At 43.7% G+C, this 100,180-nt stretch carries 98 protein-coding genes; 40 read left to right on the top strand and 58 right to left on the bottom strand.

Annotated features, from left to right (window positions below):
* Nucleotides 1-1,972, bottom strand: a 1,972-nt coding sequence (locus tag R7Z50_RS17765; RefSeq protein ID WP_318149184.1) for a tandem-95 repeat protein, incomplete at its 3' end; no start/stop codon positions are given.
* A 400-nt stretch (nucleotides 1,973-2,372) separates the two neighbouring features.
* On the opposite strand from R7Z50_RS17765, the gene R7Z50_RS17760 reads away from it, so the two are divergent.
* From R7Z50_RS17760 to R7Z50_RS17735, 6 genes are all read left to right on the top strand, one after another.
* A complete protein-coding gene (locus tag R7Z50_RS17760; protein WP_017821962.1) occupies nucleotides 2,373-3,683 on the top strand; it encodes a TolC family outer membrane protein in 1,311 nt (436 codons plus the stop codon).
* 2 nt (nucleotides 3,684-3,685) lie between these two features.
* Nucleotides 3,686-4,300 (top strand): OmpA family protein, encoded by a 615-nt coding sequence (locus R7Z50_RS17755; protein ID WP_005377354.1) that lies wholly within the window; start codon nucleotides 3,686-3,688, stop codon nucleotides 4,298-4,300.
* A 175-nt stretch (nucleotides 4,301-4,475) separates the two neighbouring features.
* Entirely contained in the window at nucleotides 4,476-4,829 is a 354-nt protein-coding gene (locus R7Z50_RS17750) for a DUF2750 domain-containing protein (protein ID WP_005377352.1), read from the top strand.
* A gap of 187 nt (nucleotides 4,830-5,016) precedes the next feature.
* Entirely contained in the window at nucleotides 5,017-6,987 is a 1,971-nt protein-coding gene (locus R7Z50_RS17745; protein WP_132937123.1) for a diguanylate cyclase domain-containing protein, read from the top strand.
* Between the two features lie 87 nt (nucleotides 6,988-7,074).
* The gene (locus R7Z50_RS17740) at nucleotides 7,075-7,773 is read left to right on the top strand and encodes an IclR family transcriptional regulator (RefSeq protein WP_054575004.1); all 699 of its coding nucleotides are present in this window, start codon (nucleotides 7,075-7,077) and stop codon (nucleotides 7,771-7,773) included.
* 106 nt (nucleotides 7,774-7,879) lie between these two features.
* Complete coding sequence (locus tag R7Z50_RS17735) at nucleotides 7,880-8,572, top strand: SDR family oxidoreductase (RefSeq protein WP_132937121.1); 693 nt, start codon at nucleotides 7,880-7,882, stop codon at nucleotides 8,570-8,572.
* A 198-nt stretch (nucleotides 8,573-8,770) separates the two neighbouring features.
* Here R7Z50_RS17735 and dkgB read toward each other — a convergent pair whose 3' ends face one another.
* Nucleotides 8,771-9,571 (bottom strand): 2,5-didehydrogluconate reductase DkgB, encoded by an 801-nt coding sequence (gene dkgB / locus R7Z50_RS17730; RefSeq protein WP_053304418.1) that lies wholly within the window; start codon nucleotides 9,569-9,571, stop codon nucleotides 8,771-8,773.
* A gap of 112 nt (nucleotides 9,572-9,683) precedes the next feature.
* Between dkgB and R7Z50_RS17725 the strand changes: the two genes are divergently transcribed.
* Together R7Z50_RS17725 and R7Z50_RS17720 are read left to right on the top strand one after the other, a co-directional pair.
* Complete coding sequence (locus R7Z50_RS17725) at nucleotides 9,684-10,589, top strand: LysR family transcriptional regulator (protein ID WP_005377343.1); 906 nt, start codon at nucleotides 9,684-9,686, stop codon at nucleotides 10,587-10,589.
* Nucleotides 10,590-10,721: 132 nt separating this feature from the next.
* Entirely contained in the window at nucleotides 10,722-11,627 is a 906-nt protein-coding gene (locus R7Z50_RS17720; RefSeq protein ID WP_053307049.1) for a TIGR03571 family LLM class oxidoreductase, read from the top strand.
* Nucleotides 11,628-11,742: 115 nt separating this feature from the next.
* Here the strand turns inward: R7Z50_RS17720 and R7Z50_RS17715 are convergent, their stop codons facing one another.
* A complete protein-coding gene (locus R7Z50_RS17715; protein ID WP_005377338.1) occupies nucleotides 11,743-12,627 on the bottom strand; it encodes a LysR family transcriptional regulator in 885 nt (294 codons plus the stop codon).
* A gap of 159 nt (nucleotides 12,628-12,786) precedes the next feature.
* On the opposite strand from R7Z50_RS17715, the gene R7Z50_RS17710 reads away from it, so the two are divergent.
* The 3 genes from R7Z50_RS17710 (at nucleotide 12,787) to R7Z50_RS17700 (ending at nucleotide 15,679) form a co-directional block, all read left to right on the top strand.
* Nucleotides 12,787-13,968 (top strand): MFS transporter, encoded by a 1,182-nt coding sequence (locus R7Z50_RS17710; protein ID WP_017635963.1) that lies wholly within the window; start codon nucleotides 12,787-12,789, stop codon nucleotides 13,966-13,968.
* A gap of 143 nt (nucleotides 13,969-14,111) precedes the next feature.
* Nucleotides 14,112-14,633 carry a TetR/AcrR family transcriptional regulator gene (locus tag R7Z50_RS17705; protein WP_031777252.1) on the top strand — a complete coding sequence of 174 codons (522 nt, stop codon included), beginning with the start codon at nucleotides 14,112-14,114 and terminating at the stop codon, nucleotides 14,631-14,633.
* On the top strand, nucleotides 14,630-15,679 hold the full coding sequence (locus R7Z50_RS17700; RefSeq protein ID WP_213899506.1) for an alcohol dehydrogenase family protein: 1,050 nt from the start codon (nucleotides 14,630-14,632) through the stop codon (nucleotides 15,677-15,679). The genes R7Z50_RS17705 and R7Z50_RS17700 overlap by 4 nt, the downstream gene beginning before the upstream one ends.
* 202 nt (nucleotides 15,680-15,881) lie before the next feature.
* On the opposite strand, the gene R7Z50_RS17695 is transcribed toward R7Z50_RS17700, so the two are convergent.
* On the bottom strand, nucleotides 15,882-16,793 hold the full coding sequence (locus tag R7Z50_RS17695) for a GlxA family transcriptional regulator (RefSeq protein ID WP_054579521.1): 912 nt from the start codon (nucleotides 16,791-16,793) through the stop codon (nucleotides 15,882-15,884).
* 114 nt (nucleotides 16,794-16,907) lie between these two features.
* On the opposite strand from R7Z50_RS17695, the gene R7Z50_RS17690 reads away from it, so the two are divergent.
* Complete coding sequence (locus tag R7Z50_RS17690) at nucleotides 16,908-17,426, top strand: cysteine hydrolase family protein (protein ID WP_005377333.1); 519 nt, start codon at nucleotides 16,908-16,910, stop codon at nucleotides 17,424-17,426.
* A gap of 120 nt (nucleotides 17,427-17,546) precedes the next feature.
* Nucleotides 17,547-18,308 (top strand): transporter substrate-binding domain-containing protein, encoded by a 762-nt coding sequence (locus tag R7Z50_RS17685; RefSeq protein WP_005377331.1) that lies wholly within the window; start codon nucleotides 17,547-17,549, stop codon nucleotides 18,306-18,308.
* Between the two features lie 98 nt (nucleotides 18,309-18,406).
* On the opposite strand, the gene R7Z50_RS17680 is transcribed toward R7Z50_RS17685, so the two are convergent.
* Nucleotides 18,407-19,480 carry a permease gene (locus tag R7Z50_RS17680; RefSeq protein WP_411979504.1) on the bottom strand — a complete coding sequence of 358 codons (1,074 nt, stop codon included), beginning with the start codon at nucleotides 19,478-19,480 and terminating at the stop codon, nucleotides 18,407-18,409.
* 346 nt (nucleotides 19,481-19,826) lie between these two features.
* Between R7Z50_RS17680 and R7Z50_RS17675 the strand changes: the two genes are divergently transcribed.
* Nucleotides 19,827-20,819 (top strand): zinc-binding dehydrogenase, encoded by a 993-nt coding sequence (locus R7Z50_RS17675; protein WP_005377328.1) that lies wholly within the window; start codon nucleotides 19,827-19,829, stop codon nucleotides 20,817-20,819.
* A gap of 147 nt (nucleotides 20,820-20,966) precedes the next feature.
* Here R7Z50_RS17675 and R7Z50_RS17670 read toward each other — a convergent pair whose 3' ends face one another.
* The 4 genes from R7Z50_RS17670 to R7Z50_RS17655 all read right to left on the bottom strand — a co-directional run bounded on the left by R7Z50_RS17670 (nucleotide 20,967) and on the right by R7Z50_RS17655 (nucleotide 24,766).
* Nucleotides 20,967-21,869 (bottom strand): homocysteine S-methyltransferase family protein, encoded by a 903-nt coding sequence (locus R7Z50_RS17670; protein ID WP_318149182.1) that lies wholly within the window; start codon nucleotides 21,867-21,869, stop codon nucleotides 20,967-20,969.
* A gap of 276 nt (nucleotides 21,870-22,145) precedes the next feature.
* The gene (locus R7Z50_RS17665) at nucleotides 22,146-22,880 is read right to left on the bottom strand and encodes an amino acid ABC transporter ATP-binding protein (RefSeq protein WP_005377326.1); all 735 of its coding nucleotides are present in this window, start codon (nucleotides 22,878-22,880) and stop codon (nucleotides 22,146-22,148) included.
* A gap of 14 nt (nucleotides 22,881-22,894) precedes the next feature.
* Complete coding sequence (locus R7Z50_RS17660) at nucleotides 22,895-23,842, bottom strand: amino acid ABC transporter permease (RefSeq protein WP_005377325.1); 948 nt, start codon at nucleotides 23,840-23,842, stop codon at nucleotides 22,895-22,897.
* A gap of 135 nt (nucleotides 23,843-23,977) precedes the next feature.
* A complete protein-coding gene (locus R7Z50_RS17655; protein WP_005377324.1) occupies nucleotides 23,978-24,766 on the bottom strand; it encodes a transporter substrate-binding domain-containing protein in 789 nt (262 codons plus the stop codon).
* Nucleotides 24,767-25,227: 461 nt separating this feature from the next.
* Here R7Z50_RS17655 and R7Z50_RS17650 point away from each other — a divergent pair, with 461 nt between their 5' ends.
* Nucleotides 25,228-25,572, top strand: a complete 345-nt coding sequence (locus R7Z50_RS17650; RefSeq protein ID WP_005377323.1) for a DUF3316 domain-containing protein — start codon at nucleotides 25,228-25,230, stop codon at nucleotides 25,570-25,572.
* A gap of 604 nt (nucleotides 25,573-26,176) precedes the next feature.
* Here R7Z50_RS17650 and R7Z50_RS17645 read toward each other — a convergent pair.
* Both R7Z50_RS17645 and R7Z50_RS17640 read right to left on the bottom strand, forming a co-directional pair.
* A complete protein-coding gene (locus tag R7Z50_RS17645; protein ID WP_005377322.1) occupies nucleotides 26,177-27,151 on the bottom strand; it encodes a porin in 975 nt (324 codons plus the stop codon).
* A 140-nt stretch (nucleotides 27,152-27,291) separates the two neighbouring features.
* Nucleotides 27,292-28,215: a LysR family transcriptional regulator gene (locus R7Z50_RS17640; RefSeq protein WP_005377321.1), complete on the bottom strand. Its 924-nt coding sequence runs from the start codon at nucleotides 28,213-28,215 to the stop codon at nucleotides 27,292-27,294.
* Nucleotides 28,216-28,593: 378 nt separating this feature from the next.
* Here R7Z50_RS17640 and R7Z50_RS17635 point away from each other — a divergent pair, with 378 nt between their 5' ends.
* The 3 genes from R7Z50_RS17635 (at nucleotide 28,594) to R7Z50_RS17625 (ending at nucleotide 33,991) form a co-directional block, all read left to right on the top strand.
* Complete coding sequence (locus R7Z50_RS17635; RefSeq protein ID WP_025768141.1) at nucleotides 28,594-29,763, top strand: efflux RND transporter periplasmic adaptor subunit; 1,170 nt, start codon at nucleotides 28,594-28,596, stop codon at nucleotides 29,761-29,763.
* Between the two features lie 12 nt (nucleotides 29,764-29,775).
* A complete protein-coding gene (locus tag R7Z50_RS17630; RefSeq protein ID WP_005377311.1) occupies nucleotides 29,776-32,916 on the top strand; it encodes an efflux RND transporter permease subunit in 3,141 nt (1,046 codons plus the stop codon).
* 145 nt (nucleotides 32,917-33,061) lie between these two features.
* Complete coding sequence (locus R7Z50_RS17625) at nucleotides 33,062-33,991, top strand: LysR family transcriptional regulator (RefSeq protein WP_205461551.1); 930 nt, start codon at nucleotides 33,062-33,064, stop codon at nucleotides 33,989-33,991.
* A gap of 1,228 nt (nucleotides 33,992-35,219) precedes the next feature.
* Here the strand turns inward: R7Z50_RS17625 and R7Z50_RS17620 are convergent.
* Nucleotides 35,220-36,119 (bottom strand): LysR family transcriptional regulator, encoded by a 900-nt coding sequence (locus R7Z50_RS17620; RefSeq protein ID WP_005388203.1) that lies wholly within the window; start codon nucleotides 36,117-36,119, stop codon nucleotides 35,220-35,222.
* A 112-nt stretch (nucleotides 36,120-36,231) separates the two neighbouring features.
* Here R7Z50_RS17620 and eamB point away from each other — a divergent pair, with 112 nt between their 5' ends.
* The 3 genes from eamB to queC all read left to right on the top strand — a co-directional run bounded on the left by eamB (nucleotide 36,232) and on the right by queC (nucleotide 38,190).
* On the top strand, nucleotides 36,232-36,816 hold the full coding sequence (gene eamB, locus R7Z50_RS17615; RefSeq protein WP_005388201.1) for a cysteine/O-acetylserine transporter: 585 nt from the start codon (nucleotides 36,232-36,234) through the stop codon (nucleotides 36,814-36,816).
* Between the two features lie 308 nt (nucleotides 36,817-37,124).
* Nucleotides 37,125-37,466 carry a helix-turn-helix domain-containing protein gene (locus R7Z50_RS17610; protein ID WP_025768136.1) on the top strand — a complete coding sequence of 114 codons (342 nt, stop codon included), beginning with the start codon at nucleotides 37,125-37,127 and terminating at the stop codon, nucleotides 37,464-37,466.
* Between the two features lie 67 nt (nucleotides 37,467-37,533).
* Nucleotides 37,534-38,190 (top strand): 7-cyano-7-deazaguanine synthase QueC, encoded by a 657-nt coding sequence (gene queC / locus R7Z50_RS17605; RefSeq protein ID WP_005377298.1) that lies wholly within the window; start codon nucleotides 37,534-37,536, stop codon nucleotides 38,188-38,190.
* Between the two features lie 310 nt (nucleotides 38,191-38,500).
* On the opposite strand, the gene queE is transcribed toward queC, so the two are convergent.
* Nucleotides 38,501-39,151: a 7-carboxy-7-deazaguanine synthase QueE gene (queE, locus tag R7Z50_RS17600; RefSeq protein ID WP_005377296.1), complete on the bottom strand. Its 651-nt coding sequence runs from the start codon at nucleotides 39,149-39,151 to the stop codon at nucleotides 38,501-38,503.
* 216 nt (nucleotides 39,152-39,367) lie between these two features.
* Here queE and R7Z50_RS17595 point away from each other — a divergent pair, with 216 nt between their 5' ends.
* The gene (locus R7Z50_RS17595; protein WP_017821691.1) at nucleotides 39,368-40,177 is read left to right on the top strand and encodes a Cof-type HAD-IIB family hydrolase; all 810 of its coding nucleotides are present in this window, start codon (nucleotides 39,368-39,370) and stop codon (nucleotides 40,175-40,177) included.
* Nucleotides 40,178-40,337: 160 nt separating this feature from the next.
* Here R7Z50_RS17595 and R7Z50_RS17590 read toward each other — a convergent pair whose 3' ends face one another.
* The 10 genes from R7Z50_RS17590 to R7Z50_RS17545 form a co-directional block, all read right to left on the bottom strand.
* A complete protein-coding gene (locus R7Z50_RS17590) occupies nucleotides 40,338-41,783 on the bottom strand; it encodes a bifunctional NUDIX hydrolase/phosphatase PAP2 family protein (RefSeq protein ID WP_206970882.1) in 1,446 nt (481 codons plus the stop codon).
* Nucleotides 41,784-42,168: 385 nt separating this feature from the next.
* Complete coding sequence (locus R7Z50_RS17585) at nucleotides 42,169-43,500, bottom strand: trypsin-like serine protease (protein WP_042523747.1); 1,332 nt, start codon at nucleotides 43,498-43,500, stop codon at nucleotides 42,169-42,171.
* Between the two features lie 191 nt (nucleotides 43,501-43,691).
* Nucleotides 43,692-44,171: a GNAT family N-acetyltransferase gene (locus R7Z50_RS17580; RefSeq protein ID WP_005377290.1), complete on the bottom strand. Its 480-nt coding sequence runs from the start codon at nucleotides 44,169-44,171 to the stop codon at nucleotides 43,692-43,694.
* Between the two features lie 189 nt (nucleotides 44,172-44,360).
* Nucleotides 44,361-46,238: a propionyl-CoA synthetase gene (locus R7Z50_RS17575; RefSeq protein WP_206970883.1), complete on the bottom strand. Its 1,878-nt coding sequence runs from the start codon at nucleotides 46,236-46,238 to the stop codon at nucleotides 44,361-44,363.
* 77 nt (nucleotides 46,239-46,315) lie between these two features.
* Nucleotides 46,316-47,512, bottom strand: coding sequence for a 2-methylaconitate cis-trans isomerase PrpF (gene prpF / locus R7Z50_RS17570; RefSeq protein ID WP_213896894.1), 1,197 nt, complete (start codon nucleotides 47,510-47,512; stop codon nucleotides 46,316-46,318).
* Between the two features lie 9 nt (nucleotides 47,513-47,521).
* Entirely contained in the window at nucleotides 47,522-50,113 is a 2,592-nt protein-coding gene (gene acnD / locus R7Z50_RS17565) for a Fe/S-dependent 2-methylisocitrate dehydratase AcnD (RefSeq protein ID WP_169629147.1), read from the bottom strand.
* A gap of 156 nt (nucleotides 50,114-50,269) precedes the next feature.
* Complete coding sequence (prpC, locus tag R7Z50_RS17560) at nucleotides 50,270-51,412, bottom strand: 2-methylcitrate synthase (protein ID WP_033906152.1); 1,143 nt, start codon at nucleotides 51,410-51,412, stop codon at nucleotides 50,270-50,272.
* 132 nt (nucleotides 51,413-51,544) lie between these two features.
* Nucleotides 51,545-52,441: a methylisocitrate lyase gene (prpB, locus tag R7Z50_RS17555; RefSeq protein WP_042523753.1), complete on the bottom strand. Its 897-nt coding sequence runs from the start codon at nucleotides 52,439-52,441 to the stop codon at nucleotides 51,545-51,547.
* Nucleotides 52,442-52,453: 12 nt separating this feature from the next.
* A complete protein-coding gene (locus R7Z50_RS17550; RefSeq protein WP_005377279.1) occupies nucleotides 52,454-53,167 on the bottom strand; it encodes a GntR family transcriptional regulator in 714 nt (237 codons plus the stop codon).
* Nucleotides 53,168-53,431: 264 nt separating this feature from the next.
* Nucleotides 53,432-53,830, bottom strand: a complete 399-nt coding sequence (locus R7Z50_RS17545) for a GFA family protein (protein WP_206970885.1) — start codon at nucleotides 53,828-53,830, stop codon at nucleotides 53,432-53,434.
* 266 nt (nucleotides 53,831-54,096) lie between these two features.
* Between R7Z50_RS17545 and R7Z50_RS17540 the strand changes: the two genes are divergently transcribed.
* The 5 genes from R7Z50_RS17540 to R7Z50_RS17520 all read left to right on the top strand — a co-directional run bounded on the left by R7Z50_RS17540 (nucleotide 54,097) and on the right by R7Z50_RS17520 (nucleotide 58,994).
* On the top strand, nucleotides 54,097-55,068 hold the full coding sequence (locus R7Z50_RS17540; protein WP_206970886.1) for a tripartite tricarboxylate transporter substrate binding protein: 972 nt from the start codon (nucleotides 54,097-54,099) through the stop codon (nucleotides 55,066-55,068).
* Between the two features lie 238 nt (nucleotides 55,069-55,306).
* Nucleotides 55,307-55,801 carry a tripartite tricarboxylate transporter TctB family protein gene (locus R7Z50_RS17535; RefSeq protein WP_005377273.1) on the top strand — a complete coding sequence of 165 codons (495 nt, stop codon included), beginning with the start codon at nucleotides 55,307-55,309 and terminating at the stop codon, nucleotides 55,799-55,801.
* Between the two features lie 19 nt (nucleotides 55,802-55,820).
* Nucleotides 55,821-57,347 carry a tripartite tricarboxylate transporter permease gene (locus R7Z50_RS17530; protein WP_005388177.1) on the top strand — a complete coding sequence of 509 codons (1,527 nt, stop codon included), beginning with the start codon at nucleotides 55,821-55,823 and terminating at the stop codon, nucleotides 57,345-57,347.
* Nucleotides 57,348-57,626: 279 nt separating this feature from the next.
* Nucleotides 57,627-58,142 (top strand): adenylate kinase, encoded by a 516-nt coding sequence (locus R7Z50_RS17525; protein ID WP_053307019.1) that lies wholly within the window; start codon nucleotides 57,627-57,629, stop codon nucleotides 58,140-58,142.
* 81 nt (nucleotides 58,143-58,223) lie between these two features.
* On the top strand, nucleotides 58,224-58,994 hold the full coding sequence (locus R7Z50_RS17520; RefSeq protein ID WP_054728528.1) for a sulfite exporter TauE/SafE family protein: 771 nt from the start codon (nucleotides 58,224-58,226) through the stop codon (nucleotides 58,992-58,994).
* A 294-nt stretch (nucleotides 58,995-59,288) separates the two neighbouring features.
* Here the strand turns inward: R7Z50_RS17520 and R7Z50_RS17515 are convergent, their stop codons facing one another.
* From R7Z50_RS17515 to sctW, 13 genes are all read right to left on the bottom strand, one after another.
* Nucleotides 59,289-60,260: a TAXI family TRAP transporter solute-binding subunit gene (locus R7Z50_RS17515; RefSeq protein ID WP_005388171.1), complete on the bottom strand. Its 972-nt coding sequence runs from the start codon at nucleotides 60,258-60,260 to the stop codon at nucleotides 59,289-59,291.
* Nucleotides 60,261-60,465: 205 nt separating this feature from the next.
* Complete coding sequence (gene vopD, locus R7Z50_RS17510; RefSeq protein ID WP_318149181.1) at nucleotides 60,466-61,470, bottom strand: type III secretion system translocon subunit VopD; 1,005 nt, start codon at nucleotides 61,468-61,470, stop codon at nucleotides 60,466-60,468.
* A 10-nt stretch (nucleotides 61,471-61,480) separates the two neighbouring features.
* Nucleotides 61,481-62,680, bottom strand: coding sequence for a type III secretion system translocon subunit VopB (gene vopB / locus R7Z50_RS17505; protein WP_318149180.1), 1,200 nt, complete (start codon nucleotides 62,678-62,680; stop codon nucleotides 61,481-61,483).
* A gap of 7 nt (nucleotides 62,681-62,687) precedes the next feature.
* Complete coding sequence (vcrH, locus tag R7Z50_RS17500; protein ID WP_005377258.1) at nucleotides 62,688-63,173, bottom strand: SycD/LcrH family type III secretion system chaperone VcrH; 486 nt, start codon at nucleotides 63,171-63,173, stop codon at nucleotides 62,688-62,690.
* A 12-nt stretch (nucleotides 63,174-63,185) separates the two neighbouring features.
* Nucleotides 63,186-65,009, bottom strand: a complete 1,824-nt coding sequence (locus tag R7Z50_RS17495) for a virulence-associated V antigen (RefSeq protein WP_318149179.1) — start codon at nucleotides 65,007-65,009, stop codon at nucleotides 63,186-63,188.
* Nucleotides 65,010-65,019: 10 nt separating this feature from the next.
* Entirely contained in the window at nucleotides 65,020-65,304 is a 285-nt protein-coding gene (locus tag R7Z50_RS17490) for an LcrG family type III secretion system chaperone (protein ID WP_005377254.1), read from the bottom strand.
* Between the two features lie 60 nt (nucleotides 65,305-65,364).
* Complete coding sequence (locus tag R7Z50_RS17485; RefSeq protein WP_053304394.1) at nucleotides 65,365-65,778, bottom strand: LcrR family type III secretion system chaperone; 414 nt, start codon at nucleotides 65,776-65,778, stop codon at nucleotides 65,365-65,367.
* The gene (gene vcrD, locus R7Z50_RS17480) at nucleotides 65,778-67,904 is read right to left on the bottom strand and encodes a SctV family type III secretion system export apparatus subunit VcrD (protein ID WP_318149178.1); all 2,127 of its coding nucleotides are present in this window, start codon (nucleotides 67,902-67,904) and stop codon (nucleotides 65,778-65,780) included. Before vcrD ends, R7Z50_RS17485 begins: the two co-directional genes overlap by 1 nt.
* The gene (vscY, locus tag R7Z50_RS17475) at nucleotides 67,888-68,229 is read right to left on the bottom strand and encodes a type III secretion system chaperone VscY (protein ID WP_158156522.1); all 342 of its coding nucleotides are present in this window, start codon (nucleotides 68,227-68,229) and stop codon (nucleotides 67,888-67,890) included. Before vscY ends, vcrD begins: the two co-directional genes overlap by 17 nt.
* Before the next feature lie 5 nt (nucleotides 68,230-68,234).
* A complete protein-coding gene (gene vscX / locus R7Z50_RS17470; RefSeq protein ID WP_064368455.1) occupies nucleotides 68,235-68,612 on the bottom strand; it encodes a type III secretion system protein VscX in 378 nt (125 codons plus the stop codon).
* On the bottom strand, nucleotides 68,609-68,983 hold the full coding sequence (gene sycN, locus R7Z50_RS17465; protein WP_005388159.1) for a type III secretion chaperone SycN: 375 nt from the start codon (nucleotides 68,981-68,983) through the stop codon (nucleotides 68,609-68,611). The genes vscX and sycN overlap by 4 nt, the downstream gene beginning before the upstream one ends.
* Complete coding sequence (locus R7Z50_RS17460; RefSeq protein ID WP_005377239.1) at nucleotides 68,970-69,254, bottom strand: TyeA family type III secretion system gatekeeper subunit; 285 nt, start codon at nucleotides 69,252-69,254, stop codon at nucleotides 68,970-68,972. The genes sycN and R7Z50_RS17460 overlap by 14 nt, the downstream gene beginning before the upstream one ends.
* Entirely contained in the window at nucleotides 69,235-70,128 is an 894-nt protein-coding gene (gene sctW, locus R7Z50_RS17455) for a type III secretion system gatekeeper subunit SctW (protein WP_017821331.1), read from the bottom strand. The genes R7Z50_RS17460 and sctW overlap by 20 nt, the downstream gene beginning before the upstream one ends.
* Nucleotides 70,129-70,313: 185 nt before the next feature.
* Between sctW and vscN the strand changes: the two genes are divergently transcribed.
* From vscN to R7Z50_RS17405, 10 genes are all read left to right on the top strand, one after another.
* Nucleotides 70,314-71,636: a SctN family type III secretion system ATPase VscN gene (gene vscN / locus R7Z50_RS17450; protein WP_318149177.1), complete on the top strand. Its 1,323-nt coding sequence runs from the start codon at nucleotides 70,314-70,316 to the stop codon at nucleotides 71,634-71,636.
* Nucleotides 71,633-72,094 (top strand): type III secretion protein, encoded by a 462-nt coding sequence (locus tag R7Z50_RS17445; protein WP_005377236.1) that lies wholly within the window; start codon nucleotides 71,633-71,635, stop codon nucleotides 72,092-72,094. The genes vscN and R7Z50_RS17445 overlap by 4 nt, the downstream gene beginning before the upstream one ends.
* A gap of 9 nt (nucleotides 72,095-72,103) precedes the next feature.
* Nucleotides 72,104-73,315, top strand: coding sequence for a type III secretion system needle length determinant (locus R7Z50_RS17440; protein ID WP_318149176.1), 1,212 nt, complete (start codon nucleotides 72,104-72,106; stop codon nucleotides 73,313-73,315).
* A complete protein-coding gene (gene vscQ, locus R7Z50_RS17435; RefSeq protein WP_017634547.1) occupies nucleotides 73,312-74,280 on the top strand; it encodes a SctQ family type III secretion system cytoplasmic ring protein VscQ in 969 nt (322 codons plus the stop codon). Before R7Z50_RS17440 ends, vscQ begins: the two co-directional genes overlap by 4 nt.
* The gene (gene vscR / locus R7Z50_RS17430) at nucleotides 74,277-74,927 is read left to right on the top strand and encodes a SctR family type III secretion system export apparatus subunit VscR (RefSeq protein ID WP_005377232.1); all 651 of its coding nucleotides are present in this window, start codon (nucleotides 74,277-74,279) and stop codon (nucleotides 74,925-74,927) included. Before vscQ ends, vscR begins: the two co-directional genes overlap by 4 nt.
* 13 nt (nucleotides 74,928-74,940) lie before the next feature.
* On the top strand, nucleotides 74,941-75,207 hold the full coding sequence (gene vscS, locus R7Z50_RS17425; RefSeq protein ID WP_005377227.1) for a SctS family type III secretion system export apparatus subunit VscS: 267 nt from the start codon (nucleotides 74,941-74,943) through the stop codon (nucleotides 75,205-75,207).
* Nucleotides 75,204-75,989: a type III secretion system export apparatus subunit SctT gene (gene sctT, locus R7Z50_RS17420; protein ID WP_017634548.1), complete on the top strand. Its 786-nt coding sequence runs from the start codon at nucleotides 75,204-75,206 to the stop codon at nucleotides 75,987-75,989. The genes vscS and sctT overlap by 4 nt, the downstream gene beginning before the upstream one ends.
* Before the next feature lie 15 nt (nucleotides 75,990-76,004).
* Nucleotides 76,005-77,054, top strand: a complete 1,050-nt coding sequence (vscU, locus tag R7Z50_RS17415; protein WP_151514828.1) for a SctU family type III secretion system export apparatus subunit VscU — start codon at nucleotides 76,005-76,007, stop codon at nucleotides 77,052-77,054.
* A gap of 102 nt (nucleotides 77,055-77,156) precedes the next feature.
* Complete coding sequence (locus tag R7Z50_RS17410; RefSeq protein WP_021707757.1) at nucleotides 77,157-77,867, top strand: helix-turn-helix domain-containing protein; 711 nt, start codon at nucleotides 77,157-77,159, stop codon at nucleotides 77,865-77,867.
* A 106-nt stretch (nucleotides 77,868-77,973) separates the two neighbouring features.
* On the top strand, nucleotides 77,974-78,876 hold the full coding sequence (locus R7Z50_RS17405) for a DMT family transporter (protein ID WP_373417447.1): 903 nt from the start codon (nucleotides 77,974-77,976) through the stop codon (nucleotides 78,874-78,876).
* Nucleotides 78,877-78,965: 89 nt separating this feature from the next.
* Here the strand turns inward: R7Z50_RS17405 and R7Z50_RS17400 are convergent, their stop codons facing one another.
* The 20 genes from R7Z50_RS17400 to R7Z50_RS17305 form a co-directional block, all read right to left on the bottom strand.
* Nucleotides 78,966-80,444, bottom strand: a complete 1,479-nt coding sequence (locus R7Z50_RS17400; protein WP_025768120.1) for a hypothetical protein — start codon at nucleotides 80,442-80,444, stop codon at nucleotides 78,966-78,968.
* A gap of 9 nt (nucleotides 80,445-80,453) precedes the next feature.
* Entirely contained in the window at nucleotides 80,454-80,912 is a 459-nt protein-coding gene (locus tag R7Z50_RS17395) for a CesT family type III secretion system chaperone (RefSeq protein WP_005377211.1), read from the bottom strand.
* A 230-nt stretch (nucleotides 80,913-81,142) separates the two neighbouring features.
* Nucleotides 81,143-82,120, bottom strand: coding sequence for a type III secretion system effector VopR (gene vopR / locus R7Z50_RS17390; protein ID WP_206958220.1), 978 nt, complete (start codon nucleotides 82,118-82,120; stop codon nucleotides 81,143-81,145).
* A gap of 10 nt (nucleotides 82,121-82,130) precedes the next feature.
* Nucleotides 82,131-82,577 (bottom strand): type III secretion system chaperone, encoded by a 447-nt coding sequence (locus R7Z50_RS17385; protein WP_025768119.1) that lies wholly within the window; start codon nucleotides 82,575-82,577, stop codon nucleotides 82,131-82,133.
* Nucleotides 82,578-82,832: 255 nt separating this feature from the next.
* Nucleotides 82,833-83,996 (bottom strand): VopS family T3SS effector adenosine monophosphate-protein transferase, encoded by a 1,164-nt coding sequence (locus R7Z50_RS17380; RefSeq protein ID WP_206970890.1) that lies wholly within the window; start codon nucleotides 83,994-83,996, stop codon nucleotides 82,833-82,835.
* Between the two features lie 3 nt (nucleotides 83,997-83,999).
* Entirely contained in the window at nucleotides 84,000-84,431 is a 432-nt protein-coding gene (locus R7Z50_RS17375; RefSeq protein WP_206970891.1) for a type III secretion system chaperone, read from the bottom strand.
* Nucleotides 84,432-84,616: 185 nt separating this feature from the next.
* Complete coding sequence (locus tag R7Z50_RS17370) at nucleotides 84,617-85,255, bottom strand: HrpE/YscL family type III secretion apparatus protein (protein ID WP_005387146.1); 639 nt, start codon at nucleotides 85,253-85,255, stop codon at nucleotides 84,617-84,619.
* The gene (gene vscK / locus R7Z50_RS17365) at nucleotides 85,234-85,899 is read right to left on the bottom strand and encodes a SctK family type III secretion system sorting platform protein VscK (protein WP_115386029.1); all 666 of its coding nucleotides are present in this window, start codon (nucleotides 85,897-85,899) and stop codon (nucleotides 85,234-85,236) included. Before vscK ends, R7Z50_RS17370 begins: the two co-directional genes overlap by 22 nt.
* Entirely contained in the window at nucleotides 85,892-86,638 is a 747-nt protein-coding gene (gene sctJ, locus R7Z50_RS17360; protein ID WP_086012989.1) for a type III secretion system inner membrane ring lipoprotein SctJ, read from the bottom strand. The genes vscK and sctJ overlap by 8 nt, the downstream gene beginning before the upstream one ends.
* Nucleotides 86,638-86,982: a type III secretion system inner rod subunit SctI gene (sctI, locus tag R7Z50_RS17355; protein ID WP_005387149.1), complete on the bottom strand. Its 345-nt coding sequence runs from the start codon at nucleotides 86,980-86,982 to the stop codon at nucleotides 86,638-86,640. Before sctI ends, sctJ begins: the two co-directional genes overlap by 1 nt.
* 8 nt (nucleotides 86,983-86,990) lie before the next feature.
* A complete protein-coding gene (locus R7Z50_RS17350) occupies nucleotides 86,991-87,626 on the bottom strand; it encodes a YopR family T3SS polymerization control protein (protein ID WP_025768115.1) in 636 nt (211 codons plus the stop codon).
* The gene (locus R7Z50_RS17345) at nucleotides 87,623-87,982 is read right to left on the bottom strand and encodes a YscG family type III secretion system chaperone (RefSeq protein WP_005377200.1); all 360 of its coding nucleotides are present in this window, start codon (nucleotides 87,980-87,982) and stop codon (nucleotides 87,623-87,625) included. Before R7Z50_RS17345 ends, R7Z50_RS17350 begins: the two co-directional genes overlap by 4 nt.
* 3 nt (nucleotides 87,983-87,985) lie before the next feature.
* A complete protein-coding gene (gene sctF / locus R7Z50_RS17340; protein ID WP_005377199.1) occupies nucleotides 87,986-88,234 on the bottom strand; it encodes a type III secretion system needle filament subunit SctF in 249 nt (82 codons plus the stop codon).
* Between the two features lie 18 nt (nucleotides 88,235-88,252).
* On the bottom strand, nucleotides 88,253-88,456 hold the full coding sequence (locus R7Z50_RS17335; RefSeq protein WP_005377198.1) for an EscE/YscE/SsaE family type III secretion system needle protein co-chaperone: 204 nt from the start codon (nucleotides 88,454-88,456) through the stop codon (nucleotides 88,253-88,255).
* Nucleotides 88,443-89,744, bottom strand: a complete 1,302-nt coding sequence (gene sctD, locus R7Z50_RS17330) for a type III secretion system inner membrane ring subunit SctD (RefSeq protein ID WP_154204535.1) — start codon at nucleotides 89,742-89,744, stop codon at nucleotides 88,443-88,445. The genes R7Z50_RS17335 and sctD overlap by 14 nt, the downstream gene beginning before the upstream one ends.
* A 5-nt stretch (nucleotides 89,745-89,749) precedes the next feature.
* Nucleotides 89,750-91,624, bottom strand: coding sequence for a type III secretion system outer membrane ring subunit SctC (sctC, locus tag R7Z50_RS17325; protein WP_238939336.1), 1,875 nt, complete (start codon nucleotides 91,622-91,624; stop codon nucleotides 89,750-89,752).
* A complete protein-coding gene (locus R7Z50_RS17320; protein ID WP_318149175.1) occupies nucleotides 91,621-92,049 on the bottom strand; it encodes a YscB family type III secretion system chaperone in 429 nt (142 codons plus the stop codon). Before R7Z50_RS17320 ends, sctC begins: the two co-directional genes overlap by 4 nt.
* Before the next feature lie 12 nt (nucleotides 92,050-92,061).
* A complete protein-coding gene (locus R7Z50_RS17315; protein WP_005377193.1) occupies nucleotides 92,062-93,042 on the bottom strand; it encodes a T3SS regulon anti-activator ExsD domain-containing protein in 981 nt (326 codons plus the stop codon).
* 148 nt (nucleotides 93,043-93,190) lie between these two features.
* A complete protein-coding gene (locus R7Z50_RS17310) occupies nucleotides 93,191-94,051 on the bottom strand; it encodes an AraC family transcriptional regulator (RefSeq protein ID WP_005377191.1) in 861 nt (286 codons plus the stop codon).
* A gap of 609 nt (nucleotides 94,052-94,660) precedes the next feature.
* Complete coding sequence (locus R7Z50_RS17305; RefSeq protein WP_053307000.1) at nucleotides 94,661-95,074, bottom strand: YscW family type III secretion system pilotin; 414 nt, start codon at nucleotides 95,072-95,074, stop codon at nucleotides 94,661-94,663.
* A gap of 388 nt (nucleotides 95,075-95,462) precedes the next feature.
* Here R7Z50_RS17305 and exsC point away from each other — a divergent pair, with 388 nt between their 5' ends.
* Together exsC and exsE2 are read left to right on the top strand one after the other, a co-directional pair.
* Nucleotides 95,463-95,909, top strand: coding sequence for a type III secretion system regulatory chaperone ExsC (exsC, locus tag R7Z50_RS17300; protein ID WP_017821349.1), 447 nt, complete (start codon nucleotides 95,463-95,465; stop codon nucleotides 95,907-95,909).
* Between the two features lie 8 nt (nucleotides 95,910-95,917).
* On the top strand, nucleotides 95,918-96,223 hold the full coding sequence (gene exsE2, locus R7Z50_RS17295; RefSeq protein WP_053306999.1) for a T3SS regulon translocated regulator ExsE2: 306 nt from the start codon (nucleotides 95,918-95,920) through the stop codon (nucleotides 96,221-96,223).
* Nucleotides 96,224-96,349: 126 nt separating this feature from the next.
* Here the strand turns inward: exsE2 and R7Z50_RS17290 are convergent, their stop codons facing one another.
* Entirely contained in the window at nucleotides 96,350-97,870 is a 1,521-nt protein-coding gene (locus R7Z50_RS17290) for an aldehyde dehydrogenase family protein (RefSeq protein ID WP_053306998.1), read from the bottom strand.
* 239 nt (nucleotides 97,871-98,109) lie between these two features.
* Between R7Z50_RS17290 and R7Z50_RS17285 the strand changes: the two genes are divergently transcribed.
* Nucleotides 98,110-99,876 carry a sigma-54-dependent Fis family transcriptional regulator gene (locus tag R7Z50_RS17285; protein ID WP_053306997.1) on the top strand — a complete coding sequence of 589 codons (1,767 nt, stop codon included), beginning with the start codon at nucleotides 98,110-98,112 and terminating at the stop codon, nucleotides 99,874-99,876.
* Between the two features lie 61 nt (nucleotides 99,877-99,937).
* Here the strand turns inward: R7Z50_RS17285 and R7Z50_RS17280 are convergent, their stop codons facing one another.
* On the bottom strand, nucleotides 99,938-100,075 hold the full coding sequence (locus tag R7Z50_RS17280; protein ID WP_005377165.1) for a hypothetical protein: 138 nt from the start codon (nucleotides 100,073-100,075) through the stop codon (nucleotides 99,938-99,940).
* Nucleotides 100,076-100,180: the final 105 nt, after the last annotated feature.

Below are 100,180 nucleotides of genomic sequence, written 5' to 3'. Positions count from 1 at the left end.
CCGAGTCAATACGTAATGTATCACCATCGATGTCAGTATCGTTTGGCAGGACATCAATCGTCACTGGCGTGTCTTCGTCAGTAATGGCCGTGTCATCGTTTGCCACTGGCGCATCGTTGACTGGTGTGACATCGACGTTCACCGTGGTGGACTCTGATACCCCACCCGACGTAACGATGTAGGTGAAGCTGTCTGTACCGTGGTAGTTGTCATTCGGCGTGTAGGTCACGCTGCCATCCGGGTTGACCGAGACCGTGCCGTTAGCTGGTCCATTGTTGGTATCCAGCGACACCACTTTGTCGTCGCCTTCGAACGTGTCGTTATCTAAGACCTTAATGATGGTTGGCGTATCTTCCACAACCGTCGCTTTATCTGCCACGATGTCCGCCACTGGCGCTACTGTGAAGTTCACCGTTTGGCTAACGCTCTCGCCGCTTGGATCGGTAGCCGTAAACGTCAGCGCTTCTGAGCCGTTCCAGTCTGCAGTTGGAGTGAACGTAGCAATCCCATTGACGATCGCCACTTGAATGTTGCTGTTGCCAGAGACGCTAAACGTTAACTCGCCATCCACGTTATCCACATCGCTGAAAGCGGTATTCAGATTGATGCTGTATGGTGTGAAATCTTCCGCCAAGGTTTGGTCTGCAATGCTGCTTTCAACCACAGGCGTGTCGTTCACCGCATTCACGGTGACGTTAACCGTCGCTTGGTCAGTCAGTGCACCATCGGTCACGGTGTAAGTGATTTCAGCGTCACCATGGAAGTTCTCAGCCGGTATGAAGACCAGTTTGCCATCAACGATCTCAACTGTACCTTGTGTTTCAGGTACGGAAGCCGATTCAATCGACAGCGTATCGCCATCAATGTCGGTGTCGTTTGGCAGGACATCAACCGTTACTGAACTATCTTCCTCTGTAATTGTTGTATCATTAGAGGCAATAGGCGCATCGTTAACTGAGTTTACTGTTACCGAAACTTGAGCTTCATCCTCTAACTCACCATCTGTGATGGTGTAGCTAATCGTTGCATTACCGTTGAAATTTTCGGCCGGAGTGAAAACAAGCTTACCATCGATAATCTCAACGATACCTTGCTCTTCTGGTACAGAAACAGAGGTAATGATTAAATCATCACCTTCAATATCACTGTCGTTAGCGAGCACATCAATTACAACCTGGGAATCCTCGTCAGTTTGAATCGCATCATTAGTTGCTATTGGCGCGTCATTAACAGGCGTAATATCTAAGTTAGCAGTGCCATTAATAACACCGCCATCTTTATCAATAATGTCATAGGAGAATGACACTTCAGTGTCATCGTCAGCCTCTGGAATGTAAGTCCAAGATCCATCGCTGTTATCAATTAAGGTGCCATTCCCACTCTCAATAGTGACGTTTGTAATGACAAGAGTATCGGCATCATCAATATTGACGTTCGATAGTAATTCTTCAGTAGTTATCGTGATTGGATCGCTATCTTCCTCAACAGCGCTTAATGTCACTGGAGAATTAGTAAGTGGCTTACTTGAGCCATCCCCACTTGTCTCGATACCTGTTGTGAAGAAGTCATTTAAGGTCAACGCTTGAGTTTCAGATAAGCCGAGGGATTCTAAGCCAATAGTTTCAAAGTTTGTTGAGGCTAGCACTTCAGTACCATCTCGTACAATCGTGGCACTATTTTGCAAACTGGAGCCACTATTTTCACCCGCTGCAGGTGCGAGTTCTTCATCAATAGCAGAAGGGTCTTGACCTTGCTCAATAGCACTAATAATCTGTGCTACATCGTCTGAAATATCTTTTAAACCTTGCTCTTGAGCAAGCTGAATTTTCAGGTCTTGAGGCGCAGCATCTGTCATTGCCACTATCACTTCACCTGGTAGAGGCTGCTGTCCTTCTGCAAGGACTCTCAGCTGCCCATCCAAACCTATTACGACGACTTGATTACCGAGTGGCACTAATGCTGTATGATCCATATAAACCTTAACCCTAAATAACTGTCAAGTTTTTGACTAACAATACTAATTTGCTATATATTGCCCGAATATATAGTGCAATAACAGCAATTTGATGCTCAATAAAGTAATTATGTGTCATACATCAATAAGAATCCAGATGCATAAGTGTTTTATTTTATTAAAATCTGGACACACGTTCCTAGCTATTACCTCCATCTTTAATTTGAGATCTTAATTCAAGTTTTAGGCAGATTTAGTAGGTTGATTTATCAAAATTGAAACAAATGAACAGCGAATCAACAGGTTACTTCATCGCATATTAATGTTATTGTGCGCTAAATTATTGACGCCCTTATAAGTATTCCACTTATAAGCCCTATCACCTCGAGAATTTTTACCATTATCTAGGAGAATCACAGTGAAGTGGACTCGTGCCAACGCCTTTTGTATTGGTATGTTCACCGCTAGTCATGCGTTTGGGCAAACGCTAGAGCAAGCGGTTGAAAACACATTAAAAACCAATCCTGACATCAAAAGTGCGTTCAATGAATTCGTTAGCAAGCAGTATGTGAATGAAGCATCTGGTGGTGCTTACCTCCCATCCGTAGACTTAGATGCCGGTATCGGTTACGAAGGAATCAAACCCGCAGAGTCAGGGCGAGATTCAACCGACCTGACAAGAAAAGAAGCCACCGTGACACTAACCCAGCTAATATGGGATGGCTCAGCGACACTTAATGATATGGATCGAACAGCAGCTGATGCTGAATCGGTCCGTTATCAACTTCTAGCTGATGCCCAAGACACCGCTCTAGAGGTCGCGAAAGTTTATTTAGACTCAGTAAAAGCTTATGAAATTCTTACACTTTCCGAGAATAACTTGAAAGTGCATAAGAAGATCTATGAAGACATTAAAAAGCGAGTTAACTCAGGTATCGGTTCTACAGCAGACCTAACCCAGGTAGAGGCTCGTTTAGCAAAGGCTCACGGTAACTTGGTGGCAGCTCAGAACAACTTATATGACAGCCACACCACCTTTACACGCCTTGTCGGACAGTCACCACAAGGATTGATTTTCCCAAGAGCGGACCAAAACTTTATTCCCTACACCATCGATGAAGCGATTGACTTGGCATTCGAGTCACACCCAGTAATCAAAATCTCGGTAGCTGATGTGGACTCTGCAAAGTTCCAATACAAGCAATCTAAGGGAGCTTACTACCCAACGATATCGGTAGAAGCGGCTCAAACATGGCGTGATGATGCAAGCGGTATTGAAGGAAGCAGCGAAGAGACAACAGCAATGTTACGTATGCGTTACAACCTCTTTAACGGTGGTAGTGACGTAGCCAACGCTGAAAGTTTTGCCTACCAACTAAATAAAGCAAAAGACTTAAGAGAACGTGCATACCGCCAAGTCGAAGAAGGTCTTCGTCTATCTTGGAGTGCGTTAGATTTAACACTTCAACAAAAAGAGTTCCTAGCGGATCACGTAGATTCGGCCTCTGAAACTGTCATCGCCTACGAAAAGCAGTATCGCATTGGAAAACGCACTCTGCTGGACTTGTTAAATACTGAAAACGAACTTTTCGAAGCGAGAAAGAACTACTTGGATGCTCGATACTCAGAGCAGTACGCCAAGTACCGCGTTATGAACGCGACTGGCCAATTGTTAAATGCCTTGCGTGTCGATGTACCTACAGAATGGAATGAAAAGGTGGAGTACTGATCATGAAACCAGTGAAGATTCTATTTGCATTGGGTATGCTCGCCATCACTCAACACGTTGTTGCTGAAGACGAATATGAGTATCGTCCTGTACCAAATGCAGAACAAATAGCAGATTTGCAAGATGACGATAACGATGGTGTCATCAATGCTCGAGATATGTGCCCAGGTACACCTGAAGGCTCAGAGGTCGACAACGACGGTTGTGGAGAATACATTAAAGCATCAGATAACATGCAAGTGCGGATACTTTTTGCTAACGACTCTGATGAGATCAATCCAGTCTTCAGAAGACAAGTCCGAGAGCTTTCCGACTTTTTAAAAGAGTACCCTACTACTTCGATAGAGCTGCACGGCTATGCTAGTAAAGTTGGTGGTTCAAAGCATAACCAAGATCTTTCTGAAAGACGAGCACGCAATGTCCGTGAAGCCCTACTAAGCTACGACATCGAACCGAGTAGAGTCCGCATTGTTGGTTTTGGTGACACTCACTTAGCACAGCAAGGGACCGATGAAGTCAGCCATGCTTTAAATCGTCGAGTAACCGCATCAGTCGTTGGTTACAAAGGCGAGATAAAAAGAGAGTGGACAATATTCACAACTCTTCCAGAAAGGTAAAGTACCTGTTTTTGTTTGCTCTGCAAGCACAAAGCAAACAAAAACGAGTGAATACTTAACCTCAGAAAAGGAGCTTCGGCTCCTTTATTTTTACTCATTTCGACAACCGTATTATGCTTTAGGAATCGGCACTTTAGTGTTACTCTAGCCACGTCATAACAACGAGAGTTTTGAAATGAGCAAACTTACATCAGATATCCAAGCGAACCTTGACCTTTTTGTTGCAGAAACGAAAGAAAACCAATTGGTTTGGGGTCTACGCAATGAAGAAGGTTGGCTATCTTGCGATTCAACTGAATTCGAAAACAGCGAAGTCATGCCTTTCTGGTCTTCTAAAGAAGATGCAGAAGCACATAATGTTGAAGAATGGGCAGATTTTACTGTACTAGAAATCCCATTAGATATCTTTGTTGAAGATTGGCTTTTGACTCTTGCTGAAGATGGTGTTCTTGTTGGAACTAACTGGAACGATCAGTTAGAAGGCAAAGAAATGGAGCCTCAAGATCTAGCAAAGCTTTACATTGATTAAAGATTTCTGACCTCAACTTTATGTTGAGGTCTTTCTTTTTTATGCCTCTTCTTTCAATATCTCGACCAAGTGCATAGTTTTACTACTCTTTTTCTTAGTACACCCAACTCAATCACAACGCTGATGCGTTAAAAGCGCTATGATAACTCAACTTTAAAGGCACCTTAAATTAAAGGCTCGTTTAAACATGCGCGTGCTCTATCCCTTGCTTGCGTCACTTTTGCTCACTCCAGTATATGCAAGCGACACTCAAGATATTGAACCAAACCAAAATATCACACAGTGGCACTCTGTCTACCAAACCACACTACGAAGCAACCCTGAGTCGGCATTGAGCATGCTTCAAGATCGCTACCATACAGCGAAATCGGACAGCGAAAAGCTCTACGTAAGTGGATTGATTTATGAATATATGTCAAACATAAATCAGCCTTACTACGGCAGCAGTCAAGTCTTAGACAACCCTTTTTCTCAATTAGAATCAGAATATATTCTTGCCTTAAATGAACGTAAGCATGGTAGTTACGAGGCCTCAGTAGATAGCTTTTCTTCTTTGCGACAGACAATGAAGAAAATATCCGATTCCGAAGGCAAGGCTCTGATGAACTATCAACTTTGTTATACGCTGAATCAACAAGGTCGTTATCACAAAGCAAACTTTTATTGCTCATCCTTAGAGAGCCACTTAAATCATAAGCATCAAGAAAACTTCCCTGTTGATCTCGCTTTGCGCGTGGTAGCAAATAACTACAATTACCGCGGTGACTATGAAAAAGCCTTAAGTTTGTATCGACAGTTGATGGCCAACATGTCGACGCAAAGCGATCCTTCAGGGATTTACAATGACGTCGGCAATTTACTTGCAGAGCTGGGGCAATTTGAACAATCAGAGCAATATCTCATTCAAGCCTTACTGGTTCGCCAAGATGAAGGGACACCTCTTGAAGTTGCGCAAGTCGAACATAGTCTAGGAGCGATGTACAGAAAATCCAAAGAACTCGATAAGTCCATCAGCCACTACAAAAATGCATTAACGATTCTCGAACAACTTCATTATCCATACGGGCAAGGGTTGACCTATTTAGGGTTATCTGCTGCTTTGGCCGATTCTGGGCAATTGGATACCGCGGTAGATTACATTGGAAGAGCATTAAACATTGCCCAAACTTATGAGAATACGCACCTTGAAACAGAGGGTCATTTGGCTGCTGGATTGGCATATTTAAAGAACCATACACCCGAAAAATCGATTGAACACGGTACAATTGCGTTAAGATTAGCGGTAAAAAACGCTAGGCCCTTATTGCAAGCGCAAGCCCAATTACTCCTCTCAAAAGCATACCAAGCTCAAAATGATTACAAAAAGGCGCTGGAGCATCACAAGGCCTACTCGACGATTGAACTAACGAACCGAGACGCGAGTAATATCAAGGCGTTAGAGGCACTAGATCTCACTAAAAAAGAGTATGAATATGATCTACAAGTCGCGCAGTTGAACAACGAAACTCTTCTAAGTCAGTACCAGTTTGAAAAACTCACAGACCAACAACGCACTTATAATTTTGTTGTTTTCTGTTTATTGATTCTCCTCGCTCTGGCATTGATGGTTCAGCGACAAACACGCTTAAAAGCCAAAATAGACAGCTTAACGTGTGCATTAAACAGAGCGGCAATTATAGAGACGATTAAAAGCCACACCTCCAAAGCGGAAGGAGACTTCCGCTACGTTCTAGCATTAATCGATCTAGATGACTTTAAGGCGATTAATGATCAGTATGGTCATCCGACTGGCGACTTAGTACTACAACAGGTATGCAAAGCGCTTAAAGCTAAACTTAATAAGGGAGAGTACTTGGGTCGTTTAGGTGGAGAAGAGTTTATCTTGCTATTGAAAAACGTCGATGAGATTGACGTTCCCTTTAGAATACAAAGTCTGCATAAAACAATTTCAGAAAAGAGTGTACATTCGCTTAATAACCATCAATTGAATATATCTGCGAGTCTGGCCTATCTATCAACCTCAATGCCACTCACCAACTTTGATGAGCTCTATTCGATATTAGACCAAGCGTTATACAATGCTAAGAAGCAAGGAAAAAACTCCCTTGTGGATGCATACAACGAGCCGATCAGTTTAAGTGCTGAGTATATTCTCTAATAAAACCAAACCACCAGCGTAGTGGTTTGTTATAGGTGGAAGCATCAGTAAGCCATTCAGATGCAACACCATCATCAAGGAGTCTTTGTGCCCAAGGCAAGAAAAAACATTCAGTCTCTAGAGCGAGGTTTTCTAATCCTCGAGTTGCTCTCGATGAGTGAGTCTCCCCTATCATTACAGACGATCAGTAATGCGATCCAGTTAAATAAGACGACTGTTCACGGGTTACTTGCGACTCTACACTCTCTTGGATATGTATCCAAACACAACCATAGCTACAGCCTAGGGTTTAGATGCTATGAACTGTCTAAGCCGATTGAACAAAAAAACGAAGCTATCCGACAACATTTTGTTCCATTGCTGAAAAAAATGGCCCAAGTGACTAACAACACAGCTTACCTCGCTGTACAAAGTGGCGCTAAAGAGTACTTGTATATCGATGCTATAGAGCAGGATAACCCTCTTACTATCCGTAGCCCGAGAGGGAAACGAGAAGGACTCACAACATCTGCGATCGGCAAAGTTTTTCTTAGTTTTGATGATGAGCTTCGTCGAACATTACGCCTTGAAAACCAAATATCCCCCACGTTAGAAACTGAACTTAATCAGGTTGTATTATCAGGTTACGCACTCGATTTAGAAGAGGCAGAGCCAAACCTCAATTGCTTAGCGATCCCCCTTTACTTGGATGGTAAAGTCGTTGCTGTTGCAGGTGTTAGCGGTGCTGCCTCCGAACTGACGGTCACTAGGCTAAAACACTTTGCCAGCATCTTTCTCAAATTTTAAGATTTGACAATGTCGAATCCTAGGCCATTTTTATACTGTTTTGATTACATGCTTATACGTCGCCTCTAATATGGTCGTTGTTCAACTCAACAACGTAGGAGAAGCGATGTCTACTGTATTAATCACCGGCGCTAACCGTGGCTTAGGCTTGCAATTTGTCCGCCACTACCTTGGAAAAGGTTGGCAAGTTATCGCAACTTGTCGTTCACCAGAAAATGCTAAGCAGCTCAATGAACTAGTAACCCAATCTAATCAACTTCAACTGATGGCTCTAGACGTCACTAACCAACAAGATATCGATCAGTTAGCCACTCGATTAGCGGATCGTCCGCTCGATCATTTAATTCTTAATGCAGGTGTATTAGGCGAAGAGTGTGCAAAGCTTGGCGAAATGACCCAGAAAAAATGGCTAGAAGTACTAAACATAAATACCGTCGCACCTGCCCTGCTAATTCAAGCCCTACAAGACAACGTTGCGAAAAGTCAGCACAAAACCATCGTGGGAATCTCAACCCGAGTTGCGAGTTTAAGCGATAACAGTTCAGGTAACATGTACAGTTATCGAGCATCTAAAGCAGCGCTTAATCAGGTTCTAGTATCAGCAGCACGCAATCTCGAATCGCGAGGAGTAAAAACTGTCGCAGTTCATCCCGGCTGGGTAAAAACCGATATGGGCGGTGAGGACGCAACCTTTTCTGCCGAGGAAAGTGTTGCAGGCATTGTTTCGGTCGCAGAACAGCTAACACTTGAGCAATCCGGAAGCTTCCGCGTATTTGATGGCTCTACAATCGAATGGTAATTGATCTCTAAATGACGTCTCCCGGCCAAATTGAAGGCCGGGAGAATACAGTAAACTAATAGGCCAAAAAGATAAAAGCTCGCACTATCGTCAGACAAGCGAGCCCTTATCGTCTATGGTGTTGTACTACTGTCAAACGCTGAGGAAGTCAGCGATTGCAGAGGCGTCATTTAGGCAATGATTTCCTGTGAAACTCACTCAATCATCCCATTCAGGCGCTAGCCCTTCAGGGTTTACTTCGCGGCCATTTCTTTCTAACGCATCTATCTTTGCAATCGCCTCTTCACTCAGATTAAGTTCAAGTGCTTTCAGGTTACTTGCCAAATTCTCTCGTTTAGTTGAAGACGGGATCACCGCGTAACCTTTTGACAAAGCCCAAGCAAGCGCGACTTGAGCGGGCGTGGCCTGATAGTCCTCAGCAATACCTGCAATAGTTGGGTCCCCAAGTACTTTCCCATATGCCAAGGTCATGTAAGACGTTACCTGAATATCGTTTTCCTGCATGAAGCTGACCAACTTACGATTTTGCAAATAAGGGCTAAGCTCGATTTGGTTAGTAACAATATTCTCTTTACCGACCACTTCTATCGCTTGTTGCAACAAGTCAATATTAAAGTTGGATACGCCAATATTACGGGTTAACCCTTGCGATTTAGCTTCAAGTAATGAAGCCATGTATTCGTTCAAGTTATTGTTATTGCCAGGCCAATGGATCAAGGTCAAATCCACATAATCTGTATTTAGCTTTTCTAAGCTCTCTTTTAGACTTGGAATGAGTTGTTCCGTGTTCATGTTATCAACCCAGATCTTGGTCGTAATGAATAGCTCATCACGTGCAATACCGGATTGTGTCAATACTTCACCGATTTCTGCCTCATTACCGTAAATCTGTGCAGTATCAATTACGCGGTAACCCACTTCTAACGCATTACGGACTGAATCCTTAACTACTTCACCCTCTAAACGAAACGTGCCGACGCCAAATGATGGTACTTTCATCTAAATCTCCTGAATTATCGATTTTATAGTTGATTCGAAGCAAAACTTTACGCCGCAAGAAACTTTCCGTAAAGTTAACAATACTCAAATCTAATTTGAAATATATTCAACAATGAAAGCTACTCTAGATGAAATGCGCACCTTTATGGCCGTGGTCGATACGGGTTCAATCAGCTCTGCGGCTGAACTGTTATCGATGACCGTCTCGGCGGTGAGTCGATCGGTATCTCGGCTAGAAGCCAAACTCGAAACGACCTTGTTAAATCGCACAACCCGTAAGTTAGATGTTACTAATGAAGGAACGATATACCTCGATAAAGTCAGACATATTGTAGAAGCAGTAGAGAATGCCGAAGCACAACTGAAAAGCCAGAAATATAAGCCTTCTGGCCTCCTACGAATAAACGCAGCTACCCCCTTCTTACTGCACGTACTAACTCCGCACATTGCTAAATATCAGAGCTTGTATCCAGAAGTCGAAATCGATCTCAATTCCAATGAGGAAAATATTAGCCTTTTGGGAACAAAAACCGATATTGCTTTTCGTATCGGTGAGCTACAAAACTCAACCATGCGCGCGATATTTCTTGGTAAAAGTCGGATTCGAATCGTCGCGAGTCCAGAGTATTTAAGACAACATGGTACTCCAACCTCAATAGATCAGTTACTCAATCACAAGCTACTTGGATTCAACAAGCCGGAGTATCTTAAGGAATGGCCGATCATGGATGATAAGAACAAACTTCTGCGTATTATGAGTAGCCTAAGATCTGATAATGGCGAGACGCTAAGATGTTTAGCCTTACATGGTGCGGGGATAGCTTGCCTGTCTGACTTTATGACCTACTCTGACCGACAAGCTGGTCGCTTAGTGGGCGTGCTTAGTGAACACACGCATAATGTCGAACAGCCCGTTCATGCGGTGTATTACAAAAATGCCAGCACCTCACGCCGGATCAGCTCTTTTATTGACTTCATCAAGCAAGAAATCAAGGTAGAGAACCACCAGTTCCTTTAAAGACCACCGCTGTTTGTAGCAAAACACTTTTGTCTTTTTGCCGCTTTTTCTCACAACAAAAATCTCATAGTGTCCTGAATATCAGGGAGGCACCTTGCCTCCTAGTACTCACAGTAATAGTCAGGCTTCATAATGCATAAAGATTTAAGTAACAGATTCACCATCGGGGTTGAGCTCCCCCTAGATAATGACTGGACCCAAGAAGGCCAGAAAAAACGCCTGCTCCAACGAAAACCGTTCGGCGTACCAGACATGAGTGCACATAAACAGCGTATTATGTTAGCCGATAAGTTAGGCTTTAACGTAGCGTGGGTGAGAGATGTCCCGTTGTACGACCCTAACTTTGGAGACGCGGCACAAATTTATGAACCGTTCAGTTATCTTGGCTATCTCTCTGCGTGCACCGACAACATTCTACTAGGGACAGCAGCGATAGTATTACCGTTAAGACAACCTTGGCTAGTGAAAAAAGCCGCTGCGACCATCAACGAGTTAAGTGGTGACCGCCTGATACTCGGTGTGGCTAGTGGAGACCGCCCTAGTGAATATCCCGTTTTTAATGCCAACTTTGACAGCCGTGGATCAGCTTTTCGAGAAAGTGTAGAGATTTTGAAAGATACGAAAAATGATAAACTGGGTAACGATCTACAGTTATTACCCGAGTTTGCTGATATTCCTATCTATGTCGCAGGGTTAGCGCAGCAAAGTCCACAATGGATAGGAGAAAACCTAGACGGCTGGCTCGCCTACCCAGGCACACCTGATGATCATGAACACCGCGTTGCACTTTGGCGCTCCGTAGCGGGAAACAAACCCTACGCCAGCTTTATTCATCTTGATTTAGTCGATAACCCAAATGCACCAGTCGTTCGGCATCATTTTGGTATCCGGGCCGGAGTCAATGGCTTGAGCGATGAGCTAGAAAAAATGCAAGAAGCAGGAGTCAATCACATCGGGTTGCATTTCCGTCGTAATAGCCAACCAATTGAGAAATCAATGGAACAGATCGCTCAGTACGTGTTGCCACGCTTTAACTAAGATCAAATAAAAATATGTGCCACCTTACTAAGGGGTGGCACGCTAGGCTTGGCACTTGGAAAAACAAAAGCTGCAATAACGACAAAACTCTTTTGTTAAAACAACAATAATAGAGTTATTTTAAAGTAAGTCTTGGTTGAATAAAGTCGATGAACGCGGAAATACGTTTAGAGACTGAAGAAGATTTGTAGAACACAGCATTGACCTGTTCTCGTCCAGTATTTGTGATTTTTTCCGATTCAAACAATGCCACTAACCGTCCAGAATCAAGATCATCTTTCACCATAAAGCCAGATAAACATGCAATGCCGTTCCCTGCCAGCACTAACTGTCTAACCGTTTCACCACTGCTGGATAGGATATCAGGCTCTATCATCTCAAACCCTCGTAATGGCCACTGATTTAACACTTTAGCGCCAGAAAAACCGATCAAGTTATGACTGCGCAAATCGCTCACCGCTTCAGGGAAACCTCGTTTAGATAAATAACCAGGCGTGGCAACGATAAATAGTGGGCTTGTTCCTAAAGGTTTAGCATGCAGTGTTGAATCCGATAATCGTCCAATACGTATCGCCACATCGGTTCTTTTTTCCAATAGATCCACAAAACCCTCATTAGAGGTAAGATCGAGCTGAATATCAGGATAAGCCTCTTTAAATGGCTGAATTAACGGCACAAGTTGATGTAAAACAAATGGGCTAGCGGCATCAACTCTTAAGCGCCCCTTGGGTAGTTCACCTCGTGTAATGATCTCTTCTTCAGCTTGCTGTATTTGTAGTAAACCTAAGCGAACCGCTTCAACAAACTGATGCCCTTCCTCAGTAACTTCCACTCTGCGTGTCGTGCGATTCAGCAAGGTTACCCCCAACTGTGATTCAACTTTACTAACCGCACGAGATACCCTAGCGACTTGAATACCTAGTGCATCAGCAGCGGAAGAAAATCCACCACTATCCACAACTGCCATGAGAATCTCTAATTCATCTGATCGGGTTAACATTTCATCCCCTTTCTTAACTGCGCATTTTCATCATTTATAACAAAAGTATTTTGTAATAAACACCATTTTTCGCAACGAATAACTCTTTAATAATACACGACATGGAAACGGGCTATTCGTTTATCCATTCATATTCAATGATTATAAGAGAGAGTTGTTATGCCTTTAGCTTTACTTGCATTGACGCTTAGCGCCTTTGCTATTGGAACCACGGAGTTTGTAATTGTCGGTCTGATACCGACTATGGCCTCCGACCTCAACGTATCATTACCTTCAGCGGGTCTTTTAGTTAGCCTGTACGCACTTGGTGTTGCGGTTGGTGCTCCCGTTTTAACAGCGCTGACTGGTAACTGGAAAAGAAAGTACGTTCTGCTTTCTGTTATGGCACTGTTTGTTCTTGGCAATCTGTTAGCCTGGCAAGCACCTGGATACAACACACTAGTTACAGCAAGGATACTGACCGGGCTTGCACACGGTGTGTTCTTTTCGATCGGCTCGACTATCGCCACTGGCCTAGTGTCAAAAGAAAAAGCCGCTAGCGCAATTGCTATTATGTTTACCGGTCTCACCGTAGCTCTAGTGACGGGCGTGCCACTTGGCACCTGGATTGGCCAGACATTTGGTTGGCAGGCAACCTTCCTAATCGTCGCGATCCTTGGAATCATCGCACTGATAGGAAGCGCTCTGCTAGTGCCGAGTAATCTGAAACAACCACCAGCAACCAAGCTGTCATCGCAAGTAAAAGTCTTGACTCAGCCTCGTCTACTTTTGGTGTACGCAATCACCGCGCTCGGTTACGGTGGTACGTTCACAGCCTTCACTTACTTGGCTCCTATTTTGGAAGAAGTTTCGGGGTTTGGCTCTAGCGCTATCAGCCTAATTATGTTGGTTTATGGTGTATCAGTCGCATTCGGCAACATCTGGGGCGGAAAGATGGCCGACTCTATGGGGCCAATCAAAGCTCTGACAGCGATTTTCTCGGGCCTAATTGTGGTATTGCTCGTGTTTAGTGTCACAGCATTTAATCCAATTTCTGCAGTAGTGACCATTCTTGTCTGGGGTGCCTTTGCCTTTGGTAACGTTCCAGGACTTCAAGTTTATGTTGTCAAACTAGCAGAGAAATATTCACCTGATGCAGTCGACGTCGCTTCTGGTCTCAACATTGCTGCATTTAACGTAGGTATTGCACTGGGTTCTTGGGGCGGTGGCCTTATCGTGGCCAATGCTGGGCTGATGCACACACCTTGGATTGGCGCGATCGTAGTATTAGGTGCTCTACTACTAACCCGTTTCAGCGGAATGCTAGACAAGCGTGGAGAGCAGCACGCAACGGCACACTGATTCACGTTCCGAATCTATAAAAATCACTTAAATTAGCCCGGCATTACGTCGGGCTTTCAATACAGAGTTTAAATACACCATTGACTGAGGTAGAAAGTTTATTCTACCCTTAGGTAAAACAAACGTTCTACCTGGTGTATCAAATAGTGAAAGAAAAAATCGCAGCAAGCCTAGAAAAAGCATTCAGTCAGTATGGCTTCGCCGAGCCTAGCGTACCCCAACTCAAAAACGCCTGCGAAGTCAGCCTGAGAACCCTGTACAAATACTACCCCTCCAAGGAAGCGATGATTGTTGCAGCTCTCGAGCATCGCCATCAAAGGTATTTGAGTTTTTTGCTCGAAGACGCCCCTGCCAATGGAACACCGGCTGTATTACACCTATTCACTCGCCTCGAGGATTGGATGAAGGAGTTTGCACCGAATGGCTGCATGTCCATCAATGCATTAGCAGCCTATCCAGAAAATCTATCTATTAATCAAGCAGTAAAACAACACAAATTGGCGGTTCGTCAGCTTATGGTCCAACTAAGTCAGCGAGAAGACCTCGCAACCACACTCTTCTTGTTACATGAAGGTCTATCCAACGCATGGCCGGTTCTCGGTCACGCTGCCTTTGCATCCGCTGAACACACTCTGCTAGAACTAATGAAGGAGAACAATCAATGACCACAATCCCGAAAGTAATGAAAGGCGTCCAACTTATCGGTCATGGTGGGCCAGATATGCTTCGTTACCGCGATGATATACCTGTGCCAGTCCCCTCGCCTGATGATGTATTGATCCAAGTAGCCGCCGCCGGAGTCAATAACACCGACATCAATACCCGAACAGCATGGTATTCTAAAAACGACGCCAATAGCATGGATGCAAGTTGGTCAGGAGACGCGCTATCTCTCCCTCGAATCCAAGGTGCCGATGTATGCGGTACCATCGTCGCTGTTGGTGAGAATATCTGCCCATCACGAGTCGGCCAGCGCGTGCTCATCGAACCATGTATTACGCGCTTCAACAGTCAAGCACTTAGCTTGCCTTGGTACTTCGGTTCAGAATGTGATGGTGGCTTTGCTCAGTTCACTGTTGTTGACAGTAAACATGCATATGCAGTGAATAGTAGTTTATCGGATATCGACTTGGCCTCCTTCCCTTGTTCTTATTCAACTGCAGAGAACATGCTTGTCCGCTCTAATGTCACAGCGAGCGATACTGTACTGATTTCAGGGGCATCCGGTGGTGTTGGCTCTGCCGCAATCCAACTGGCGAAGGCGCGTGGAGCATACGTCATTGCTATCGCCAGCCCAGAAAAGAAAGAACAGATCACGGCATTAGGAGCAAACCAAGTTATCCCTCGCGATGCAAATTTGCCGGCGACTCTCGGAGAAAACAGCGTTGACGTAGTGATTGATTTGGTCGCAGGAGAGCAGTGGCCACAATTTCTTCAGGTACTAAAGCCAGGATCAAGATACGCTGTTTCCGGCGCCATAGGCGGCCCAATTGTCGAGCTGGATGTAAGAACTCTTTACCTTAAAGACCTAGCGTTATTTGGTTGTACCGTTTTGGCACCAGAAGTATTCGGTAACTTGGTTCGCTATATCGAACAGAACGCAATTCGTCCCTTAGTCGCGGAGTCATTTCCCTTGAACCAGATAGGTCAAGCGCAAGAAGTATTTTCACGCAAGCAACATATTGGGAAACTGGTTTTGGAAATCACATAGCTTTTGTGATTAACAAAGACCTATACAAGTCATTGTAATTTGAGAACCCTTTAAGCATTCTACAAAATGTTCAGTAATTAGGAGTGCGCTACGGTTGGCTTAGCTTGTTATCCCTTTTCATCACGCTAAGCCAGCTTGTAAAAATATGTGTTTGTTTCTGAGTTATAAATGTTTAATACCAACATTATCTTACTTCTGGCGTTTATGAACAGAACCGAGATCTGAACGACTTTGGTGTTAAACCTACGATCCTATTAAATATTTTCCTGAACGCGCTCACATCTTGGTAACCCACTCTAAATGATATTGCGTCAAATGTTAGGGTTGTCGACTCAAGTAAATCACAAGCTTTTTGGACTCTTAAGCTTTGTATGTATTGGTTAACATTGAAACCTGTCGCCTTTTTAAAGCGTCGCTGCAATGTCCTTTCTGTTAAACAACTCAACTCTGCAAGCTCTTTATTGCTCAGTTTTCCTTGATAATGATCGTTTATATAGTGCTGTAGTTGAACAATTACCTCATCACCATGTTGGAAGTTTGGGGTAAACTGTTGATAAAAGCGTTGCTCTCTCGGACCAGTATCAATAACCAACATTTTTCCTAACAGGCGCATTACTGCCGGTGACGCAAATAAGGAAACCAATTCCAAGCCTAAATCCACCCATGACATCATACCCCCAGCCGTAATGATCGTTCCTTCGTTAATAAGGATGGCTTCTTGTCTTACGTGGATATCGGGAAACTGACTCGCTAATGAAGGAGCCAAGCCCCAGTGTGTTGTACAAGACTTATTGGTCAACAACTGGGTTTGAGCAAGAATAAAAGTACCAGCGCAGGCGGAGGCTAAAATCGCACCTTTACTATATTGGACATTTAACCAGTCGAGTAGCTCTGGCTCTGGTTCTAAGTAATATTGACCAGTGCCGCTGGGCGGAATCATTACCGCTGTTTTCACATCGAAGTGCGTGTTTGACCAGTGATCCAATATCTCTACTTCAAAGTGCACATCAACGCCCAATTTAGCCGCCGCACGGTTTGCCATCTCGAAGAGTTCGCTTAAACCATATACGGAGGCTTGCGAGCTATCTGGGTAATTAACGAGTGCTATTTTCATTTATCTTCAAGTGTCGCTTTTTGACTCTTTTGTGTCATTTTAGACTCTAAAGAAGGTGGCTAAAAGTCTTTATATTATTCGTACCGCAATGATCCTCAATAAAAGGAAAAGAAAATGACTCAAAAAGCCCTACTTGTAATTGATTTGCAAAACGACTATTTCCCAGAAGGAAAGTTTCCTTTATGGAATACAGAATCAACTTTAGACAATGTTAAGAGAGCAATAACTAAAGCCAATGAGCAAAACATTCCTGTGATTCATATTCAGCATATTGCCGACCCTGCCATGGGTATTGCCCCATTCTTCAATGAAGGCAGCGACGGTGCCAATATTCACCCAGAAGTTCTTGCTTTAGCGCCGAATTCCGAAATCGTGGTAAAGCACTTCGCAGATAGCTTTGAAGGAACACGTTTAGAAGAAGTATTGGCAAGCAAAAATGTAACGGAGTTACTTGTATGCGGAATGATGACACAAAACTGCGTGACACATACTGCTATCTCAAAATCTGCGGACAAGTATGATGTTTCGATCTTAATGGATAGCTGTACCACGGTCGATGAAATGATTCACAACATTGCACTTCACGCTGTCTCAACGAGAGTTCCCCTCGTAACTATTGAAGATAAGCTGTAATACACGTAAAACCTTTCGCTCACACAATGCGGGCGAAAGGTCACACATATATGCACTTTCATTGATATTTACTTACTTTGTGTTAAACATTGGTTTCCAAACAGTTACAAGGAAACGTTTATGAAATGGATAGTCGTATTGTTTATTAGCTTATTTTCAGTTTTCAGCCATGCGAAAGAGTGGAAACAAATTCGCTTCACTGTTGAAGGGGCTTACCCTCCATTTAGCTGGACGACAAAAGAGGGAAAGCTAGAAGGGTTTGAAGTCGACCTCGCTAACGCGTTATGCAAAGAGTTAGAAGTAAAGTGCGTTATCTCAAAAATGGATTGGGATGGCATCATCCCTTCTCTCCTTAGTCGCAAGAACGATGCGATTATTGCTGCAATGACAATCACAGAAGAACGAGAAAAGAAAGTCGATTTCACCGTCCCTTATGCAAAAGTACCGACTCGTTTTGTAATGAAAAATGATAGAGAAATCAACATGGATGACGGCAGCCTAAATCGTTTATCTATTGGAGTTCAAAGAGCCACAATTGGTGATAAGTACCTTTCGGCCTTGTATCCAGATATTGATATTCGTCGTTATGGTACGTTCGATGAGGCATTTACCGATCTACTCAATGGACGGTTAGATGCTGTATTTGGCGGCTCAATCGGTTTAAGTGCTGGTTTTCTTGAAACTGCACAAGGTCAAGGCTATCACTTTACTGGACCAGCGTTTACTGAGGAAAAGTGGTTCGGTCGTGGCATTGGCGTAGCAGTGAGAAAACAAGACAAAGAATTAAAAGCATTACTCGATAGCGGAATACAAAAATTGATCCAGAGCGGTAAGCATAAAACCATCGCCAGCAAGTATTTCTCCTATAGTATTTACGAGTAACCTCTTTATCTTTTTATAGCCTGCGCGGTATAGGAAACTTCCCTTTCCCTATATGGCGACAAAAACGGAGCCCTCGAGCAGTCGCCCGAGGGTTATTTTTATAAAAAAGCCCACGTATATAAGTAACCCGCTCCCATGGCCATCGTTAAGATAACGATTAGGAAGGCAGCGATCATTTGGTTCTTAAAAATTGATTTCAACAAAATCACTTCTGTAAGACTTGCGCCAGCACTACCAATAATAAGCGCCATAACAGATCCAAGAGCCATACCTTTTTGTACTAGTGCCGCGCTAAGTGGAATGACCGCCTCTGCACGGATGTACAATGGAATACCAATGATTGCTGCGACCGGAATCGCGTACCACTTCGCTTCACCAGCGAACTCCGCAATGAACTCCGTCGGGATGAAGCCATAGATAAATGAACCAATCGCAATGCCCATCATGAGATAAGGGAACACTTGCTTAAAGTCTTTCCAAGTTGATTGCCAAATACGTACCCAGCGGCTAGGTTCTTTCTCTTCCACGACTGTCGCTGTTGCACTACCGTCTGATGAGCAGCAAGACACTTCCACTTTAGGTTCAGGTTTTGGTGCATCACCACAACAAGATGTTTTCGCCGCAACTGGCGTAGGTTCATTGCAGGCGCTGGTACCACAGATTGATGCTGGTCTCGCTTCTTCTTTTTTCTTGCTTGAATCGCCACAAGAAGTACCGCACGAAGAAGAACCTACCGCTTGATATGCTTCTGGTTTGACGTAACGTTCAAACCCTAGTTTTTCAAGTACATAGCCTGCTACCACTGATTCTGACATCGCGATAGCAAAGTAAAATACCGCAACTTTCCAACCAAAAGTCACCACAAACAAGCCAATAATCACTGGGTTAAGCAACGGGCTTGCAAATAGGAACACCATCATAGGTCCAAAACCTGCTCTTGCACGCAACAAGCCTTTTAAGAAAGGAATGGTCGAACACGAACAGAAAGGCGTAATCGAACCTAGCAACGCAGCAATGAAGTAACCTTTACCCTTTTTCGAGCTGAGAATAGATTGAATTTTTTCTGGCGTTAGAAAATCTTGCAACACACCGACAATGTAGCTAATTGCCAGAAATAAGATGATAAGTTCGGTTGCTAGAAACGCAAACATATCCAGCGCTTCTTTAGCCATAGTTATAATTTCTGTATTCACATTTACTCTCCTAGTCATTTTTCGCTAACGAGCTTACCTGATAGATAAGCCTTTATTTCGATATTTCTGGAATTATAGAATCATAAAACAAAAAATCAACAGAGTATTTCCATAAAAATGGAATAATAAAACTAGTCATTACTTATCATAAAGTTACATGTCGTTAGCTATGCAGACTGGTTGTCGATGATAATTTCAGAGCATCTCGATTCCTTTTTATCAAACATAACCTAAAATTATCAAAATAAGAAAAAACCATAATTATTGCAGCAGCACCCTCTGAGTTAGTATGACTTTCGACCATTCTTAATAATAAGGAAAACCTATGAGAGCGATAACTTACCAACGAGATAACGATACTTTCTCTTTATCCGAATTACCTACACCAAAACTAGAAACCCAATTTGATGTATTGGTTAAAGTTAACGCTGTTGGTTTGAACCCTGTCGATGCAAAAATTCATTATTGGTCAGACATGGTCACTAACATGGATAACAATTTTGTTGGCGGGTTAGACGTATCAGGAGAAATAGTCTCTGTAGGCGATGCGGTCGTTGATTGGAAGGTTGGCGATAAAGTGTTGTATCACGGAAACATGAGACGCCATCACGGTGGATTCGCTGAATTTGCTATCCATGATTCAAGAACGCTCATAAAGCACCCTCAGGTTCCGGTTGAAGTGGCAGCATCTACACCTTGCGCAGCCTGGACCGCATATCGCGCTTTGGTAGACAAGCTCGATATTTCAAATCGAAGCAGCATTTTTATCGCCGGAGGTGCTGGCGGCGTTGGAAGCTTTGCTATTCAGTTAGCAAAGACATTTGGTGTTGAACAGATCATTGCTACTAGTTCAGAAGCTAATCACGCATATTTGTCCTCGTTAGGAGCAACCCATACGATTGATTATCATCATGAAGATGTAGTTCAGCGAGTAATGGACATTACCGGAAATCATGGCGTTGAGGTTGCACTCGATTGTGTAGGCGGTGATAACGACCGAATTGCAGCCTCGGTGTTAACCTTTGAGGGCGAAATGGTGGAGCTCGTCAAGACTGTCGACCCTTCTCAATATCCAGATGCCTTCTTAAAAGGCTTGGGCTTCCACCAAATAAGTTTGGGCTCTGGTCATGTCTTTGGCGAGAGAGGGTTTGCAAGTATCGTTAATGCCGGAAAGGAAGTGTCTGAGCTATTAGAAAATGGAGAATTGGAAGTACCGAAACTGAAGATCATCGGCTTAGAGGATGTAGGTAACGCACTCTTGGACATGCGAAATCAGAGAACAGTTGGAAAGATTGTCGTTAATCTGAACCAAAAATAATTAATAAAGATCTCGAGGCAAACTGGCAAAGTAATGAGCAAGTTAAAGCATCTTGTTACTTTGCCAGATATGAAAGACCTTTATTTTGTCTATAACGATGAATGAAAAACAAAACCTCTTGCCATACTTCCCTGCGCTTCACCAAAATTAGGCGTTTTCGAGAGTGTCTCTCCAAGTCGCTAGCAATTTAATATGACGTGGTTCAATCCCACAGCAACCACCAATAATGCTTGCTCCCTGCGCATGCCACTTTTTAGCATACTCAAGATATTCAGTCGGAGAGAAATGACGAACTTCCTGAATGGTCTTGTTGGCTTGGTGCGCTTGCTTTATCGGAGCAAAGCTATTTGCGAAAACACCTATCGTCAATTCTCTACCTGACTCACTCAATACTGCTTGTGTATCTATGATCGCTTGCTCGACAACTTCAGGAATAGAGCAATTGAAAAAGATACCTGAAACATTTGTTTTCAACAGCGTATTAACCGCGACTTTAAGAGATTCCCCTGAGCGAAGGCGAGGCAAAGAGTTAGGCTCATCCATTAAGGTGAAAGCAAGATAATTGGGCTTATCTGTTTTGGCTAAAATTATTGATAGAACTTCAACTTCAGCGAGGCTAGACACGGTCTCAGCTAACCAAATATCAACATATTGATCTTGAGCTTCAAATAACTCAGAAGCCACTTCCAGTGCCCTTTTCGGCTCGAATAATTCAGGCCTGTAAGACCCCATTACAGGAGGAAGAGAACCCGCAACGAGCACTCTATCGTTAGAGCTGGTGACTACATCTCTTGCAATTTTGGCTGCAGATTTTGCTAACTCAGTCCCCCGTTTTGCATAGAGTTCCTCGCCTAAGTGAAATGGAACACATGCATAACTGTTGACAGTGATAATCTCTGCGCCAGCGTCTATGAAATTCTCATGTGCCATTTTTACATATTGTGGTGATTCAATTAGCGCTTGTGCACTCCAAAGCGGCTGAGAAAAAGGGGCGCCAATACGTTTTAACTCTCGCCCCATGCCACCATCTAAAATTGTTACTTTCTTCATTTAGACATCCATACCGCCAAACATCCACAAGCTCTATTCAAACACAATTTTTATCAATTCAAAATGAAATTGTTATGTTTAAAGTGAACAAATACTTAATGGCTGATTAAACACTCTAGTATTTACCAGACCTTTCATTCGGACCAAGATAATGTTATCGCCATTAACTTCGAGTAAAAAGCCCATTATCTATGTCTCTCGGCGAGGCGGGCGTTACGAGCCACAATAGTGCATGAAGTGATTGAGGGACTAACCCTCAATCAAATTTTCTTTTTATTATAAGACCTTAGATAAAAACTTCTGTAATCTAGGATTGGAGGGGTTATCAAAAAATCGCTCAGGAGAGTCAGAAACCAAAAGCTCACCATCTTCCATAAACAACACCCTATCAGCGACCTCTTTTGCGAAACCCATTTCATGAGTAACCACTACCATCGTCATTCCGTCCTTGGCCAAATCTTTCATCACATCAAGAACTTCTCCAACCATTTCAGGGTCTAGTGCTGATGTGGGTTCATCAAACAACATAATGTTGGGCTTCATTGCTAACGCACGAGCGATTGCGACGCGCTGCTGCTGTCCACCTGATAAATGATTAGGATAATTATCCATTCTCTCCGACAGACCGACTTTATAAAGCAAATCTTTTGCTTCTTTCTTCACCGATTCAGGGTCACGTTTAGAAACCTTTAAAGGTGCTAACATGACGTTCTCTATCGCCGTTTTATGTGGAAAAAGGTTGAAGCCTTGAAATACCATGCCCACATCAGCGCGTAGTTTATTGATATCCGTAGATTTGTGGTACATATCGATACCATCTACGATTATAGACCCACTATTTATTGTCTCTAATTGATTGATCGTCCGTAAGAATGTTGACTTACCAGAACCTGACGGTCCTACGATGACAATCACTTCCCCTTTTTCTACATTTACCGATACGTCCTTGAGCGCATGGCAGCCATTAGGGTAAATTTTATTAATTGTTTTTGCTGAAATAATGTATTCCATTAATGACTCCACCATTAATCACTTGCTGCCAATTTCTTTTCTAACGTTTGTATTGCCCAAGATAAGGTACTAGTCAGAAGCAAATAAAGGGCCGCTACGGTAAACCAAACTTCAAATGGGGCAAAACTACCACTTACGACTTCCCTGCCCGCTTTTGTCAGATCAGTAATCGAAATCACGGAGACAAGTGAGGAATCTTTTATCAGGTTGATAAACTGCCCGGCTAAGGGAGGTAATGTCTGCTTAAACGCTTGAGGTAAAATGACATAAATCATCGCTTTGGGATAATTCATTCCTAGTGAACGCGCCGCTTCCATTTGTCCTCTTGGGATTGACTGGATTCCTGACCGCACAATTTCTGCGACGTAAGCGGCGGTAAACACGGAGAGCGCTATCACTCCCGCAGTAAAACGCTCAAGGTCAAGCACAGTACCAATAAAGAAGTAAACGATAAAAATCTGTACTAAAAGAGGCGTTCCACGAATGACCTCGACATACACAAGCGCCAGCTTTTTTAATGCCGGATTGCTGGATATGCGCATTAGTCCGACAACTAAGCCCAACGCTAGAGCAATGATAAGTGACCAGAGTGAGATTTTAATGGTCGTCACAACACCATCTAAAATTGGGCCAGAGCGCCACTCTTTTATAGTTGCTAAGGTATCTCCTTCAAAAATAAGATCACCTTCATAGACGTCCACAGACTTATATTGGCTTAGTTCAAGAACAATATCACCATGAATACTCTCCAGAGCCAGTTGGTTATTCTCGTCGAGAATGATGTTCCCATCGACAGGCGCGGTAATGGATGAAGCAGCGTTAGTGGCAATATAAGGAAGGACACGCTCCCAATTCCAGCTGTAATCGATTCGCTTACCTGACAGATAGACAAGACCGCAAATTGATAGCAAAACAAGAACAAAAACAGCGTTCCACAATAGGGATTTAAAGTTATTTTGCATGTGATTCCGAGAATGACTTTGATTAAAGTTGGTTGGGTATTTGAATAAAGAAAAGCGTTAGCTTCACAGCGCGAACCGTTTGGTTGGCGATGAGCCGAGCCAGAAGCTAGCCGCTCCTCTACAATAACAAAATGATTACTTAACTTGCTTTAACCATTTATCGTCGTTAAACCACTTATCGTAAATGCGATCGTAAGTTCCATCGCCCTTAATTTGACGTAAATAGTTGTTTAAGAAGTTAAGCGTATCTGGATTTCCTTGCGGCACAGCCCAACCCAAAGGCTCGTAAGTAAACGGTTTAGCCAAGTGCATTAACTGCCCTTTGTTTTCCGCTACATAAATAGAGTTGTAAGGAAAGTCATAAACAAACGCATCTACCTTTCCGTTGGCAACCTCAAGTACCGCTTCAGACTGAGTTTCGTATAGATTTATCTTAGCTTTCGGAAGGTATCGTTTTACCGCTTGCTCACCCGTTGTCCCAAGCTTAGTTGCAACAACATATTCTGGACTATTGAGATCGCGGTAACTAGACACTTTACCTTCATGTTTGAGATCTACGAGAATGGATTGACCAATAACCACATAGGGATCAGCGAAATTCACCTGAGTATTTCGCATAGGTGTGATAGTCATCCCGCCCATAATCATGTGACACTTACCAGTCAACAGTGTTGGGATAATGCCATCCCATGAAGTGTTTACCGGCACAAACTTAACATCCATGGCACGCGCCATTTGCTTACCCAAATCGATATCAAACCCGATGTACTGCCCATTTTTTGCTGTCATTTCAAAAGGCATATACCCAGAATCAAAACAGACTTTTAGCTCCCCTGTACTTTTGATGTCGTCTAAAATTGGGTCTGCATTAACCGTCGTCGAAACAGCTAACCCCAGTGCAGCAAAACACAATAACTTTTTCATGGATATTCCTTTATCATTTGTTGTAAAGTTTTTTTATACACGACAATAGAATAAAAAACCACAAATAATGACTTTTTAATCACTAGAATTTGTAGAATCGTCACTAAGACGGAAGATCTGAATGAAAATCTATACCAAGCCATTGCAATTGAATTGCATGCATTAAGTGATTGAGCTGTAGGCAGGTCACTATAACGACAAGAAACATACGCTTTGACTGAATAGTCAGCGTTTCCGAGAGTGGTTTAATTATTAACGAAACCATACAGATATTCGCTTTTCCACATTGACCGTAATGTCAAAAGTGCTTGAGTTTTATTGTTGACAATTCTTCCATAGTCAATGGTCACAAATGTGATGTACAGCACATTTCTATAGTGGCACTATCACCTTTGTCGAGAGATATTAACAAGGATTCGTTGGACATCTTGACTTTGTAATACAAATAAAAAGGTGACTATATGAAAAAACTAATGACGCTCTCATCACTATTATTATTCAGTTTATCTGCTACTGCTGGTATTCATGTCGAACACTCTACAAACAAAGTTGTTCTCAATGACTTTACGACAAAAGATGCCGCTTATAGCTCTGCGTTTGATCTTGTCGATGAATACCAAACGCTATCAAAACATGAACTTAGAAATCGTCTAAACATCATTGGAAGCGGTTTCCCTCGTGATATTGCAATCGATGATAGTAAGGTGAGAGTTGAAGAATACGCACTTAACCGTGATGAAGTTAAATATCGTGCAATCATAAACTTCGATTATCACTTCAGAACAAGTGACGGCGGTAAAAACTAAAAAATCATCTGCACCTTTACTTTCTTAGAGTCCTTCCTATTTTAAGAAAGTAAAGGTGTCTAATCATATTGAAACGACTGCTTTTCATAAATCGCTCTCTCCTTACATAAACAGTATCAATCCCTACCTCTATCGTTTACATAAAAATAATTTTTCCAATCTTCATTGAGATACATTTCGTCGTTTGGCGCTTTATCATTCACTTGGTTCGCCATATGGATTCCACATCACTTAAATGAAAAAGACCCTTGAAATTGAGTTCACTTTTTTATGACGATTAACTCAACCTAAGATTGACAATTTTCGTTATATTTTTCTCGTTTATAGCAATATATAGAAAAACTCTTTTTGTTTTAATTAACCATAAGACGTAAAAAAAGGCAACAAGATACTTCTTGTTGCCAAAGAAAAAATCATCATTCAAAAAATATGAAAATGAAAACTAGCAGTGGACTAGCTAACAAAACAATTATATTCAAAACACTTAAACAAGTAACGATCAATATAATCCATTATATATGGACGAAAGTCAGCACTTATGAACTTACACCGATAAATAAAAAAGCCTGAAAATAGTTTCAGGCTTTTTAGCTTTATTAATTTTTTAGAATGAATATCTCGCAGCTATTGCAAGAATATCGTCTTCATTGTCTACATCTGTAATTCTGTATTCTGCTAGTGCTTTAAAATTAGAAGTCAAATCGTACTCTGCACCTAGTGAGTAGTAATCGACGACATCTTCATCATCACGCTCTAGATTGTTATAGCCAACTAGTGCCCAAAGCTTATCTGTTACTTCATAAGTGGCAACTGCTTCAATACCGGTGTAATCAATATTACTTTCAGAACCATCTTTAGCCCAGTTTTCACCATCACTGTATAAAACAGAGGCATAAAACTTGTCGTATTCAAATGCAATAGCACCCGTTAGCAGCTCTGCATCTTCTGCACCCGATTGCCCTTCACCTTCGTTGTAACCAAGCGCAACTTTGAAGCCATATGGCAACTTGTAGTCCGCCGCCGCACCATAAGAGGCTGCATCTGTTGACACTTCATCGTTTTCAGCCTGATAGCTAACATGAATATTCAAACCTTCATAGCTTGTCGTTAGCTTAAATACTGAATCGGAGCGACCGGTACCATATAGATCCGCACTTACGCCAGCAGCTTCATTACCAAACTCCGGGAAAATATCCGTGTAGTCAGATACTAAAGTGACCGCACCGTATTGACGTCCATAACTTACTGTTCCGTAATCTGCACCAACTCCTACATAGCCTTTTCGGATATCAAATTCATCATCTTCAATCCCATCAGCATCTCTGCGATTAGACTTAAATTCCAACTCATATAAGCCGAAGGCATAAAGATCTTCATTTATTTTAGACTCACCTGAAAGTCCTACACGAATGTAGCTATTATCTCCGTCTGCATTTTTATCATCAGAGAAATAATACATCCCTTGCGCTCGGCCATGAATATTTAATACTGATTCTTGATCTTCATAAACTACGGCTGAATTTGCAGCACTTGCAGAAAAAAGTGCTGCGATTGCGATCGACGTTCTTGTCATTTTCATTTAATTACCACTACTTGTGTTGTTTGAATCGAGTGAAATTATGAACAGTGGCAATTATTTTTAAAGTGCAAATTCAACCATATTCTATGGATAAATATAAACAAGCCCTCAATCTAAAACATTATGTCCTAGTACTCATATTAGTTGAGATAATCCATCCAAACAGGAGGCGTCCCTATTATTTTTTGAACAGTATCAATGAACAGTTTGGCTAATGGTTGTTGATTTCGGTGAGTATACATTGCATATATTTCCCCTATCGCGGGAAGATTATAATCAGGAAGCAACTGTACAAGATCTTGTTTACTCAAACTCTCCTGAAGAAAGAACTGCCCTATTAAAGCATACCCTAGATCAGATTTTACGGCATCGAGCATTAACTCAGTTTCATTCACGAAGTACTGCCCATTGATATTATACGTTCTAACGTCGCTTGATGACTGGCTTGGCGCTATACGTAGCTTATCTGCCTTAAAGTTAGCATTAGAGTATATTACTGCTGGCATTTTTATAAGCTCTTCTGGAGAGCTCGGGGTTCCATACTTGTCAATAAAACTCTTCGATGCAACCAGTGCCATATTATTGCTTGCCAACTTACGTACTATCATATTGGACTCTCGGATTGGTCCGATACGAAACACAACGTCAAAACCTTCGTGGATAACATCGACTCGATTATCATCGAGCAGCAGCTCTACAGTAATGTTTGGGTACTGTTTTATAAACTCTTTAACTGCCTGATTTAAGTAAGCTCTGCCAAAGAAAGTGGAGCTTGATATTTTCAGGTTACCCTTCGGTTCATCCTGAAATGTAGCAGCAATACTACGAGTTTCAGTTAGAACCTCTCTTACTTTCTTAGCTTGCGCCACCATCTCAACACCAGCATTGGTCAGGGATAGCGAACGCGTGGAACGGTTTAACAGCCGTAAGCCCAATTCATCCTCTAGCTTTTTGATCTGTTTTGACAAAGCTGAACGATCTATATGATTTCTGTCAGCAGCTTTAGCAAAAGTTCCGTATTCAGAGACATCCAGTAGTAATTCAAGTTGGCTTGCGAGATCCACTGCACAATTCCTTATTTAGTTTTTATTCTTTATGTGATGGGAAATGGATTTTACAAAATTAATTTCAATTTTTTATGGTTCAAATTGCATCAGTGAATTGCAAATAATGCACGAATTAAAAACGCTTTAATTTTCGTCGCTATCTTTAGCTTCTGTTTAGTTATTCCCATCTATTATGGCTTATTACATTTAACAATACTCCACGTCTTTAAAACCCTAAACTGACCTTTTTCAAACCAAAATGCGAGCATTTTGACCAATATTTAATCGTGCATTTTTATCACTACTCTATGTTCGCTGAGGGCCTATTTACCCATAGGTACAATGAATACAATGCCGTTCCTTTTAGTATGAACAGAATCATTTAGGGCGCGACAAATGTTAAAGAAAGTTTTCGGCATTGGCCTTTTATCCGTTTTAGCTGCTTGTGCAGACGAAGAGATAACCAAACAACCTAATACTCCCTTACCTACGATAGACGTTTCCAAAGTCATCTATGAGCCGGTTCAATCGTGGTTCACCTTTACAACAAGGCTTCAAGCCCCAGAGAAAGTTTCTTTAATGCCACGCGTTTCCGGAGTTATTGAAACGGTAGAATTCAAAGACGGACAGAGTGTCAACAAAGGTGACTTACTCGTCACTCTTGATGATCGAACCTTCAAAGCTCAGGTCTCACGACTTGAAGCGCAAGTTAAGAGTGCTCGAGCTGCGCTAGAGCAAGCAGCAAACGAACAAAAGAGAGCCGCCCAACTGGTTAAGCGAAAAGCCATCTCAGCGGAACAAGCAGAGGCCCGAGATACCGCAGTAAAACAACGCTCTGCAGAACTAATGGCTTTGCGTGCTCAGTTAGAATCCGCAAAGTTAGATCTTGAGTTTACGAAGATATATGCCCCTATTAGCGGCACTATTTCAAGAGCATTCATTACTAAAGGAAACAATGTAAACGCAAATCAAAGCGTTATATCAAACATTGTCTCTAACGATCAGGTATATGCATACTTTGATGTCGATGAGCGAACTTGGAACCGTTACTTCTCGACAATCAATGCCGACTCTAACTTACCTACTCGTCTTGAACTATCTGGACAAAATGGGCAGGTGTTTTTTGGACGCGTTGACTTTGTCGACAACTCCATCAACGAAAACACCGGTACTTTGCAGGTTCGAGCGGTATTCGATGCAACAAAATCAAACTTAAAAGTGGGATCGTTTGGCCGAGTTCAGATATCAACAACCAAACCAGTTGAACGAGTTCTCGTTCCAGAGCGTTCTATTGGCACAGATCTAGAAAACCGCTTTGTATTAACACTCAATGAAGAGAATACGTTGCAATACAGCATCGTAACCTTAGGCGAACGTTACGGAACATTTCGTGCTATCGAGAATGGCTTGAACGCCGACTCAATTATTGCGGTAAATGGCCCAGCAAAAGTTGGCCCAAATAGCAAAGTCACACCAAAAAATGTCACGCTAGATATTAGCAATACTTCATTGATTATGGCTTCAAACTCAACATCGTTGCCAAACAAACGTTTAGCTCAAGACTAAGAAGACAACCGAATGAAATTTGCACACTTTTTTATTCAAAGACCCATATTTGCCTCTATGTTATCGCTATTGATATTAATAGTAGGCGCAATTTCACTTTTGCAGTTGCCTGTGAGTGAATATCCAGAGGTTGTCCCTCCTACAGTAGTAGTTACAGCAAACTATCCTGGTGCGAACCCAAAAGTAATCGCAGAAACAGTTGCTACGCCTCTGGAGCAAGAAATTAATGGTACAGAAAACATGTTATATATGTTTTCACAGGCAACCAGTGACGGCAGAATGACATTGACCGTAACCTTTGCTTTAGGTACGGACTTGGACAAAGCTCAGGTTCAAATTCAAAATCGCGTCACTACAGCTTTGCCCCGGTTACCAGAAGCCGTCCAACGGTTAGGAGTTGTTGCCGAAAAAGCCTCTCCTGATCTCACCATGGTTGTGCATATATATTCTCCAGATTCTAGCCGTGAAGTCAGTTATTTAGCTAACTACGCTAATTTAAACTTGAAAGATGAGATAGCTCGGCTCGGAGGCGTTGGTGATGTGCGCCTTTTCGGTGGTGACGAGTACTCAATGCGCTTGTGGTTAAATCCAGATGAGCTCGCTTCTAGAAATCTAACCGTAATGGACGTTGTCTCCGCCGTCCGATCTCAAAACCAACAGGTGGCAGCAGGCTCATTAGGTGCGCAACCAGCCGCTAATGAAAACCAATTCCAAGTTTTGTTGAACGTAAAAGGCCGCTTGGAGAATATTGATGAATTCAACGACATTGTAGTAAAAGTTGACGAAACAGGGGCTTTGACACGTCTTAAAGACGTTGCACGCGTAGAGCTAGGTCAAAACTCTTATGCACTGCGCGCCTTGTTAAATGGTAAACCAGCGGTGGCGATGCCCGTATTCCAACGCCCTGGTGCTAATGCTATTGAGCTATCTAATCAGGTTCGTTCAACCATGGACCGTTTACAAGCAGCCTTTCCAGCTGGAGTTTCATATGAAATAGCCTACGACCCGACCGTCTTTGTTCGTGGATCGATAGACGCTGTGGTTCATACTCTGCTAGAGGCAATTGTACTAGTTGTTGTTGTAGTCATTTTGTTTTTGCAAACATGGCGCGCGTCTATCATCCCTATCATTGCGGTGCCTGTTTCATTAATCGGTACGTTCGCCGTAATGCAAATGCTCGGAGTATCGATTAACACGCTTTCGTTGTTTGGACTTGTTCTCGCCATAGGCATCGTTGTCGATGACGCCATTGTCGTCGTCGAAAACGTGGAACGGAACATCCATAATGGTCTTGCACCACTAGAAGCAACGAAACAAGCAATGACCGAAGTTACCGGGCCAATTATTGCAATTGCTTTAGTGTTATGTGCGGTGTTCATCCCGACGACCTTTATTACAGGGTTATCCGGTCAGTTTTATAAGCAGTTCGCACTAACAATTACGATCTCGACGATTATTTCAGCAATTAACTCGTTGACGTTATCGCCTGCTTTATCAGCACTGCTATTACAAGATAAGAACGCAAAACCCGATCGGCTAACCAAGCTATTGGATGCGGTTTTTGGTAAGTATGTTTTTGCGCCATTCAATAGAATTTTTGAGTACAGCTCTAACCAATATCAAGCTCTGGTCAAGAAGCTTATTCGCTTTAGCCTTGTTGTTGTGGTGGTATACATTGCGTTACTCGGGGGAACGGTTTCTCTATTCAAAGCGGTTCCTGGAGGATTCATTCCTCAACAAGATAAGCAGTATTTAGTTGCGATCGCCCAACTTCCAGATGCAGCAAGTTTAGATAGAACAGAGTCCGTTATTAAAGAAATGGAAAACCTCGCGCTGGCAACACCTGGCGTAGCACAAACCATTTCTTTCCCAGGCTTATCGGTCAATGGTTTTACTAACAGTCCGAACAGTGGCATCGTTTTTGTTACGCTTGAGGACTTCGATAAACGAAATGATCCAACTCTCGGCGCAAATGCGATTGTTGCATCTTTAAATAAGAGCTTTTCAATTATTGATGAAGCCTTCGTTGCGATTTTTCCACCACCACCAATCCAAGGACTTGGATCTACTGGCGGCTTTAAGCTTCAAATCGAAGACCGTGCGAACAAGGGGTTTGATGAGCTCTTCAAGCAATTGAACTTGGTAATAAGTGAGGCATCAACAAGACCCGAGCTGATGGGATTATATTCCACATTTCGTATACAAGTGCCGCAGATGGACATCCAAATAGATCGTGAACAAGCGATGCTGCAAGGTGTTCCTCTAGAGCAGGTTTTTGATGCGCTTCAAGTTTATTTAGGATCGTTGTACGTCAATGACTTCAATATGTTTGGTAGAACATACAAAGTGAATGCCCAGGCAGACATGAACTATCGTCTCGAACCTGACCAAATACTTAACTACAAAGTAAGAAATGCTGCCGGACAAATGGTTCCTCTCGGCGCTGTACTGGAGATCATACCTACGATTGGGCCTGACCGCGTGATGCACTATAACGGCTACCCTAGTGCAGAACTAAACGGCAGTCCCGCTTTTGGTTACAGTTCTGACCAAGCCCAAACGGCTATTGAGGAAGTACTGGATCAAAACCTAGCAGAGGGAATGGTTTATGAATGGACTGATGTAACCTACCAGCAGATTTTGGCTGGTAACACGATGGTGTATATATTCCCACTTGTTGTTTTGTTAGTTTTCATGGTGCTAGCTTCGCAGTACGAGAGTTTAAAACTACCATTCGCTATCATTTTGATCGTTCCTATGACCATTTTTTCTGCACTAGCAGGTGTTTGGTTCATTGGTGGTGACAACAATATATTCACACAAATTGCTTTGATTGTCCTTGTGGCTCTAGCGTGTAAAAATGCCATCTTGATGGTGGAGTTCGCTAAAGAACTTAAAGACAATGGCCAAGATACCTTATCAGCGATTTTGGAAGCATGTCGTTTACGTCTTCGACCGATTCTAATGACATCAATTGCATTTACCGCTGGTGTTATTCCATTAATGATTGGTACAGGGGCCGGAGCGGAAATGCGACAAGCAATGGGTATTGCCGTATTCTCGGGTATGGTAGGCGTAACGGTATTTGGATTACTACTCACACCTGTTTTTTACATGTTAGTGAGTCGAAACAAAAAACGTCAAACACTATAACCATAATATAAATACTCATTTATATTCATACTAAAGGGAGCTATTGCTCCCTTTTCTTTTGGTTATTAAGTATATTAATAATTTCTAGACAGAGCAGCAGTTATACATGAAACTAATACGCTAATATCTAACTTGGATAAACATTGTGGATTTAGCAAATAAACTACACCTGCTTTTAGAAGTCTCTAAAGCTGGATCTTTTGCAAAAGCAGCAGATGGGATGAATATCGACCGCTCTGTTTTATCTAAACACATCAAGCAGTTAGAAGAGCACTTAGGCGTTAGGCTATTAAACAGAACGACTCGCTCTCTTTCATTAACACAAGTCGGCAAGCAAATAGTTGAAAAAGCAGACCAAATATCTCAACTCCTTGATGATACTCAACAAATAGCGGAGAACTTTCAGACTGAGCCTTCAGGGAAAGTACGAATTTCAAGCTCAACATTATTTGGAAAACTCTATCTACAACCTTCGATAGAGAAGTTTTTACATAAGTACCCAAAAGCAAGTGTTGAACTAATGCTAGATGATCTTCATGTAGACGTGATTAGAAGTAATTTTGATATTGCTTTTCGAATCGGACCTATGAGGGATTCATCAATGGTAGCAAGAAAATTAGCAAAAAATACGACTGCAATCATTGCTTCTCGAAATTTAATTGAAAAACATGGTAACCCAGAAACGCCTGATGAGTTAGTTAAGCTACCTTTTATTATTTATTCAAATGGTAATTTTATTGTCGATAAACTTAAATTCTACGACAAAGCAAAATCAGATGGTTTAGATACATACCCAATATCAGGGTCATACATGGTCAATGAAGCTGAGCTAATAATTGAAAGCGTAAAGTCAGGTCTGGGCGCAGCACTTATAGGTCAATTTATGCTTCCTAAAAACCTAGAGTCTTCTAATTTAGTCCAACTTTTACCAGAATATGAAACTCAAGATTTTGGTGATATTTATGCCATGTACTCACACCGTCAGCAATCACCATTGGTTAGGGCATTCATTGATATCGTTCAAGAAGAAGTTGGCATACCACCAATATGGGAAAAGCATTTCAATAAAAGCTAGTTGATTCTATTTAACCAAAATTAACAGAAAATCAAATAAAATCAATAATTTAAAACAGAAATGTTTAAGATCCATCGAAGTTTAATGTTAGGTGAATTAAGTTCCATTCTAAATGGCGCTTAATTCACTAAATATAAAACACTCTTGATTTATAATACTAACAAATCCATCACCTATGCAAGTTACGATGTATATTAAAGAAAAACACACCTCGATCACTAGTTTGTTAGTATATAAAATATCTTATCTTATTTTTTTGGTTATTTATACGTTAGCAACGATTTATTTTAGCGTACAAATGGACAAAAGCACATCGGAGAACTCTCTTATAGAAATGACTCAAATAGCATTTGTGCTTTTTTCATCGTTAATGTGTTTGTATAAATCTAAGGAATATCTTGAACTCAAACACATATTAGTAATAATGTCTTCATTTTTTATGGTTATATTCGTTAGAGAAATGGACTACCACATAGAGCAGTATTTCCCTCACGGTTCATGGAAGTACCCTGCTTGGATTATAATAGTCTCGGTCTGTTATTTTTGTTTTAATAACATAGTTAACATAAAAAATGAGGTAAAATTTTTCATTTCTCATTCTAGCTTCACGACATTAACGATTGGCTTTTTTATTGTTTTCTTATTCTCACGATTTGCAGGGTATGGTGATTTTTGGGTCGAGTTCATGGGGAAATCATATAATAGAGACGTGAAAAACTTGGTCGAAGAAAGCTTAGAGTTACTAGGTTACGCGATACTTTTAAACGGTGTTTTACTTATTAAAGTAGAAAACCACTAAGTATAAACAAAAGTTCAGAGCTTGTAGTTCAAGCTTTGAACTTTTTTTGGTTAAAAAAAAGCAGCAAATATAATTTGCTGCAAATGATGAAAAAAACAATATGCGTAAGTTAACTTCCTAGCAATGGATGCGTTAACGAGTTAATAATAACGAACCGTAACAATTAAGTCTCGTTGAAAATAATCCATAAAGAATGGCATTTATTACACTGTTAATTATGTAACCTTATCTAATCTAGTTATCACACGCCGTCGTTTTGATATCTTATCTCTTTCCGTCAATAAATAGCTCTTCACATCAGATCCCATTTATCATCCCACAACAGTCGGATTCACAACAAAGCAAAAAAAATCAATAAATTAGAAGTGGTCACTTAAAAAAATAAAAAGGAGTAAAAACGAAACTATGTCAGATAGAACATATTAAAGATCACCGACTCTGAGTAGAAAACCGTTCATACTCGTTACGCATACAATCAATAAAGACTTCCATCGCCGGCGTCACACACTTCCCAGCATGATAAGCGCAGAGTGGCTTGATCATCTGTGAAAATTCGGTGAACTCAAGCTCTTGTAAACTGCCCTCTTGCAACTCTTTTTCAACCGTAAAACGAGGTAAGTAAGAAATACCAATATTACTCTCAACGCAATTTTTGATCGTATTAATACTGCTAAGTTCGATCATGTTGTCGATGCTAATATCACGCTCTTGAATAATGCTCTCAAACATCTGTCGAAAAAGGCACTTAGGGCCATTGCTTATAAACCCTAAATCAATATGTTGCTCTCTCTTCTTTAAATCTAGCCCTTTTAAAAGCGGTGAAGCAACCAATACCAGTGGCTCCTGCTCAAACTCGTGGACCTTGAGCGTATCGTCATTACCTACTCGATAAAACACACCTAAATCAGCTTTATCCGCTATCAACTCATCTCGAATCTGATAGCAATTTTGTGATTGCAGAGAGAGTCGGACATTGGGCGCTCTGATCCTGAACTCTTTTAAAACATTAGCCATCTTATAAGCAAGTTGAGTCTCAGCAATCAGCACTTTCAATTCACCGGTCGGCTCCGAGTTTTCTTGCTGTGCTGTTCCCTCAATATTTTCCATCACTCGCGCCAGTTCATAGACGTAAGGCAGTATCTTTTCTCCTGCTTGAGTCAAAACCATCTTACGCCCTATTTTTTCGAACAGCTGCAGAGACAGATCTTGTTCCAACTGCTTGATTTGAAAGGTGACGGTTGATTGCGTGCAATAAAGCTTCTGTGACGCTTTTAGAAACGATCCTTCTTCAACAATAGCTTTAAAAGTAAGAAAGCGTTTTAGATTCATGACTAGACTCCACAACCAACAGTTCAATAAATTAAAAGTCTAAGTTTTAATTTATTCAATTTTTTAATCAATTGTAGCGAAGTATAGTGCAGTAAAAACAGGAGAGATAGAGATGACAGCCATCTACACCGCATTTTTTACTTACGTAATCATTACTTCAATTACACCAGGGCCAAACAACATTTTATCGCTCAGCATCGCGACGCAATATGGACTAAAACGCTCAACAAAAGTGATTTCGGGGATGTTTTGTGGCTATGTTGTTTTGATGCTACTTTGTGGCGCTTTCACGTATAACATGATCAGCCTCTTGCCCGTGATTACACCTTGGCTAACATGGATTGGAGCAGCTTATATTGTTTGGTTGGCTTGGGGGCTTGCTACGAGTGAGATCAAAACTTCATCGGATAATTCTAAAGGTATCAGTTTCTTAACAGGTTTCGGTTTGCAGTTCGTTAATGTGAAAATCATTCTTTATGGAATTACCTCTATTTCTACGTTCGTACTGCCCCACACTCAGAATATCTACTGGATCTTAGCGACTAGCCTCATTCTTGCTTTGATCGCACTTCTTAGCAACGTAGTTTGGGCCGTTGCAGGAAAGCTACTTCAATCGCAATTCCAGAGATATGGCAAAGTCATCAATATGAGCTTAGCAGCAGCTCTGATCTATTGTGCGACACAGTTATTTACTTAAGTATATAGTTGATCATCAAGAACAATATTGCTCTTCAACTTAGACGACTACGTTTATGTGAAGAGCAAATTCTGCTCTACAAATCGCTGCGGTTTCTCGTGCCCTTACTCGCTCCTCCCGCGCCTCCATACGGCAGTTTTTGAAGAAGTAGATTCAACGTCACTTAATCAACCTAAAGAGACGAAATCTTGTTTAGCTATACATACACGGCCTTGGCGACCTCGGCAATAACTAAGCATTACTTAGTATACACAAATCAGAAAAACTAAGATAATCTTAGTCATCCAAGTCCTTCGTATGAACTTTAAGTGTTGTTTAATAACCCACTCCCAGCCCGCCTTAAGCATGCGCGTAAACAAGCGAATCTGTCCCAAAAAGCACTGGGCATCCGTATCGGCATGGATGATAGTTCTGCAAGTGCAAGGATGAATCAATACGAAAGGGAGCGCCATACTCCCGACGTAAAAACGCTCAAACTTATCGCAGATGAGCTAAACGTGCCTCTAAACTATTTTTTTTGTGAAGATGAAATCACCGCTGAACTTGCTGTGAATCTCCACAAGCTGTCAAATGATGACAAGCAAAGAGTGCTTGAGAGCACAGCCCAGTTGATTGCGGACGCAATCGCTACGAACAAGTCGAGTACGTAATTGGGATTAAACGCCTAAGAATACGTATCAATACCAAAGAATCAAAGAGCATAACTAAGGGTTCAACATGGCTACAACAAAAGCACTTGTGGTTTTTTCCGGTGGGCAGGACTCTACGACCTGCTTAATCGATGCATTAAATACATATGATGAGGTTCATGCTATAACGTTTGATTATGGCCAGCGTCATTCAGATGAAATAGATATCGCTATCGAATTAGGTAAGCAACTTAACATCAAAAGCCACAAAGTCCTGGATGTAAAATCAATTAATGAGTTAGCGATAAGCTCGCTGACAAGAGACAACATTCCGGTATCTAATGACTTAAGCGATGCTAACGTACCCAATACATTCGTTCCAGGGAGAAACATCCTCTTTCTTACTTACGCATGTATCCATGCTTACCAGCTTGGTATTCAAGACATCATTACGGGAGTTTGCGAAACAGACTTTAGTGGTTACCCTGACTGCCGAGACAACTTTATTCGCTCTCTAAATCTCTCTTGCAATTTAGGTATGGATAAAGCCTTCAATATTAAGACTCCTTTAATGTGGCTTACTAAAGCAGAGACCTGGGCTCTCGCTGATAAGCACAATATGTTGGAGTTTGTCCAAAACAATACGTTAACATGTTACAACGGAATCGTTGGTAAAGGCTGTGGTGAATGCCCAGCGTGCCTACTGCGACAAAGCGGCTTAGAAGAATACTTAGCGAGCAAATAGTCTTTGTTAGCGGTAATAGCGCTGGGATAAAACCTTTTGCGTTAGCTTCTAAACGTTTTATCTCAGCGTGAAACTCCAGCCAACAGAGCTTCATTTTGATGCCGCCAGATTGGTGGCATCAATTAAATGCGAAACGATTGTCGAACCAAAGATAGCACCACACCACAACAGCCAACACTGCTTAGCTTTTACAACGCTATAAACTGTTTAGATATATCGACAATGTTTCGATAGCAAAGCTACCAACGGCATTACTCGCGAAACCGGGATTAGATAGAAAAGCCACTTCGAATGATGACGAGCCTCTCGTCTAAGCAATACTCAAATATTTATGAGTTTGAACAGACAAACGCCAATTGCGGGCAATACACGTATCAATACACAATTGCGTAGCACGAGGCTTCTGGCTAATTGGTTGTAGTGCAATGATAGTCTCAGCCGCCACGTTCGCATTTGCTAAAAGATCATCAAGGTGGTCGATGTCTTTCTGGGTACCGACTGGATGCTTAATCTCATTTGCCCGCTCTAACGCGCTATTAAGCACTGGTAATTTACCTTTCATTGCTACTTTTGGTGACACTGTCACCCACGTATTTTCTGAAGTAATCACTTCTGATGTGCCACTGGTTTCAATTTGGCATTGGCACCCCATATCTTCAAACGCCTTTGTTAAAGGGCGCAGATCATAAATACAAGGCTCTCCACCAGTAATCACGATATGCTTAGCATTAAAGCCTTGCTGTTGATATTGCTCTACGATGTTCTCGGCAGATGCAACACACCACGTTGGAGAATCTTCCGTTTTCACCAGAATATCGCCTATTTGACGTTGATCATTCTCATCTGCATACCACGTTTGTTTGGTATCGCACCATGAGCAACCAACCGGACACTCTTGAAGCCGAACAAAAACAGCAGGGACTCCAGTGAAAACCCCTTCCCCTTGGATGGTTTCAAACATCTCATTTAGCTTATACAACGCAGAACTCACTCAACTCATAACATTTCGAGGCGAAGACCATAATGGACACGCGTGTCTAGGTCAATTTAAACCAAAAATTAATTGTTAAAATAGACCATTTTGTAGTTTCATAGCGTAATGAATATAGGTTTCTGGTTAACGTTAAACCAAGCCTTATTCACTGACAGCTCCCAAAAAACTTTAAGGTAAGAAATGATGTATAAACTGATCGCACTAGATATGGATGGCACGCTACTCAATAGTGATAAAGCCATTTCTGAAGAAAACAAACAAGCGATCGCAAAAGCTCGAGAAGCAGGCGTTACTGTCGTTCTCGCTTCTGGTCGCCCATTAGAAGGAATGCAAGACAAGCTCGACGAACTGAATATCCATTCCGATCGAGATTTTGTTCTTTACTACAACGGTTCGATGGTCAAGAACGTAGGCACAAACGACATCATCCACCAGCAAATCATAGATGGTAAAGCTGCAAAATTGGTGGCGCGAAAAGCCGAAGAGCTAGGTGCGTACGTCCATGCTTTTAGTCAAGTTCATGGTTTAATCACCAACGAACACAACCCTTACACCGATATTGAAGCAAAGATAAATGGCTTAAATGTCACCGAGATGAACTTCGAATCACTAGAAGACGATCATCCAATCATCAAAGCTATGATGGTTGCAGAGCCAAGCAAACTAACAGAAGTTATAGCAGCACTGCCAGCTGAAATGCGCGAAGCGTTTACGGTTGTTCAAAGCGCTCCGTTTTTCCTTGAGTTTCTTAACCCTGCGAGCAACAAAGGTATTGGTGTTGCCGCAATTGCCGAGTATCTGGGAATTAAACCGGAAGAAGTTATCTGTATGGGTGACGCAGAAAATGACCACCACATGCTGAAATACGCTGGCCTTGGTATCGCGATGGCAAATGCAATGGAAGAAACCAAGCAAATCGCTGACTACATTACGGCAAGTAATGATGAGCACGGTGTCGCTAAAGCTATAGAAAAGTTCGTGCTCAATGCATAGCCCTTTCCGCCATGTCTGTTGCGTTAAGCTTCTTACGTTTAACATCCCTAGCCGTCCAAGATAGGCAAGCGGCGTTGTTCGTGGACTAAACGTGTAAAAGCCTTGCTGTAATGCAAGGCTTTGTTTTTACTTAAATACTAATAGATAACAAATACAGCCATCAATCTAGCAACGTTTTGCTCGGTTGGTTTTCACAAGTCAGCTTCCTTGCAAGCAGCATAAATAACAACATTAATAATGGATAATGTAACGTCGACAAGACTAATGACCACAAACCGCTAAACGATACGATATTAGCCGAGTACAAATAGAGTTGATCAACAAGCAACAATGCCAGCGTCACAAAGATCATCTGCCGAGTATCTAAATGTGCTTTCGACTCTTTAAATGTCATGACCAACGCTGATGCAGTGATTAAAATTGCTAGCCAGCGACCAAACACAGGTAATGGCCAGATGACGGAGATGACCGCTGTTGCCACAGTCATAATGAACCAGACGCCTTTTGAGCTTAGAACTTGATCAACGTTCACATCTTGATTTGTTTCCAATCGAAGAACATGCCAAGCCACCAAGCTGCCTAACAGCGCGCCAAATAACATATCTAAAATAAAGGCACTGCCGAGGAAAAACTTACCTAACACCACAGTAAGAGTGATGAACACGAAGACTGCCGTTGTTCCATTCAAACCAAAATACTGGGTTCTATGAAACAAGAACGTCAGCACACAAAACCACACAGCGATAGGCAAGCTAGGAAAACTAAAGCCAAAGCTGTGCGTTAACTCCATCATTGGTATATAGACATGTGGGCGCGGTAGCGAAAAGCCTTGTTGAGCGACAAGCACCATAAGCGACGTTGTACTAATTGCGAAAAAGAGTCGGTACACAAACCGGCTACCAAAGCGCATCATGGCAAAAGGAAATAGAAAGAGTAGTACCGTCGGTTCTATCAGATCTATAACGAGTTTCGAGATCTGACTAGCTACCTCGTAACTCGTTTCTGACAACGCCCCTACCCAACTCTGTAAATCTATCAGCCACGCCAATTCAACCTGACGAAATGAAGGCGCGGATTCGATCAACTGAGTCACATAAGATACTGATTGCTTGGTAGCTTGATCAAAAAACTGAGTGGCTTGTGGCCATTGCTCAGGATAACGATATAAAGATGATGGTAATTCAGATGGGCTAAGCAACATCGCTGACGCAACTTCTACTCCATAATGAGGGGCAAACCAAATAGGCAGTTCATTTCCACCTAAAGAATTATTCATAGAAAAAGCGATAATGTCAGAGTCTGATATACAGTCGTAAAAAACCGCAGTGTCCGTTCTGCCAAGCTCCTCTCCAACCGTAACCACTATACCGGTTTCTTCCCACGTTTCTCGTTGAGCAGCAACTTGTGGAGACTCACCATCAATAATGGTTCCGCCAGGTAGAGAAATCTTATCCGTTAATACTTCATGAACTAGCACTAACTTGTCATCAGCGCGAACAATACAGAGCGCTCCTTTAACTTCGCTCGCAGTGGCTTTAGCCGTAGAAATCGGTGAAACAGGTAACAAAATAAAACAAAGGATGAGTAATAACAGCTGTCTCAACACAAAATATGACCTTAAATAAACATAATGATAACCAATGAATCATGGCAGTTAATCTTATCTTTTTCGACAAAAATTAAGTAACGAGTTATGCCAAACTGAGTTGATCGCGTAAAACCTGATCTCAACGCTCACTGGAGAATAATTTAATGCAAACCTGACAAAAATCAGACAAAACATAAAATGTTGATCGCAATTCTGCCAGTTATATAAAGATAACGTCAGGACAAAGTCATACACATTTTGTGGGTTCTCATAGTTGACACAATAAAAAAGGGCTTATTATTCGCAAACAATAAACCCCAGTTATGGTAACTATGTACTGATCGTTGAAACCAAGAATGAATCTTATCTCATGGTCAACGAATCAAATTCACTGGCCCGATCGTTAGTTAGACGTGCAATTCGCATCGCCGACTTTTTGCCAAACACCCCAAGGCCCTGAGTCTGCTGGATTATCACCTTGAGTCCACCACTGCGCTTGCCAAACTTTACCATTCCAAGTAACCGTATCTCCTTTGAGATACACTAAGCTGGCTTGCCATACAGTTTTACAGCTATCTGTGGGAGGCGTTGTCACCGTTTTCGCTTGAGCGGATACTAACGCTTGGTATTGTGTGCTGGTCTTATCAACGTTGAAGTTCAAAGCCACTCTTGCTTCTCCGCTCTGAGTAGCACCAAATTCAACATCAACACGACAACTTGCATTCATTGCTAACGTCGCCTGAGAGCACTGATCATTGGCAATAACAGCTGCATCAGTAACACCCGAAGCAAACGCGCGAACATTTTCCACAGTGAACGTGGTGTTCCCTGAATTCTGGATAACAAAGCTATGTTGCTGTAACTCCCCAACATTAAATGATGCCAGTGTCTGTTCGGTGGTGTATCCAACAGAAACATTTTCTTTTGGTGGTGTTGCTGTTCCGATAACACCATCGACAAAATTGCGCATAGCAGCGATATCGCTATAAACCCCATACATACCAGGACGAGCACAACCTATTCCCCAACTGACCACACCAAGTTGAGTAATTACACCACTGCGATTAATAACGATTGGACCACCACTATCTCCCTGACAAGAATCTATCCCACCTTGAGGAATACCCGCACAGAATGACACTTCTCCAACCGTTGTGTAGTTGCCACCGGCTTGACGGCAAGTCATATCCGACACAAGTGGGACGTCAACCTCCTGCAATCGAGACGGAGAGCTTCCTCCTTCAGAAGTTCGCCCTAAGCCAGCAACACTAAGCCAATCTCCGATGCTCGCGTATTGCGTTAGACTACCATTCGCAATCTCAACTGAAGAAACACCTTGAGGCACAGAGTCGAGCTTCAATACCGCGAGGTCATGAGAAAGCGTCGCGCGGCGATATGCCGGGTGCATATGGATCTCACTGACGTTTGCACGAACACCATCACTACCGTTATAAACAACGCCACCGATTTTAACCGCAATCTGACTCGGAGAATCACCCTCAACACAATGTGCAGCAGTCAGGACGTAACCATTCCCGATATAACTGGCCCCACAATACGATCGGTTACCATAACGACTAACAATTTGGGTGTAGAATTTCCAGTCACGTGGGTCGGCAGTTACTCCGCCTACGATCTGGGGTTGGATAGTGTGATTTTGCGTCTGAGACAAATCATCAGCACTTGCGAACATTGGCAAAACGGCTAAAGCAAGTAACGATTTTGTTAGTTTCAAAATATTGTCCTCTTGTTTTTGTAAGCACGATCCTCGTGCTACTAATAAACAAGCAGACAAAAACGCCGATACCAATGTGGGTGCATATCAATTTGTTAACATTGCGAGCAACTTATAGAGAAAAGTCTATTGACGAACTGAATGATTTCAATTCGATAGAACCTAAATCACAATATTAAAGTTAAATACGATTATTCGTTCAGCGGTTTTCTTAAATAGTGGATATGATGTGCAAATCCTTGTTTTTCATACAAAGATATTGCGCCCTGGTTAAAATGCCATACTTCAACAAACATCTGTTTTGCACCGTAATCAGAGAACGTTGACTCAATTTTATTAATCAATGCCTGCGCCGTACCTTGTTTTCGATATTCAGGCAGCACATAGAGCTCATCCACACTTCCCATCATAACTGGCTGGCTGACGGTAGAAATAAGTTCACAGAAGTGACCAGAGATAAAGCCAATAATTTCATCTCCTTGTTTTGCTACGTAAACAAGGCACTCAGGGTCGTCAATATATCGAGCAATGCTTTTTTCTTGTTCTATCTCCTCTGCCGTTTTGAAAAGCTCAGGAGATTGAAGATGATGCTCATCATGAAGCTCGAACATAAGATCGTTGAGCAACTCTAGGTCGCTAAAACACGCAGGTTTAATCGCAAACGTGGTCATACAAAGGGTCACTAAAAATGGAATGGCTGTAGTTTGTGAGGAAAACGTCGTATTGGCAAGTCACAAATGCTTTCACGATACGTTTGTACTGTTTGAACAACAAAAAGGCCCCTGCACTTAATAAACGTACAGAGGCAGAACCAACCAACAGAGTTCGAGGATCAGGGGTTAGTTAGAATTGAGTTTTTCTCAGCGTCGTAGCACTCGCTCAATTTCGTTCAAGCTACTTGGGTCATCAATCGTTGACGGAACGGTGTATTTTTCACCATCAGCTATTTGACGTATAGTTCGACGCAAAATTTTACCTGAACGTGTTTTCGGTAAACGGTCTACAACCAACGCATGCTTGAAGCAAGCAACTGCACCTATCTCACTACGCACTTTGCCAACAAGCTCACCTTCAAGGTCTAGCTCATCCACTTTGACGCCGTCTTTTAGTACCACAAAGCCAAGTGGAAGCTGACCTTTTAGATCATCGTGGATACCAACCACCGCACATTCTGCAATCGCTGGGTGGCCTCCTACTATTTCTTCCATTTCACCTGTCGACAATCGGTGTCCCGCGACATTAATCACGTCATCAATACGTCCCATAATAAACAGGTAACCGTCTTCATCCAGATAGCCACCATCACCTGACACGTAGTAGCCTGGGAACTGGCTAAGATAACCAGTTTCAAAACGGTCATGATTACGCCAAACCGTTGGCAGACAACTTGGTGGTAGCGGACGTTTTAATGCGACAAAGCCTTGTAGGTTAGGCCCGACAGCCTCTCCAAGTTCATTCAGAATCTCGACCTGATAACCCGGAATGGGCTTCGTCGAAGAACCAGCTTTAACTGGCATCATTTCGACACCTGTCGGGTTGCCAACGATGGCCCAGCCCGTCTCGGTTTGCCACCAGTGGTCAATAACGGGCTTGTCCGCTTTGCTCTGAACCCACTCCAGTGTCGGAGGGTCAAGGCGTTCTCCCGCCATAAAGATGTTTTTCAGATTCGACAAGTCGTACTGTTTTAAGTGCTCGCCTTCCGGGTCCTCTTTCTTAATCGCACGAAACGCCGTTGGTGCAGAGAACAACGCATCTACTTTATATTCATCACACACTCGCCAAAATGCGCCAGGATCCGGTGTTCGAACAGGCTTGCCTTCGAATAGGATAGTAGTGCAACCGTGAATCAGTGGGGCGTAAACAATGTAAGAGTGCCCTACTACCCAGCCCACATCAGATGCCGCCCAAAAGACGCCATCTTGAGGAATGTTATAGATTGCGCTCATGGAGTACTTCATCGCGACAGCATGGCCACCGTTATCACGCACAACGCCTTTCGGCTTACCTGTCGTGCCCGATGTATAAAGTATGTAGAGCGGATCGGTTGCTAACACCGGAACACAACCATGTGGCAGCGCTTGTTTGTACTCTCGCTGCCAATCTAAGTCTCTTTCTTGGTTTAGCTCAGCGTCGCACTCTGGACGTTGGAAAACAAACACTTTCTCAGGCTTCCAACGGCTGTCCATAATGGCTTTGTCTACCATTGGTTTGTATGGAATGACTTTGTTGATCTCAATCCCGCACGACGCCGTCATGATCACTTTCGGCTCTGCATCTTCAATTCGTACAGCAAGCTCATTAGGTGCAAAACCGCCGAATACTACGGAATGAATAGCCCCCAAACGCGCGCAGGCAAGCATCGCCATTGCGGCTTCTGGGATCATCGGCATGTAAATAACGACTCGGTCGCCTTTTTCAACACCTTGAGCAGACAGCATGCCAGCAATTTTGGCTACTTGGTCACGTAGGTCGCTATAGGTGTACGTGGCTTTACGACCTGTCACTGGCGAGTCATAAATGAGTGCAGTATTATCACCGCGTCCTTGCTCGCAATGGTAATCTAATGCTAACCAGCACGTATTCATTACACCATCTGGAAACCAACGTTCTATGCCGTTTTCATCAGATTTCAAGATAGTTTTAGGAGATTCAAACCAATCGAGATTCTCCGCTTGAGCGCGCCAAAAACTCTCCGGTTCATTCTTCGCCCATAAGTATTCTTTTTCGTATGAAGACATATTGCTTCCTCCAGTATGTCCTGACATTGCTCTCGTTCTACTCAAAGATCGCTCTTTTAATCCAAAGATCGTCTCTTTTAATCGAAGACATAGAAGGGTACACGCACAAATCCCTCCATCAGTATTCTCGCACTTCGGCTCATAATGGCTTTTTGCACCACCCAGCCCTGCTCAGTTTGTTTCGCTTGTGCCCCAACTTTTAACGTTCCTGACGGATGACCAAAAGTCACGGACTCTTTTTCACCGCCACCAGCGGCTAAATTCACTAACGTTCCGGGCACACACGCAGCAGAAGCAATAGCAACGGCTGCTGTTCCCATCATTGCATGATGTAGCTTGCCCATCGACAGCGCGCGAACGAGCACATCAATATCCGACTCATTAACGGCTTTACCACTTGAAGACAGGTAACTTTTCGGTTTAGAAACAAACGCTATTTTCGGCGTATGTTGGCGTGTTTGAGCTTCTTCTAAATCAGAAATCAGGCCCATTTTTAACGCGCCATATGCGCGGATGGATTCGAACATCGCTAATGCTGTGTCATCGTTGTTGACATCGTCTTGCAGCTCGGTGCCCTGATATCCTATCGATTCAGCATCAATAAAAATGGTTGGTATGCCCGCGTTAATAAAGGTCGCGTTGAACGTACCCACATCCGGCACCACCAAATCATCAACTAAGTTACCCGTTGGGAACATACTTCCTTCGCCATCGGAAGGATCAACAAAATCCACTTGAATCTCTGCCGCTGGAAACGTGACACCATCGAGTTCAAACTCTCCAGTTTCCTGGACAAAACCATTGACGATTGGCACGTGAATCAAGATGGTTTTGCTGATGTTCACCTGCCAAACACGCACCGTCACAATGCCATTTTCTGGAATGCGATCTTGTGGGATCAGACCAGCATGAATGGCGAAGGGACCAACTGCCGCAGACAAGTTGCCGCAGTTACCACTCCAATCGACGAATGGTTTGTCGATCGACACTTGTCCAAACAAATAGTCAACGTCATGACCGTCTTGGCTACTGCGCGAAACAATCACTGTTTTACTGGTGCTGGAGGTTGCACCACCCATACCGTCGATTTGCTTCGCGTAAGGATCCGGGCTGCCGATAACACGTAACAACAGCTTGTCACGCGCGGCTCCAGCCATTTGCGCTTCTTGAGGTAAATCCTCTAGGTTGAAAAAGACACCTTTACTCGTGCCGCCACGCATGTACGTCGCGGGCACTTTTATTTGGCTTGTTTGATTCGGAGTATTATTTGCCATACGCACTCCTTATTGTGCCAAGAAATCTTGCGCGAAACGCTGCAGAACACCGCCCGCGTTGTACACGTGAACTTCGTCAGCGGTATCTAAGCGACAAGTAACCGGAACATCGACTTTATCGCCGTTGCTGCGTGTGATAACCAGCGCTAAATCAGCGCCCGGCTTGATTTCTCCAACCACGTCGTAAAGTTCCGTACCATCCAGCTCTAGCGTATTGCGGTTAACGCCCGACTTAAATTGCAGTGGTAGTACGCCCATGCCAACCAAGTTAGTACGGTGAATACGCTCAAAGCCTTCAGCAACAATGGCTTCTACGCCCGCCAGTCGAACGCCTTTTGCTGCCCAGTCACGGGATGACCCCTGACCGTAATCCGCGCCAGCCACCACGATCAATGGTTGTTTACGATTCATGTAGGTTTCAATCGCTTCCCACATACGAACCACCTGCCCTTCTGGCTCTACACGCGCCAGAGATCCCTGCACGACTTCGCCGTTTTCCTTCACCATTTCATTGAACAACTTTGGGTTAGCGAAGGTCGCGCGTTGCGCCGTTAAGTGGTCACCACGGTGAGTCGCGTAAGAGTTGAAATCTTCTTCTGGCACACCCATTTTCGCTAAGTATTCACCTGCAGCGCTGCTTGCGAGAATCGCGTTGGATGGTGATAAGTGATCAGTGGTGATGTTGTCGCCCAGAATCGCCAATGGACGCATACCAGACAATGTTCTTTCTCCCGCTAGCGCACCTTCCCAGTACGGTGGTCGGCGGATATAGGTACTCATCGGACGCCAGTCGTACAGCGGGTTGGGATTTTGCTCTTGATCATTCAGCTTAAACATCTGAATGTAAACTTGCTTAAACTGCTCAGGTTTAACATGAGTACCGACAACTGCATCGATCTCTTCATCGCTTGGCCACAAATCATTGAGATAAATTGGTTTGCCGTGTTGGTCCGAGCCCAATGCATCGCGCTCGATATCAAAACGAATGGTACCCGCTAGCGCATAAGCGACAACCAATGGTGGTGAAGCCAAGAAAGCTTGTTTGGCGTACGGATGGATTCGACCATCAAAGTTACGGTTACCAGAAAGCACCGCTGTTGCATATAAATCACGGTCGATGATCTCTTGTTGGATTTTTGGATCCAGCGCACCACTCATACCGTTACAAGTTGTACATGCGTAACCAACAATGCCAAAGCCAAGCTTCTCTAGCTCTGGTAATAAGCCCGCTTCTTCCAGATACAAGCGTGCAACTTTAGAACCCGGAGCAAAAGACGATTTCACCCAAGGTTTACGTACAAGACCAAGTTCGTTGGCTTTCTTCGCCACAAGGCCAGCAGCAACCACGTTTCTTGGGTTACTAGTATTCGTACATGAGGTAATAGCAGCGATGATCACTGCACCATCTGGCAACTCGCCTTCTTTCTCTTCCCACGCTCCAGAAATACCGCGCTGTGCCAACTCAGAAGTTGGTAAACGACGATGAGGGTTTGACGGACCAGCCAAGTTACGGCTAACTGATGATAAATCGAACTCAAGTACACGCTCGTAAACTGCGCTATCAAGATCGTCTGCCCAAAGACCGGTTTGTTTTGCGTAATTTTCTACTAAAGCAACTTGTTCTTCATCTCGACCAGTTAGTTTCAAGTAATTGATGGTCTGCTCATCAATATAAAACATGCCAGCTGTTGCGCCGTATTCTGGTGTCATGTTTGAAATCGTTGCGCGGTCTCCGATCGTTAGATCACGTGCGCCTTCTCCGAAGAATTCAAGATATGAAGATACCACACGCTCATTACGAAGAAACTCAGTAATCGCGAGGACAATATCCGTTGCGGTAATGCCCGGTTGACGTTTACCCGTCAGTTTGACACCGACAATATCTGGTAGACGCATCATTGATGGTCGGCCAAGCATGACGGTTTCTGCTTCCAGACCACCGACACCTATCGCAATAACACCAAGAGCGTCTACGTGAGGCGTGTGACTGTCCGTACCCACACAGGTGTCAGGGTAGGCAATGCCCTGCTTTGCTTGTACCACAGGAGACATTTTTTCCAAGTTGATTTGGTGCATGATGCCATTCCCAGCTGGAATCACGCTGACGTTTTCAAACGCTGTTTTACACCACTCGATAAAGTGAAATCGGTCTTCATTACGGCGCTCTTCAATCGCGCGGTTTTTGTCGAAGGCATCAGGGTCAAAGCCCGCATGTTCAACCGCTAAAGAGTGGTCAACGATCAATTGTGTCTCAACCACTGGGTTCACTTTTGCAGGATCGCCGCCCTGATCTGAAATGGCATCGCGTAGACCCGCTAAATCGACTAGAGCGGTCTGACCAAGAATGTCATGACAAACAACGCGTGCTGGATACCAAGGAAAATCAAGATCGCGTTTGCGTTCAATTAACTGTTTCAGGCTATCTGTCAATGTGTTCGGGTCACAGCGACGGACCAGTTGCTCAGCTAGCACGCGAGAGGTATAAGGGAGTGTTTCATAGGCTCCAGGAGAAATGGCATTGACGGCTTCGCGTGCATCAAAATAATCCAGTTGAGTTCCCGGAAGCGGCTTACGATATTGAGTATTAATATTTGTGTTCATGGTTTGCTTCCATTCAGTCTTTACATCTTGCCTTCATCAAGGTTTTCCATTGCTCCAGAAACACAGTGATGAGAGGATCTCCTTCCTCTGTTAGAGAGAATGACAAAGGAAGGAGGTGGTCAACCAAAGCATATAATGCCCTCGTTGACCTTCGCGCTAGCGATTCTCGATAGGCACCCATTCTTGATGATCTGGGCCCGTGTAATCAGCACTTGGGCGAATAATACGGTTATTGGCACGCTGTTCATAAACGTGTGCAGCCCAGCCCGTTAAACGACTCATCACAAAGATTGGGGTAAATAGTTTGGTTGGAATGTCCATGAAGTGGTAAGCCGATGCATGGAAGAAGTCCGCATTACAGAACAGACCTTTCTCTCGCTTCATCACTGATTCAACACGCTCAGAAACCGCATATAGATGTGTATCACCAACTTGCTTCGATAACTCTTTGGACCAGCGTTTTATTAAGGCGTTGCGAGGGTCACTTTCACGATAAATCGCATGACCAAAGCCCATGATCTTGTCTTTATTGGCTAGCATTTTCATGATGTTCGCTTCCGCCTCGTCGGGCGTTTGCCAATCTTCAATCATTTCCATCGCCGCTTCGTTCGCACCTCCGTGAAGTGGTCCACGAAGCGTACCGATTGCTGCCGTGATACAAGAATGGATGTCTGACAACGTTGATGCACAAACGCGTGCTGCGAATGTAGAAGCATTAAACTCATGTTCAGCATAAAGAATAAGCGAGCAATGCATCACTTGTTTGTGCAGCGCAGATGGCGCTTTGTCTGTAAGTAATCGCAAAAAGTAACCACCGATGCAATCTTCAGTCTGATCCTCGGTGTTGATACGCACGCCATCATGACTAAAGCGGTACCAGTAACAGATGATGGCAGGGAACAAGGCTAGCATACGTTCGGTTGCTTTCAGTTGCTCCTCGAAGCTCATTTCCTGCTCTAGGTTACCCAATACAGAACAACCCGTGCGCATTACGTCCATTGGGTGTGCGCTTGCAGGAATCAACTCTAAAGCTTGTTTTAGCTCGGCTGGCAAACCTCTAAAGCTGAGTAGGTGTGTCTTGTACGCATCAAGTTCTTGTTGATTCGGCAAGTGACCGCGTAACAGAAGGTGAGCCACTTCTTCAAACTGTGCGTTGTTCGCAAGATCAGTAATATCGTATCCACGATAAGTTAAACCAGTTCCCGTTTTTCCGACAGTACATAAAGCTGTGCTTCCTGCGCTTTGACCACGAAGGCCTGCGCCACCTAATTCTGCTTTCTTTTCTGCAGTTTGAGACATTGTTTGAACTCCTTTTCTGTCTGACTTTTCCCTCTCTGGGGTGTTTTTAGCCAAACGAATTTCACGTTATTAGATGAGATAAATTCCGATTATCTTTTTCTTGGGCTTCCGTCTATTTTTGCTTTTCCCCCGCTATTTCCCTTCAGAGAATAACTGGTCAAGTTTGTCTTCGTAGTCGTGGTAATTCAGGTGCTGATACAACTCTTTACGTGTTTGCATCGAATCAACCAGTGCTTCCTGATTACCCACTTCTAGCAAATGTTTGTAGACCGTTTCAGCAGCTTTGTTCATGGCACGGAACGCACTTAATGGGTAAAGCACCATATCGACTTTCGCTTTTGCAAGCTCATCGCAGCCGTACAGTGGCGTTGCGCCGAACTCGGTAATGTTGGCCAGAATAGGAACGTGCTTTCCAGTTGCTTGCTCAAGTGCGTTTGAGAACTGAAGGTACTGATCCAGCTTGGTCATCGCTTCTGGGAAGATCATGTCTGCGCCAGCTTCCACACACGCAATCGCACGCTCGATTGCGCTGTCCATGCCTTCAACAGCTAGCGCGTCTGTACGAGCCATAACCACGAAACTTTCATCATTGCGTGCGTCAACCGCGGCTTTTACGCGATCAACCATCTCTTGCTGGCTGACTATTGCTTTGTTCGGACGATGACCACAACGTTTCTGTGCGACTTGGTCTTCCATGTGCACCGCTGCCGCGCCTGCTTTTTCCATCGCTTTGATCGTGCGAGCAATGTTAAATGCACCGCCAAAGCCCGTGTCGATATCAACCAAAAGAGGCAAATCACATGCGTTAGTAATACGGTCAACATCAACCAAAACGTCGTTTAATGTTGTGATACCGAGATCCGGCAATCCGTATGACGCATTTGCGATACCGCCACCAGACAAGTAGATCGCTTGGTGACCCAAGTTTTTTGCCATCATGGCGCAATACGGGTTTATAGTGCCGACAATTTGTAGTGGATTATTTTGTTCAATGGCGAGTCTGAATTTCGCTCCCGGTGTTAAGCTCATGACGAATTCCTTCTAGTCTTTGTCTAAACTTTCTGTATGTATAATTTGAGATTGGATGAGCTTTCGACTTCCTGATATGTGTCTTCTCATCAACATTTCTGCAAGCTCTTCATCGCGATTGCGAATGGCTTCCAAAATGAATTTGTGTTCGGTGAGCGCCTCATTCGGGCGAGATTGCGCACGTGGCGACTGGTAACGATACATCCGTAATAAGTGATAGAGTTCATCACACAGCAGAGATATTAACTTACTGTTTCTGCTCGCTTGGATGATGCGATAGTGAAAATCAAAGTCACCATGTTGATGGAAGTAAGACGCGCCTTCCATTTGGTCTATATGCTTGGAATGTGTCGACAATAGCATTTCCAAGCTTAAGAGCTCTTCTTGCGTAATGTGTCGCGCAGCTAACCTTGCTGCCATGCCTTCCAATGCTTCTCGAACGGCATAAAGTTCTATCAGCTTTTCCGGAGAAAAAGTGGTCACTCTAGCCCCAACATGAGGAATTCGCTCGATGAGCCCTAGCCCCTCTAAGCGCATCAATGCTTCACGCAAAGGCCCACGACTGACTTGATATTTCTTTGCTAGCTCAGGCTCTGATATCTTATGGCCAGGCTTCACGTCGCCATTAACAATGACTTCAATGAGTGTTTCGGTCAGCGTTTCGGATTTGGTGTGTTCTTTCTCAGAACCCAGCACTTTATAACGAGCTTTCAACTCAGAGTTCATATTCAGATACTCTTGTTACCGACATCGAAATGTCTACAATTTCTTAACCTGAATATAAAGTAGTCGATCAAAGTGTCGACAATCAAGTAAATTGTCGACAATTTAGACTAAGGTCGTAATTTAAACTGGCCTAAAATGCCTATTAAGTGCTGTTTTTAGCAGAAATAAAGAATGGGGAACTTATATTGTCGACAACTTGTAAACCTTTAAGCTTATGATCTAAAAACTAAAAGCTCAGCTGTCGAACAATAATCGGATAAAAAACTATTCTTTAGGTACAAATTGATCAAAGACTTGTTGCGAAGTCATCTTTTGTGAAGCGGAATTGAGGTCATAATAAGCTGGCTTTTCATCGGTAAAAATCTCTAAAGTGAGTTTGAAATCTGGGTTATCGAACAAACCAGCGGAAAGAATGTACTCACCTGTCGGCAACAAATGGTAGAAAAGGTTTGTGCCACACTCACCGCAAAACCCCCTCACTCCCCAGTCTGACGACTGATAACGTTTAGGTTCGCCACCTTTAAACGTCACGTTAGGACCACAATGCACAGCATGGAGTGCTCCACTCGACCATTTTCGACACATCGAGCAGTGGCATAGACTCACTTCATTCTTAGCATCTGCGATCACTTCAATAGCGCCGCACAAACACGTCCCTTTCATTCTCTTTTCCTCGTTCATTTTCCGTCATTTTATTATGGCCTACCAAAACGTAAAGCCGCGTGACCTAACACCAACTTCTCACCGTGAACTTTATGAACAAAATAACCGAAATGCTCAATATTCTCTTTATATCTCTTTTACAGACAGATATTTAACACTTAATTAACCTTTACACCAAGTTCAGCTTTAACGCTTACAAGGCATGACAACTGAGCAAAAACAATAAGGCTCAACTAAATAGAGTCGCTAACATAAGGAACGTGAACATGTTAAAGGTACTCAAACCAACGCTCGCCGCTTCAATCATCGCAGCTTCATTTTCATTCAACGCTCTTGCTGCAGATATTGAAAAAATGCACTTTCTTATCCCTGGAGGTGCCGGTGGCGGTTGGGACATGACCGCCCGAGGTACTGGTGATGTATTAATAAAGTTAGACATCGTCGAAACCGTATCATTTCAAAACCTATCTGGTGGTGGCGGTGGCAAAGCAATCGCACATTTGATTGAAACGGCTGATCGTCAAGAAGATACACTCATGGTGAACTCAACACCGATCGTCGTTCGCTCGCTCAGTGGGATCTTCCCACAATCTTTCCGCGACTTGACTCCTGTTGCCGCAACGGTTGCCGATTATGGCGCCATTGTTACATCAGCCGATTCTCCTTATAGCTCTTGGGAAGATGTCGTTAAAGCTTTTAAAGAAAACCCACGTAAGGTGAAGGTTGCTGGTGGCTCTGCTCGTGGTTCTATGGATCATTTGGTTATAGCAGCAGCTTTCAAAGGTGAAGGTTTTGATGCGCGTAAAGTTCGTTACATTGCCTATGATGCAGGTGGAAAAGCCATGGCTGCCCTACTTTCAGGCGAAACACAACTGCTCTCTACAGGGTTAGGTGAAGTACTCGAAATGTCTAAGTCTGGGCAAGTGAAAGTGTTAGCGATTACAGCACCAAAACGTTTAGAAGCTGCGCCTAACATTCCAACTCTCACCGAATATGGTAATGAAACTGTCTTTGCTAACTGGCGTGGATTCTTTGCAGCACCAGGCACAAGCCAAGAAAAGCTAGATGAATGGAATGCCGCATTTACTAAAATGTATAACACCGACGAATGGCAAGTCGTTCGAGACCGCAATGGTTGGATCGACAACTATAAAGCGGATAAAGCATTCTTCGCGTTTCTTGAAGATCAAGAGCAGCAGATGGGTGACTTAATGCGCGAGTTAGGCTTCCTGAAGTAACAATCGAATTGGGGTCCCTCAGATACCAACCTCAATGAATAACGTAGGTTGGTATTTCCCCATTGTATTTGCACTCTAAGTTTCACCGCATATGGACATTGTCGACAATCGGCATGCACACTCCTTTGTTTATATACCCAAAGCGGCTCGACTAGCAGCGAAATGCTTAATTGTTAATGGTTTAGTTTATTCATTGACGTCCATATGCGGTCTTTTTTACTTTTGTTAGGAGTTGAATATGCCTCGTTCAACCAACTTTTTCACCAAAGAGTATTTACTCTGTCGTGACCGCGTCGGCGCAATGATCTTTCTACTTTTCTGTCTTTGCTACGGTTATCAAACCTCACAAATTCCATTGTTTCCAGGTGATGAGTATGAACCATTCACCGCACGTACTCTGCCAACCATCCTGACTTACGTTGGTGTCGGCCTTTCTTTGCTATTGCTGGTGACAGGACAACCAGATAAACAAAGTGGCGCAGTGCTGACCTTCAATTGGAAGTTACTGATTGCCTTTTTAATTTTAATGGCGCTCTACGGCGTGGGCCTGACTTACTTAGGTTTTGTGATAGCTACTGGCTTGTTTTTATTGGCTGGCTTTTATCTGCTCGGGGAAAGACGTAAACCCGTTCTGTTTGGCGCGTCGTTTCCATTCGTGATCGCGTTCTACTTATTACTCACTCAAGGTTTGGACATCTATCTCGAACCGGGTTTGATTTTCACCATCTGGTAGTCAAAGAAAGGACTGAATTATGTTAGATGGAATTCTACAAGGTTTATCCACCGCAGTAATGCCAATGAACATTATGATGGTGATCGTTGGTTGCTTCGTCGGTACATTTATCGGCATGTTACCTGGACTTGGGCCGATCTCAGCCATTGCTTTGATGATCCCAATTACTTATGGCCTAGAGCCCTCCTCTGGCCTTATTTTAATGGCGGGTGTTTATTACGGTGCGGTATTTGGTGGCTCTACATCGTCGATTTTAATTAACGCGCCGGGTTGTTCTTCAACCGTGGTCACAGCATTTGACGGCTACCCAATGGCCCAAAAAGGCCAAGCAGGTAAAGCATTAGCTTTGGCAGCTTATTCGTCTTTCACTGGCGGTACGCTATCTGCCATTATGTTGCTTGTTGCCGCACCAGCATTGGCTAGCGTCTCCCTTAGCTTCCAATCGTCGGACTATTTTGCGTTGATGCTACTTGGGTTATCAGCTGTCGCGGCTTTTGCGGGGAAAGGTCAGGTAATCAAAGCGTGGATGATGACCATTCTTGGTTTGATGCTATCTACAGTTGGAATCGATAAAGGCGTAGGCGTTGAACGCTTTACCTTCGGTTTAACGGATTTAATGGATGGCTTTAGCTTCTTGTTGCTTGCAATGGCGACATTCGCACTGGGTGAGACATTGATGGGCATCCTTAAACCATCAAAAGACACCAGCGATGAAGAACAAGAAAAGCTGAGCAACATTGGCTCAATGAAAGTGACCAAGGAAGAAATCAAAGATGTTGCGCCTGTTTCAATTCGCTCTTCAATATTAGGTTTCTTCACTGGCGTTCTTCCTGGCGCAGGGGCAACCATTGCTGCTTTTTTAAGCTATGGTATGGAGCGCAACCTCGCACCTAAAGAGAAAAAGGATGAGTTCGGTAAAGGCAGTATACGTGGTTTGGTTGCGCCAGAGTCTGCGAACAATGCAGCATCTAGTGGTTCATTTGTACCGCTATTAACGCTTGGTATTCCGGGCTCTGGTACAACAGCAATAATGCTCGGTGCGCTGATCGCTTATGGTATTCAACCTGGCCCTCGCCTGTTTGTTGAACACCCAGATGTGTTCTGGTCAGTGATCATTTCCATGTACTTCGGCAACATCGTACTTGTGATCCTGAACTTACCGTTGATTCCGTACATTTCAAAGCTTTTGGCGGTTCCAAGAACGGTGCTTCTACCGATGATTTTATTCTTCTCAATCACCGGCGTTTATTTGGTCTCTTTTAATACTATGGATGTGTTCGTGATGCTGATTGTGGCTATGGCTGCCATTGCACTTCGGCTCGCTAACTTCCCACTCGCACCTTTATTGCTGGGCTTCATCCTTGGAGGATTAATGGAAGAGAACTTACGCCGCGCATTAATGATTTCAGATGGAGAACTGAGTTTCCTATGGGAGCGTCCTATTACCCTTACCTTTACTGTTTTAGCTGTATTGGTATTGGCAAGTCCACTAATCGTAAAGCTGATTCAAAAGTTTAAAGCACAGCCAGTCAGCGTTGAGCAGTAATCGCTGTCTCTTTCAACCTAGATAAAGCCATCCATCGTGATGGCTTTATCTTCCGCCCTCCAAATCGTTCGCTTATTGTGCAGATGGTATTGACAAATCACTGTCGTTATATGAAGGTGATTGTATGAACACACACTTAGCGCAACTTAACCAACGAATTATCATCATTCCATAGGAATGGTGGGATTTTTTGATGCGCTCAGTATTTATCGAACCCACCCATAACGGTGGGTTTTCTGTCTCTACCGTATGGGAAAAGCTCTCTTGGAGGCGGTCACAATGCAAAAAATAGCAGTTTTTGGTAAACCCGGCAGTGGAAAATCGACGGTAAGTAAAGTAATCGCGTCGGCTACCGGTCTTCCTCTTCATCAATTAGATTCAATAGTCTATAAACCAAACGGTGATCCCGTTGAGCGTAACGTTTTTGATGAAGCCCATAGCAATATACTAAGCTCAGATCGTTGGATTATAGATGGCCTTGGACCGATCAGCTCTTTTAACGCTCGTTTAGATGCAGCCGATACTCTCATTTATATTGATCTACCATACTCAGTAAGCTATTGGTTTGTGACGAAACGTCTCCTTAAAGGACTTTTCATTAAACCTGAAGGTTGGCCTGATGGTAGTTCGGTACTGAAAGGAACGTTACAAAGCTACAAAGTTCTTCAGCAATGCCCTGCATTCTGGAATGATGACTTTATGTCTCGCCTCGAGGGGTACTCTCAAACTAAAGCCGTTCATGTCATCAAAAACGTTACAGAACTGAACAATTTTGTTTTGGAGCGGGTAAAGTAAACCTCATATCAGAACATTAGAGCATGTAGGTTGGATCATCTGAAGCTCTAACAATGAAAAAGAACATAACAAGGATTGTTTATGCTTTTAGAACTCGCACTTTTATTCGTTGCTGGCGTAATTGGTGGGATCATTAACTCCATAGCAGGAGGCGGAAGCTTTATTACTTTTCCGGCTCTATTGGCAGTTGGTGTTCCTCCTATTATGGCTAACGCAACAAACACGTATGCTTCATGTGCGGGTTACATTAGCGGAGCCGTCGGGTTCAGAGAAGAGATCATGAAGAACAAGCATGAACTGCTGTTCACAGTCTCATTCAGTTTAGTCGGCGGCGCTGTCGGAGCATATCTGTTGCTCAACACGCCAGAATCGCTATTTATGGAAGCCATCCCTTGGTTACTCTTATTTGCCACCGTGCTTTTTCTCACCGGTTCTCGTTTAACAATGCTAATAAAAACTGTCGCGAAAGAGCACAAACATGCTGGCATACTCGGAGCAATTGCGTTGGGTTTACTACTTGTTGGTGTCTCTGCTTACGGTGGTTTTTTCAACGCAGGTTTAGGGGTTATTGTTCTGAGTTATCTGGTAGTAGCTGGTCACCAAGACATTAATTTAATGAACGGTTTGAAATTGCTCGTATCTACGTGTGTTTCACTCATTGCTATCGTGATTTTTGTTGCCAATGGTTCCATTGACTGGCAGACAGGTAGTGTTGTTTTGGTCGGTACGTTGGTAGGTGGGTATCTTGCAGCTCGTGTCTCTCGTCAACTGAATCCCAATCATGTTAAAGGGTTTGTTGCTCTTTCTTCTATTCTCATCACTATCTACTTTTTCATTGATGTTTATGTTTAAGCAAAACTTGTACAAGTGGATAACACTCCTACAAAAAACGCTAGCGCGAAAGATTAATGCAGATAGCTTAACGATTTTTTGTGTCACTCCAGCGAGGTTAGGAATCTAATAACACTACACTAAGCGGCTAATGAAACAATTTTGATCACAAAGTGCTCGGATAGAAGATCCTGTATCACGCTCCTTCGTCGCTGTACAGGATGACGAGAAATAGAAATATGCCACTCGCGGTTAAACGAGTGGCATTGATCGAGAAAGATGGCGTTTTACATCAATAATAAGAGAAAGTAACGCTTACTTAATCAGCCCTACTTCTTTGTAGTATTTGAGCGCTCCTGGGTGAAGAGGCGCAGATAAACCGTCTTTTACCATTTCCTCTTTCTTCAAGTTTGCAAACGCTGGGTGGAGACGGCGGAAATCATCGAAGTTTTCAAATACCGCTTTAACCACGTTATAAACCACATCTTCTGGTACCGCAGTAGAAGAAACAAACGTCGCGCCCACACCAAAGGTTTGAACATCACTATCTGTGCCACGATACATACCACCCGGGACATTTGCGACACGATAGAAGCTGTTGTCTGCAACCAGTTTTTCTACATTAGGTCCAGCTACCGTTACGATATTACTATCACACGACGTAGTGGCTTCTTTAATCGCTCCACTTGGGTGACCAACGGTATAAATCATCGCATCAATTTTGTTATCACAAAGTGCTTTTGATTGCTCTGCTGCTTTTAACTCAGAGACAAGCTTAAAGTCGTCGTTACTCCAACCATACTGGTTCATTAGCACTTCCATAGTACCTCGCTGACCAGAACCAGGATTACCAATGTTAACGCGCTTACCTTTCAAATCATCAAAAGTTTTGATGTTCGCGTCTTTACGTGCAACGACAGTAAACGGTTCTGGATGAACGGAGAATACGGCGCGTAGCTCTTTAAAAGGCCCGCTTTCTTCAAACTTACTGGTTCCTTTGTAAGCATGATACTGCCAGTCTGATTGCGCGATACCGAGGTCCAATTCACCAGCACGAATAGTGTTGATGTTATAAATCGATCCCCCAGTACTTTCTACCGAACAACGGATACCGTGATCTTCTCGCGATTTGTTAACCAAGCGACAAATAGCGCCACCAGTCGGATAATAAACCCCTGTTACTCCACCGGTACCAATCGTGACAAACGTTTCCTCCGCAGACGCAGAAAAGCCTGTTGTGAGTGCAGCCAAAGAAGCCGCAAGTGCGATTTGCTTAAACTTAAACATTGAACATCCCTTTTACTTGTGTTGATGACCGTTTAAGTATAGCAATCGTTAACAATTTGATAACGTTTAAGTTCTCATCCTTGGAGGTTGATTTATAGATATATACTTTTTTATCAACTTAACCTACTGATAAATAGCATTTAGACTTGAATCCCATAAAAAAAGCGTTGTATAAACAACGCTTTGTAGTTAGTGAAACGGATGGTTACACCGTTGGGACTGATGCTCGCCACGCTTGGTTCTGGCTATCTGAGATAGATCGGAACAAGTCACGTAGCTCTTTCAATAAGCCTTCTTGGAAACCAATGTTTTCATCGGCTTTCTGTTTGGCTGCTTGTGCGCGAGTCGCTTGTACTTCATCATCTTTGCTGCGCGCTTGCGCTTTGGTTTGCTCTACATTCGATGCTGAGTTTGCCATCTGGCCCAAAGCTTGAAGAATCGCGTTCTTCGCTTGGTTTGAGCTCATCAACTTATCGAACTTACGGCCACCACTTGTCAGCTGCGCTGTCGTGTCTGCGATATTGTCTTTCGCTAGTGAGTGCGCACGCTTAACCTGATCTTGCTGCGTTTTAGACAAGCTATTGTTATTTAATAACTCTTCTGCTTGATCGAAGCCAGCTTTTTGCGTTTTCAGTACATTATTGCTCGCCATTTCATTCTTGATTTCTTTCCCTGCTTTGAAAGAACCAAGGGCACCAATAATTGCGGTAGCACCCGCTAGTACACCCGAAACGACTGCCATCGCGATCATCGCGCTTGCCGAGTTGTTTAGTTCTGCCGCTTGGCTTTCTAAACTCGCGACGTTTGCTTCAACAGCAATTTCACGTTGTAGCACTTGCTGCTCACGGCTCAGCTTTGATACTTGATACAACAATGTTAATAGCGTCAACGATTGTGATACCGCATCTGATGGTGACTTGATCACCTCCTCACCGTTAAGCGCTTTCATCGTTGTGCTCATTAATGAGCTCACCGTCGGTGCAAGAGCGCTCATTAGGTTTGCAACAACTTGAGCTTGGTTACTCACTGTAGGAGCTTTAGGCGTCTCTAACTGGTAGCGTGCTGCACCAGCAGCACCTGACTCACTTTGGCTTTTAACGGCGCCCGCTTCAAGCTTTGTTTCCGGCGCTTTTTCTGCTTTGTTGGTTTTAATGGTATCGCCTAAACCGTATAGTTCACCACGACCCGTTCCGCCTACTTTATCTAGCATAATAAACTCCTTATACCGTTGCAGGACGGCTTAACACCGTTTGCATAGTTTCACTTTTCGCTTGAATCATTTGCATGATGAGACTCATCAGCTCTTGGAAGTCTTCCATCAACTTACCAATCTCTTCTTTGAGCTTATCAATGACAGCCTGGCTTAACGTCATTTTGGCTCGAAGGTCTGTGATATCAGCCTGAATCTCTGTCACGTGAGCATTGTTAGCAGCGTGGACACTGTCCGTTGCGCCTTTACCCACGTTGACGGCAAGATCGACGGTTTCTGCGCCATAACGAATCGCTTTCGCTGTTGTTGTCGCAGCTTTTGTGCCCATATCCGCCACTTTCGCCATGTTTGCAGCGGCTTTCGTAGCGATTTCCGTGACCTTTTGAGCTACCTTACCAGCACCTTTCGCTGCAAGTTTCGCGATACCGCCAGCTGCTGCACCACCAAACGTCACAACAGCTCCGATAACCGCGACGGCGATTTCTAATGCCATTACGACTTTGTTTAACACATCGACATTTACGCCCGCTTCTTTTAGCGCATCTTGAACGGCTGGCTCTTGCAACGCCATGCTCACTGCTCCCATGACGCCACCAGCGATCATAAGTGCACCGGCTGCTGCACCAACACCCGTTGCCACCATTACGGCACCAACAACAATAGAAACCACCGCACTGATCCAACCAAAGATCTTCGCTGCTAAGCCTGATTTTTGGGCTTCTTTTGCAGCGGCTTCCGATTCTTTGATTTTGTCTTGGTTTTCCACCATCTCTTTTTCGTGCTTAGCTTTTGCGACCTTCACTTCCTGAATTTTCAGCTCGTTTTGAGCACTTTTCAGTTTATCCGTGATAGCAGCAAGCTCTACTTCAAAATCATCAGCAGATCCTGCGATGATTTTGACGGCAATCGAACCTGTTTGGTCTGCAACTGCATGGAGAGATTTTGCAATGGTATCGACGATCTTTTGCAGCTGTGCCATGGCTTTTAGCGTCAAATCATTCACTTTGTCACTAACAACTGCGTTAGGTGCATCTAACTGAACTTTTACTTTTCCGGTGTTCAGTACATCTGCATCTTTACTCTTCACGTTTTCTACCGTCACAGAAGGCGTCGCTGTAGACGTCGTTTTCTGCACGTTATCTAACGTGGCTTGGCCAGATTCAGGGCTATAAACCTGTGTCTGGATGCGGTCAAGTGCAATAGAACTCATAGTCTAATTACTCCTTTTTATTTCTCACCGCTTCTAACATGATGCCTGCACGCTCATGCAAATCTGCATATTGTGATTTTCCGGCAGACATCTCCTTCGCGCTGTAAAACCCACTCTCTGCTTCTGTCAGTTGTTCCAGTTTAAGGTGACATTCAGCAGAGTGAAAAGGTGGGCGTGGATCATTTACGTCCACTAGCGCTGCGTAGCTGTAGGCGTCTATTGCCTGCAGATACTCACCCAACTCCTGACGAGCCGCGCCAAGGCCAATGAAAAATCGCGCCTGATAATGATCAAGCATGCTGAGTAATTGAAATACTTTCGCTGCTTGCTCAATCTTTCCCGATTGGAAAAAGTTGTAACCTACGGCATAAATATGTTCGATGGTGTCCTGAGACACATCGTGCAACATTTTTAGCGTGCCTCCCTCTTCCAGAAAAGACAGCAGCTCTTCTGCTTGCATTTGGGATGGATCGGTCGCGTTTGTTTTAGTCATGGTTGGTTATCCTTAAATGGCTCGTAGGATTTCTTGTAAAATACTGTGGTACTTCTGAACAAACTTGTTCATCGCTTCAACGGTCGAGTTGTATTGAGAACTGGTGTCGTTCAGCTCAGTGGTTTTGATTTGCACTTCATCGTTAAGCAACTTGGATTTAGCACTGACAGAACTAGAAAAATTAGACAGTTTTTTCGACTTCTCTTCGTCTTGGTACGACGCACCATCACCGATAGTAATACCTTGTGTTTGAAGGAAGTCTCGATGGTTTGTTATCTTATTATCCGTCAAATACTTGTACTCAGGTGAAGCTTCAAAATCCGTTTGATTGCTGTAGTTAAAGTCACTCGCTTTGAAGTTACTTTCTGGATATCCCGGCTTATAAACCCCATCAACACTTTGCGTAGAGTGAATTTTTGATTGCACAACACCAAAAACTTTAAGCTGTATTGTGAGATCCTCTAATGCCTCTTTCTGGTCATTACGTTTCTCTAAACGGTTAACACGACGCTCATTTAGTGCAAGCAGCACTTGCTCATCAAAACGGTCTCCAATGCTGGACTCAACAACGGCCAACAAATCACGAGCCGTTAGAGAGTGCTCTGCTCTCACCTCGCGATCCGCTTTCTCTTTGTCGGTGATATTGAGTAGACGCTCTTTCAATGCCCCTAAGTTTTTGCGCAATGCCTCGTATCGCTCAGTAAATGAAGCCCCGGTAGATTCACCTTTTACTATTTTTTCAAACTGTAATCGGATATCTCGTTCGGTGTTTTCTTTGATCAAATTAACTTGAGCTGCCGTTATTTGTGTCTTTTGGACATCGGCTATCGCGCTGTCCTGGTAAAAGTCGTCGATTTCTATATTTGTTAAACTCACCGCGAAGTTGGCGAACAGACTAGAAAGGGTCAAAGGCTCAGTTCCACCAATGACAATATTAAGTGCTGCTTTTAGATTGTTCGTTCCACTCGCCTCACCATAAGCTGCGCTATATTGGCCTTTCACTTGAGCGGCCATTTCATCTAACGCTTCTTTAAGCTGCTGCTTAGAAATACCAGGAGTCCAGGTAATTCTGCTAGCTAGCGCACTTGCGTCATCGGTGCTTAAAGTAATACCGATGCCTTGAAAACTACTTTTTAATTGAGCTGAGACTTGAAGGGCGAAACTCTCTTTAGTCAACAGAAAGTCCGAGCTCTTCAGTTGCGCGAGATTAACGGAACCTAAGCTACTAAAGGCATTGCGAAGAAAAGAAATAGAAGCATCTCTCACTTCACGGGAGCCCATTTGATTAGCAAGCTCTGCAACAAAAAGAGAAATTTCTTTGGTGGCATTAGCCAGACCTGTCTCGGAGAGGTTGGCGATCTGCTCCGCTTGGTTACTCTGAGTGCCCAGATTAAATTGACTAACAAACTCAGTAGACAACGAGCTATCTACGTTTTCCGTCAGTAACTTACTAAACCAAGCCTGAAACTGATTTGATAGCGTTTGGTTTGTTTGAGCATTAAACTCGGCTGCGGTTAATTCGCCATCTGAGTTAGCACTTTGTAGCGACTTTATCCAAACAGATGCGGTGTCGGTCAATGATATATCAGCAAACGCGTTATTTTTCGCTTTTAGGTTTTCAAGTGTATCAACATAAAGCGCGATGCTTTGTGATTCCGTTTGTCCCGAGATAGTTGGCAATGAAGAGATTAGAGAGGCAAGTTGCTGAGTCTCTGCTTCACCCAGTACAGGGGTAAATGCCTCTATCAAGTTTTGTTGGAAAGTGGGTAATGGTGCACTACTCGCAGCTGTGTCTGTTGCTCCTATCGTAGAGCCAGTCGTTTTCATATTCGTCATTTCCAAACCTCTAAATCATCATGCCGCGCATCACTGTGGGACGCTTTCTGCGTTTACCTGACGTACCTTGTAGCTGAGTTTGTTGTTGCCGGCGGCGCTGGACTTCGTCTATTAGCTCTTGCTCTGCACGTTTCATGGTATCTACTGGTGCTTTTATGCCGCCAAGTAAAACATCACCCGCAACAGGACCAACACCTAAGCCTTCCAATAGCTCGTTAAAAATATCGGTTCTGTCTTCAGCTTTTCTAATGGCAAGCTCAGCGTTCTCAATCGCATCGGTAAACGGTTGCTTCATCTTGATTCCTATCTTAAAGCGGGTCATCTCATCGGTGCTGTCAGTAACAGTCGTGAGTTTTTACTTTTTCAACTTTTTCAAAGGTCTATAATCTGCTAGGCGTAAACAGTACCAGTCGTCTAGCTCATCATGGCTTGCACCGCATGCTTTTAGATAGAATTGTGCCAATCGCTGGCTGCTCATGTTGCTACCACGTAACACATCGACGTTGCCGCGAATGACCCAATCGGAGGGATAAAGTTGAATGGCATGTTCAGCCAAAAGAAATAAGCCGGCAAAGGGGTTACTCAACCCCAATTTGGGACGAACGCGTTTCAGAAGAACGATGATGATTTCACCGTCCTCCACCCGAAAAACGAGCTCTAAGCCTTCAACTTCAATTCGATAACCAAGTTGAATTTCACTTTGTTGCCAAAAGTATGGCGTCACTTCGATCCCCGCTTGCGCCAGCGAGAGTATTAGTTTTGTTTTCATTACATCCCCACCCTTCCAAGTGGCTGAATATTGATTTGCTGGGTTAGTTCTTGAAATGACAAAACGGGCAGATCGTAGTATTCCGATTCAATAAGCTTTCGCACATATCGGCGTACATCCATAGACACAACTAGCACAGGTTTATTCGGCATGCGGCTTAAGTCACCAATGGTCTGTTTCACATCACTGACAAATTGTTGCGTTACTGACGGATCTAACGCCAAGTAACTCCCTGCTGAGGTTTGACGAATACCGCTGCGTATTGTGTCTTCGAGATTTTGATCCAATAAGTAAGCGGGCAACATGTTTTGTCCGCTCGCGTATTTGTAGCAAATGTAACGTTTTAAGCTGGAACGAATGTACTCCGTCAGCTGTACAACATCTTTCTCTTTTTGGCCCCACTCAACCATCGCTTCCAAGATCACGCGAAGGTTTCGGATAGAAATGTCTTCAGAAACCAAGCGTTGCAAGATTTCCGTCATTTTTTGCAACGGAACAATACGCTGGGCTTCTTTGACTAGCTCCGAATAACCGCCTTCCATCTGCTCCAACAGATAACGCGTCTCCTGAATACCAATAAAGTCTTGTGCGTACTCCTTGAGAACATGAGACAAGTGGTACGTTAAAATTCTGTCGGGTGTGAGAAAACCTACATGACTGGCTACGAGTTTTTGCTCATAACTCTGTGCCACCCAAATGCTAGAAATACCAGGTAGAAAATCTTCATCTTGCTCATAAGGCACGCCTAATAAATCGATCTGTTCATTCCCTTCTGTCACCAAGAGTTGATCTTTAACAATTCGTCCTCGTGCAACCGGGACTTCTTGTAACTGAATTAAGTACTCGCCATTTTGCATCCCCTCGTTAAAGCGCAGGTGGATGCCTGGGAAAGGCACGCCTAGGTCGAGATATAGTGCGCGTCTAACCCTTGCTAGCTCTTCATTTAATGCGACCGCTTCCAAGCTTTCCTGAAGGCTCGCGTCAAGATCGATCAAGAGTGGGACCGTCATGGCAAACTCTTCTTGCTCACCTAATTTGCCTTTACTGTTTCTAGATGGAGTGGGTTTGCTTGGCTTCGCTGCTGGCGAACCGGCCCCTTGCGAAACAAAGCTTGATAAGTCGGTGCTATCTGATTCAGCTTGTTTTTTCTGTTGATAGAAAAGGAAGAAACCACCACCACCAACCACGGCGGCCAAGACAAGAAAAGTGATTTTTGGAAACCCAGGGATGAGTGCGAACAGCACCAAAAGCACACCACCAATAAGAAGCGCACGTGGCTGAGCAATCACCTGCCCACCAATGTCCGACCCAAGATCAGAAGAGTCTTCATGAGAAACACGCGTCACGATAATACCGGCGGTAATCGCGATAAAGAGTGCCGGGATCTGCGACACCAAACCATCGCCAACGGTCAAAATCGCAAATAACTCAAGTGCTTCAGAAGCACTCATGCCTTTTTGCGTTACCCCGATCGTGACGCCACCTAAGATGTTGACCACAATGATGACCAGACCCGCAATGGAGTCGCCTTTAACGAACTTCATCGCGCCATCCATCGAGCCATACATTTGGCTTTCTTTTTCAATCAGTGATCGTCGGTGCCTAGCTTCGTGTACGTCAATTACTCCAGCACGCATGTCACCGTCAATACTCATCTGCTTACCAGGCATCGCATCGAGTGAGAAGCGCGCACTAACTTCTGCTACCCTTTCTGAGCCTTTGGTGATCACCATAAACTGAACAATGGTAATGATCAGGAACACAACAATACCGACCACTAAGTTACCGCCCACAACGAAGTTACCGAATGTATAAACGATTTGACCAGCATCGCCTTGTAGCAAGATCAAGCGGGTTGTCGTGATAGATAAAGACAGACGAAACAATGTCGTGATCAATAGCACCGCAGGAAATGCAGAGAACTCAAGTGGCGTGGTGATGTAAATCGCTAACATAAGCAGCACCACCGCAATGCTCATGTTGGTGCCAATCAGCACATCCACCAGTGCGGTAGGAAGTGGCAATATCATCATAAAGACGATCGCGAGTAACATCACCGCAAGCATGATGTCTTTGCGTTGCCCTACTTTGTTTAGAATATCGATCAACTTATTCATGTGATTCACTATTTAAAGATTGCAGATAGCGTCGGTGCGCTTGGCGTGCCCCATCGACGTCATTTTGTTTCCAACGCGCTTGGCTTAAACAAAACCAGAGTCCTGCCGAGTCAGGATGAAGGTCGGATTTTAATAAGTGCTCACACACCTCAATCGTCCGGGTATATCGACCACTTTGTAAACACGCCACAGCAAGTGTTTGCATCGCCTCTTTGTGATGCGGTTCTATTTCTAGAACCGCATCGAGAATAGAAATGGCATGCTCTGGCTTTTGGTATTGAACTTGTAGCGCAGCGTGAACAAGTAAGAGTTCAATGTCTTTGGATCTCAACATGTTGGTTAGACCTGAATAAGGAGATTGAGCGCCATAGTGAGGTAACGCTGATCAAGTTGTGTACTTTGTAGCGTTTCGGATGCTTTGATAAAAGAAACGGAGCCTGAGTCCTGTGCAAGAACTTGCAGCTGAGCCAACGTTTCATCGAACTGTTGGCGGTACTTTTCTGGACGCAACAACTCTGAGTGCAACAATTTTGGCTTGGTTAACGCGATTAGGTATTGGTCTGAAGGCCTGAGGTCATAGAGCTTCTCTAAATGCGTAGCGACCGCCTGTCCATCCGGAAGTAATTGAAACCGTTCAGGGAAATCGGCCTTAACCTCACTATGAGTAACATGCGTGAAGGCTTCTATGCCTACGTTTAAAGTGCTAACTCGAGTCATGAGCCTGCCACATCGTTATGCAGACGAGCCAAAAGCGTAAACGCTTGCTCTAAGGTCGGAAGTGTTACTTCTTCTCCTTTTAGCCTTGCTGAAAAAACCAGAGTTTGCTCATCTAACAAGCCGGTTTTAATTTCGAAAGGCCAGCCTTGATCGGCATGACACAAACACAGTGCACTTTGAATCATGTCACTGGTTTGATGCCAAGATAACGCTCGAGACAACATCAAGAATAACTGCTCACCCTGTCGCTCAATATGCAGCGTACCACTTTGCTCAAAATCCAGCTGCACCCGTCCAGCTGATGAGAAATCGACGGCATCGAGCCCCATTCCTCGGCAAAATTCATCGACGGATGCATCAATCCAACTCATCTTCCCACGCTTCCTCTTCTTCTATATCAATGGCTTCGTCTAGCGCCTTTTGTACCGCTTGGATTAAATTCTGTCGTTGTTCTTCATCGGCGAATACGTCAATTGGGATTGCGCGAACTAACTTATGGAACTCTCGAAAAAAATCGATTTTTTGTTCTACCGCCGTCAATTCCATTGCGTTGGCGACTTTCCATATCTCATCACTGCTTACCCATCGCTGCTCTACCAACGCAATCACATCAGCCATCAAATTAGAAACTTGATAAGCCATAATTCGTCCTTTCCGGTTTAAACATTTGGAACAGCTGACTCACACGATCTTGCAACGTATTTAGAGTTTTGAGTTTTTGCATATCGGACATCAACCACTGCAACTTAACCGAATCGATACTGCTACCTTGAACACTAAGATCTGCACTCATGCCTTGCAGCATAAAGTCAACAGCAGTCGATACCTCCTGCTCACCAAAGCGCGCCACTACATCTTGATAAGCCGCGCCGAGCCCTTGATAACTATGAACGGTATCGCGGTAGAAGCCGCGCAGCTGATGCAAAGAGCTAAACTCTTGCTCTTGGCTGTATTCATCAGCAAAATTTGAGACACGGATTTCCGTATCAATTTGAGACCATGTATCTGGGTTTTGCTCGATTCTTAGAAGTGCTTGGTCAATCAGCGCTAGTAGGTGTTTACTTTCTGGACTCGCACTCAAAAACTTTTTAACGGCTTTTAGGGCGAGGTATTGATGGCTTTTCTCCTCGGAAAACCCATTCAAGTAGGCTTGTAATTGCGCGATGGTCGAGATATTTCCTCCCGCCATTTTTGTAGCCAAATCTTTGATCTTTTGATTCTTTTCAAGATCAGGGACTTTTCTTAAATAGTCCGAAACGAGTTCATGTGCTTCATTAACTCGAACACCACTGTCTTTCACTTTGCGCTTGGTCAGATCTTTCTCTGCTTTTTCGGAACCGAGTGAAGTGAGTTCTTCCATCGCATCAAAAAGTGATTGTGTGGCATTGTGAACACGGACGGTTTCACCGCGATAATTGCCTTTTTGTGAAACGTCGGGGCGAGACGATTCCAACCCGTTTTGGATAGACGCATCAAACTTTGGATTTGTTGCGATATGATTGTTGATAATACTCATTCACTTGCACTCCTTCCGCACAATACAGGCGAATTATAGGAAGTGCGCTTTTTTGAAGCTGTCAAAATCAGACGTGTTTTTTTAGTGCGCTTTCAGTTTTCTAAAAACTCCCGACTGATATTCACTATAAATTGATTCTTATACTTTCTATCCTCTCAGCATCAATCATTGCGCATATTTTTACCTTGAACGATTTCTCATACATCACTGATATCCAACAATCTGCGATTAAACACACGCGTTTGATCCAAATTCGCGGGCGCGTTACACAAGTCACCGGCACCATTATCAAAGCTGTCGTCCCTGGCGTTCGTGTAGGTGAACTGTGTGAGTTGCGTAATCCCGATCAAACTCTGTCTTTGTTAGCGGAAGTGGTTGGCTTCCAGCAGCATCACGCTCTGCTCACCCCGTTAGGAAATATGTTTGGGATTTCCTCAAATACAGAAGTAAGCCCAATGGGCAAAATGCACGAAGTGGGTGTTGGCGACCACCTGTTAGGTACAACGCTTGACGGGCTTGGGCGTCCTTTCGATGGTACGCAAAGTCAGGAACCAAGTGCTTGGTATCCTGTTTATCGCGATGCGCCACCACCAATGCAACGTAAACTGATTGAAAAGCCAATCTCTCTTGGCGTTCGATCCATTGATGGGCTACTGACCTGTGGTGAAGGTCAGCGCATGGGTATTTTTGCAGCGGCTGGCGGGGGTAAAAGTACCCTACTGGCAAAACTGATTCGCTCCGCAGAAGTTGACGTGACCGTTCTCGCTTTGATTGGTGAACGTGGACGCGAAGTGCGCGAGTTTATTGAGGATGACCTAGGCGAAGAAGGTATGGCCAAATCGGTTTTAGTGGTCGCTACCTCTGATCGCCCAGCAATGGAGCGCGCCAAAGCCGCCTTTGTTGCCACTTCTATCGCAGAATATTTTCGTGACCAAGGTAAACGCGTGCTACTGCTGATGGATTCGGTGACGCGTTTCGCCCGCGCACAGAGGGAGATTGGACTAGCCGCAGGCGAGCCACCAACACGACGTGGCTATCCACCTTCTGTTTTTGCCGCTTTGCCAAAGCTGATGGAACGAGCTGGACAATCAGACAAAGGATCAATTACAGCACTGTACACCGTGTTGGTGGAAGGTGACGACATGACGGAGCCTGTCGCGGATGAAACTCGCTCAATTTTAGACGGGCACATCATTCTCTCGCGCAAACTTGCGGCAATGAACCATTACCCCGCCATTGATGTACTTCGGTCAGCAAGCCGAGTGATGAATCAAATCGTTGAATCCGATCATCAGGTGTCTGCTGCTCATATTCGCGAAATGTTAGCTAAGTATGAAGAAGTTGAACTGCTAATCAAAATTGGCGAATACCAACATGGCGCAGATAGCCGAGCGGATATGGCCATTGCACAAAGTGATGATATACGCGCCTTTTTACGCCAAGGCACTCATGAACCAAGCGATCTTGATGGCGCTATCGCTCAACTTAAAGGGATGGCGAAACAATGATAGAACGCTTATTAGAAATCAAAAAAATTCGCGCTGACCGTGCGGATAAAGCCGTCAAGCGTCAAGAATACCGAGTGTCAAACGCCGCAGCACAGGTTCAAAAGGCCGAACGTTCTGTCGCGGACTATCACGTTTGGCGCCAGGAAGAAGAAGAGCGACGTTTTGCTAAAGCAAAACAACAAACGCTCGTTCTTAAAGAGCTGGAAACATTAAGACAAGAAATCGCGTTGTTAAGAGAGAGAGAAGCCGAACTTAAACAACGTGTGGCCGAGTCAAAAAAAGCGCTTGAAATCGAACGCTCGGCACTTAAAGAAAAGCAAAAAGAGGCGCGACAAGCCCATAAAACCAAAGAAAAATTCGTTCAGTTGCAGCAACAAGAAGTCGCGGAAAAATCGCGAGAAAGGCAATACCAAGAAGAACTCGAACAGGAAGAGTTTCGCACTGTCGACATTATCTAAAGGTTCACTATGCGCATTACCCCAACAACTGAAACATCGAATACGCTGCACAAATCAACGCCGGAACAAGTGCCTCTCGAGAAGGAGGCCGAGCTTCAATCACAATTCGAGCATGCAATGACGAAGAAGCCTAGCAAGGGAAAGGAGTCTATCGTTGCGAATCCCCAAAAAAATCATACTGGCGAAGAAGACATACCGCTAAGGCATAAGACATCTCAAGGTCTAGATAAGAAACTTAACCTATCGAACCAAGAAGCCAACGCTGACAAAAACACCTCCACTTTAAAAGGTAAAAGTGACGTCGTCACTAAGAGAGATATAGAGAAACCGCAAGACGACGCAGCAAATAGCGAAGAAATAATTAGCGAAAACAATAAATTGCTTAAAAATGATGGAAAAAGCGATGGCGACACAGTTCTAAGCTCCCCTTCTACCGAGCGTGTTGATCCTCACTTTCAAGCTCAAGCTCATTTGAAAGATGATAAACCGACGCCGATGGATAAACATACCTCGCCGGATTGTCTCTCTACGCTTGAATCTGGCTTGCTTCCCCAAAGTGCGACAGAGACAGAGCTCGCTCAATATGGGATTAACATTGTTGGCTTAACGAAAAAGCAAACTGAAAAAACGCACAATAAGCGTGCAACTCCGTCGCTACAGAATACAGGCAAACGACCAGACCAAACTGGTGGCCTGCCTGAAACCAAGCCTCTTGAAAAAATCGAGACGAAAAGCGCACTATTCGCCGTTAAAACGGATGAAGAAAAAGTGCCCTCTCAGTCCTTTGCAAGTGCGGTAACACAAGGCGATGTCATCCTAAAAAGTGTTGCTTCGCAGGCTCAACCAAGCCCAACGCGAGACGTAAACCAATTACTCCAGCAATTGGTGGACAAAATCTATGTTGCTCTGCCAACCGCATCGGACAACAAAGAGGTTCGGCTGTTTCTAAGTGAAGGGCAATTAAAAGGTGGTGAAATCCACATCAAGTTGGACGCTCAAGGGTATAGCGTGACGATTCGACAAGAGCATGCCCTTTCCATTATTAGCCAGCAAGCTAGACAAGATCTTGCTGAACGGCTAAACCGATTCGGCGGTGAGCAGCCACTTCGCTTAGCGATCAGCGAACAAACTCAACAGCTCGATCAACAACAACATGAACAACAACACTCACGCCAACAACGCAGCGTGTATGAAGAATGGCAAGCGGAGAATGACCTATGACGCCGTTAATAATCCCCAAAGTGGATGCAGAAAGTATCGCGCTCAGCAATCAACTTTGTGCAAAACAGTGCCACTTCCAAGGGACTGATGGTCAGAGCGTATCGATTACTGTTGCTCAAATCCCTTCATTTGAAGGGTTCCGTTTAACCACGTTGATTGGAGGGCAAACCCTACAAGTAGACTTTTCTCGTGCGCAGCTCCAACATTGGCTGAAATCGACCTTAAATGCTACTGCGTTTGAGTCCCTGCCTAACTCCCTCCAGTTAGCACTTTTGAGCTCACAGATAGAACCGCATAGTGAGGCAATCAAAGCGCTATTTGGTCAGTTACCCATTCTTAGTCAACTACAGCCGTTAGAGGCGAGCCAGGCCCAAGAGCATACTTTAATGTTAACCCTCAATAAGCCTAACGGCTCTCTTTGTTTGTGGGTTAGCGAAGGATCAGACGTGTTGTTGGATGCGCTACCAAACAGCGCTGCTCTACAAGCTCGACACCTCGCTTTACCTGTGTGGTTAAGTCTTGGAAGGACCCATTTGACGTTAAGCGAATTTAATTCGCTCGAGCTGGGAGATGTCATCTTTTTTGACGATGGTTACATCGCCAAGCAACAAGCCATTTTTCAAGTATCTAACCAGAATCTCTGGCGCTGCCAACTGGATGACCAAACTCTTCACATTATGGAAAAAGAAACCAATATGAATGACGTAAACACTTCAGAAATGTTAACCGACCACCAGCAACTGCCTGTGGAACTCACGTTTGATATCGGCCATCAAACCATCACGCTAGAGCAGCTTAACCAGCTTCAGCCAGGGTACGTATTCGAGCTAAACCAGCCTGTATCTAAGCCGGTAACATTGCGTGCCAACGGCAAAATCATTGGTGAGTGTGAACTGGTTAATGTTAACGAACATTTAGGTGTGCGCGTACTGGAGCTGTTCGGTGGCACGCAGGAGCCAGCATGATCCAGTTACCCGACGAGCTCAATCTCATTGTCAGCTTAGCACTGCTGGCACTGATCCCATTTATCGCCATGATGGCGACGTCATTTGTGAAACTCGCCGTTGTATTCTCACTGCTGCGTAACGCTCTCGGTGTACAGCAAATTCCGCCGAATATGGCGCTTTACGGATTGGCTATCATTCTGTCAATTTTCATCATGGCTCCCGTCGGGTTTGAAACCTACGACTACGTAAAGCAGCATGATATCTCCCTTGAAGATTCTGCAAGTGTAGAAGGCCTCATTGAAAGCGGTTTACAGCCTTATCGAGAATTTTTGAAAAAGCATATTCGGGAAACCGAAGCCATATTCTTCACTGATGCTGCACGCACATTGTGGCCACAGAAGTACGTAGACCGTTTAGAGTCGGACAGCTTATTGCTCTTACTGCCCGCATTTACCGTCAGCGAGCTTACTCGCGCTTTTGAAATTGGCTTTCTGTTGTACTTACCGTTCATCGCTATTGACCTAATTGTGTCGAATATCCTACTCGCGATGGGGATGATGATGGTATCGCCAATGACGATTTCCCTCCCCTTCAAATTGTTGCTTTTTGTCTTGCTTGACGGCTGGACAAAGCTCACCCACGGCTTAGTGTTGAGTTACGGTTAATCACGGAGAAAGTATGCATTCTGCTGAAATCATTCATTTCACGACTCAAGCATTAACCCTAGTGTTGTACTTGTCATTACCGCCGATTTTAGTCGCAGCATTGGTTGGTACATTGGTGTCGCTTATTCAGGCGTTAACTCAGGTCCAAGAACAAACGTTAGGCTTTGTGGTCAAGCTTATCGCGGTCATTATTACGCTGTTCGTCACAACGCAATGGCTAGGGGCAGAGCTCCACGCCTTCGCCTCGCTTGCTATGGATAAAATTCCTCAAATACGATGAGTTATCACGACTTACACCAGGTTTTATTTTTGTACAGTCTGACGTTACCTCGGTTAATGGCATGCTTCATCTTTTTGCCTATTTTGAGCAAGCAAATGCTAGGCGGCACCATGGTGAGAAATGGTGTGCTTTGCTCACTCGCGCTGTTTATATTTCCGATGATTAATCAGCAAAGCTTGCCCGCAGAAACCGACGGCATTTGGCTGATAGTGATTTTGGGTAAGGAGGTATTAATTGGGCTATTGATAGGGTTTGTTGCTGCTATCCCCTTTTGGGCGATAGAAGCGGCCGGTTTTCTGGTCGACAACCAACGTGGTGCTGCCATGGCAAGTATGTTTAACCCAACGCTAGGCTCACAATCCACACCAACAGCCGTGTTGCTGACCCAAACGTTGATTACCCTGTTCTTCTCTGGCGGGGGCTTTGTCACTTTTATCTATGCGTTATTCAAAAGCTATACATCTTGGCCGATCGTGGACTTTTTCCCAACCGTTAGCGACGCATGGGTTAGCTTCTTCTACGCGCAATTTGAACAGCTTATGTGGCTTGGTGTGTTGATGTCCGCTCCACTAGTGTTGGCAATGTTTCTTGCTGAGTTTGGTCTGGCGCTTATCAGTCGTTTTGCACCGCAATTGAATGTTTTTTTCCTTGCCATGCCAATAAAAAGTGCCATCGCGAGTGTTTTACTGATCGTGTATCTCGGAATAATGATGGATCACTTTGAAGTACAGTTTTACGGCATTACCCGATTCGCAGAACAACTCAATACCATTTGGCAATAACGCTTAGGATTCTTTATGAGTGCAGAAAAAACTGAGCAACCCACCGCAAAAAAGTTACGCGATGCTCGACAGAAAGGTCAGGTTGCCAAAAGCCAAGAAATCGTATCGTCTGCATTAATTTTGGCGCTCATAATTGTACTGTTTGCGTTCGCCGATTATTACATGTCGCACATCTCAGCGCTTATTCTCCTACCAAGTAAGCTTGCTTATCAGGGTTTCCAAGATGCGCTAGTCGATGTCGCTATCGCCATCGCAAAAGAAATTGCCTATCTACTCGCTCCGATTATTCTGGTTGCTGCACTCGTCGCCATCTTTTCCAATATGGGGCAGTTCGGGTTCCTATTTAGTGGTGAATCCGTTAAACCCGACATCAAAAAGATCAATCCCGTCGAAGGTGCCAAACGCATTTTTTCCCTCAAGAGTGTGATTGAGTTTATCAAGTCGATCCTTAAAGTCTCTCTTCTTTCCTGCATTATCTGGGTGACATTACGCGGTAACATCAACACTTTAATGCAAATTCCAACTTGTGGGCTAGAATGTGTCCCGACCATTACTGGCGTCATGATTAAACAATTAATGATTATCTCTTCGGTAGGCTTCATCGTCATCGCTGCCGCAGATTTTGCGTACCAGAAGTTTGATCACACGAAAAAGCTCAAAATGAGCAAGGACGAAGTGAAGCGCGAATACAAAGAGATGGAAGGCAGTCCAGAAATAAAAAGCAAACGTCGTCAGTTACACCAAGAGCTACAAGCCTCTAATCAACGTGAAAACGTTAAACGTTCTAATGTATTAGTTACAAACCCAACACATATCGCGGTTGGCCTTTATTACAAGAAAGGCGAAACGCCCCTGCCCGTCATCACTTTGATGGAAACCGATGCGGTAGCCAAACGTATGGTCGCAATCGCTAAAGAGGAAGGCGTGCCTGTGATGCAAAAAGTCCCTCTTGCTCGTGCACTATACGCCGACGGTAACGTCGACCAGTACATCCCAAGCGATCTTATTGAGGCAACTGCGGAAGTGCTTCGTTGGTTGGCTTCGTTAGAGTCCGAGGCGGACTAACAAACCACATCCCATTCAAGATCTGGGCTTACAACTGCCCAGCTTTCAACCTCGATACTTTCAACGCTATAATGCGGTATCCTTTAACTGTATGTTGTTTTTATGAAATCTAGCTTAAGCATTCGCTCCTACACGAAACGTATGAGCCGACATACTCATAGTGATTATCATCAACTGGTGCTTCCTCTCCAGGGCAACATACATATTGATATGGATAGCTATGTCGGAAAGGTGGCGGTTGGCGACTGCATAGTCATCCCCAAAAGTTGTGCTCACGGGTTTAATGCCGAAGAGTCATCACGCTTTATTGTTGCGGATATGACCACTTTGCCCACTCATTTGATGGATAATAGTGTGGCTGTGTTTTCGATTAGCCCGCCTCTACTGAGCTTTATCCAGTTTGTCGAAAAGCAACTTGAGTATCAGGTTAATGATGAAATTGAAAACTCAATGGTTGCAACCTTCTATCTGTTGCTGGAGCAGCAAAAGCGGTCTCGCTCCGTGGATTTGCGTATTCGAGATGTACAGGTTGTGATCGCGGAGCAGCTTGATCAGCCACTCACCATTGCCTCATTAGCGAATGCCGCTTGCTTGAGTCCGACGCAGTTTAAAAAGCTTTTTAAAGAGCAGCTAAAAGTGAGCGTCCATAAGTACATTACACTACAACGTATGGAAAAAGCCAAAGCACTACTGACTCATACAGACCTTCCAGTTCAGTTGATAGCTGAACGAGTTGGTTATAGTGACCTTTCCGCGTTTAGTCGACGGTTTTCAATGCATTTTGGTATGTCTCCTAGAGAGTTTTCCCGATAGTCACTAAAATAGTCTTCTGGAACAAGTATTCCGTCTTTTCAGCACAAAAATCTCTATCGCTTTCTTTTATTCTTTCTACCCTAAAACAGCCATTCACTAGGTAGAAATTACAGTGTTAAAAAAACATTTCACCGACTATCAATTAGGAACTTTATCCATACTTTTTGCTTCAACCCTGTGGGGAACGACGGGCACCGCTGCCAGCTTGGCACCGGATGTCAGTGCTCTCGCCATTGGCGCATTTTCTATGGGTATTGGTGGGTTTATGCAAGCATGTCTATCTGCGAAGTCACTGAAGAGAGATTTTCGAAAAGTCGTACATAAGAAGAAAACGTTACTGATTAGTATTATCGCCTTAGCCACCTACCCACTGGCTTTTTATTCATCAATGCGATTCGCTGGTGTGGCTATTGGTACGGTTATTTCTATCTCCACTGCTCCTTTCTTTTCTGCTTTGTTAGAGTGTCTCTTTAGCCGAAATCAGACCATAACCAAGCGCTGGATGATGAGTTTCGCAATCGGGGTCATTGGCATTACCTTGTTGCTGGCTTCTGAGTCATCCGCAAATAGCTTATTTGATCAGGATATGAAGCATTGGGGTGTATTACTTGGCCTATTGGCAGGTTTGACGTACGCCATTTACTCATGGGGAGTAAAGGCTATGATTGACCACGGCATTGAATCGCAAACGGCCATGGGAAGTGTTTTTGGTATTGGTGGAGTTTTGCTTCTACCAACACTTTTCATCACGGGTGATAATCTATTTGCATCGTCAACTAATACGGCGGTCATGCTCTACATGGCCTTGATTCCAATGGGGTTAGGTTACGTCGCTTTTGGGTTTGGGCTACGGTTTGTTACAGCCAGTGGAGCTAGCATACTCACGCTATTTGAACCTGTTATCGCAGCAGCACTAGCAGTTGCGATTGTTGGGGAAGAAATTTCTTTCATTGGTTGGGTTGGTATAACGTTGACACTTGTGTGTTTGTTTCTTCAGTCGAAAAGTTAAATTAAACCGATATTAGCCAGCCCCAAAAAGGAACGCTGACGGTAGATAAAGTAAGGAGCAGCACCTACTCCCTACTTTACCATTTGAAATTACACCCAGCCTTCTGCCAAGTACATCAATCGCAATTGACTTGGTGAGCCTAGTTTTTCTAGCGCATCTAATTGGACGTCACTCAGGTTTGGGCATTTATCAAGATAAACTCGTCCGTTTGCTGCATCTAGGGGGAGCTTGTAGGTGAGCTTTTCGTTTATTTTACTTGCTTCCCCTTTATCAATCGCTCGAACAGCTGGCATGAGCCAATCCCAATCTTCTCCTAACAGTTTTTTAAACGCCCCGTTAGCAATAGACTCGGTTTTACTTGGTGCATCCTCTGGGCTTAGCTTCAAGATAGAGTCTACGTCAGGAACCAAGTGCTCACTTGGCTCTGAACCCAACATCTTTTTCAGTGTTAATCGAGCGGTTTCCATCTCTTGTGCCTCTTTAGGCGCTTGAGGAGAAGTCATTGCAGTATTCTCCTTAGGACCAAGGTACGCCATTAATGCGCGGACAGAAGCCGGATCTTGCATACTGAAGGTAAAGTCTCCTTTGGCATTAGAAACTTCAAGCCTTGGTAAAACACCAGACATCTCACCTTGCATGAGTTGTTCTTTGACTTCTGTATTTAGTCCGTATGCTCCAGCTTGGTTCGCCACAAAACCACCGCCGCTCATGATAGCAGTCGTTGCCGCAGAACCGATTGCCTCTTTTGCTATCGGTGTGACGCCCACCGTTGCTACAGAGCTAACACCGAACGTGCCCAGGCTCCCCGTCGCCATACCTAACGTAGCTCCAATGCCACCTTCAGCCGACAGTATCGCATGACCTTGAGCCAAGGTTTGCTGCATCGGCATAGAAAGACGTTGATCTCGCCCTGGCAGCTGTGAAATTTGTTCTAACTGATGATGGTAAGCCTCAGCATCACCATTTACGGCCGCTTTGTGCAACTCTCTACCTGTAGAAATCAATAAGCCAACGCCAGGTAATGCCAAGTTAATAACGGCGTTCACACCAGAACCTTTTAGCTTTTCTTTGCCCATCTGCAGCAGTTCAGCAGCGAAGCCATCCATTTTTCCTGGATACTGGGCTTCTAAACTCACCTGCATACGCGGATCTTTGCTGATCGCATCAAACGTATTTTTAAGCTGCTGGTACGTATCGCTGCTCACTTTTATTTCATCCAATAGGCTGACAACTTCTAAGATTTTACGCTCAGTAAGTGGCTCACCGCGATAGCCTGAAGGACTCACTAGGGAGTAAGCCAACAGCGCAACCTCAGGTTTTTCTTGCTTAAGTAGCGCCTGCTTTAAATCAAGGTGAGTTTTGATGTTTTCTTGGAAAAACTTAGTGTATTTGCTTCTCAATACGCCTTCGTGAATAGAAGCAAACTTGTGACCTTTGTGGAATGTGGAAGGCTCTTTTACTTCACCTCTTTTGCTGATCACTCGGTCATCTTTTTGCGCAGCAACTGCACGAAACTGTTCTAGATCAGGTACTGGGCTTTGGCTGATTTTTTGTGTTGTATTAACCATTTTTCTCTCCTACACACGAAGTGATTGAACATGAGCTTGTTCATGATTAGAGGTGGTTGGAATCGCTTGATCCAACATTGCGAAACGCGCTTGCCACAGCTCGGCCTGTTCAATAACTTCGTGAAACCAAGCGGTAAGGTTCGTCGTATTTAGATGCTCAACGGGTTTACGTCCTGCTAAGACAAGCTGTCGACCATTTGGAGCTAAAGCAAGTGCGAGGTTGCCACTACCAATTCCTTGATAGTTAGCATGAGCAAGAAGCTCTAAACCTTTTAGTCGTTGTTCACCGGATTTTTCTAACCCTCCGAACGTTACAGACAACATCAAATCATCCGTATCTGTCGCGATGAAATACAACATGTAGCGATCATCGACCAGTAGCTGACAACGTTCATTTTCTTCAAAATTCAGTTCGGGCAACTCATTGAGTTGGCAAAACTCCAAGAGCAGTTGTTGAATCGTGTTCATAACTTTTTCCTTTTGTTTCAATAACTCTATTGAACAACGATTGCAGATTGAACGATGTCGGTAATGGCTTTATTTTTGTCACTTTTTCGCCTTCATTGTGAGGTTTTCCGCAGAAATCTCGCTCTAAAATCGAGTTGCCAGAGTAATAAAAAAGAGCAGCTCAGAGCTGCTCTTTCAATAAAGGTTAGATGCTTAGCATGGTGTATTTGCTCACTTCTTTTGCAGATTGACTAACCCAGTTTATGGCTATCAAAAATGACTTCTGTTGGCGGGAACATATTCGAAACAGGTGGTCGTTGTGCATCTCCAAACATTGGTGCACCGAATGCAGATGTCGCCCACGGGTCAACAATTTTCACATCCTTACTCCACGTTGATGGATCTTTTATGTCGCTCCCCTCTTGTCGACCAACCAATACATAAAGGTGTGTACCTGAATGACCCTTTTTAAACGCAACCACTTCTACTTTGGGTTCACTTTCAGGTGTTCCTGACATGCCTTGAATCATCTCAGCGGCGGCAGCAAAGGCAAATGTAGTACAGCAGCCGGCTTTCGCGGTTTGTACTGCCTTAGCAATGTTCTGTAGAGTGCTTAATTGCGGTGCGGTTCCTCTTTGTGCTGCAGCTTGAACTCCGTTTGCGGACATCGTCGCTCTGTGATCTTGCATGATTCGCGCTTGATCCGCGTGAAGCTCTTTTAGTCGTGGCTTTCCTTTTGTTTCATAAAACTGTGACCCCTTAACACCGAACGTATTTAAGTCCGTACAGGCAAAATCACCAAGCTTTTGAAGGTTGGCTTTATGTTCGTTGATAAGCGCGGCACTCGATGAAGCTTTATTGGTTTTGGAAGATGAGGCTGCCGTTTGTGCAGTGGGCCAATTTGAGCTAGGACCAGACGACAATCTCTCAAGATTTTTCAGGCTCCCAAGCGTTAACTTGTTTTCACCGTTCAACACATTTTTCAGCATGAGCTTCGCAACATCTTTAGGAATACCCTGCTTAGTAAGCAGGTTCACTACAATATCTTTCGCTTTATTCTGGTGGCTAATACGCGCGCTGATACTTTTATTTTTTGGTGCGCCCTCTTTAACAAAAATATCTTTACCGTTGTGTGCTCGAACCTCTTTGTCGTCAGCTTGATTTTGTGTCGCCAAATGTGACGTTAACTGACTCAACGAGTGCATTTGCGATGTATTAATATTGACCATGTGTGATGCCTTAAACTTGAATAAATGCGTGTACGTCTGTTTGGCTAAAATCTACAACCGTGTTGTTTTGAAATAACTGTCCCCAAGTATCAACTAATTCGTTCAACTGAATGATTAAGTTAGCAATGTTGGTGAGTTCACTTCCAGTCGCGATAGCAACTTGAAGAACAACGTCTTTGCGTGTTGGATTCACACAAAACTGCACACCACCTGTTTCTCGATACAAAAAGTTGTATTCAAGTAAAACTTGAAGTTTATCTAGCGTAATATCATCTTGTTCTATAAGCAGGTTTTTGGAAATCAATAACTCGCCTTTTTCCTCTACGAGCAGAACATCGACACTGTTGTTTTCAGCAAAATGCAGTGACCACATTTGATCGTCATACGCTGTCACGCGCTCAAGGTTCAGCACTTCTCCTAGCTCAGAGAGAAGCATATTAATCTTTCCTGTATCCATGTTGTGTCCTGTCTAATTTATTATAACTAAGTGACATCGATATATTTATTTCAGCGAAGCCACTTGGGTATAACGGCTCATTTAAATAAGCGAATAAGGATAAAAGAGATTTTATGGCGAGATAGAAACCGACACTTTATTTCAACGTCTCATTTTTATTGCTATTAGCCGTTTTATTGAGAAGAAAAATTAAGGTTAAGCTGGAAAATAAAAGAGCGGCAATCGCCGCTCCAAAAATTAAATAGAAGTAGAAAATCACTTAATACCGTGAAGGCTATTTTCTGCATCCATAACTAAAGGATTGAACGAGTCGTTACGAAGTTCTGCTATCGCGTATAGCATGCGCCCCATGCGACCATTTCCATCGGTAAAGCCATGGTACCCGATAACTCCGGCGAACAAATGTTTACCTAAGTCTTTATCTTCTACAGGGTTCTCTTTCAAAAAGCCTTCAATGTGCTGCTTTAACATGCCCTCACCGCCAATACTTGACGGCAAAGTGCCACCCGAAATATTTGGCCCTCGGTAATCACGCTCAACATTAGGCACCAATCGAGCGTGTAGCTCTTTTAGGTTTTCCATATTCAATAAGTCTTTACCATTAGACGCGTATTCTTTCAGTAAAGACGTAATATTTTCGGCATCGTTTCCTTTAGAGTTAGAAGCATTAATGATCCACGCCGCAGCTCTTTCAACATTATTGGTTACGCCACTTTTGTTAAACGCATCCTCCGCCAGTCCTTCAGCGTATACACCTTGGCTTAGATCGGTGCTTGCTAGACCTTCGATATGACGTTGCGCCGATTTAAGATGCATCACCTCCATATCAAACACCGCTTGCATTTGATTAATGCTACCTGCCGGGTTTTTCTGCGCTGCAGATACACCACCGCCGTAGTCTTTTACTACACGTCCAGCAAGCGACTTCGCTGCACTTTCGCCAATCAGTGATGTGAGGTTTTTACCAGAATCGGTTTCTAACATTGCCTCTGTCATCGCTCGCTCTGCTAACTGGTTTAGCTCAGCAGAGTTCGACTGAACTGATTTACTGTCTAACTTCGCAAAGGCATTTAAGACATCTGATGCGGTTTTTATGCTTCCATCCTTGAAGAACATTTGTCCATGCTCAACAGAAGAAGCAGCTTGTAAACGCTGAGCTTGTCCTTGCTCATTATCAAATACGGCTTTTGTAAGGGCTTTCGCTACCGATTGTGGGCTACCTTCGCGAAACAGTTTTCCTGTCGCTTCAAAAAATCGCGCTACTGCACCATTCGTAGGATTGGCGCGAGTAAATTCTTGGGTCGCTGCGTTGATTTGGTATTCTTTGCCACCAATACTCAGCTTACCTTCGTTAAGTATCTCGTTACGAGCTTGCGGCATGGCGGCCTGCAACGCGCTAACACTTCCAAAACTGATCATGTTTTAAACCCTTAATGTGGAAAAATGAGTGGTATTCGTTTCCGGTACTTCGGTTGTTTTATTGGTTACTTCTTGTGTATTCGCACTTTTTAACCACTCGATGAAATTCGCAAATGACTCATCGAAAAAAGATACAGTTAGCAGTTGCTGAGGCAGGTGTATGAAACCGATATATCCGGTCTCTTCCTCCCAGCATACCGCTGGAGAGCCTTGCGTTAAGGCATCTTTCATATGTTGATGCAAAATATCAGCACTCGGTTTATCACCTGAAATCAGCCCGATAAGCGTCACACGATCTTCTTGTGCACGAATTGTGATTGCTGTGTTTTGCTCAACGAGTAGATGGCAACAATCATCCTCATCAAAAACCAACGGCTCCAATTGGCAGCGGCTGGCAAAATCTGTCAGTAAAGAAGTTATAAATCCATTAGCCATTCGACTAAATAATCCTATTTTTGTTGTTTTAGAGGCGCTGCTTAGTTGCAACACTTATCAACTAAGCAGCTTTCTTAGGTGTATTCTTAAGGATTTATGGCAGTGAATATTTTAGAAATGGTCGGATTTTTTTTGTTTAAAGGCATTAAAATGAAAAAACTCAGCAAGTGCTGAGTTTTTGAGGTTTATTCATGAATCGTAATTTTACGCTCGCTGAGCTGCTTCACCATGGCTTGCTTTAATGCATGCAGCTGTCCATCAATACTGGCGTCGATGATCCCAACTTCTGTTTCCAAAATGCAGCCTCCATTTTTCAAGCGCGCATCTGCTACCACGTCAACATAACCGACTTCAGGGAAATCACTTAATACACCAGCCACCTTTTCTCTCACCTCAACAACCTGCTCTGGGTGGACATGTAAAATGACCTGCTTTTGGTTACTCACCAGTTGCAACGCTTCTCGAACTACACTCACCGTGGTATCGACATCATCGAAGGTATCGATGATCTTACGTACTGCTTCTAACACCACACCTGTCATTTTTTCTTCGACTTGCTGATAGTAGTCATTACAACGTGCTAAGGTTTCAACCATCGTTTGCGCATTTTCAATCTTGGCTTGTGCAAGGCCATCTTGATAACCACGTTGTTTTTCGGTTTCGTAGGCTTGTTGGGCATTAGCAATGATGCTTTCAGCTTTGGAGTTCGCGGCTTCAACTAAGTGTTGCGAATCCAGATAACTGGCATAATCTTTCGCTTTCAGCACCTTTAAGCCAGGTGCCAGCTGCAAATTGTCTGTTTTTATTTCAACAAATGAAACCATTGAGGAATAACCTGTTTTGCGATTTTTTTTGTGAGTCGATACGCCAGATCTCGTTGATCCGCTTCCAACCAGTTAGCTGTTTCCGCGTTTTCGCTAAGTTGCTTTTCTAATTTGAATTGCCAACGAAGAACAACATCTTCTGGTGAGTTAATCAAAATAAACCTCATCCAAAAATATCCCAGCGCCCTCATGCTTGCTTCAACAGACCTTTCATCCAATAGTTCTGGTAACGAACGCTGCCAGCCTTGCGGCCAGCTGGATAACAGCATCGGCCCGTTTTGAATTAAGAACCGAGCGCCTTCCAAACCAAATACGTTGTTCAGAACCTGTTTAGGATGTTTTAAGACAACGCTTCGCATCGCAACGCAATGCAAAGCTCCACCCACCATCAATACGAGTTGATTCAACGCGTCTGTCGGGAGCAATGCCAAACTATGACAAGGTCTGTTAAAAGCCATCTCAGGAACGGGAGATAACGCCCACTCATTGATACACCATTGGTTGAACATGGGGTTATCTCTCCAGCCTTCGATATTTAGTAACCAAGGCTGCTTTTGCTCTATCCAACTTCTATGGATGTACTGGCAAGGCGCATAGTTAAACTGGTGTTGTACCTGCGCGAGTGGTGTTTCTGGTTTAACCACGCTTCGTGTTCCTACGACACCATGTAAAAGTAGCGATATTCGAGCCGATGAGTGCCGCTACCAAGAACACCAAAATGGCGATAAGATTATTCGCCGTCTCTTTGGTGACCTGAACCGACAAAATGCTTTTAAATTGATTGTTTTGAGTAGCAACTCGAACCTCTGATGAGGGTACCATCACTACGCTGATTCGATCGTAGTTCAACCCCTCAATACTGTTGTTCACTAATAATTTGATCTGCGGAACATATGAATCAAGCGCAATATCTGCCGCGTGTTTAATAAATACGGAGGCAGAAGCTGGAGTTGGACGCTCTCCTGGACGCAGATCTTGATCTTCCAAAACAACATGAACACGTGCCACTAGCACGCCATCAATCTGAGATAAGGTTGAGGAGAGCTCTTGAGATTTCGCGTATACCAAACGTGCTCGTTCTGCTAATGGTGACGAGATCAAATCGTCTTTGGGAAACACTTCTTTCAGTGTGGAAAACTGCTCTCTTGGATAACCTTTTCGCTTTAGCGCGTCTACCGCGAAGGCGATTTGGGAACTGTCTACCATTAACTTGACGGTGTTGTCTTTGTCAGGCTCTTTTGTTGCAACGACACCTTCGGATAGTAAGATCGACAACATCTCATTACCCTCTTTCTGAGTAACGTTGGTGTATAACTCGGTCTGACAACCTACCAGAAACAACGTGAGCATGATGAAAACTGCTCTCATTTTATTCATCATCACTATTGTGCCTTCAATAAGGTTTCTACGTTTTGTGTGGTTTTACCCACGGTTTTCGCGATCAGCTCTTCTTGAAAAGTAATGCGTGTCAGCGCCCACTGCATTTGCAGTAATTGCGCCGGATCATCACCCACCATCTTCATGTTGTCTTGCAGGTTACTTTTCGCGTTATCGATAGTGTTTTTCAACTCGCTGATGTTTTCTAGCAAACCTCCCTCCAGGCCATTACTTGCCTCGGGAACCGACATGGCTTGCTCAAAACGTTCGCTTAAACCGTCTTCGACTTGCGCATCCTGTAACTTATCAATGTTGGTTTGCATCACCTCGGTGTACTGCGTGTTTATCATATGTACTCCTAAGATAAATCTAACTTGTGACTGTGAGTCATGATGTTTTTCACCATCGCATTTTTTTGGATCATGAAGCTAAGTTCATCACGAACCATGTCCAGTGTTGATGCCATATCAGGTAACGACTTCAACTCTGCCCAGCAATGCCATAAGGCTTGTTCTTTCTGGGCACCCAGTGGAAAATGCTGCGCTAGCATTGCTTTTAGTGCTGTTTTATCAGCAGGTGGTTCGGCAATAAGCTGTCCCGAAAAATTCCCTAGTAACTCCTGCTTCAACACCTTTAACAAATCAGATTGTGGCTGCTCGTTGCCTTTTGCACTCTTCGCCTCATGAAAGGCGTACCACATTGCCTCTCGTTTAACTTGAGGGTCGGAAAACGCTTCATTTAACGATGATAAGACACTTTGTTTACTGACAACCTCTGCGTCTTTTAATGATTCGTACCACGCTTTAATCTCCGCCAGTTTCGCTTCTGTTTTCTCTAGCGTCTCTTTTGGAGAAACATGTGAAACTTGCTCTTGCTTGTCACTTCGCTCCATGAGTGCTTTCATCTTGTCTTCATCGCTCCGCTCATAATGGCGCGACTCCGACTGACGCAAAGATTGGTGTTGAAGACTTAGGTTACTTGAATCAATGATCATCCAAGATTCCTAATGTCCTGAGAAAAGCTCGCAGCAAATGCTTGGCTTTCTTCGCTTCCTTGTGACGCAAGTTCTACCCAGCTTTCCGCTTTGCTCAGTAAACCGGCTTTGGCAGAAGCAAGAGCCGCTAAGCTGATCAGATCTGGATAGGCGTTACAAAGTGGTTCGAGTAATTGATGAGCCTCTTCATACAAGCCTTTATTCATGAGGCTCATTGCACGAATCATCGCAACGGTCTCTTCAGAACCTGAGCTTGCTTCAAGGCCATCTGCAATCGTGTTGGCTTCTTGATGACGATGCATACCTGTTGCCATCAGCGCGATTTCAGCCAGCAGTTGGCGCGTTTCTCGTTCCATGCTTTACACCTTCTGGAGAATCGACTGCATCACATCTTTAATCGCACGAGTAGTGGTCGCATTGATATTGTAAACAACAGACCATTTGTTGATCGCGTGCTGAAGCTCGGCAAGCTTTGATGGATCATCGGCATTGGTTTCTAGATTCTTGATGGCTGCCGTCACTTCTGTGTTGGCATCTTTCGCTTGTTGTTCTAACTTAGCTTTAACATCATCAAGGTTTACACTGTTACTAGCATCGTAAAATGACATAAGACTTCCTCGTATTTTTTAGTTAGCTTCGTATGATTCAACGACCGCATGGGCGGCGGTGTAAGCTTCATACTGTTTGAGTAGCAATTGGTACTGCTGTGGTGAGCACCCTAAATCCAACTGACGTTTCACCACCGCTTGTGCTTCTAAGAGCTTGCTCTTAATCTTGTGCACTTCCGCACCGTTTGTGTCGTTATTTAAAATTTGTTCAAGATTTGTCATTGTTCGTCTCGCCTTCATATCCAAGTTCTATTGTTATCACCCGCCCGCCTTTAACCAACTCAATACCAGCAGGTGTAACACTGGATATTCGGTAGCCCTGAGGCGTTCTTGCACCGACCATATAGCGAACGTTATCGGTTAGAATCACATATGGAACCTGGCCAAAGTTAACGCTACGAAACGGGAAATCGATGTTGGTGCCTTTACTCACCTTAGGTATGGATTTCAAAACTAAGTACGGTTTCTCACCATATTGTTCCCGGAAGTCTCGGGTCACACCGTAAAATCGAGTCGTTTCGATATCATCAAGCTCACCACGAACTTCAATGCGATCACCGCTGGTGACCAACTGGACTTTTTTCAGTAGCTCCGCATCCGTCAATAACGCTTTTAGCGTATCCATGTAGGCACCAGCTCGCTGCAGTTCAACCTTCCACGCAATAAGACCCGGCACGTCTCGCTCCAAAATTTGTTCAACTTGGTTCCAGCGGCTGGCATCATCGATATAGCCCGTCAGCAGCAGTGTGCCGGTCTCATCGCCATTTTCGACTTTCACTTGGTGATAGCCGAGGTTGCGCAAAATAAATCGAACCCCGCGACGGATTTCTTCCATCGTTCTTAAGTCACTTTTGTAATTGATGCCCAATACATCAATTCGACCAAGCAGATCGAGTTTCTGTGTTCGGTCTTCAACATAGCCCTCTAAGACTGCTTGGCGTGCGGCGGCATTCCATTCCACGCGAACGTCGCTAAGTTTGAGCTCGCCTAAGATGTTACGTACCAAAACAATGGGTTCTGCTTCTGTAACAATTTCATTGTTGTTTCCGTTAGCTTGGCTGTACCACATACCGGCAAAAATGACACTCGGGACAAAACTACAAAGCAAAGCGATGAGCGTTGTTTTTTTCCAGCTAGAGCGTTGCACAGCAACCACAGGTGTATTCTGTTGGCTAGATTCGTCGCTGACGTTACTCACAATTAACGCATCTTCCGCGTATCCCAGAGCGAACTTCACAACGCCGACCGAGACAACAGCATGGCGTGACAACTCGATACCACCACCTGCAACAGCGATGTCTTCACTGTTAATATTTGCCTCTTCGCAGCCTCGTAAAATGACCGAGTCTTGCTGGCAAACGAGGGTGAAATGGTTCGCTTCGACCCCAGCATCAGACAGTACAAGATCAGCAATAAAGTCGTCACTGCCAAGCACGAGAGCACCTTCAGGTAAGGTGACTTCTACTCCGGTATGCACGCCTGATAAAATACGAATTTTCCATTGCTGCATCGCGGTTAAGACTCCTCTGAAGGGCGCACACACTCACTTTGTGAGTCATCACATTCCAATACTTTCACCCGCCAACCCTTTTGCCCTGTTGGTAATTGGCACTGCGTTAATTGAGACGACTTTTGCTGTGACAATAAGTCTTGTTGATAGCGCTCGGCTTGAACCCTCGATGTGCAGCTATATACTTCCACTACCGATTTAAATTCAGCGCTATTGTTGGAGATGTTGTTAAGCTTGCCGATACTTGGTCGCAAGTCATATTCGTTGCCAATCAACACACTATCGCCAATACCATCCACAACAATTCGAGGTTCTAAAATAAACATTCGTACTGTGCGGCGCTTAGTGTTGGTATTACTTCTAAACAGCGCGCCTAAATATGGGATGTCTCCTAGCAATGGCACTTTACGTAACTGATGGCTCACTTCATCTCGGTACACACCACCGATAAGTAAGCTTTGCCCTTGTTTAACCGTCGCTAAGGTGCTGATTTCAGTTTTACGAACGGAAGGAAGATCATCGACGCCACCATCAGCGATCTTTGCACCGTCTTCGAGATGAAGGCTCAGGTTAATTTCAGGTCGTGCAGCAAATCTATCACCAACGATACGTGGGACAATTCTCAGTAACGTGCCATATGTGACCTCTTCCAGCGCTGCGGTTTCTTTACCAACCAGCTTGACGTAAAAAGTGCTGCTGTTGTTCAGTACCGCTTCGACATTTTCCTGAGTTAACAATGTTGGTCTTGAAACCACTTGAGCACTGCCTTTGGATTCCAATAAACGAATTTGAGCCAGCAAGTAATTTAGGTTGGTTGAATCAAGCAAGGACTTAAAGTTCTGTCCACTGCCGAGCGTCACATCCCCCGAATTCACATCACCTGTTGTTTTGATATCGACAATGCGGTTGTTTCCGACAGACACTCCCGCTCGCCAATCAACGCCTAACTGACTTAAATCGTTGGCACTGATATCGACAATCGATAGCGCGACTTCAATTCTTGATTGCGGCTGGTCTAATTGCGCGACCAGTTTACGATAGAGCGGTAATCGTGCTTGAGTATCACGAACGATAATCGCATTAAGGCCCGGCTCTGCTTCAACTGTTGCACCACCATGAACTGAGGCGGTTTTATTACTTTTTACAGGCTTATCTGAACTGGTAACTTCTTTGCTAGACGCACTCGTCACTTGAGTTTGAACACCAGACACGACCCGTTTTAACACCGATGCGATACCAGGGACCGTAATTGTCTGATCGCGATATGCAATTTCTCTATCCGTTGCAGAAGCGTACTTCAAAGGAATTATCTCAACGAATAATTCGTCGGTTGAATTCGATTTCTGCAGCAAGCGCGTTTCCAATGCCTCCGCCGTTTGTACCACTAAGTCGACATAACGTGGAGGACCCGCAAGATAGACTAACCCTTTGCTCTCAGCAGCTCTCCAACCATAACGAGAATCCCAAACGCCGGTGGAAATTAACGTACTGCGTAGCTCTCTAGCCGTAAGTAATTCCAATTGAAGTAAACGTGAGCGAGTTTCTGTCGCCTTATAGACATGTAAGACGGCTCCATCGAAATACCACATCAAGTTGTACACTTGCGATAAGTAATCGAGGAATTCCGCCGGATCTTCAGGGGTAAAACGCCCATTCACTCGATCGTTGACTTTGTCACTAACAGAAACCGAGACACGATAATTTGCACCGAAGTTATTCAACAACTCTTTTAATGAGTCATTATCTGCATAGTAGCGGAACGGTTGTTCGGGCCAGTGTAAGTCTGTTGCTTGCGCGTATCCCAAAGGAACAACACTCACTGCGCATAACAATGCCTTTGTTGCAGCACGCCTAATGTTGGGAAAGATTTTTAGCATCATGGTAACCACACTGTATGGTTGATTGTGTGGTTCACGCGTTCTTGTTCCAATAATGCAATGTAACGCTCACATAGATTGACGTGCTTAGAAAGCAAAGCAGAGAACCGTTCCACCGAACAGTCCTCAACCCTTACTTTACTTTGCAAAATCAATTGCTGATCATCATTGGTTGTCAGTACGCCGCCATCCTCACGAATGGCTTTTAATGAGAGCTGCATGCAACGTTGTAACGCTTGTTCTTGTTGATAATCTAGATGCTCTTTAAACTGGAAGGGTAACGTCGCTTCCCATAAAATCCATGACGCATGTTGCTTGATGGTCAGTGATAACTGGTCAACCTCGATGTTGTAAGAACCATTTTCTGAGGCAATAAAATCCCCTACCTTTAGCGCTTCCGCTAAAGATTTCATCATCTTATCTAACATTTAACGCCCTATTTAGATCTGGCTGAGGTGATTGCAAGCCTGGCCGCACTGACCACTTTGAGTATCAAAATAGTAGTGATCGATATCACCAACAGTTTGCATGTTCTTGAACCATTGCCATACTTTCGCAACCGCATTTTGGTCGTTGTAAACCACATCGCATGCATCCCAAACTTCGTTCAGCTCGGGGGCTTCAAGTCGCACTTCCGAACACCAATTTTTCCACTCAGAAATAAATTGTTCGGTTGTAGAGGTGTACTCCGCGAACCCTTTCAGCTCGTCTAAAGACGGTTGCCACTTCTCAATTAACAAACGATGACATTCAATCACTTGCAACTGTTGTTCGCTTAACGTCCCAAGTTGCTTTTTAAGTTGATGCTGCTGGCTCTTAATAAGATCGAGTTGCTGTTGAACAAAGACGGCACTGGTGTCTTCCCCTGATAGCTTCGACCAATATTCCTTCTGAATATCGAGTTGATTGATAAGTTGTTCAACTTTAATCGAAGCATGAAGAGCACTTTGATCGACTTGTCGGTTAATCCACTCGTTGAGTGATAAATGGAAACAAAGCATCAACGTTTTTGGGACAGCCAAATTAAAGCGAAAGCCCAGACGAGAGTTGATGTAGTCCAGCCTTTGTTCGAACGTTGTGATTGTGCTGCTATCACTGAGCTGCGATCCAATTTCCAAAAATAAACGCATGGCAAACCGGTCTATCGAAGCACCAAGTTTTTGATACGTTTTAACTAACTGGCTAGCGCATAGGCTATCGACGACATTTCTATCCAACAAGCGTTGAAGTAAAGATAACTGCTCATAATTTATGACGCCTTCACTCAACAATTGTCGGTGATTGACGTGCACAACATTGAGATCCTGCGTAGGTTTCGAGGCGCTTTCATAACGAGCTCCTCTTTGTAAAACAGTCACTTTCCGCTGTGTCACTATGCTGTCTGGAAAAAGCGAACGGCGTCGCCAATGCTGCTTTTTCATTTATGTTCGTCTCCGCACCCCTTTCGAACAATCCAGAAAGAAAGAGATGTAATAATTTTTAATCGTTCGTTGTTACACGATACATAATAGAATTTACACTGGTGAGTGACTTTCAAAATTAGTCAGAAAATTTTAGTCCCAAGTCATTTCATTTCGCGATAGCCACTTGATCGTCTCCCGAACGTACGCGGCTTGGGGTCGTTCCAAAACGACGACGGTAACTCTGCGTAAAGTAAGACTGACTGGAAAACCCTGCCTCCATCGCCACATCTACGATGCTCATCTTGCTCGTCAACAGCAGTTTATGAGCATGCAGTAGTCGACGCTCACTGATCCAAGCTCTTGGAGAAATGCCATAGTGCTCATTAAAAAGCTCTTTAAAAGTGGTTAAGCTGGCACCAAACTCCTGCGCGTAGTCTGTCAACTTCCATTCTTTTAAGTAATGCTGTTCCATAAATCGACGTAACCGTTCCGACGTACGGTTTGTTTGTTGTGACAGCAACGCATACAGTGATTCTCCTCCTTTGCTGTGTAGCAAGAGAATGAGTAGTTCTTCGTATTTTAGGCACATAATGGCATCAGGGTACGCTTGTTGCTCAAGCGTCTGCATGCTAGAAAGCACTTGTTCAACGAGTATGTTCAAACCAAAAGTAAACAAACCAGAACAAACTTTGTCTACCTTAGGCAGCATCATCAAGAGATCACTGTGTTTTTGCAGCAACTGACTAACGAGTTCATTGTCGTAAGCAATAATCGACGCTTTGTATGCCCCATCTAGCGGAGAGTACTCTAACAAGTAATCCCCTTGAGATAGAAATACCCCATTTTCTGCAGCAACATCGATTGTGCAATCACCTGTTTGAACTCGAAGCTGACCATTGTGAACGACAACAATGTGAGACTGGTCTGAGTGAAATACTTCGTCAGATTTTTCATAGCAGGAAAAACTACGAATTTTTCGTGAACTCGAGTCGACCCTTTCTGAGTTTAGTTGGCCTGACACATCCATTTTCTACCCTTCATTATTTTGAGTTTCTCAGTGCAAATGTTGAGAAACTTTCAAAGCACTACTTTGATTGTTGTTATTTCTAAGTACTGCTGTATGAATTAAAGAAGCAAAGAAAAGAGCATAGAAGTTCTATCACTTACCATACCCCCCGAATAATTAGCGAATAACCCAAGCATTACCTTTACCTAAAGGTAAAAGTTTGACTTAGTAAATTTCTGCTGTCCGTCTTTATTATTTTTATCAGATAGCGTTTATCATTAGCCAAAACTTAAATATCATTTCGTTATTTAAGTTTGGTTGTTTTGTTATACATTAGAATACAATTAAATAGATTTCGGCATCGTTTCGAGAACAAAATTAAATTTCCAAAATCATAAAAATGTATATTTTATAGCCTAAAACGCCAAGCCAACGTGTTCAAGGAGCGAGATATAATCATAAAAATTACTGTTTTTGCAACAAGTATGAGTCTAAAAAACAACTGACCCGATGACTTCAAAGTCATGTAATTAATGTTTATAAAAGACAACAAATCTTTCACAACAGGAAAGATATGGTCTTTATTTTTATAAATTAGAAAATTCTAATAAAAATGTAGTACTTAAAATTTTATCTGTTTATTTTTGGAACAAGAATCAAGTTTTCTTGTTTATTTCCCTCTAAAAATAAATAGTTCTTTTCTTTTTCAGCAACGAGCTCACCGTTTGAATAAAGCTTTCCAATAATCTTCATTTTTCCTTCACCAGCTTGAATTGGTGCAATTAAAAACGAATACTGCACAGGCAACTGAACGCCTTGGTAGCTCTGAGATACCGATTTAAGACATTGATTATCATTAACTTTACATATTTCCACTTCAAGAGAAGTAATCGAAGGTGGAAAGTAGCCGTCGACAGAAACCCAACCATAGACTGATGCCTGACTCTGTGTATCAAAGTCATCCACCCCATTGACGGACACAGTCTGACTGCACCCACTCAGTATGAACAACCCAATAAAACCAGCCCATATAGAATTGTTCATTATGACCCCATAAACTTATTTTATATAATCTAGCTCATTTGAAATTCACACAATTCTTTATGTAAAAATATAAAAGATCAACTTATATTTATACTACAAGCGGACAATAAATCGCATTTTTCAACAACACGTAGTTAACATGGACTGTAATTTCAAAAACAGTTTCTGCTCTCTTTCATTCCTTCCTTAATTGAAGTTCATTAGAGAAAAGTGATATTCATATATATCATTACCATCGAGATATGCATCTGAACACACTTACTTTTATCTTTCTATTTCTCTCAACACATTTAAAAGCCAAAATATAATAACAACCGACTAATATTGATAAACATGAAGAGATACATCTAATATTTTCCTTGATAAAATTTCAAAAGGGACTATTCCTATGTCAGCACGCCAAACTATCGATGAGATTTTGCTAAAGTTTGCTCATCAAATAGGCTTGCCTGCACTGCATCTAACGGAAAATGAAGTAAGCTTAGCCTTTGATGATAATCTAAGGGTGCATATCATCTTTCATCCAGAATCGACCACTCTGCAGCTCGAAGCTGAGATTGTTGGCCTTCAAATTGTAAATTCCGATCTCTATCGCTCTTTCTTGGCCTTTAATTATCACTGGCCTGAGCACCAGTTATTTTTTAGTTTAGATAACCACCGACATGTCCTATGTTTAAACCGACTCATTAACATTAGGCGACTGGATTACGAATATTTTGAAACAGCTTTAGCAGAATTGCTGACGCACAGCGAGTCGTGGGAAGCGTTATTGTCTTCTCATGTAACCATTGATAAGGCACCACCGATGCCACAAACTTTAGACTTGAGAGTTTAGGTGTCTTTATGTCCAATGACATCCAATCCACATACACCAATTCATCGGTTCATGACGTTCAACAAGCGCAGCAAAGTGATGTAGTGCCGCAAGGAACGTTTCATGGCCGTAAAGTCACCCTACTCTCCTCATCAGAAAGCAGTCTGATGCGAACAAGCTCTAAAAGAGAGCTTGGTGAATGTTTAAATCAATTTGCCAGTCTCGAATCTTGCAATCGCGTTTTGGACTTTGAACCGCAACTCAATATTGACAAGCAAAACGCCGCCGTAGAAAAGCTTATGGAACGAAAAGTGGCGATAATTCAACGTTCCTGATATCACAATAAAAGCAGGTTAAACATCTAGGTTAACCTTCAGCCGACAAGCTCACGCTAATAAAAAACCCCGAAGATTCGGGGTTTTGATTCATACTGCTTTTTCTTTATTAATTACTTAGTTTCACTAGAAGAAGCCTAACGGGTCGATGCTGTAGCTAATCAGCAAGTTCTTAGTATTCTGGTAGTGATCCAGCATCATCTTGTGCGTTTCGCGCCCGATACCCGATTTTTTGTAACCACCGAACGCTGCGTGTGCAGGGTAAGCGTGGTAACAGTTAATCCAGATCCGGCCAGCTTCAATATTACGGCCCATACGATATGCAACGTTCGCATCACGTGTCCAAACACCTGCGCCTAAGCCATATTCAGTGTCGTTTGCGATTTCCAACGCTTCAGCCTCATCTTTGAATTTGGTGATAGCGATCACTGGGCCAAAGATTTCTTCTTGGAAGATTCGCATCTTGTTGTGGCCTTCCAACATGGTTGGCTGAATGTAGTACCCCTGGTTGATAGACTCTGGCTGTTCTGACACTCCACCACCAAAGACCACTTTTGCGCCTTCTTCACGGCCGATTTCCAGGTAACTTAAAATCTTATCAAACTGTTCTTGAGAAGCCTGAGCACCGACTTGAGTATCGGTATCGAGCGGATTACCTTGTTTAATCAGCTGTGCACGTTCCGTCAGTTTCTTTACAAACTTGTCATAAATCGCTTCATGAACCAGTACGCGAGATGGACAAGTACAAACTTCACCTTGGTTGAAGAAACCAAGTAACGTACCTTCGATACACTTATCAAGATACTCATCTTCGTAATCGAAGATATCTGAGAAGTAGATGTTTGGAGATTTACCACCTAACTCAACTGTCGATGGGATCAAGTTGTCTGCTGCACATTTCAGAATGTGGTTGCCAACTTGCGTAGACCCGGTAAAAGCGAGTTTCGCAATGCGGTTGCTGGTTGCTAATGCTTGACCCGCTTCAGAACCATATCCGTTTACAACGTTGATGACACCAGGAGGAAGAAGGTCACCGATTTTTTCCATCAGAACCAGAATGGATGTTGGGGTTTGCTCTGCTGGCTTCAATACCACACAGCAACCCGCCGCTAGTGCCGGTGCTAGTTTCCAAGCCGCCATCAACATTGGGAAGTTCCACGGAATAATTTGACCAACCACACCAATCGGTTCTGGGAAGTGGTAGCTTGCGGTGTGCTCATCCAGTTCTGCCGCACTGCCTTCTTGTGCGCGAATACAGCCAGCGAAGTAACGGAAGTGATCCACTACTAAAGGTAAATCTGCCGCCAAGGTTTCGCGAACTGGTTTGCCGTTTTCCCAAGTTTCTGCAACTGCAAGCTCTTCTAGATGCTGCTCAATACAGTCAGCAATTTTCAGCAAGATGTTCGAACGTTCTGTCACGCTGGTTTTGGCCCATTTTGCTCTGATGTTGTGCGCGGCATCCAGTGCTAAATTAATATCTTCCTCGCCAGAGCGAGCAACTTTACAATACGCTTGTCCGTTGATTGGTGAGATATTGTCAAAGTACTCACCACCCGTTGGTTTTACCCATTCCCCACCGATAAAGTTATCGTAATGCGATTTAAAGTTAACAATGGCATTTTCACTACCTGGCTGTGCATAGATCATAACTCTTCCTTTTGTTTCTCGTTCAATGTGTTATTGCAGTGTCGTATCGCACTGTTCACAAAGAGCATTACGCAAGTCACACGCCAACTACGCCACACTTGTTGTTAATTAAATGTAAAACTATGATTACCAAGCGATAACAAACCAAGTGAGCGATGTTTGAGCGGATGTATGGTGTGAACACCAATGTTCAAGTGTTCCAAAATGGCACACCCTCACTGTGACAAAATGGTACAGTCATGGAACTTCAACATATTAGCGATAACAATTGGCTTTCAACTTCATGGGTCAGAAGTGAACAAGCGGGTTTAAAACAGCGTCGACGCCCTGAAGATATTCGAGTAACGCCAGCAACGCTCCAAGATAGGCGTCACCAACTCAATTTTTTGCTAGAGGCAGTCACTCAATTTGCACTCCCTTTGTTTAATCAGCTATTTGCTCATAGCGACAGTCGCTTAATTTTGACGGATTCAGATGGTGTCATCATCGGCAGTTGGGGACAGCCTAGATTTCGTGAGAAGTTAACGGAAATCTCGCTAAGCTCTGGAGCATGCTGGCAAGAAAAGGTCAAAGGCACCAACGCGATTGGTACAGCTTTGGTTGAAGCAAAGCCCGTTTCTGTTATTGGTGATCAGCACTTTATCCAACACCATCGTTTTATTAGCTGTTCGGCTAATCCTATTTTCGATCATCTTGGTAACCTCATCGGCGTATTAGATATTACGAGCGAGCAAAAGAGACATGACTTCTCAACGCAAGTACTAGTACAAAACATGGTCCAGCAAGTGGAGAATCAACTACTTAACTTGATTCCTCAAGGGCATATTCGTGTGGATTTAGCGTGCGAAAAAGGTTTACTGAATAGTGGTTGGCAAGGAATTATCATTGCAAATGAAGACGGACAAGTTTTGGCTCACAATCAAGTAGCCTCTCAACTTTTTGCGCAAAAAAGTATCATTGGGCAATCCTTAGACGACATTCTATCCACTCGGGGAAATGAGCACCCTTTCGTTTTCAAAACAAAACCGCTTACCGATAAAGATAGCAAGGTCAAGTCTCGTGCTGTAGCGGCGTCCAATGATCTTCATTATGGCGACTCCGCTGTTGAGCACTGTTGGCAGCAAGCTAATCGCGTCATCGATAAAGACATCAGTTTGTTGATTCTCGGAGAGACTGGTGTTGGCAAAAACGAGTTTGTAAAAGCACTCCATAAAAACAGCCAGAGAAAAACGGGACCGTTAGTTTCCGTCAACTGCGGAGCGCTACCAAAAGATCTGGTTGAATCTGAATTATTTGGCTACGTAGCCGGTGCCTTTACTGGCGCAAACAGCAAAGGCTATCAGGGAAAAATTCGCCAAGCACACAAAGGGATTTTGTTTCTAGATGAAATCGCAGATTTACCCTTGGAAGCTCAAAGCCGATTGCTCCATGTATTGCAAGATAAAACCGTGCTTCCCGTGGGTTCAAACCAAAGTATTCAAGTCGATACACAAATCATTGCAGCCACGCATAAAGATCTGGAACATTTGGTCAGCGAAGGATTGTTCCGCCAAGATTTGTATTATCGCCTTAATGGCTTGATCATTGAGCTACCTCGCTTTGAGGAGCGTGAAGATAAACGACAACTGATTGAGAACATTCATCGGCGTCACGCCGAATCTGAACAACAGCTTTGCCCTCACCTACTTTCTCTGATGCTGTCTTACTCATGGCCAGGAAATTTGCGTGAACTCGATAGTTTAATCAAAGTATCCGCCTTAATGGCGCAAGGTGAAGAAATATTGGAACTCACACACGTCCCAGCCCACCTAAGTAAGAAACTCAGCCAAGCTCAAGAAGGGGCAGCATCCACTGAACCAACTTCAGAACTGCGTGCAACCGTCGAAGATAAGTTGCTCAAAACATATCAAGCCAATCAGGGGAACATTAGCAAAACGTCTCGTATGCTTGGTGTGAGCCGAAATACCATTTACAGAAAGTTGAAAAGCCTTGGCATATTAAGTTAATTCTACGACCTCAGATACAAAAAGAGCACCGTTGCGGTGCTCTTTCTCTTTGAAACCTAGCTTACAGGCCGCCTTGTTGTTGCGCCTGTTTTACTAATGCCTGACGTTGAGTTTCCTTCTCAGAGATCACTTGATTGTCCTTGTGCATTTCCTGTTCCAATTCTGCTGGAATGAAAACAAAGTACTTGTTAAGAGTCATCTTAGAACCTCAATTTGCTGTGTTAATTACCTTCTTGGTCGACGTAAACAAAACCAGAAAAACATGTTTTACTGGATCCTTGTTGCTAGTTTCAAAAAATAAAGG

The organism is Vibrio sp. 1249-1 (genome assembly GCF_033340495.1).
This window is presented reverse-complemented; position numbering and strand designations above follow the sequence as displayed.

What these genes read in the sequence shown, in the direction of transcription:
- R7Z50_RS17755 (WP_005377354.1), top strand. Translation starts at nt 3,686, where the DNA reads ATGAAACCAGTGAAGATTCTATTTGCATTGGGTATGCTCGCCATCACT.
- R7Z50_RS17750 (WP_005377352.1), top strand. Translation starts at nt 4,476, where the DNA reads ATGAGCAAACTTACATCAGATATCCAAGCGAACCTTGACCTTTTTGTT.
- R7Z50_RS17745 (WP_132937123.1), top strand. Translation starts at nt 5,017, where the DNA reads ATGCGCGTGCTCTATCCCTTGCTTGCGTCACTTTTGCTCACTCCAGTA.
- R7Z50_RS17735 (WP_132937121.1), top strand. Translation starts at nt 7,880, where the DNA reads ATGTCTACTGTATTAATCACCGGCGCTAACCGTGGCTTAGGCTTGCAA.
- dkgB (WP_053304418.1), bottom strand. Translation starts at nt 9,571, where the DNA reads ATGAAAGTACCATCATTTGGCGTCGGCACGTTTCGTTTAGAGGGTGAA.
- R7Z50_RS17725 (WP_005377343.1), top strand. Translation starts at nt 9,684, where the DNA reads ATGAAAGCTACTCTAGATGAAATGCGCACCTTTATGGCCGTGGTCGAT.
- R7Z50_RS17720 (WP_053307049.1), top strand. Translation starts at nt 10,722, where the DNA reads ATGCATAAAGATTTAAGTAACAGATTCACCATCGGGGTTGAGCTCCCC.
- R7Z50_RS17715 (WP_005377338.1), bottom strand. Translation starts at nt 12,627, where the DNA reads ATGTTAACCCGATCAGATGAATTAGAGATTCTCATGGCAGTTGTGGAT.
- R7Z50_RS17710 (WP_017635963.1), top strand. Translation starts at nt 12,787, where the DNA reads ATGCCTTTAGCTTTACTTGCATTGACGCTTAGCGCCTTTGCTATTGGA.
- R7Z50_RS17700 (WP_213899506.1), top strand. Translation starts at nt 14,630, where the DNA reads ATGACCACAATCCCGAAAGTAATGAAAGGCGTCCAACTTATCGGTCAT.
- R7Z50_RS17695 (WP_054579521.1), bottom strand. Translation starts at nt 16,793, where the DNA reads ATGAAAATAGCACTCGTTAATTACCCAGATAGCTCGCAAGCCTCCGTA.
- R7Z50_RS17690 (WP_005377333.1), top strand. Translation starts at nt 16,908, where the DNA reads ATGACTCAAAAAGCCCTACTTGTAATTGATTTGCAAAACGACTATTTC.
- R7Z50_RS17685 (WP_005377331.1), top strand. Translation starts at nt 17,547, where the DNA reads ATGAAATGGATAGTCGTATTGTTTATTAGCTTATTTTCAGTTTTCAGC.
- R7Z50_RS17680 (WP_411979504.1), bottom strand. Translation starts at nt 19,480, where the DNA reads ATGGCTAAAGAAGCGCTGGATATGTTTGCGTTTCTAGCAACCGAACTT.
- R7Z50_RS17675 (WP_005377328.1), top strand. Translation starts at nt 19,827, where the DNA reads ATGAGAGCGATAACTTACCAACGAGATAACGATACTTTCTCTTTATCC.
- R7Z50_RS17670 (WP_318149182.1), bottom strand. Translation starts at nt 21,869, where the DNA reads ATGAAGAAAGTAACAATTTTAGATGGTGGCATGGGGCGAGAGTTAAAA.
- R7Z50_RS17665 (WP_005377326.1), bottom strand. Translation starts at nt 22,880, where the DNA reads ATGGAATACATTATTTCAGCAAAAACAATTAATAAAATTTACCCTAAT.
- R7Z50_RS17660 (WP_005377325.1), bottom strand. Translation starts at nt 23,842, where the DNA reads ATGCAAAATAACTTTAAATCCCTATTGTGGAACGCTGTTTTTGTTCTT.
- R7Z50_RS17655 (WP_005377324.1), bottom strand. Translation starts at nt 24,766, where the DNA reads ATGAAAAAGTTATTGTGTTTTGCTGCACTGGGGTTAGCTGTTTCGACG.
- R7Z50_RS17650 (WP_005377323.1), top strand. Translation starts at nt 25,228, where the DNA reads ATGAAAAAACTAATGACGCTCTCATCACTATTATTATTCAGTTTATCT.
- R7Z50_RS17645 (WP_005377322.1), bottom strand. Translation starts at nt 27,151, where the DNA reads ATGAAAATGACAAGAACGTCGATCGCAATCGCAGCACTTTTTTCTGCA.
- R7Z50_RS17635 (WP_025768141.1), top strand. Translation starts at nt 28,594, where the DNA reads ATGTTAAAGAAAGTTTTCGGCATTGGCCTTTTATCCGTTTTAGCTGCT.
- R7Z50_RS17630 (WP_005377311.1), top strand. Translation starts at nt 29,776, where the DNA reads ATGAAATTTGCACACTTTTTTATTCAAAGACCCATATTTGCCTCTATG.
- R7Z50_RS17620 (WP_005388203.1), bottom strand. Translation starts at nt 36,119, where the DNA reads ATGAATCTAAAACGCTTTCTTACTTTTAAAGCTATTGTTGAAGAAGGA.
- eamB (WP_005388201.1), top strand. Translation starts at nt 36,232, where the DNA reads ATGACAGCCATCTACACCGCATTTTTTACTTACGTAATCATTACTTCA.
- queC (WP_005377298.1), top strand. Translation starts at nt 37,534, where the DNA reads ATGGCTACAACAAAAGCACTTGTGGTTTTTTCCGGTGGGCAGGACTCT.
- queE (WP_005377296.1), bottom strand. Translation starts at nt 39,151, where the DNA reads ATGTTTGAAACCATCCAAGGGGAAGGGGTTTTCACTGGAGTCCCTGCT.
- R7Z50_RS17595 (WP_017821691.1), top strand. Translation starts at nt 39,368, where the DNA reads ATGTATAAACTGATCGCACTAGATATGGATGGCACGCTACTCAATAGT.
- R7Z50_RS17580 (WP_005377290.1), bottom strand. Translation starts at nt 44,171, where the DNA reads ATGACCACGTTTGCGATTAAACCTGCGTGTTTTAGCGACCTAGAGTTG.
- R7Z50_RS17575 (WP_206970883.1), bottom strand. Translation starts at nt 46,238, where the DNA reads ATGTCTTCATACGAAAAAGAATACTTATGGGCGAAGAATGAACCGGAG.
- prpF (WP_213896894.1), bottom strand. Translation starts at nt 47,512, where the DNA reads ATGGCAAATAATACTCCGAATCAAACAAGCCAAATAAAAGTGCCCGCG.
- acnD (WP_169629147.1), bottom strand. Translation starts at nt 50,113, where the DNA reads ATGAACACAAATATTAATACTCAATATCGTAAGCCGCTTCCGGGAACT.
- prpC (WP_033906152.1), bottom strand. Translation starts at nt 51,412, where the DNA reads ATGTCTCAAACTGCAGAAAAGAAAGCAGAATTAGGTGGCGCAGGCCTT.
- prpB (WP_042523753.1), bottom strand. Translation starts at nt 52,441, where the DNA reads ATGAGCTTAACACCGGGAGCGAAATTCAGACTCGCCATTGAACAAAAT.
- R7Z50_RS17550 (WP_005377279.1), bottom strand. Translation starts at nt 53,167, where the DNA reads ATGAACTCTGAGTTGAAAGCTCGTTATAAAGTGCTGGGTTCTGAGAAA.
- R7Z50_RS17545 (WP_206970885.1), bottom strand. Translation starts at nt 53,830, where the DNA reads ATGAAAGGGACGTGTTTGTGCGGCGCTATTGAAGTGATCGCAGATGCT.
- R7Z50_RS17540 (WP_206970886.1), top strand. Translation starts at nt 54,097, where the DNA reads ATGTTAAAGGTACTCAAACCAACGCTCGCCGCTTCAATCATCGCAGCT.
- R7Z50_RS17535 (WP_005377273.1), top strand. Translation starts at nt 55,307, where the DNA reads ATGCCTCGTTCAACCAACTTTTTCACCAAAGAGTATTTACTCTGTCGT.
- R7Z50_RS17530 (WP_005388177.1), top strand. Translation starts at nt 55,821, where the DNA reads ATGTTAGATGGAATTCTACAAGGTTTATCCACCGCAGTAATGCCAATG.
- R7Z50_RS17525 (WP_053307019.1), top strand. Translation starts at nt 57,627, where the DNA reads ATGCAAAAAATAGCAGTTTTTGGTAAACCCGGCAGTGGAAAATCGACG.
- R7Z50_RS17520 (WP_054728528.1), top strand. Translation starts at nt 58,224, where the DNA reads ATGCTTTTAGAACTCGCACTTTTATTCGTTGCTGGCGTAATTGGTGGG.
- R7Z50_RS17515 (WP_005388171.1), bottom strand. Translation starts at nt 60,260, where the DNA reads ATGTTTAAGTTTAAGCAAATCGCACTTGCGGCTTCTTTGGCTGCACTC.
- vopD (WP_318149181.1), bottom strand. Translation starts at nt 61,470, where the DNA reads ATGCTAGATAAAGTAGGCGGAACGGGTCGTGGTGAACTATACGGTTTA.
- vopB (WP_318149180.1), bottom strand. Translation starts at nt 62,680, where the DNA reads ATGAGTTCTATTGCACTTGACCGCATCCAGACACAGGTTTATAGCCCT.
- vcrH (WP_005377258.1), bottom strand. Translation starts at nt 63,173, where the DNA reads ATGACTAAAACAAACGCGACCGATCCATCCCAAATGCAAGCAGAAGAG.
- R7Z50_RS17495 (WP_318149179.1), bottom strand. Translation starts at nt 65,009, where the DNA reads ATGACGAATATGAAAACGACTGGCTCTACGATAGGAGCAACAGACACA.
- R7Z50_RS17490 (WP_005377254.1), bottom strand. Translation starts at nt 65,304, where the DNA reads ATGAAGCAACCGTTTACCGATGCGATTGAGAACGCTGAGCTTGCCATT.
- R7Z50_RS17485 (WP_053304394.1), bottom strand. Translation starts at nt 65,778, where the DNA reads ATGAAAACAAAACTAATACTCTCGCTGGCGCAAGCGGGGATCGAAGTG.
- vscY (WP_158156522.1), bottom strand. Translation starts at nt 68,229, where the DNA reads ATGTTGAGATCCAAAGACATTGAACTCTTACTTGTTCACGCTGCGCTA.
- vscX (WP_064368455.1), bottom strand. Translation starts at nt 68,612, where the DNA reads ATGACTCGAGTTAGCACTTTAAACGTAGGCATAGAAGCCTTCACGCAT.
- sycN (WP_005388159.1), bottom strand. Translation starts at nt 68,983, where the DNA reads ATGAGTTGGATTGATGCATCCGTCGATGAATTTTGCCGAGGAATGGGG.
- R7Z50_RS17460 (WP_005377239.1), bottom strand. Translation starts at nt 69,254, where the DNA reads ATGGCTTATCAAGTTTCTAATTTGATGGCTGATGTGATTGCGTTGGTA.
- sctW (WP_017821331.1), bottom strand. Translation starts at nt 70,128, where the DNA reads ATGAGTATTATCAACAATCATATCGCAACAAATCCAAAGTTTGATGCG.
- R7Z50_RS17445 (WP_005377236.1), top strand. Translation starts at nt 71,633, where the DNA reads ATGATAGAACGCTTATTAGAAATCAAAAAAATTCGCGCTGACCGTGCG.
- R7Z50_RS17440 (WP_318149176.1), top strand. Translation starts at nt 72,104, where the DNA reads ATGCGCATTACCCCAACAACTGAAACATCGAATACGCTGCACAAATCA.
- vscQ (WP_017634547.1), top strand. Translation starts at nt 73,312, where the DNA reads ATGACGCCGTTAATAATCCCCAAAGTGGATGCAGAAAGTATCGCGCTC.
- vscR (WP_005377232.1), top strand. Translation starts at nt 74,277, where the DNA reads ATGATCCAGTTACCCGACGAGCTCAATCTCATTGTCAGCTTAGCACTG.
- vscS (WP_005377227.1), top strand. Translation starts at nt 74,941, where the DNA reads ATGCATTCTGCTGAAATCATTCATTTCACGACTCAAGCATTAACCCTA.
- sctT (WP_017634548.1), top strand. Translation starts at nt 75,204, where the DNA reads ATGAGTTATCACGACTTACACCAGGTTTTATTTTTGTACAGTCTGACG.
- vscU (WP_151514828.1), top strand. Translation starts at nt 76,005, where the DNA reads ATGAGTGCAGAAAAAACTGAGCAACCCACCGCAAAAAAGTTACGCGAT.
- R7Z50_RS17410 (WP_021707757.1), top strand. Translation starts at nt 77,157, where the DNA reads ATGAAATCTAGCTTAAGCATTCGCTCCTACACGAAACGTATGAGCCGA.
- R7Z50_RS17400 (WP_025768120.1), bottom strand. Translation starts at nt 80,444, where the DNA reads ATGGTTAATACAACACAAAAAATCAGCCAAAGCCCAGTACCTGATCTA.
- R7Z50_RS17395 (WP_005377211.1), bottom strand. Translation starts at nt 80,912, where the DNA reads ATGAACACGATTCAACAACTGCTCTTGGAGTTTTGCCAACTCAATGAG.
- vopR (WP_206958220.1), bottom strand. Translation starts at nt 82,120, where the DNA reads ATGGTCAATATTAATACATCGCAAATGCACTCGTTGAGTCAGTTAACG.
- R7Z50_RS17385 (WP_025768119.1), bottom strand. Translation starts at nt 82,577, where the DNA reads ATGGATACAGGAAAGATTAATATGCTTCTCTCTGAGCTAGGAGAAGTG.
- R7Z50_RS17380 (WP_206970890.1), bottom strand. Translation starts at nt 83,996, where the DNA reads ATGATCAGTTTTGGAAGTGTTAGCGCGTTGCAGGCCGCCATGCCGCAA.
- R7Z50_RS17375 (WP_206970891.1), bottom strand. Translation starts at nt 84,431, where the DNA reads ATGGCTAATGGATTTATAACTTCTTTACTGACAGATTTTGCCAGCCGC.
- R7Z50_RS17370 (WP_005387146.1), bottom strand. Translation starts at nt 85,255, where the DNA reads ATGGTTTCATTTGTTGAAATAAAAACAGACAATTTGCAGCTGGCACCT.
- sctI (WP_005387149.1), bottom strand. Translation starts at nt 86,982, where the DNA reads ATGATAAACACGCAGTACACCGAGGTGATGCAAACCAACATTGATAAG.
- R7Z50_RS17350 (WP_025768115.1), bottom strand. Translation starts at nt 87,626, where the DNA reads ATGATCATTGATTCAAGTAACCTAAGTCTTCAACACCAATCTTTGCGT.
- R7Z50_RS17345 (WP_005377200.1), bottom strand. Translation starts at nt 87,982, where the DNA reads ATGGAACGAGAAACGCGCCAACTGCTGGCTGAAATCGCGCTGATGGCA.
- sctF (WP_005377199.1), bottom strand. Translation starts at nt 88,234, where the DNA reads ATGTCATTTTACGATGCTAGTAACAGTGTAAACCTTGATGATGTTAAA.
- R7Z50_RS17335 (WP_005377198.1), bottom strand. Translation starts at nt 88,456, where the DNA reads ATGACAAATCTTGAACAAATTTTAAATAACGACACAAACGGTGCGGAA.
- sctD (WP_154204535.1), bottom strand. Translation starts at nt 89,744, where the DNA reads ATGCAGCAATGGAAAATTCGTATTTTATCAGGCGTGCATACCGGAGTA.
- sctC (WP_238939336.1), bottom strand. Translation starts at nt 91,624, where the DNA reads ATGATGCTAAAAATCTTTCCCAACATTAGGCGTGCTGCAACAAAGGCA.
- R7Z50_RS17320 (WP_318149175.1), bottom strand. Translation starts at nt 92,049, where the DNA reads ATGTTAGATAAGATGATGAAATCTTTAGCGGAAGCGCTAAAGGTAGGG.
- R7Z50_RS17315 (WP_005377193.1), bottom strand. Translation starts at nt 93,042, where the DNA reads ATGAAAAAGCAGCATTGGCGACGCCGTTCGCTTTTTCCAGACAGCATA.
- R7Z50_RS17310 (WP_005377191.1), bottom strand. Translation starts at nt 94,051, where the DNA reads ATGGATGTGTCAGGCCAACTAAACTCAGAAAGGGTCGACTCGAGTTCA.
- R7Z50_RS17305 (WP_053307000.1), bottom strand. Translation starts at nt 95,074, where the DNA reads ATGAACAATTCTATATGGGCTGGTTTTATTGGGTTGTTCATACTGAGT.
- exsC (WP_017821349.1), top strand. Translation starts at nt 95,463, where the DNA reads ATGTCAGCACGCCAAACTATCGATGAGATTTTGCTAAAGTTTGCTCAT.
- exsE2 (WP_053306999.1), top strand. Translation starts at nt 95,918, where the DNA reads ATGTCCAATGACATCCAATCCACATACACCAATTCATCGGTTCATGAC.
- R7Z50_RS17290 (WP_053306998.1), bottom strand. Translation starts at nt 97,870, where the DNA reads ATGATCTATGCACAGCCAGGTAGTGAAAATGCCATTGTTAACTTTAAA.
- R7Z50_RS17285 (WP_053306997.1), top strand. Translation starts at nt 98,110, where the DNA reads ATGGAACTTCAACATATTAGCGATAACAATTGGCTTTCAACTTCATGG.
- R7Z50_RS17280 (WP_005377165.1), bottom strand. Translation starts at nt 100,075, where the DNA reads ATGACTCTTAACAAGTACTTTGTTTTCATTCCAGCAGAATTGGAACAG.